Raw genomic sequence first — 115,343 nt, 5'->3', positions numbered from 1 at the left:
CAGCGTATTTGTGCTCCATCGTGACTGGATTCGTACCGCGGGGGATCGCTATGTGCTCGATCCGGGCATTCCTGATGCCCGTGACTGGATAACCAGTATTGTGGCTGAGGTGGTCAAGCGTTATGACATCGATGGTGTGCAGTTTGACGATTACTTCTATGCCGAGTCTCCCGGCTCTGCCCTGAACGACAGCCAGACCTTTATTAAATACGGTCAGGGCTTTGCGTCCAAAGCAGACTGGCGCAGACATAATACACAGTTGTTAATCGAGCAGGTTTCCCACACCATCAAGCAGCTCAAGCCGAATGTAGAATTTGGCGTCAGCCCTGCGGGCGTCTGGCGCAACCGCTCACATGATGCGGCAGGCTCAGACACGCGCGGCGCGGCCGCTTACGATGAATCTTACGCGGATACGCGCCGTTGGGTGCAGGAAGGGTTGCTGGACTATATCGCGCCGCAAATCTACTGGCCCTTCTCGCGCAGCGCTGCCCGCTATGATGTGCTGGCAAACTGGTGGGCTAACGTGGTCAAGCCGACCAAAACTCGCCTGTATATCGGTATCGCCTTATACAAGGTTGGCGTGCCGGCGAAAAATGAGCCGGAATGGACAATTAACGGTGGCGTGCCGGAGCTGAAAAGACAGCTGGATCTTAACGATTCCCTCCCGCAGATTGATGGCACCATCTTGTTTCGTGAAGATTTCCTGAATCAGCCGCAAACGCAGGATGCCGTGAATTATCTGCGCAGCCGTTGGGGGCAGACTCCATGATACATACCGACATCGTCCCCGGCAGCGCACCCGCGCTAAAGACGCTGACGGCCCGCCTGTCAGCCGAGCTGTTGGCAATAACCGGCGACAACGGAACCCATCACTTTACGCCATCAGACGGGGCGCTGTGGATACTTGCCACCGATGAAGTGGGTAACGCTCTTGGCTGCGGCGCACTCGTGCATGTTTCCGCTGAAACCGCCGAACTGAAACGCATGTTTTCAACCCGACAGCACGCGGGAACCGGCGCGGCGCTGCTGTCAGCCCTAGAGCAGCTTGCCCGGGCGCGCGGCTACAAGGCAATTCGCCTTTCTACCCGCGTCGTTAATACCCGTGCGGTAGCGTTTTATCAGCGTCACGGCTATCAACAAACCGCGCGCTATGGTGTGTACAAGGATAAGCCTGTGTCGGTTTGTCTGAGTAAAACGTTATGAGCATTAACAATTATTTTACTAATTTGCCATAAATAGCACGTTTGTCAGCACCGCCATTTTTTCGTGGAGTAAGATACGTCAATAAACGTAAAGCCTTAAGCGGAAATCTTCATGTCTGATTACACCAGTGACGTAAAATCAAGCCAGCCGGATCTGCCCCCCACCGTTGACGACAGCCAGAAGATTCTGGTGTCGATTCTTGGCGCGGTCGCATTTTCCCACTGCTGTAACGATTTTATCCAGGCCATGCTGCCATCGATTTATCCCTTGCTGAAAACCAACTTTACGCTGAGCTACGCGCAGATTGGTTTGATCACGCTGATCTATCAGATGACGGCGTCGCTGTTGCAGCCCTGGATCGGCCTGTACACCGACAAACATCCCAAACCCTGGCTGCTGCCGTCTGGCATGGTTTCGACCCTGATTGGCATCGGACTCCTGGCGATGGCCCCGCACTTCTCCGTGGTGTTGGTTGCTTCGGCGCTGATTGGCGTTGGCTCTGCAACCTTTCACCCGGAAGCCTCGCGGGTTGCAAGAATGGCATCGGGCGGCCGCTTTGGTACGGCACAGTCAACGTTTCAGGTCGGCGGTTATATTGGCACGGCGTTTGCGCCTATAGTGGCGGCGATGCTGATTATTCCGCATGGACAGATAGCGGTTGGCTGGCTGATGATCATTGCGCTGTTTGCGGTCATTATTCTTTCCGGCATCAGCCGCTGGACGGTGATACACGGCCATGCGCACATGAAAAAACACAACCTTCAGGCGCTGCGGTCGCTTTCATCAAGGGACGTCAAAGTGGCGTTGTCCGTGGTTGGCGTGCTGCTGCTGGCAAAATTTACCTATATTGCCTCAATCAGTAACTACTACATTTTTTACCTGGTTGAGCGCTTTCAGCTCCCGATTCCGCAGGCGCAGATCTACCTGTTTACCTTTCTGGCCGCCGTCGCGGTTGGCACGCTGGCCGGCGGACCGATTGGCGATCGCATTGGCCGCAAAGCGGTTGTCTGGATCTCGTTTCTGGGTGTTATCCCGTTCTCGCTGCTGATGCCGCATGCCAATTTGTTCTGGACCGTGGTGCTGACCGTTTGTATCGGCCTGGTCTTTTCATCGGCATTTGCCGCGCTGGTCGTGTACGCGCAGGAAGTGTTGCCCGGCCGTACCGGGATGGTCGCCGGGATTATGTTCGGCACCATGTTTGGCATTGGCGGTATCGCCGCGGCGGCGCTGGGGAAACTGGCTGACGGGTACGGTATCACTACCGTGTATAACGCCTGTGGCTTTCTTCCGCTGCTGGGATTTGCCACGCTACTGATGCCTGATACACGTCGGGTTAACTAAACCGCGCGAACAGGCAGCGCGTCGCTGCCTGTTGCCTTTCTCAGACGTAACCCATCATTTTCAGCATCGACTGCGCCTGAGTCATCGCCTCAGCCCGATGCGTAATCCCCAGCTTCTGATAAAGATTCCGGATATGGGTTTTGATCGTGGTTGAGGCTACGTCCAGCTCCGCCGCAATCTGCTCGTTGCTGTAGCCGGAATAGATCAGCCCCAGCACCTGCCATTCACGCTGCGTTAGCGGACTGGTACGAATCAGCTCGGGCACGTCAGGATGATTCAGCAAACGGCTGACAAAGCTTTCATCAAAATGGGCAAATTTGTGACGATGATACTTATTGATCTCGTTAAGGATGCGGCGCGCCCGGTGGTTATCCAGCTCATCAAGGGTATTCAACTGCAATAACTGACGCAGCTGTTGCGCCATGGATTCGCCCTGCACCACAAAGTGGCTAATGAACCCCGTGCTGCGGGCCAGCCGGAGCGCATCCAGCAACGCATGCTGCGCTTTTGCACGCTGATCGGTTTCCCAGTAAATCTGGTTCAGCAGCAGTACATTACGGTTGAGATCGCTCATCAACTGCAAGGGCCGCGCATTTTCATTAAGCTCGTCGAGAATCACTTCTGCCTGCGTGTAATACCCGAGCAAAATCTGTGCCCGTGCCACGTTTCGCCACTGGCCCTGCAAAAAATGGTTATTGGCGCAGGCCGGTTTAGGTGTCTGACGCAGCCACTCACTGGCGCTTTGCGTATCGCCAGTCATTTGCCAGTACAGCACTCTGACCTTATCGGCATTGGCGAGCCAGTCATTGTGCCAGCGGCCGTTGTTTAGCAGGTTTTCCAGCCGGTTCAACAGGCTGCGTGCGTTGTCCAGGTTGCCCCGGGCAATTGCGCTTTGCACTAATAAGCCCAGGCACTGTATTTGCTGCTGAGGCTGATAACCCTGCAGCACTTTCATGCCCTCGCGTGCCGCCTGCTCGGCTTCATCCAGCCTGCCCCAGGCCCACAGCAGCTGGGCGCGGATACGCAACAGAAACTCATGCAGCGGAAAGTGCGAAAGATGCTGCTTTTTGACCAGCACGAAGGCCCGCTCCTGAGTCTCGTACGCCGTTTGCAGGAAGCCTTGAGCAAACAAAATTTCGCTTTGCTGGATCAGGCTCCAGAGCACATAGTGCCAGGCTTCATCCCGCCGCGCCATTTGCTCTGTCTGGCGCATCAACTCCAGCGAGTTACTCAGCTCGCCTTTACAGTGCATGACTTCGCCATGTACCGAGGTTGCCACGATACGGCTGTAGTGGCGGCTCTCAGGCAGCGTATTCAGCGCCAGCATCGCCAGGCGTTCCGCCTCATCGGCATTGCCATCGTTAATGGCGACCTGCGCCAGTAACGCGTTAAATTCACCGCGTAATACCGCATCAATTTCGCACTGGCTTTCCTGCTCAAATCGGGCCAGCAGGCTGTTCACCTCTGCGTAGCGGTGTTGGCTTTGCATCAGCCAGGCCTGTAACAACACCAGGCTGGGATTATCGAGCCGCATCGCCCAAGGCAGTGCATTCAGCGAGGACTCCAGTAAAGGCAGCTCGCTTTGATTAAACAGCGACCATGCGTGCTCGGTTAACACATCACGCAGCATCTCCGCGTCACCGGAAGCACGCGCATGATGAATCGCCTCGCTCGGGAAGCCCTGCGCCATCCAGCTGGTTGCCGCCGCCCGATGCAGCGCCGGAAGTTCAGCAGCCAGTTCCCACTGGCAACGCTGTTGCAGGAAACTGCCAAACAGAGGGTGATAGCTAAACCACTGGCCGGAGTCATCCATCCGCTGCAGAAACAGCCCCTGCCGCTCAATGTCTTCCAGCCAGCACTGGCCGTTATCCTCGCCTGTCACCTGGGTAATCAGCGGCGCGTTAAGTGAACGCAGCAGCGAACTTTTCAGCAGAAAATGGCGCGTGGTCAGACTGACGTTATCCAGCACTTCCTCAACCAGATAATCGGTTAAGTGGCTGGCATTGATCCCTGACAGGCGACGCGCGGAGTGCTGGGCCGCGCCCGCCCCCTGTCGGGCCGAGAGCGCGATAAGCTGCAGCGCCGTGGCCCAGCCTGCAACGTCATCACACAGGCGTCCCGCATCTTCGGACTCCAGCGGCGCAGGCAGGCGGGCATCGAAAAACTGCTGCGCCTCCTGATGGGTAAACGCCAGTTGCTGACTGCTCAACTCTATCAACTGCTCGCGAACGCGCAGGTTGGCGATCCCCAACTGGGGAAGATTACGCGAAAGCACCACCAGGGTAACGTTTTCAGGTTGATGGCGTAAAAAGAAACGCATCGCTTCATGAATCACCGGATTGGTGATGTGATGGTAATCATCGATAATCAGCCACAGCGGTTGATGCCAGGCATGAAGCTCATTGAAAATCTGCGTAAACAGCGCATTCAGATTCACGTACTGCCGTTTGTTTGCCAGCGCTTCGCTCCGGCTACAGCTGCCGTGCGTGGCCTGCTGCAGGGCGGCAATTAAATAGTCCGCAAAACGCTCTGGCTGATTGTCACTTTCATCCAGGGAGTACCAGCCCAAATCGGCTTTGTCTGCAGCCCACTGCGATATCAGGGTGGTTTTGCCATAGCCTGCAGGACTGGTTACCAGCACCAGGCGGTAGTTACCTGCAGCGGAAAGTTTTCGTATCAGCCGCTCCCGTTTCACCGTGGCTTCATGGCGGACAGGACGGCTGAGTTTAGAGGGGGTTAACATGTACGCACGCTTCTCCGTTAACGTCTGGCGCATCATTTTTTTACGCTTCGTAATTATTCCTCACACGTTCAGCTATCCCTCCTGATAAAGCAAGCGGACGCTTTAGCGAATCTTCACAAAAGCGAGTCTAATCACACTTAAGTGAAATTTTCAGACTTGCCTCAACGTCTCCTCCCTTGCCCTCATCCTGACGGAACTTTTGCCAGGAGGATGAGCGATTCCGCGCGCAAGGGCAGACTCATCCTCATTCCCATTCTTTGTCGACAGGACACCCGGCTATGACACAGCACCCTTTTGATCGTTCCCGTTTTGACGCTGCGCTGACGCGCCAGTGGCAACGCTTTGGCCTGCATGATGCAGGAGAAATGACGCCATATCAGTGGTGGCAGGCTCTGAGCGGCGCGCTGGCAGAAATGCTCAACGCGCTGCCCGCCCGCCCGGCACCCGGTGATTTGCGCCATGTGAATTACCTCTCTATGGAGTTTCTCACCGGGCGGCTGACCGGCAACAACCTGCTCAACTTAGGGTGGTTCGACGGCGTTAATACGGCCCTGAAGCAGTGGGATGTTTCGCTGAGCGAGGTGCTGGAAAGCGAGAGCGATCCGGCGCTGGGCAATGGCGGACTGGGCAGGCTGGCGGCCTGTTTTCTGGACGCGATGGCCACGGTGGGTCAGCCCGCAACGGGCTATGGCCTGAACTACCAATATGGCCTGTTTCGTCAGCGCTTTGTCGAAGGTGAACAGGATGAACTGCCCGACGACTGGCAGCGCGACCGCTACCCCTGGTTTACACATAATGCTGCGCTAACGGTGCAGGTAGGCCTGGGCGGCAAAGTCGTCGCAGAGAATGGCAAAGCGCACTGGCAGCCTGCGTTTCAACTGGAGGGCGAAGCCTGGGATCTGCCGGTCGTGGGCTTTGAGAATGGCCTCACGCAGCCTCTGCGGCTGTGGCAGGCAAAACATGCGCACCCTTTCGATCTCAAAACGTTTAACGGCGGCGCTTTTTTACGGGCGGAAAAGCAAGGCATTAATGCGGAAAAACTGACCAAAGTGCTTTACCCCAACGACAACCATCAGGCAGGAAAAAAACTGCGCCTGATGCAGCAGTATTTTCAGTGCGCCTGTTCGCTGGCAGACATCCTTCGTCGTCACCGTCTGGCGGGCCGTGCCATTGAAACCCTACCAGATCATGAGGTGATCCAGCTGAATGATACGCACCCAACGCTGGCTATTCCTGAACTGATGCGGCTATTGCTGGATGACCATCAGCTCAGTTGGCAGGACGCCTGGCACCTTACCCAGCGCACCTTTGCCTACACCAACCATACGCTGATGCCGGAAGCGCTGGAGTGTTGGGATACTCACATCGTGCGCAGCCTGCTTCCGCGGCACATGGAGATTGTTAACGCCATCAATACCCAGCTCAAAGAGGCGGTTAACCGGCAGTGGCCTGGGAACAAGGCCGTCTGGTCGAAACTGGCCATCGTGCACGGTAAGCAGCTGCGCATGGCCAATTTATGCGTGGTGACCTGCTTTGCGGTAAACGGCGTGGCCGCCCTGCACTCGCGGCTGGTAAAAGACGATCTGTTCCCGGAATACGTCACCCTGTGGCCGGAAAAATTCCACAACGTCACCAATGGCATCACACCGCGCCGCTGGATTCATCAGTGTAATCCCCGACTGGCGGCGCTTATCGGAAAAACGCTTAATCAGCCCTGGCTCAACGATTTGGATGCGCTTCAGGGGCTGGAAAAACAGGTGGATAATCCGGGGTTTTGCACGGCGTACAGCGAGATTAAACAGCGCAATAAAGTGGATTTGGCCTGCTGGATTGCGCAACGCACCGGGATTAAGGTTAATCCCGAGGCCCTGTTTGATGTGCAAATCAAACGGCTGCACGAGTACAAACGTCAGCATCTCAGCCTGCTGCATACCATCGCCTTATGGCAAACCCTGGTGAGCGATCCTCAGGCGAACCGCTGTCCTCGCGTCGTGATCTTCGGCGCGAAAGCGGCACCGGGCTATGCGTTGGCTAAAAATATCATTTTTGCCATCAACAAGGTGGCCGACGTCATCAACACCGATCCGCGCGTGGCCGATCGCCTCAAAGTGGTGTTTATTCCCGACTATAACGTCTCTGTGGCAGAACGGCTTATCCCGGCAGCAGACCTGTCAGAGCAGATTTCACTGGCGGGCAAAGAGGCCTCGGGCACCGGCAACATGAAGCTGGCCCTGAACGGCGCGCTGACCATTGGCACGCTCGATGGTGCGAACGTGGAGATTTCTGAACAGGTCGGCGAGGAGAATATCTTTATTTTTGGTCATACGGTAGAACAGGTTAACGCCCTCAAGGCCGCTGGCTATGCCCCTGGAAAATGGCGCGAAAAAGACGCCCAGCTCGACCAGGCGCTGACGTCACTGGAGGATGGTACGTTCAGCGCAGGCGACCGGCACGCTTTTGATCTGCTGTTGCACAGTCTGGGGGCTAAAAACGGCGATCCTTATCTGGTGCTGGCCGACTTCCGGCATTACCTCAACGCTCAGCAGCGCGTTGAAGCACTGTGGTCTGATAAAGCGGCCTGGACGCGCGCCACGATACTCAACACCGCTCGCTGCGGCATGTTCAGCGCCGACCGGTCGATTCGTCACTATCAGCAACGTATCTGGCAGCGTAAACGCTAAGGATCAGCATGAAACCACTTCATTATCCGGCCGGGATCGGCAGGGTAGCCACTGAATATGTTGATGCGCATGGGGCGGTCCGGCAGGTTTCTGCATCGACCCGCGATCGCTTGCTGGCGGCGATGCAGCCAGGCCCTGGCCCTGGCGTTATCCCACCGGTCGCCGTCTTTACCCAGGGTTTGCCCATCCGTTTAACGCCCTCTCTGGCTGGCCCGGCACGCTGGCACCTGGAGGGCGAATCGGGTGAACGCTGGTCAGGGCACTGCGAGCCTGAGGCGTCTTTGACGCTCCCGGCGCTGCCTGAAGGTTACCATCTTCTGACGATAAACGCGGATGCACAGCAATCGAGGTGCCAGATAATAGTGACACCGTCACGTTGCTATGAGCCGGAGGCCTTGCTACGGGGCGAGAGACGCTGGGGAACCTGTGTCCAGCTCTACGCTTTACGATCGGATCAGAACTGGGGAATCGGCGATTTTGCTGACCTGCGGGACATGGTGAAGGCGGTTGGCATGCGCGGCGGCGCTTTTGTGGGGCTGAATCCCCTGCATGCGCTTTTTCCTGCGTTACCTGATGATGCCAGCCCCTATAGCCCGTCTTCCCGGCGCTGGCTCAACGTGCTCTATATCAGCGTTCCTGAGGTTGAGGACTTTAACCTGAGTGCCGCTGCGCAGTGCTGGTGGCAGTCGGATGAAACGCAACACAGGCTGCACCAGGCGCGTCACGCGCCCTGGGTCGATTATTCGACGGTGGCATCACTTAAGCTGGATGCCCTGCGGTTTGCCTGGCAGCAGTTTATGCAGCGTGAGAAAGAGGATAGTCAGGCCGAGGCATTTGAGGCGTTTGTGGCTGAGGGCGGTGAAAGTCTGCTGCATCAGGGATTGTTCGATGCCCTGCAGGCCTGGCTTCGCGAAGAAGATCCCCTGCGTCACGGCTGGCAAACGTGGCCCACTGCCTATCAACAACCCGATACGGCCGCCGTACACGCGTTTCGGATTGAACATGGCGATGAGATTCGTTTCTATCTCTGGCTGCAATGGCTGGCGGCGCGTCAGTTTGCCGCCTGTTGGCACCTGTGCCAGCAGCACCAGATGGCACCTGGACTTTATCGCGATTTGGCCGTTGGCGTCGCCGCAGGGGGATCGGAAACCTGGAGCCAACGCGGGCTTTACTGTTTAGCGGCCAGCACAGGCGCCCCGCCGGATATTCTGGGCCCGCTTGGCCAGAACTGGGGGCTGCCGCCAATGGACCCGCAATCTTTGTATGATCGGGCATATGAACCCTGGATTACGTTGCTGCGTGCGAATATGCGCGATTGTGGGGCGTTACGTATCGATCATGTCATGGCTTTGCTGCGACTGTGGTGGATTCCGCAAGGAGAAACGGCCGCCGCAGGCGCGTATGTCGCCTATCCCATTGACGATCTGCTCGCTATTCTGGCGCTGGAAAGTCAGCGCCAGCGCTGCATGGTGATTGGTGAGGATTTAGGCACGGTACCGGAGGCGATTGTCGATAAACTCCACAATGCTGGCGTCTACTCGTATAAGGTGCTCTATTTTGAGCAAAACTCGCACAAGGGCTTTCGCCCGCCTGCGGCATGGCGCGTCAGGCAATGGCTGTAGCCACCACTCACGATATGCCAACGCTCCGTGGCTGGTGGCAAAGTGACGATCTGACACTGGGGAGTCAACTGGGGTTGTATCCTGATAAAGCGGTGCTTGCCGGGCTGTATCATCAGCGCCGGGCAGCCCGATCGGCGTTGCTTCAGACCCTGACGCGCCACGGTTACCTCAAGCCCAAAGGGCGGGTTCAGGCAAACAGTCCGCGCATGAGCCTGTTACTTAACCAGGTTATCCATCAGTATCTCGCGGACTGCACCAGCGCCCTGCTGGGTTTACAACCCGAAGACTGGCTGGATATGGCCTCGCCGGTTAATGTGCCGGGCACGGTAGAGGCTTATCCGAACTGGCGGCGTAAGCTAAACCTGTCGCTGGAGGCGATGTTTGCAGATAAGCGTATCACGGCATTGCTGGAGGAGATTTCCCGGCGTTGTTCGTGATTTATCAGGCGATCCAGGGATAAGTTTCAGGCGTGGTCCCGGATCGCTGAAATCGTTGTCGCAGAGGCTGTTCAATGCGCCCAGCATGAAGAGCGGTACACCAAAATCGACTGGCGTGAGAAAACACAGGCAGAGTATAAGGTTTGCGTTTAGCTATCGATTCGTGTTTTTTACTCTGTAAAATGGATGCCATTCTGGCTTTTGAGTTAGCGTATGTTTTCGATTCCCTTTCCTGCTTTGACGTTATTTGCACTACTGATATTAATGATGATGCTCATTCGTTCTGGTAAGCGCGAATACCGTGGGGCGATGATGTTTATTGCAGCGTCGGCATGATTAATATCCTTGAGTATGATCAGATGGGAATGGCATTTCTCTCTTCTTAAACCCCTGCAGGCTATACTGGCAACACTTTTACCCGCAGTGGCCTGGTCGTGCTTCAGCGGCCTTTCGCATCAATCCCGTGCGCGTCGCCTGAAGCTGGCAGTTATTCCTGTTTATACTGCCATCATCATCCAGCTGTGTCTGCCCGTCCTGACAGATGCTCTGTTGTTTCTGATTTATGCAGGTTATGGCATCGCACTACTACGTGCAGCAACAAACGGAGCTGATTTTTTTGTCGAATCACGCTTCAGAGAAGCTTCCATAACGCAGAAAATGACCTTTTTTGCGGGATGTTTTCTTTGCTTCTCGGCACTCACCGACGCGGTTATCAGCAGCATGATGAATATTGCCCCGCAATTAATTGCCCTGTTTCAGGGAATGACACTACCGTTACTTTGTATTGCCATTGTCCGGGCAGTAAAGAGCGTTCCTGCGGGTGAACCTCACGCCGAAGAAACGTCATCCCTTACCGACGATGAGGTAAAGAATGCGACGCTTGAGCCCTTATGCCTGCACATCGAAAACCTTGTCCGCGCACACGCTTACTATCTTGATACCGATCTTACGCTGAACAAGCTTGCACGCAAACTCGAAATTCCAGCACGGCATATTTCTCGCGCGGTAAACGCTACACGGCAGTGCAACGTTTCGCAGTGGCTCAATGGGTTTCGTATAGAAAAGGCGCAGGACATGCTGCGCCAGCCACAGCTAAAAATTACCGACATCATGCTTGAAACCGGGTTTATCAGTAAGTCGAACTTCAACCGGGAATTTATGCGCATTACGGGGAAAACCCCCACCGCATTTCGTCAGGCTACGGATGATAGTGCAGCGCGGTGTTGAGATACGCACTGATTTTACCGATCAACATGTTATGAAGTGCGTTTCTGTTCACGCCCTGTCCATCCCGGCAGACTTCCCCTTCGCCCGGCGCGCTTTGCTCAATCAGCGCCTCCCCCTGCGGTTTGCATTGCTGCATAAAGCTAAAATGGGTCGCGCCGGGGATAACACCATAAGTGACAATGTCACTTGATAATGCCTTTGCCAGATACTTCGATTCAAGCGAGGCAGGCAGCGCCGGCGAATCTACACCTGCCGCTAAGATCAGCACGGGCAGCCGAATATGCCCCAGACTCTGCGTCGTGAGTCCGCGAGCTAACCCTAAATCCAGCGCCACTACCGCCTTAATGCGCGGGTCTTGCAGGTCTGAGCTCAGGTGGCTGGCCCCTTGCCTGTTATCAAGGCCCAGTGTTGTCATTAGCCGACAGCTGGACAACTCAGCATGTTGGATGCAGTCATGAGCAAATTGTTGAGGATTAAAACGCGCCCCCGCTAATTCCATTACCGTCCAGCCGCCAAGAGAATGCCCGACAGCGGCGATTCGTTTAACGTCAGCACGCCCTGCCAGCAGGGGATCGTTCAGAATCCGCTCCAGTGCCATGATTAAATCCTGAGGACGCCGCCAGAGCTGTCTGGCGTGTGCCGATGTTAAATCCGACGTCGTGGTACCGGGATGATTGGTCGCAATCACGATATATCCCTGTTCAGCCATCGCGTCGGCCAGCCATGCAAGGTTGCGCCAACTCCCGCCATAACCATGAGATAACAGTAATACAGGATGTAAGCCGGGCAAGGGTTTAGCATTTCGCACCACGCTGACACCTGTAAACGCGGGATTATCCGCAATGTTTTCCTTGGGCGAAGACGCTGCACTGGGATACCACACGGCAACTTCAACCGGGCGTTGCTGCTCGCCTGCTATGAACTGGCGAAAGCCGTTGCTGGCCATCGCAGAATGACTAAATACGATGAGGGAAAAAGAGATAATCAGACGTATTAACATGATGAAGGCTCCAGTTGTGATAGAGCCTTTTTTGTATCAGTGCCGAAGGTTACGCGCGTCCTGGAACACGATCGGGTACCTCAATAACATCATTTAGGCTGAGGATTGCGCAAAGCCTGACCAAAAGTATCAGCCTCTTTGAAAGAGAAAGACGCGAATTTACGCCAGAACGGAACAGGTTAAGCGCGAGGGACAGGTCACTGACCTCATAAAAAAGGTGCACCTCAGCGCACCAGATGGAACAAATCAGCACTGCCGGAGTGATTACCCCTTGCCTTTAACACTGCTGATAAAGGTTTGCCGCGCAGACGTCGAGCCGAGCCGTTCGGCCTCATCCAGCAGTCTGAGCGCTTTATCAATATTGCCCTGCGCCGACGCCTGGCGAATGGCATCGTTAAAATAGCCTTCGGTATCCTGAACAATAGGCTGTGTTTTCGCTACAGGAGCCGCAGTGGGCGCACGACTGACTGCCGCCGGTTGACTGTTTCCGACCGTAACCGGAGCCGGGCCAGAGGATCCAAACAGCGGCCCGACCAGTATTGAGGAATCCGAGCGGGTACTCAGTTTTATTTTTACTGTGCCAGATGTTGTATGACGGGCAACCGGATCGGGAATATCGGGAACGGCATGGCCGGTGCCTTTGGCATAGGCTTTTGCCGGATCAAGCAGCGTTGTGGTCTGAGCAAGATCCGTCTCTGTGGTGAATACCAACAGATAAATTTTTTGCTGTCCGGGAACCGGGGTCAACTTCATCACGCCTTCCAACCGGTCAGCGGCCATCACGCCAGGTTGCTGATAAGAAAACCAGCGGCTGGGGAACCAGGCGGCCGGACGCAGGTTTTCGTCCAGAATGAGCACGTTGGGCGCAAAGACCTGGTTCTGCTGTACCTCACTGCTTAAGGTGATTGTCAGCTCGCCCAGCGTGGCAGGCAGGCTGTAAGCGGCGACCGGCCCAGTGATACCGGCAACGTTTAACGGACTGTGCCCGGCCGTTAACGTCGTTACCTGCGGCCGTGCGGTATCCAGGGGTTGCCAGTGCATGCTCTGCAGGCTGGTAAGCGGAATGGCGGGCGCTGCAGAGACATCCTGCGGCATCAGATTGATCGCGGCCCGTGCAGGCAGACTGTGTCCTGCCAGCAGGAGCGCGCTCAGGCAAAGTGCGGTGAATGTTTTATACGTTTTCATTTTTAACCTCGAGAAACGGGCAGGCCGCGGCAACGCAGGCAATAGCCGCCGCGGCCTGAAACACAGTGCGAAACGGTCTACAGCGGTTTATCCAGAAAAGGGATCACCACCAGATTTCCATTTGCGCGCCAAAGGTCCACTCATCATTGTTGCCGCGGCTGTTGGTAAACAGGCCGTTTCCTGTGCTGTCCTGTGACGCGAAGGTGGTGATATCACCGGCCGCGTCTTTGTTATAACCCCACTTCTCATCCCATTTGGCATAGGTCGCGAAGAGCCGCAGCGCAGGACGTGACCAGATGCTGTCTCCCGCCTGCCACTGCTGCGCCAGCGTGATTTTGTACTGACCATTGCGTTTGCCGACCTGCTGTGACTTCACATTGTCATAGCCCACTTCCAACAGGGTGCTCATGATCGGCGTCCATTTGTACATGGGCCGCACGCCAACGGTGTACCACTCATTACCCCGGTTGTTATCCAGATCGGTGTTTTGGTACATCGCGACGTACATCATGTCCCAGCGTTCCGCCAGGCTGATCGCCCCGTGGTCCAGAACCCGATACATCTTGCCGTTGTTATTGATATTCGTGCCCTGTGCCAGCCCTTTCCCCTGGGACGTCAACGCATCGGTCGCGTACTGCAGCACAAATTTGTTGTAGCCTTTGAGCATGCTCTGCGTATGCTCGGCGGTGAACAGCCAGCCGTCTCGGGATGCGCCATCTTCTAGGCGGTAGCCATCACGCGCATTGGCACGGCCGTAATCCACACCCAGCTCCAGAACGCCATTTGGGTTGGTTTCCAGCCCTGCCAGACGGAGGTCAAACACATCATCTGCGGTACTGGTGGCGTAATTGCGAATGCGATCGTTAGAAAAGGTGTAAGAGCCGCCCGCTTCCGATGAACGCGTTGCGGCAAACGACAGCTTACCAAATCCCAGATCGACATCTTCCAGACCCGCACCCGGGCCGGAAATATCCCAGTAGTAGAAATCGATCATGTGAACGTCATGGCGCTGGTAGAAACGTTTACCGGCCCAGATAGTGGAACCCGGCAGGGCGTCGATCAGGTTTTTACCCTTGACGTTGGCTTCACGAAAAGCCGGTGAAGTGGATTCCCAGTCGTTTTGCTGAGAAACCGAGTACGCCACGTTGGTGTCAAAGTAGAAGCTCTTGTCGCCCTCTTTCCACACTTCCTGACCCAGCTTAAGTTCAGCATAGGTTTCGCACTCGTTACCCAGACGGTATTTACTTTGAGCACCGGTTGCCTGGAAGCATTGCTGCTCGCCGCCGCTGCCCGTCCAGCCAATGCCGGAGCGAGCATAACCGGTAAAATCCACCGCCATCAGCGGTGAAGACAGCGTGCCTGTCGCCACCGCTACGGCAAGGGAAAGTTTGCGCAGAGTTAACATTTTCTATCTCCTGAGGTCATTGCTTTTATTGTTTTGCTGGATTAAACGCCGGGCTCCTGATGCAGCCTGCGACACGCGCTTCCGTCCTCTCGGAACAGATGACAACGCTCGGGTGGCAAGCCAATGCCCATCATGGCGCCCTCTTTTACCAACACCACGTCCTCCTGGCGGTACACCAGGTTTTGACGGATGGCGGGGATTTGGATGTGGATTTGAGTTTCGTGTCCCAGTTGCTCAACGACCTGCACTTCCCCCTCAAGGGTGACGTCAGCGATATCACTGGACAGCAGATGTTCCGGCCGGATACCCAACGACATATTGCTGCCGACCTGCACGTTGGCGCTGTCTACCGGTAGCCAGACCAGCTGATTATTGGGCAGGCGTACCTGCACCTGTTCAATCGCGGTGGCGGTGACCTTAACGGGGAGGAAGTTCATTTTTGGCGAGCCAATAAAGCCTGCAACAAAGCGGTTTGCCGGATAGTGATAGAGCTCCAGCGGCCGCCCAACCTGCGCCACACGACCGGCGTCCAGTACCACAATTTTATCGGCCAGGGTCATGGCTTCGATCTGGTCGTGGGTTACGTAGATCATGGTGCGCCTGAGTCGCTTATGCAGGCGGGAGATCTCGATGCGCATCTGCACCCGCAGTGCGGCATCGAGATTAGAAAGGGGTTCGTCCAGCAGGAAGACTCGGGGTTCGGCGACCAGCGTGCGGCCGATGGCAACGCGCTGGCGCTGTCCGCCAGAGAGCGCCTTTGGGCGGCGATCAAGCAGATGCGCCAGCTGTAGCACCTCAGCAACCTGGGTTACGCGCTGCTCTCTTTCCGCTTTTTTAACGCCGGCCAGCTTCAGGCCAAAAGACATGTTTTCTGCCACCGAGAGATGGGGATAAAGCGCGTAAGACTGAAATACCATGCCAATGCCGCGTTCGGCAGGCGGCACCTCATTCATCCGTTTATCGCCAATCAACAATTCACCGCGGGTAATCGTCTCCAGGCCAGCAATCATCCGCAGCAGCGTTGATTTACCGCATCCAGAAGGCCCGACAAATACGACAAACTCGCCTTCACCAATCTCCAGATTGATATCGTTCGACACGACCGTGTCGCCCCAGGCTTTGGTGACATTGCGTAACACGACGCTCGCCATAGTACTTTCCTCTCCACTCGCTAATGCGGCCCGCACGTCAGCGGACAAATTCTGGCGTTCACTATGCGTAGCGTGATTCGTCGCCACATCCTCCACCGACGCGCTTTATCTGGGGGAGGAGACGGGAGGAGGAGAAAACATCAGCACACGAGAGCGGTCGCGCGCTGCGCTGATTTTTGTGATCGGTAACGCAGTCTGGCACCCACCTTAGTGTGAGCCAGACCGTGATAATCCTGTCACTTTGTAACAGCGATCACACCTCGACGGCGGCAGGCGTAGAGGCCAGGAGGATGAGAAGCCGGTAAGAACACGCAGAATGTGCGGCAAGCAACATGTTCGTTTCCGCTAACAGGATGGAGTGTTAAAGATGAAAACTGGCGCAAAAATTTTGGCTCTGTCAGCCCTCTCGGCGGTGCTGTTCTCCGCTTCCGCAGTCGCAAAGATTGAAGAAGGAAAACTGGTTATCTGGATCAACGGTGACAAAGGCTATAACGGTCTGGCCGAGGTGGGTAAAAAGTTTGAACAGGAAACCGGTATTCACGTTACGGTCGAGCACCCGGATAAAATGGAAGAGAAATACTCGCAGGTGGCCGCGACCGGTGACGGTCCGGACATTATCTTCTGGGCGCACGACCGTTTTGGCGGTTACGCCCAGTCCGGCCTGTTAGCCGAGGTGTCACCGGACAGCAGTTTCCAGCAAAAAATCTTTCCTTTCACCTGGGACGCCGTGCGCTTCGACGGCAAGCTCATTGGCTATCCGGTTTCGGTTGAGTCGCTATCGCTAATCTACAACAAAGACCTGCTCCCCACGCCGCCGAAAACGTGGGAAGAGATGGCCGCCCTGGATAAGTCGCTGCGCGAGAAAGGCAAAAGCGCCATCATGTTTAATCTGCAGGAGCCCTACTTTACCTGGCCGCTGCTAGCAGCCGGCGGCGCTTATGCCTATCAGTTGACGGACGGACACTATGATGTCAAAAACACCGGCGTTGATAATGCCGGAGCCAAAGCCGGCATGCAGTTCCTGGTCGATCAGGTCAAAGCTAAGGTCCTGAACGCCGATACGGATTACTCCATTGCCGAAGCCGCTTTTAATAAAGGCCAGACGGCGATGACCATTAACGGCCCCTGGGCCTGGAGCAATATCGATAAGAGCGGTATTCACTACGGCGTCGCGCCGCTGCCGACGTTAAACGGCAAGCCCACCAAACCTTTTGTTGGCGTACTCAGCGCCGGGATCAATGCGGCCAGCCCGAACAAAGAGCTGGCTAAAGAGTTTCTGGAAAACTATCTGTTAACGGATGCCGGCCTTGAGGCCGTGAACAAAGATAAACCGCTGGGTGCGGTGGCGCTGAAGTCCTTCCAGCAAAAGCTGGAGAAAGACTCGCGTATTGCCGCCACCATGAACAATGCACAACGCGGTGACATTATGCCCAACATCCCACAGATGGCCGCGTTCTGGTACGCCATGCGCACCGCCACCCTTAACGCGCTGAGCGGCCGTCAGTCCGTTGATGCCGCGCTCAAGGATGCGCAGTCACGTTTAAGCAAGTAAATCGTTCAGCGCAGGCCAGTTTGCTGGCCTGCAACCTGCCGTTAAGGAAATCGGGTCATGTCAGAAAAACCGCAAACGGGACGGCATCGTTCTGTGTTGAAAGGCGCACTGGTGGGCATCTGTTGTTTGCTGGTCGGTTATTTACTGGTGCTGATGTATGCTCAGGGGGAATACCTGTTTGCCCTGCTGGCGCTGGTCATAAGCGGGCTCGGCATCGGGATTTATGCCAATCGCAGGGCCTACGCCTGGCGTTATGTTTATCCCGGCATGGCCGGCATGATGTTATTTGTCTTGTTCCCTCTGGCCTGTACCGTGGGCATTGCCTTTACCAACTACAGCAGCACCAATCAGTTGACCCAGGAGCGTGCGCAGCAGGTTTTACTCAGCAGACAATATCAGGACGGTGCAGGCCTGAATTTCAGCCTGCTTCCCGAAGGCGATCGCTGGCGGCTGGTGCTTAGCGAGGGATCGAACAGTCAGACCTGGGTGTCACCGCTCTTCTCCTTCGACACTGCGGGCCCATTAAAGATGGTGAGCGCACCTGCTCCAGAGGGAGAACGGGCAAACTTACGCGTCATCACCACACATCGCCAGGCACTGGCAAAACTCCGCGCCGTGCTGCCTGACGGACGTGAACTGGTCATGAGTTCCTTGCGTCAGTTTTCAGGGACGCGCCCGCTCTATGTGGTAACGGATCATCAGACGTTAAGAAACCAGCAAAGCGGCGTGAGCTATCGCGCCAATCCGGATACCGGCTTTTATCAGGTGATTGACGCAAAGGGCCAGTGGGGAGAAGAACGTCTGAGTCCCGGATTTACCGTGGGCGCGGGCTGGCAGAACTTTATTCGCGTGTTCACCGACGAGGGGATTCAAAAGCCGTTCCTGGCCATCTTTGGCTGGACGATGATTTTCTCTTTGCTGACCGTAGTGTTAACGGTGGCGGTGGGCATGGTGCTGGCCTGCCTGGTGCAGTGGGAGGCGTTAAAAGGCAAAGCCGTTTACCGGGTAATGCTGATCCTGCCTTATGCCGTGCCCGCCTTTATCTCCATCTTGATCTTCAAGGGATTATTCAACCAGAGCTTTGGCGAAATCAACGTCATGCTCAACGCCCTGTTTGGCAGTAAACCGGCGTGGTTCAGCGATCCTACGCTGGCGCGTGCCATGCTGATCATCGTGAATACCTGGCTGGGTTATCCCTACATGATGATTTTGTGCATGGGGCTGCTGAAAGCGATTCCCGAGGATTTGTACGAAGCCTCTGCGATGGACGGTGCCGGGCCGCTACAAAACTTTTTCCTGATTACGGTACCCCTGCTGTTAAAACCGCTGACGCCGCTGATGATTGCCAGTTTTGCCTTCAATTTTAATAACTTTGTGCTGGTGCAGCTACTGACGAATGGTGCACCCGACAGGCTCGGCACGACCACGCCTGCGGGTTATACCGACCTGCTGGTGAACTACACCTGGCGTATTGCTTTTGAAGGCGGTGGCGGGCAGGACTTTGGTCTGGCAGCGGCTATCGCCACGCTGATTTTCCTGCTGGTTGGCGCACTGGCGGTGATCAATCTGAAAGCCGTGCGGATGAAATTCGACTAAGGAGTCATGATGGCGATGGTACAACCCAAATCGCAGAAGTTACGTCTGTTTATGACGCATCTGCTGCTGCTGGCGTTTATTGCGGCAATACTGTTTCCCTTACTGATGGTAGTGGCGATTTCGCTGCGCGCGGGAAATTTTGCCACCGGCAGTATTATTCCGGAACATATCTCCTGGGAACACTGGCGGCTGGCGCTGGGCTTCAGCGTTCAGCATGCTGACGGCTCAGTCACGCCGCCGCCCTTTCCTGTTTTGCTGTGGCTGTGGAACTCGGTCAAGATCGCGGCTATCAGCGCAATGGGCATTGTGGCGCTGTCCACCACCTGCGCCTATGCCTTTGCCCGGATGCGCTTTAAAGGGCGTGAGAGCCTGTTAAAAGGGATGCTGATTTTTCAGATGTTCCCGGCGGTGCTGTCGCTGGTTGCGCTTTATGCCCTGTTCGACCGTCTCGGGCAATATCTGCCGTTTGTGGGTTTAAATACCCATGGCGGCGTGATCTTCGCCTATCTTGGCGGTATCGCGCTGCATGTCTGGACGATAAAAGGCTATTTCGAAACCATTGATAGCTCGCTGGAGGAAGCGGCGGCGCTGGATGGCGCAACGCCCTGGCAGGCTTTCCGGCTGGTTTTACTCCCGTTATCGGTGCCCATTTTAGCCGTGGTGTTTATTTTGGCGTTTATCGCTGCAGTAACGGAAGTCCCGGTGGCCTCACTGCTGCTGCGTGACGTCAACAGTTACACGCTGGCCGTGGGCATGCAGCAATATCTTAATCCGCAAAACTATCTGTGGGGCGATTTTGCCGCACCCGCCGTTCTCTCTGCCATTCCTATTACCCTGGTGTTCCTGCTGGCGCAACGCTGGCTGGTTAACGGCCTGACCGCCGGCGGCGTGAAGGGCTGATCGCGTCATCCTTCCCCTTTCAAGGTGATAATGCGAACATTGGCGGCCCGTCATGGCCGCCTTTTTTCAATCTTCACTGACCAGATCGTCGTAGACCGCCCGCAAGCGCATGCGTAGATACAGTACGGCTTTATGCTTGCGCGACAGCAAGGTCTGAACACTGACGCCGGTTAATTCTGACAGCGCTTTATAGCTGATTCCCTGCAGCTCTGTTTGGTCAAACACCTCATACTGCGCGGGCGGAAGTTCGGCTAGCGCCGCTTCCAGCGCCTCCCAGAGTAGCGCCCTGAGGTAATCATCTTCAGGGGTTTGCGGAATGCCAAACAGGGTTTCAGCCAGTTCGCTTTCAACCCCATCCTCCTCGTCGTTTTTCATGTAGCTGGCAAGTGGCAACTCCCGCTTCTTACGCGCCCGATCCGTCATTTCATTACGTGCCGTCCGAAACAGCCAGGCGGAGATATTCTCAACCGGCTGTTCCACGCCGATCAACTGACAGGTAATTTCCTGCAAAATATCGTCAGCGTCCTCCCGTGCTGGGGTACGGGCACGAATAAATCGCTGGAGTTTCGTTCTGCAGAGCGTAAGCGCTTTGACCCACGATGAGGCTTGCGATGCGCTGGCCTTCATCGTCTACTCAGTCCGGGCTGCATGATTGTCATCTGACGACGGAGGCTGTTCGTCCCGGCGTTTATCACGGCAGTGTTGCCCCCGATGGCCAAAACCTTCCCGACGTTGCTTCATAAATGCGTCTCGTTGTTCCGGTGTCATCTGCATCCAGCGTTCATGCATACGACGCCGGGCATGGCCAAACATTCCCGGCCTGATACCCAGGCCGCCAAACAGAATCCGGCACAGTAGCAACAACCCTGCGGCCTGCCAGAAACCGATCGTTTTAACCCCGATAGGCGCGGGCAGCAAGGCATTCCACAGTGACATGACCAGCAGACACAGTGCGACGATAAAAACGGCGCCCACTATCAACGGCTTCGCCAGTCGGTTTCTGCCCCTGGCACGGGCATGGCGGAACGAAGGGTGATCAAAATCTCTCATATCAGGATGACCTCATCAGTGATAAACACACGTTTGTGATGAGGTAGACGAATGAGCCAGCAGAATATTGCTGACGGCGGAAAAAAAAGAGAAGGCATCGACGTGTTGTGCGGGTGACGGAGATAACACAGCGGTGCCGGTGAGCGAATATTCACCGGCACCGCGTACCTGATGCGGTCAGGAAGGCATCACGCGCCCTCTTTATTGTGACTTTGTCACGTCAGGATTTACTGGCCTGCCCGGGCATAATTTTTTCAACGGCCTTTCCCTCCAGCGCGGCCTTTACAACGGTGAAAACGTCGGTATTATCAATGTAATCACCCTGATTGTAACCGACATATTTGGCATAGCCCGCGTCGTTACCGCGCACGCGTTCGGCGAAGGCTTCAGCGCCCACACCTTTTGCCCACAGCGGAACCAACGCGTTAGCGTGATTGCCGGTGGGACGGAAAGACACGCCCGGCATGGCGCCTTTGCCGTTATTGATGACGGGTTCAAATGCGCGAGTCTGCGCATCCGGCCCCATCGGCATGCCGTTATCATGATCCGTGGTAACAATCAGCAAGGTCTCGTTCCAGTTGCTGTTTGTCTCGACCCATTCAATGACAGAGGCCACGGCGTGATTAAAATCGGCGCTTTCTTCAATCAGACGGCCGTATTCAACGCCCACGCAGTTGGGGTTATACGTGTTGCCCCAGTCTCCTTTACCACTGCAGGCATTGCTGGTATGGGCAGACCAGTCGGTTGCCCCACCTTCGACCATCATAAAGAAGCCGTTCGGATTTTTGCTCAGATGCTGAATCGCGCCACGGGTCATCAGGTTCAGCGTTGGCACCGTGGTAATAAATGCATCGCCTGATGGATTCGCCGCATCTTTACCAACAAATTCACCCTGCCGGCCCTGCTGTAACGTTCCGTTGGGGGCGACGTTGGGCGATCCCAGCAGCGGGCCATCATAGTTCAGCGAGCCGTTAGCCAACTGGGTAAACGCCTCCGTGCTGCGCACAATTTTCCACGGCTGACCGCCCGCTGGCGCCAGCTTACCCGCGCGGAGTAAATCCCATTCGGTTTGCGCCAGATAAAGGTTCGCATCTTTGCCACAGCCGGCGGTGGACTCATTTTTCGCCAGATGCTGACAATCCGTTCCATTCACGTTGAAGCCCGGCAGTCCGGTTCCCATAATCACGTCGAGCTTACCGGCGGTGAGCATTTGTCTGGCGATCGCGTGATAATCGTTACGGGAAGCATTCTGCGCACCAAAGGCCGCTGGCGTGGCGTGCGAGAACGGCACACTGGTGACGACGCCCGTGGCCTTCCCCTGTGCCCTGGCTGTCAGAGTAATGAAGTCGACCGGTTTACCCATGTTATCGACGTTGATGGCATTGTTATAGGTTTTTACCCCGGATGCCAGCGCGGTGCCCGCCGCCGCACTGTCAGTAGGATTTATGGCCAGATATTCGTAACCCTTAAAGGGCAGTTCTTTGCTCTGGGTTTTTGTCGTGTCCCAGGCTTTCTGCGCGTCATAATTAACAAGGGATTCATTGCTGTGTGTGGCTTTTTTCGAGGCGTTGAGTGGATAGGTTGTCATGGCATACTTTACCGGGAATCCAGCATAAGGCGTTTTATCGCGCCCACCGTACTGCCAGTATGCGGTGGCATCCCATGTTCCCCAGCCTGCACCATCGTTAATCATGACAATGACGTTTTTCGCTTTGATGGCGTCGGCAAACGCAGAGGCACTGAGGGTCAGACCGCCCAGAGCCAGCAGGCACAGAGGAAGTTGACGCAGGGAAAACACAGTAGAGGAAGGGTCAAGACGAGGTTGACGTGGCATAAAACTCTCCATAATGATGACAGCGACCGCCTGAACAAAGAAACAGGTTTCAAAGAATGTCGAAAGATGTCTTTTTGTTACTCCGTGGCTGTGCAGTATTGGGATGCGTTGTGACAGTTTTATGAAAATCCTGTGCCGATGGACGAGAGAATTCCCTAAGGCAAATTTCATCACGGGTAAGCCTGTTACTTATCAACCTGTTACCTGAACAATGCGGCTGATTTCAATTTTTTCAATTAATGTAAACGTCTGTCAGCCCAACGCCGCGCGCCCTTTTATCCCACTGTGCTGTTCTTGCTGGCTTGATTGTTAAGTTCGTGTTGGCATTTTGTATCCAGATTTCACAACCTGTAAGCAGACACAAAAAACCTTCCATATTTCAGCTCAAGTGTGGCTGAAGCTTTCATAAGCATCTGATTAGCAAGAAAAGCCAAATTCGTTAACCGGAAAAGGTATTTTATAACTTTTGCCGACAGTCCTTAACATGACCGCGTTAATCGAACTCATGGCGAATGAATTAAAAAATCGATGGCGCTCAACAGGCGCGTGATGCCGTAATTTCAGATACTCAGGAGCACGAAAATGAAAGCACTTGTTCAGGATATTTTGTCTATCTTCTCTCCTCAGACCGTTAGCCCTGTGTTTATCCGTACAGGTTTGTCTCAGGATGAAAAAAATGCCATCAAGCCGATGGGCGTGACAACCGTCACCTGGGCGACATCGATGGAAGAAATCACGGATGCCCTGCTGCGCAAAGCAACGGAGGCCGGTGCTGTGGGCTATCACATTACCCACGTTGATTCCCATAAACCGGGTAACGATCAGCAGCATATTCTGGAAGCCACCGCGACGCTGTATGCGCTTGACGAGAAGGCGTTGCAGAGAGCCTGATTGTGACCGATCACTCTTCGCAATGCGTTATTAGCCACTCTGAACCCTGCTGTTATCTTCGGCAATAACAGCAGGGGTTCCCGTTTTCCCCTGCTTACGCAACGTTATCTCATTTTTTTCAGGCCGTGAACGCTTTACATATTCTGCCTGATCTTCACGTTTCTTATGTATGCTGTAACTAAATAAGACTGTTCAATAAATTGTTACGCTGCCAGAAGTACGCGTTTGCTCATCAGCCACTATAGTTTTCAACACACTTTCCCCCTGCGCCGACAATGAGGTTTTTATGAGCAAGCTCTTTTCCCCTTTCTCTCTGGGTGAGTTAACCCTGGATAACAGGATAGTCATTGCGCCAATGTGTCAGTATTCGGCTGATGAAGGCAGTGCGACCGCCTGGCATCGTATTCATCTGGGCCACCTTGCCTTATCGGGTGCAGGCTTGTTGATTATTGAAGCTACCGCCGTTGAGGACATCGGCCGGATCACCTATGGCGATTTAGGCTTATGGGACGATGAAACAGAAACGGCGCTGAGCGAGGTTCTGCAGGATATTCGTCAGTACTCCGATATGCCGATCGGCATTCAGCTCGGCCATGCCGGGCGTAAAGCATCCTGCACCGTTCCCTGGGAAGGTGGCGAACAGATTGCGCCTCAGGATGGCGGCTGGCAAACCCAGGCCCCTTCTGCCCTGTCGTTCAGTGATGGCGAGCATCCTCCGCTGGAGATGCAGGCCAGCGATCTCGAGCGCGTTAAAAATGCTTTTGTCGCAACGGCAAAACGCGCGGTTCGTCTGGGAATAGAATTAATTGAAGTTCACGCCGCGCATGGCTACCTGCTCCACCAGTTTCTCTCTCCCTTATCCAACAAGCGAAGTGATGAATACGGCGGCTCGCTGGAAAACAGAATGCGTTATCCACTGGAAGTGTTTCATGCGGTACGTGAAGCCGTACCCGCAGAGATTCCGGTTGGGGTGCGTATTTCGGCCAGCGACTGGGTAGAAGGCGGATGGGATGTCGGCCAGTCCATTGCCTTCTCTAAGCAGCTTGAATCCCTGAACTGTGCCTACATCCACGTATCCAGCGGCGGATTGTCGGAACAACAGCAGATTAAGGTCGGGCCAAATTACCAGGTTCCTTTTGCACGCGACATCCGCCAGCAGATTGGCATTCCGGTGATTGCGGTAGGCTTAATTACCGAGCCACAGCAGGCTGAAGATATTTTGCAACAGGAGGAAGCCGACCTGGTCGCCCTGGCGCGCGGCATGTTGTATAACCCACGCTGGCCATGGCACGCCGCGGCCGAATTCAATGCCAATGTCAAAGCACCGCCGCAGTATCTGCGCTCAGAACCCCATGGCGCGAAAGGAACGCTGACGCAGGACGAATAACTGACCCTGGCCGCAACCAGGTTGCGGCCTTAACGGTTAGCCTGCTGGTGACACTGCAGCAGCGCCAGATGCGGACCGGACAGGGGCTGACGTTCAGGCGGAAACTGCTGCGCAACCGGTGCCATCGAACTCTGTGCCAATACCACCCGCTCTGCGCCCTGCTGCCAGGCATGTTCCACCGCTGTACGTACGCAGTGAAAATATCCCGCTCCATCTCCCGCTTTAAAGCGTTGCCAGGCTTCGGGAATCAGGCGGATCTCCGGCGTTTGCCCGTCGGTACAGAACAGCGCACGCGTTGCGCCAAGCGTGGATTCTGCCGCACAGAGCACTACCGTTTTCTTTGCGCTCTGATGCACGGCTTTTGCCAACATGCCGTCGGTACGCCAGACAGCACAAGGTTGTCGGGATGAGGTAAAGGCTTCGGAAACCGGCCCTAATGTCGAGCAGGTGATCAGAATGACATCGAAGTGCGGTTGCAGATCCCGTAACAGAGCAACCAGCCGCTCGTGCAGTCCTGCGGTCAGGCCGCCGCTGGCTTCAGCTTCAGCCAGCAGGTGCGGCATGACCAGATGGCTAAGCTGCAGATGGTTCAGCTCAAGCTGACGGGCAGCATCGTCAAAAATGGCGATATTGCTGGCGGCGGTATGTAAGCAGGCAATATTGATCACGTGTTGGCTCTTAGGCTGAAAGATGTCCCTCATCATGCCACGCGTTTCCCCGGCCACCAAGCCCTTGCCCGCCTCACATATTTGGCGGTTTTGCTTCAGTCGTTCACGTTAACCGCACGCTTATTACTTGCCCCCTGTGACGTCAGGCAGGTTCAAGGGATGAGGCTGAAAAAGAGGACTACAATCGCCAGGTGCCGTGCTGAAGCACCGTACGATAACCGTCTTTATCCTGGAAGGTAGCGCCGTTTTCAGCCCAGTAGGGATTAAACGATGTTACGCGCGTAAAACCTGCGCGGGTCAGGCTGAGGCAGCGTTGCTGCCAGTCCGCTTCATTGGGCAAATACAGCACCAGAAGATCCTCGGCTGTTGAAGCCGGTTTGACGGGATGATGATGGCATTGGGTAAATTCCAGATGCCAGGACAGGGTTTCGTCGCCCAGCATCACCCCACTAAATCCCTCGTGATCGGTGAATTCCCCAATGGGCATCAGGCCCAGGCCCGAACAGTACATTGCGCTGCTCTCGGCTAAATCCGTAACGGGTCGGGCAATACGCAATTGCTGAATCGTCATCTCTTTTCCTCGTCGGGTAAACGCGCTATTAATATGCCATTCAGATGGCCTTACACTGAGGTTTATAGTGCATCTTCAGACCCCGCGTTTATTGCTCAGAGCTATGCGCCCTTCCGATGACAAGGATCTGTTCAGGATTTACGGTGATCCCGCGACCAATACGTTTAACCCGGCAGGCCCTTATCCTGACCTGGCTCACGCGCAAAAGGTGCTGGCCGACAGACTGCGATCGTACCAGCGTTATGGCTATGACAGCTGGGCGATAGCAACCCAGGATGCACCGGATACCCTTATCGGTTTCGGTGGGCTGAGCGTTCGCATTCACGGTGACGAAACCATTCATAATCTTGGCTATCGGTTTGCCACCAGCGCATGGGGTAAGGGCTACGCTACGGAGCTGTCGCGCTTCGCGCTGGAGTATGGTTTTCGCGAACTGGGGTTGGATACGATATCAGCCCGGGTAAGAAGCCATCATCACGCCTCTATCCGCGTGCTGGAAAAAACCGGGTTGCGATTTCTTAAAGAGATTCATGATGTGGATAATGCGCCGCCCAGCCTGTTTTATTCGATCACACAACAAGCATGGCAGGCGCTGGTGGCAGCAGATAATGCGGCTGATATTCACGCTCGTTGCCTATGCAATGACGCACAGCGCCTTCCCTGACCATCAGGCTCAAAGCGGCCCGTCCTGATAAAGCCTTTCTTTTTGTTAAAGGCAACCGCCTGATGATTCTGTTCATCAACATCAAGTTGATGAACGTCCTGATCATGAATGGCCTTTGCAGGAGTAATGTGGCTCTCCCCCGCGGGATGGCATCGACAAAGCGCATCTCTGTAAAATTTCCACTGGCTCTGGTAAACCCGATGATTGAGCCGTCATGACTACAGACGGAATACTCACTGACCCGAACCATAAAGGACTGGCTGGACAGAACGACAGATATGAAGTGGGCCAGTACAGATGCGGAGCGGCAGGTATCGTGCTGATAAAGCCGAAGGAAAACGCAGGATGATTAAATCTCGCTAATTATTATTAAGCATACCTTAACTTTCACGGCCCTTAGTGCCCTTTTATATGGAATTTCGCGCCGGAACTCCATATAATTTATTAATAATAGTTAAGTATAAGTGTCTCTGATGCAACTTATAAAAACTGAATACTCTCTCAATTCCGGTTATCCGATTGTCAGGCGCACGCTGGAGGACAAAAAGAAACGAGTGGAACAACCTGGTTTCGGTCCTGAGTCTTGCTGTGCAGTAGTCGAGTACAGGCTTCGGGGGAATATTCGTTATGCGTTCGGAAACAGTCGGATGCAGGTAAGCATGCCACCAGGAATCTATACCCATAACTGGGTCAGGCTACATGGCGAAATGGCGGCGCTAGTTGCCGCGATAGACCGCATCGAGCGCTATTCCACCGATGATGTAATACCCATCACGGCTGCCTATATTGAATTGCGGCCCTGCGAGGCCAATTGTATGCAGGCACTGCGTAATATTCTGCCTGAGGATGCTCGCGTCTATTACTCTTTTGAACATCCCGCTCAGGTTGACGAATGGAAAGTAAGTGCCAACGAGCTCTGTCGCGTTTGAAATTTTCCACCAAAACATTTTCCGGGCAAATCAGAAACGATATCCCCAAAATTTAGGTGATGTGCTGGGTGAATGAAAACGCAGACATTTCCATTAAGAGCTACCCCGCTGGTTGCTCTCAGCCAAAATTGCACTGAATTCATGTCCGCTCTGTGTCAAAAGCGGACATGACTAAAATCGCGATGTATTGATCAATGAGAGTAGGTCACGACCGCCATATTAAGTCAGCTGGTTTCTTTTAGAAAATCACGCCAGCGACGTAGTAACGACCTGTTATTATACAAAGTGCCAATTAACACAGCGCCATTGACCTGTTTGGAAACCTTGTCCTTTACTTAGTACAGTGTTTTATTTTCTCTAGCGAATAATATAATTCTTTCTCTTTCATATTAATTACCTTCAAATTCCTCAAGACCAAGAAAACAATTTAACCCCATAATATTAAAATAAAAAATAAAATGGTCCCATTTTTTTATTGGATACAAATTGTTAAAAATGAAAGTTAGTGAAACAGATTTTTACATTTATCCCTCCGGACTCGACGAATAAAGAATCACTTATTCAATGTATTTCGCCGAAGTTTCCGTCCACACTGTTGCATCATTAGCAATTTGAACGGCACGTCATATACTTTATGCATATTCTCATTCGGAATATAAAACAATTTCAATTTATGGCAGCGCAAACGGCCCTGTGAGGGCGTCTGTGCAAGGAGAAAGTATTATGGATCAAACCGCATTTTTGATCGGGTTTTCGGTCATGGCACTTGCGTCATTGGTGATTTATGCCTCAGGCAAAAAAATATTCCCCCTCCGGCATCATACGTTAATGCATGCCTCGGTCCCTTTTATTGCGGCAACCGCTTATCTGGCAATGGCATTTGGTTTCGGTAATCTGGCGACCGAAAGTGGCAGCATCGTTTATCTCGCCCGCTATGCTGACTGGTCCGTCACTACACCTGTATTACTGGCGGGGCTGGTTATGGTCGCCTTTCATGAACAGAGTAAACCGGGTGAGATGGGTGGTTTTTTAACGGCTATCATCATTCTGGATGTGATGATGATTATTACCGGTCTGGTCTCTGCACTGGCGACAACGTTCGCCGCAAAATGGGTGTGGTATCTCTGGTCCTGTGCTGCGTTTCTTGGCGTGGTTTACCTCCTGTGGGGACCGCTGCGTACGATTGCCGCTGGGCGCGGCAGGGCGATGGCGGTCGCTTACAACAAAAACGTCGCATTGCTGACGGTGGTCTGGTTTATCTACCCTATCGTTTTCCTTGTCGGTCCGGAAGGATTAAAAGTCATCACCGACCCTGCGTCCGTATGGGCATTCCTGGTTCTTGATATCATCGCCAAGGTGTTTTACGCCTTTTACGCTGCATCCAGTCTTGAAAAAGCGCTGCGCCATTCCACATCAGATGGTGCTGTGCGGGTATGAGTCTGCGGCAAACTGCCAGCTGGACAGGACTGTGGGGGGCAGCGCTGGCTGCCTCTTTCAGTCCGCTGCGCGTACAGTTAATGTTTGCCATAGTAGCAATAGGTGTGATTGGCATGGCACACGGTGCCAGCGATCTGGCAATAGTAAAACGCGGGCGTAAGTTGCCATTCCTGGCGGCTTATGGCGTGATCATCCTGCTTTGCCTGTTCTGGTGGCACTGGTCGCCGGCACTGGCATTACCCGGTTTCTTGCTGGCATCTGCGCTGCATTTTGCCCTTGAGGATGCGCCAAAGGGAGGGATGTCAGAGCGCCTTGCCAGAGGAGTCAGCATGATAGCGACCCCAGCCTTCTTCCACCTGCGAGAATACAACATCATCCTTCACCAGGCAGGACTGACACCCTCACTGCTCAGTTCCGTGACGTTTTTCATGGCTAACGCGGGCGCACTTTGTACCCTTAGCCTGGTTATCACCGGATTGATTCGTCACGATGTGCGGCTCATTACCGGAACGCTGGCCTTGCTGATCCTTCCACCTTTTGTCGGCTTTTCCATGGGTTTTTTAATTCTGCATGCCCTGCCGCAAACCCGGTTACGTCGAATTCAGTTGGGTTATGCTCATTACACAGGTTACCTTTATGCGACCTGGCCGGTGCTTTTAGCGGCAATTCTGCTGGCGGCCGTGACAACCTGTATCATGTACCCCTCTAGTGACGCAGACATTAAATCGCTATTTGCTGCGCTCGCTTCTCTCGCTATTCCTCATATGCTGATTACTCCGTACTTTGAGCCAGGTAACAGTGAATAATCTCAGAAGTAACAGGTACGCTTCGCAGTAAGCAGAGAGTTAACTGGCGTCAGCATATAAATGTCCGGTTTTGAGACATGATAACCAGGGGGTATCACTTTTCGATGTAACCACTGCGCGCGTTTCAGCGTTCCCCTGAATATCTCCAGGCCACGGCTCTGAACGTGTGCGTAATGACGGCGTAAGATTATGCCTCAGGAATTATGCAGCGGCAAAAGCGGTCAACGTGAGGGAGATGAGTGGGAAAAACGAGTATTGGGGTTCAGCCTGGCAGTCGTAGGGCATCAGTTCCCGGCTTTAGGGCCGAATAAAATACGAAGGAGTTCACAGTAGTGCTGCTCTTCTTCTGCACTTCCTGCCAGTTCCAGGCGACGGACAAGCTTGCTACAAATGGCCGTGCGGTTCAGGCTTTTTCCTACGCGAAGGATTTCTGACGCAATGCTTCCCAGCGTTTCCTGCTGAGTAGGCAGTGACGCACTGTCGAAGTAGCGTGCAATGGCGCTCATGGCGTCGGGCTTGGAGGCGTTTTTGTACAATATCAGCTCTGGGAACGCGATTTAAGGGTTTACTGTTACTTGTTTATAAAGTTGTAGGTTTGATATCAGCTGTTGAAGTGTATTTTAGGAAACGATCGTTCTCTTTAGCAAAACGTGCCTTTACGCAATATGATTTAATCCCCTTTACCGAATCGTAAATGATCCCTGGCTTTACTGTGCAGGTAAACCCTGGACGGAATATCCGAAGATGAGCCATGAGTGAGTCAATACATATGAATTAGCAAATATGTTATTGACTCGCCGTAGACAGACAGCAACAATGTCTTCTGTTTCGGAATCAGGAGTCAGCATGCCTCAACTTCAGCCTCTTCAGCTTTTCAAAAATTTTTCGGATGAAACACGCCTCACTCTGGTACTGCTGTTGCGTGAAAAAGGCGAGCTTTGCGTCTGTGAACTCACGTCAATCCTGAGGCAAAGTCAGCCTAAAATTTCACGGCATCTGGCACTGCTCAGAGAAAGTGGTCTGCTTATTGACAGGCGTGACGGCAAGTGGATTCATTATCGGTTGTCACCACACATGCCCGCATGGGCTGCTATGGTGATCGAGCAGGCTTACCTGTGTCAGCGTGATGACATCCTGCAACTCAGCCAGCAGGCTGAAAGGAATAACGCGACCACCAACGGCAAGCCTGTCTGCATTTAAAAATTTACTCAAACACATATGATTTTTCATATCTGTTTGCAGGGCTGTCTTACGTCCTGTTTACCAGACTTTGTATTAAAAGGAAAAAGTATGTTTCTGGCAGGCGCTATATTCGTCCTGACACTGGTACTGGTTATCTGGCAGCCAAAAGGGCTGAGTATTGGCTGGAGTGCTGTTATCGGGGCTGTGCTGGCCCTGCTGACGGGCGTAGTGCATTTCGGCGATATTACGGCCGTCTGGCAGATCGTTTGGAACGCGACGGCCACGTTTATCGCGGTGATTATCATCAGCCTGCTGCTCGATGAATCTGGTTTTTTTGAGTGGGCTGCCCTGCACGTTTCCCGATGGGGTGGCGGTAAAGGCAGGCTGCTGTTCACGTATAGTGTTCTGCTGGGTGCGGCAGTGGCGGCCTTGTTTGCCAATGACGGGGCGGCACTGATCCTGACGCCTGTTGTCATTGCCATGCTGCTGGCACTGGGCTTCAGCCCCGGCGCAACGCTGGCGTTTGTGATGGCGGCAGGTTTTATCGCTGACACATCCAGCCTGCCACTCATCGTGTCGAACCTGGTTAACATCGTGACGGCGGACTTTTTTAAGCTGGGATTCAGCGAATATGCGTCTGTCATGATGCCGGTCAACATGGCATCCGTGGCGGCCACGCTGGTTATGCTTCACTTCTTCTTCCGTAAAGACATCCCGGTCGCCTATGACATGGCAAAACTAAAGGTACCACGGGAAGCCATTCGTGACGTGCGAACCTTTAAAGCCGGATGGCTGGTTCTGTGTCTGTTGCTGACCGGTTTTTTTGCTCTGGAGCCGCTCGGCGTTCCGGTCAGTCTGGTTGCTGCGGTCGCGGCATTTATTCTGTGGCTGGTTGCCCGTAAAGGACAGGTGATTGATACCCGTAAAGTCCTGAAAGGCGCGCCCTGGCAGATCGTCACCTTCTCGCTGGGTATGTATCTGGTGGTTTATGGCCTGCGTAACGCCGGACTGACGGATTACCTCTCGTCCGCCCTGAACGGGTTTGCAGAGCATGGTGTATGGGGAGCCACATTCGCTACCGGTTTTCTGACGGCCTTTCTGTCATCGGTGATGAACAACATGCCTACCGTCCTGGTCGGTGCCCTTTCCATTGATGGCAGCACGGCTGAGGGTGTGGTGAAAGAGGCGATGATTTACGCCAATATCATCGGTTGCGATCTTGGTCCGAAAATCACCCCCATCGGCAGCCTGGCGACCCTGCTGTGGCTACACGTTCTGGCGCAGAAAAATATCACCATCAGCTGGAGCAACTACTTCCGCGTGGGCGTTGTGATGACCCTGCCGGTACTTTTTGTCACGCTGGCGGCGCTGGCCCTGCGTCTTTCTGTTTAACCTATACAACGTGACTGCGCCAGCGCAGCCCCGTAACGGAGTGCCATTTATGACTAACATCACCATTTACCACAACCCGGCCTGTGGGACGTCGCGTAACACCCTGGCGCTTATCCGCAACGGTGGCGTGGAGCCGACAGTGATTTTATATCTGGAGACGCCCCCCTCCCGCGACGAGCTTAAAAAACGGATAGCGGATATGGGGATCCGCGTGCGCGATCTGCTGCGCAAAAACACAGAGCCGTATGAACATCTGGGGCTGGCCGAAGATCGGTTCAATGATGATGAACTGCTGGATGCTATGCTGGCTCATCCTGTCCTCATCAACCGTCCGATAGTCGTGACGCCGCTCGGCACAAGGCTCTGTCGTCCGTCTGAGGCCGTTCTGGGCATTCTGCCTGAGCCACAGAAGGGAGCGTTTACGAAAGAGGATGGCGAAAAAGTTATTGATGAGTACGGCAACCGGATCGGTCACTGATTTTTCAGCGTTTTGCCGACAAGCAGCAAAAACATAGCCGACGCTTTGTCCCGTATTTACCCTGTGGCGCACGACAAAACAACCCGATTCGCCATTTCAGGCAGAGGCGTTCGGTTAGGCATTCGTCGCCATCTGTGCCACCAGCCCCATCCGGTAACCGATATCGCTAAAGAGAGTGAAATTGGCCCCCCGTGACGGTGACGGATACCGGTGCCCTCCTCCCCGCAGACGGCAAAGCCCGCCGAAAAGGAACGTTTACGCTTGGGTACAAGTCACAGGGCCACTCACCTGAAAAGGATGCCCATAGCGGCTTCACTATGATGGCCGAGAACGTCGAACAGCATTGTCGGCCCTCTCTTCTGCAATACTGATATCCGACGAGCTCGGCACGTCACTGTAACGCTGATGGTCAGCCCAGCACATCCTCCACACAGGCTTTAAACACTTTCACTCCCAGCGCCAACGCATCGCGGTCAAAATGCATCTCCGGATGATGCAGGCCGGGCGTCAGGTTGGCGCCCAGTCCCCAGAAGCCGCCTTTGATTTGAGGCCGAAGACGCAGATAGTGGAAGAAATCTTCACTGCCTGGTGTCGATTTAGCCGCGGTAAGGCCGGTTTCACCAAACACACTGCGGATAGCACGTGTGATGACCGCTGTTGCCTCGTCATGGATAATCGCGGCGGGCATCTCTTTCAGAATGCGAATTTCCGCGCGCGCACCATACGCGGCGGCGCTGCTCTCAATCGCGCGTATCACTTGGGGTTTGAGGCTATCCATCGCTTCGTTCTCTGCGGCGCGCAGATCCCAGCACACCTGCGCGCGATCAGGAATCGAGTTGGTCACGCCCGCATCGCAGAGAAAACGCGTCGCTTTCGCGCTCCATGTCAGCGAGGGCGCAAGATGAATGCCGTTTACCGCCTGCACCGCATGGGCGGCGGCATCCAACGCGTTAACGCCTAAGTGCGGGCGCGCAGCGTGCGCCGCTTTGCCATGAAACACCACTTCCACCGTGGCGGACGCGGAGTAGTACATTGCCGGCACGGCCTGGCCCATCGGGCACTCCTCCAGCGGGCGCAGATGAAAGCCAAGCAACATATCAACATCATCCAACACGCCGCCTTCGGTCAGGGCTATCGCGCCGGTGCCTAACTCCTCAGCAGGCTGGAAAATCAGCTTCAGCCTGCCCTTTTTCACCCGCTCCTCAGCCATCACCTCCTGGGCCGTGGTCAATACGACGGTGGAGTGACCATCGTGCCCGCAGGTGTGGCGCGCCACATGTTTGCCGTCAATGATATGCCCCAGCGCATCCATATCGGCGCGCAGCGCTAAGGTCGGGCCGGGCTTACCGCTGTCCAGCACCGCGACAATACCGGTGGTGTTATTAACCTGGCGCGTGACCTGGTAGCCTGCCGCCTCCAGCACGCCCGCGATGTAGGCGGACGTCTTGTACTCTTCGAACCCCAGTTCCGGGATCTGGTGCAGGTAATTAAAGTGCTCAAGTGTAGGTGACACGTCTTACTCCTTAATGCTCAGGCAATAACGCGCATAATCAACATGGCGATTACAGCATTGAGAATGCTGACCGCCATCAGTAGCGGCCAGTACTTTTTCGGTACATCGGCCACGCCCAGCAGGCGCCCCATGTACTGGAGTTGCGAACCCATCAAAAAGATGGCGGGCGCAAGAATCGTGATCTGCCCGATATCAAGCTGGCCTTTGCTTAGCAGGCTGATGGCAACGCCGGTTCCGGCAGATGACGAGAGCCAGGCGGTTAACAACACGGTGATCGCCTCACCGGGCAGGCCGAATAGCCCCATCAACGGTGCGCACACGTGGCCAATAATCTGCATCACCCCTAACAAATTAAGCATTTCGGCGATCACGTAGGCCATTAATACATTCGGCATCAAATTATTAATGGCAATATTAAAACCCTTGCGCGCACCAATTACGAAAATATCAAACGGATTACTGGAGACTTTTGCCTGATTACTCATTGTCGAAATCTCGCTTATAAACAGTATTTAATGCCAGTCGCACCACGGCTGCGCCAACGAATTTAAGCACAAACATTAAAACCAACGGAATAATAATCGGGATGGTGAGTGAAGCGAACATCGCCGAGCCGATAGAAAAATAGTTATTAATCAACCCGGCGCCGGAGTATTGCCAGGATCCCATAATCACCACGTCTTTGCGGGTGATCTTTTTGCTGTCATAGAGCTCTTTCGTTAATGCCGCGCCAGCATCGGTACTTTGCAGGTCGGTAATCAGCGCAAGGCCGGTATAACCCGGAAGGCCGAGCAGTGGTTTTAACAGCGGCGTGAGTAATTTATGCGCTGCGCGGATCGCGCCATAATGGGTGAAGATTTCCAGCAGGCCAAGTGCCAGCATCACCGTGGGCACCAGCGAAAGCGCGAAGAGGAAACCCGCTTTGGCACTGATGCCGCCGCTGCCGATAAAGGTGTTGGTTTCCGGCGTCTTCATGGTGCCGAACGCGCCGCCAAGCGTGGTGAAATCAAACGCGCCCAGCCATGCCATGCCGTCAACCTTGAAAAAGAAGCCTGAAAAGACAAGCAGCACAATGACCAGTGAGATCCACGCGCCGGGCCCGACGTTCCACGCCTCTGTGGCCTCTTTTTCTGGCTCATTCAGTGTTTTTGGTTCGCTCATATCATCTCTCTTTACATCTGTAAGGGAAAAGTCCTGATACTAAGCAGGATCCATGCCTGAATAGCCCAGCCGTAAAATAAATGCCTTTTATTAAGATTAATGGCGCAATAAAACCCCCTCACTAAAACTCGCGAGAAATTTATTTCTTTGCCGGAAATTGCTATTTCATTACGCCTGCATCGAATCGCAAAAAAGTATCCCCCCCATTTTGGGGCGCATTTTTGGTGCAATAAGAGCACTTTTACTTTTTTATTTACGCTCTCTCAACGCCTGGCCATTAATTTGATTATCACTATTTAAACGGCTTGATAAATAGCCATCAAATGATGTTATTGTTGCTCTCTGGTCAACAGTAACGAGGAAGTGTGGCAGATGTTCCAGGATAAACAGGTGGGTTATCTGTATGAAGTCGGTAACCAGGGCGGCATTCGCCGCGCGGCAGATATCCTCGGCGTTAACGCATCCGTGGTCAGCCGGCAGATTGCCCAGCTTGAACGTTCGCTGCAGCTTCCCCTGCTGGAACGGCGCGGGCGTAATGTGGTGTTGACCGAAGCGGGACGCCTGCTGGCGGCGGATTATTTTACCAGCCGTCAGCGGCGCGAAAAGCTGGAGAGTCAGCTTAAAGATCTGCGCCATATGCGCGGCGGGACGATTTCGGTGCGCATCGGCGGCGGATTGATCACGGCGTTTATTGAGGGCGTCATGCGTGAGTTTGCCCAGTGTTACCCGCAGGTGTTTGTCGATATTGTCGTGGGCAGCATGCAGGAGATGATGAACGATATCGTGAGCGGCGAAGCGGATATGGCGCTGGCCTTTGGCCCGATCGGCACACCGGAACTCAAGCGCCACAGCTTTCAGTGGGGGCCGATTTGTGCCGTCGTCGCGCCGCAGCACCCCATTGCCAATCGCGCCAGCATTACCATTGAAGAGTTGACCGCTCACCCGCTTATTGCCCTGACGGAGAACTTCGGCCTGCAGCGGCACATGAATGCGATGTTCAAAAGCCAGGGTTTGCAATTTCACCCGGCCTACCGATGCAACCTCTTCTCCACCGCCATGCACCTCAGCCAGGCGGGGCTCGGCGTCTCGTTTATGACGGCCTACGCCGCTGCCGATCCTATTCGCCAGGGCGCGCTTGTCGCCGTTCCACTCGACCACCCGATCGCCAGTAGCGCCCAGTGTCACCTGCTACGGAACTCGGACAGGCGCTTTACGCCAGCAGCTCATCATATGTGGCGACTTCTGCACAATGCGTTTCGTGACAAATAAATATTGAGATCCCTGTCTTTACTGAAGGCCACATTTTTTGAGATGCGTTCATGCTGATGGATGCCTGTTGATAACAGATAGGTGCGCTTAACACCCAGCATCCACAGCGTCAGATAACAGACTGAACGTTATCCTGGAAATGTTGCTCCCGAGGTATTGAATGAAAAGTGCACATGACAGTTAACCTCAGGCTTCAGTTTGGCGACGCTGTGGGTCTGATAGTTATTTCTGTTGTGTCAACGTTTTCAGGCGCTTCAATAATGTGCCTTACGGCACGGGCAATATCCGCGGGTTTAAGGGCAACAGAACGGTAAGCGTCCATTGCCGCCATCGTTTCCGCATGGGTAATCGTCGACGCCAGTTCACTTTCTACCACCCCTGGATTGACACAGGTCACGCGGATTTTTGAGCTTTCCTGCCGCAGGCCATCAGAAATAGCCCGTACGGCGAACTTGGAGGCACAGTAGACCGCGGCGGTGGGTACGACAGAAAGGGCGCCAATCGAGCCAATATTGATTATCTGTCCGGAACCCTGCGCTTCCATCAACGGAAGTACGGCACCCATTCCCCACAGCACGCCCTTGATATTGACGTCAATGATGCGTTCCCATTCGTCCTGTTTTCCGGCTGCAAGCGGTGAAAGCGGCATAACGCCCGCATTATTGATGAGAACATCAACCCTGCCCCAGTTATCCAGCGCGGCCTGAACAAAAGCGGCCATAGATACCCGGTCTGTGACATCCAACAAATGTGCTTGCGCGATACCGCCTGCGCTGCAGATTTCCGCTGCAATGGCTTCAATACGCGCCAGTCTGCGTGCTCCCAGTAACACCTTCGCGCCTGTCGCCCCTAACTCTCTGGCAATACCTTCCCCAATACCACTGGATGCGCCGGTAATTAATATAACCTTATTCATAACGTTCTCCTTCAAATGGGTTCGGAGAGAGAATAGGACGTTACGATAAGTTCAGGTATCCTGCTTTCAATGTACTCAGTGGTTAGCAGCATTAAACAATGAAAATCGATCTTAACCTTTTGCCCGTTTTTATCGCGGTAGCAGAAGAAGGTAATTTCAGTAAAGCCGCCGCACGGCTGGGTGTGACTCGTTCGGCGGTCAGTCAGGGAATGAGACGGCTTGAAGATACTTTCGGGACGATGCTTGTCATGCGCACCACCCGCGCGGTTAATTTAACGGAAGCGGGAGAACAACTGCATAAATCGCTGTCATTACCTTTAACCGGAATTAACGCTGCGTTCGAAGAGATCGTTTCTGACCCTGCGCCACGTGGACTTCTCAGAATCGCGGTGACATCGATAGCGGAAGAATTCCTGTCAGGTCCGTTGATCGCTTCGTTTGCAGCGGCCAATCCGGCCGTGACGCTCGATATTGTTGTGACGGACGAAGAGTTTGATATCGTGGCTGCAGGTTACGATGCCGGCGTAAGGCTTGGAGAAGTCATTGAAAAAGACATGATTGCGGTTCCCCTGACCGGTGAGCAACGCGAAATGGTGGTCGCATCCCCTTCCTACTTCACTGCCAACGGCCTGCCTGTTCATCCGCGCGATCTTGTACATCACCAGTGTATCGGCTGGCGCCAGTCCCCGCATATTCCGCCTTATCGCTGGCCATTTGAAGAGAACGGAAGCGCGTTCGACCTTGCGATTGAGCCGCAAATTACCACTAATGATCTGCGTCTGATGTTGAGGCTGGCTCTAACCGGCGGAGGCATCACACTGGCCACTCAGGAAACGTTCAGGCCCTATATTGAGAGCGGTGAGCTTGTATCCGTACTTGATGACTTTCTGCCAACATTTCCAGGCTTCTATCTGTATTTCCCTCAGCGTCGCAATATGGCCCCAAAGCTTCGCGCCCTGATTGACCACGTCAGGAAATGGCGGCAACAATCGACGTAAATTCCTGCACAGGTTCTGTTTCATATCAGACCCGCGTGTTGAAGAAGGGGCGGTGTTGGAGGTGGGTTGAATAACCCTTTACAGGGATGATGCTTCCGCAACGGCACCATAACAGGACGCAGTTTGTCCCATTCGAATATTTTCAGCGGCTCAAACCGGTCTTTAAGCTTGACCTAAACTTAACCTGAGCTTTTAGAATGCATGTTTTGCTACGCATTGGGCGGATTGGGTATATGAAAATAGTCGATGTTGGTTTTACGCACGTTGCATTCGCTGTCAGAGACTTAGATAAGAGCATTGCTTTTTATGAACGCTATGCCGGTATGGTTGTTGTCCACCGTCGCGAACCCAACGTTCCGGATGCACGTAAAGTGGCATGGCTCAGTGATCACAGCCGTCCATTTGCGCTGGTTTTGGTTCAGTCAGACAAGGTCACAGACACGCCCTTAGGTCACTTTGGGCATCTCGGCGTGGCATGTGCCAGCCGGGAAGAAATGGATAAGAAAATTAAAATGGCGCGCACTGAAGGTGTTTTGCGTAAAGAGCCTGAAAATGCGGGTGATCCTGTGGGTTATTACGTTTTCTTCGCTGATCCTGATGGCAATACGCTGGAGCTTTCTTACGGACAGCGAGTGGGGCTTGAGGCCATTGGCAGCATGGCTTCTGATTAAAAGCCCGTTAACAAAAGCGATATTATTTCAGCAGGATTCGTGCCACCAGCTGTCCGGTATCGTTCTCTGTCCACTAACGGTATTTGATGACCATGCTGAACGGATCATAAAGCCTGCATTCCCGGTGCTCAACATCGTTATTTTGCCAAAGAACGTCGCGCCATGATGTTTTGTGCATAACCTTCAATACCAATATGGTGATCATGACTGATCTGAGAGATAAAGCTCTGCAGGAATTCGGGTGTTGAGTGAAGCGTGTCGGCAACGAGGTTATCGAAATCGCGCTGGGTTAAGCGGTCATTTCCTTTTAGCGTCGAATGCTGAAGCACTGTATGCGCAGTAATTTCGAGAACGGCGCGTCGGTAATTATCAGTCAGCAGGACATCAAGATCTTCCCGCTTAATCTCAAATGCAAATTCATAGGTGATAAATCCCGAATCGACAGGGAGTGAGTAGACCAGTTTGCCCCCTTCCTGATCGACATGAGGTTCATAGCCTTCTCCCATAAGATGCACTGACTGCATATCTCGCTCCTTTTTTGTCCTAAAGTATTGAAGATGACTCGCTGAAATAACAACGCTTTTATGTCTTATCGGCTTGATGGCAGGCGGCAAGGTGCTCTGCATCCGTGCCCTTCACGCCCATAATGACACAGGTCTCCCGCAGCGTCGCGACACGAAGTCGCTACGCGTCATACGTCGAAGTGGAAACGGCTGTTGAGGCCTGCATTTACCCCTGCCCATGAGTATCAGCATCTCAAACGTAATGCATGACGTTGTTAATGATTAAAAGATTTCTTTGAATGAAATACCGATAAATGCACGGGAATTTAACGAAATGACTTTCGCACAATATATTGTGGATGGGGCATAGCATGTAGATTTTTAAGACGTTGCGGTGCAACGTTATATCATTGGTGCTGCCAGGGTAGCCCTTTCGTCCCTGAGGCAATAAAAATCGAATACACTTTCTTCTGGACAACGATCTTCAAAAAAATGATAAGGAAGCCGATGAACGATGTAACCTGTGTACCTGATGGTGATCTCTACGATGCCACTTACGATGAGCGCATTCTTCATCTCCGGGATCAGGCCAAGGCACTCTGTTATGACTATAACCTGAGTCGACCCGACAATAAGGAAGCGCGCCTGGCTATCCTGCAGCGGCTTCTTAAAAAGTGCGGCAACAACCCTGTTATTGAACCGCCTTTCTACTGTGACTATGGCGCTAACATCAGGGTTGGCGACAATTTTTATGCTAACCATCATCTTGTTATTCTTGATGGGGCGGACGTGGTGATCGGGGATAATGTTTTTCTCGCCCCAAACGTCGGTATTTATACCGCAGGCCATCCTCTGGATTCTGAACGCCGTAATCAGGGACTTGAATATGCGCTTCCCGTGACCATCGGCAATAATGTCTGGATCGGCGCAGGTGTCAGCATTGTTCCGGGCATTACCATCGGCAATGACGTTGTCATCGGGGCGGGAAGCGTCGTGGTCAAAGATATTCCGTCAGGCGTACTTGCTGCAGGCAACCCTTGTCGTATTATTCGCGAAATCAATGATGAAGACCGCGCCCGCACGGCATTTTGCCCCAGGAAAACCCCAAGGTGAGATCGGCATTTTGCGTGATCGAACAGGAAATATCGCTATGGCCGAACAGGTCAGGCAGGCCGTGAAGTCAAAACCGGGGCAGGCTATTGCCGGTATTGCACCAGCGTCCTGAGCAGCGACGCTGGAGAGGGCTTACTGGCGAGCCTGGGCCAGAAGATAAGCGAGGCTCCCGCAGTGCTTTCTGCACGCTGTGGCTATTCGCCACTCTGATTCAGGCCTGACCGCGTCGGGAAAGCGGCAACACCGGCGAGGAATAACGATGCGTTTGTGCCAGGCGCCGATGTTGAGGTAAATCACGCGATAAACCGCCCCAGGGGCGTGCAGTTTTTAATGATAACCGCCAGGTCACGGCCTGGCGGTATCAGCGCGCGGCTTGTTCTTGACCGGCGTACAAATCAGTCAGCGGCCCGTTTTTTACCAATGGAGCCTCTCACGACCATCCAGCTTTCAAATACAGGTAGTGCTCCGGCGGGTTGCTGTCGAATGTGGCAAATCAATCTTCGCGCAGCTTCCCTGCCCATCTCATAAACGGGCTGAGCCACGACCGTAAGTGCGGGCGTCATCAGTTCCGTCCAGGGAAAATCATCATACATGACGAAGGAGATATCCTCTGGCACGCGCAGCCCGCGCTTTGCCAAGCCGCGCAATATTCCCATGGCGATAAGATTGTCAGAAGCAATCAACGCGCTGGGCGGTTCAGGAAGGGCGAACAGCTCCGTTAATAGTTGCTCAATACCGTCGTTGTTAATGGCATTCAGGCGAACCAACGCCGGATCCAGAACTTTTCCGGCTTCATGATGCGCATCGATCATTCCTTTTACACGTTGCGCGACGGGCGTCGGCCCCAGCGGCACGCTGTGGGAGTAAGCTGTAGCGATGCGCATACTCGAAAGATAAGCAATACGCTGATGACCGGCGTTCAGTAGCAATTGCGTGGCCTCTTTCGCCACGGTCAAAAAGTTTGCCTGAATAGTTTCCACCTCCAGCCCTTCTACTGAGCGGTCAAACGTCATCAGTGCACGCCCTTCTGCCAGTACCTGCTTAAGATGGTCGTTGTCATGGGCCAGGGAGCTACAGGGGGCCACGATGATCCCATCGACCCGTTTATCCAGCATCACACGTACGGCTTCCCGCTCCTCTTCCACGGTTTCGTCGCTGTTACTCAGAAGCAAATGAAAACCCGCCTGGCGTGCAACGTCGGCCATACCGCGTAACGCCAGGCCAAAATGGGGGTTTTCGATATCGCCCACGATGACCCCAATCGTGTTTGAACGCCCGGTATTCATACTGCGCGCCAGCTCGTTTGGCCGGTAGCCCAGCGTTTCAGCCGCCTGGGTCACGCGGGTTTGCACCTCCTCGCTGACGGAACCGTAGCCCCCTAAGGCTCGCGCTGCCTGGGCTTTTGAAACGCCTGCCTGACGTGCGACATCCGCTACCGTCGCTCCCCGTAACGGGTTCTTTTTTGTTGTCATAATAAATTCGAATCACAAGTTGATAACATCTGGATTGACGCTGTTTAACGCGTGTGCTTAATATCATTGTATCCACTTGAGACCGGTCTCACAACATGTACCGGTCTTATTTCGCCCCTCACTGAGACCGGTCTCAAAATAACGTGACCGACTGAGTGGACTCTGAAGTTTCACCTGCAAAATTGGAAGAGCTTTATGACATCGCATAAACGTTTTCCCCCTCTACCCGCAGCCCTGTTCGGCATGGCGTTAACGCTCTTAGCCAGCTTCAGCGCCCACGCGGCAAGTGATAATAATCCCTATGGCCTGATCGAACCGGGACAGCTGCGAGTCGCCAGCCTGGGGGATGCTAAGCCCTATACCTTTACTGATAAAAACGGCAACTTCACTGGATTTGACGTCGAATTTTTTAGAAATGTCGCCCATCGGATCGGTATCGATAAAGTGGACTTTGTCGGACAGGATTTCTCGGCCATCCTCCCTGCCGTTGCCAACGGGCAATATGACGCAGGCGTAGCCGCAATTGGCATCACGCCCGCCCGTGAAAAGACGGTCGATTTCTCAACAGGTTATCTGGCGGGTTACCTGACGGTGTTAACGCGTAAGGATTCCGGCGTGAAAAACGTTGAGACGCTGGCCCACAAGCGCCTCGGCGTCATTCAGGGAACGCTGCAGGAAAGCTATGCACTGCAGCACTTTACACAAACCGATCTGGTTCGCTTTCCCGATAACAACGCTGCCGTATCTGCGCTCAATAACGGCACGCTTGACGCCATGTTCCTGGATTACGAGGCCGCCAAAGATTATGCCACGCGTTTTTCCCTGGTGACCGCCGCTGATATCCCCTCTTTTGATGCGCCTGCTGGCGTGGCGATTGCGAAAAACAAACCCGCCTTCAAAGCGGCTCTGGATAAAGCCATTAAAGACGCAATGCAGGATGGCACCTGGAAGCAGCTTTATGAGAAGTGGTTCCCGGGTTCGCCGATGCCAAAACAGTATCTGCCTCAGCATCAATAATCCCCGCGCATCCTGTGCGTGTGAATGCATCCGGTGATGGGCTCGGCCTGTCACCCGCAACAGAGAGTCGGCTATGGATCTGATCACTATTCTTTCGCGTACCTTCTTCGATATCCCTGCGATGATGGACGTTCTGCCGCAGCTGCTGGCAACAGGTCTGGTTAATACCCTTATCATCTCAGTCGCGGCCACGCTGCTTGGCACCTTGTTTGGTCTGATCCTGGCGCTGATGGGGATCTCACCGTCGCGCTGGCTGCGCATACCGGCCCGGCTTTATACCGATTTGTTTCGCGGCTTGCCCTCTATCCTCACCATTTTACTTATTGGTCAGGGGCTTGCGCGTTTCAGTTATCAGCTGTTCGGCCCCACGCCTTATCCACTCGGCATCTTTGCGCTGAGCCTGATCGCAAGTGCCTATATGGGCGAAATCTTTCGTTCAGGCATTCAGAGCATCGAACAGGGACAGATGGAAGCCTGTCGGGCGCTGGGGATGAGTTATGGCCGGGCAATGCGGCTGGTGATCATTCCACAGGGGATTCGGCGCGTACTGCCCGCCATCGTTAACCAGTTTATCGCCATCATCAAAGACTCTTCACTGGTCTATTTACTGGGGCTGATGAGCAGTCAGCGAGAGCTGTTCAGGGTTGGTCAGGACGCGGCAGTACTGAGCGGTAATCTTTCTCCCCTGATGCTGGCTGGCCTGTTTTATCTGGTGATTACTGTGCCACTCACCCATGCGGTAAACCATATTGATGTTCGTTACCGCACCGGACGCCGACGTGCTTCAGCTCCTCAGAGTGGTCTGAAGGAAATTGATGAAGTCGATGTGAAACGGGCGGTGGCACCCACGGCCTCGCTGACCAGCGGACAAGGACACTGATATGGCAACGTCTTCTGCTTTTCATGGTGCCAGCCTTGAGCTGCGTAACCTGACCCTGGCTTATGGCCCGATTGAAGTGCTACGCAATGTGTCGTTAACCGTCGCGCCCGGCACCACCACCTGCATCATCGGCCCTTCCGGGTCGGGAAAGTCAACCTTGCTGCGGGGCATTAACCGGCTGCACGAACCCAAGAGCGGCGATGTGTTGCTTGCCGGCCGTTCGGTATTAAAGGACAAACCCGATGCACTGCGTTTACGCATCGGCATGGTGTTTCAACACTTTAACCTGTTTCCCGATCACAGCGCGCTGGAAAACGTGGCGCTGGCCCCCTGGAAAGTACAAGGCCGCTCTAAAGCGGAGGCACAGGCTATTGCCCTGCAACGTCTGGCCGAAGTGGGATTAGCGCAACGTACCGATCATCGCCCCCGCGACCTTTCCGGTGGTCAGCAACAACGTGTGGCTATCGCGCGTGCATTGGCGATGGAGCCCGAAGTGATGCTGTTTGATGAAGCAACCTCGGCGCTCGATCCGGAGCTGGTGAAAGGCGTCCTGACGTTAATGGCCGAACTCTGCCAGCGCGGCATGACGATGGTGGTAGTCACCCATGAAATGGGATTTGCCCGTCGGGTTGCCGATCAGGTGGTGTTTATGGATGAAGGCGAAATTGTCGAAGCCGGCACGCCCGAGCAACTGTTCGAACGTCCGCAGTCTGCACGTTTACAGCGTTTTTTATCGGAGGTGCTCTAATGGCACATCATCACGTTTCAGGCCCCGTTCGCACGGCGCTGGTGGGTTTTGGTATTGCGGGGAGTGTTTTTCACGCCCCGCTGATTTCGCATAATGCAGATTACCGGCTTGTGGTCATCGTCAGCCAGGATCCCCAACGCGTGGCAGCGGCACAGCAGCGCTATCCGCAGGCAAGAATAGTGCCGGACTGGCCCTCACTGCTGCAGCTTATCGACAGCGGAGAAGTCGCCCTGGACCTTGTTGTGCTGGCCACGCCTCCCGCCCAGCATCGCGATCAGGCTTTAGCGGCGATCCGCCGCGGTCTGCATCTGGTGGTGGACAAGCCCTTCGCACCTGACGCGGCGGCGGCAGAGGCAATGATTGCCGCCGCCCGACAGGCCAATACGCGACTGACGGTCTTTCACAATCGCCGCTGGGATGGGGATTTTCTGACGCTTAAACATCTGGTGCAGGAAGCGGCATTTGGCACGGTTAGAAGTTTTGAGTCCCGCTTTGAGTGGTGGCGACCTGAAGGCTTTGGTAACTGGCGTGACAGCGTTTCACTTGAACAAGGTGGCGGCCTGCTGCTGGATTTGGGCAGTCATCTGATTGACCAGGCCATGCAGTTATTTGGCCCCGTACAGGAAGCCAGTGCCGAGCTGGCCCGCTATTCAGGGCAGCAGTCGGACAGCGATGAAGATTGCTTTGTCTCCTTACTGCATAAAAACGGCGTACGTTCACGGTTGTGGATGAATGGTCAGGCCGCACTGAATGCGCCGCGCTTCCATCTGCTGGGCAGCAAACGCGGTTTTACCCACTGGGGGCTGGATAATCAGGAACTCCAGCTTGCCGCGGGCTTGTCACCAACTGACAGCCAGTACGGCGTTACGCCGCCCGAAAAATCTGCCAGAGCAGGCACAGCGGGCGAAAGCGATGCCGTTGTCATGCAACGCGGTAACTATCCTGCATTTTATCAGCTGCTTGCCCGGGCACTTTTACATGGCGGCCCTCTGCCTGTTGAGACGGATGAGGCGCTTGCGGTACTGACGCTTATCGATCAACTCCATCGGCAAAACCACGTACGTTTGGCCTGACTGGCGAAACGTTTAACAGAAGGAATCAATGATGACTGAAAAATCTGAGGTCAAACGCGTTGTTGTGCTGGGCGGCGGTATCCTGGGTGTATCTGCGGCATGGCAACTGGTCAGCGCCGGGGCCAACGTCACGCTGGTCACCGAAGCCGAACTCTGTTCAGGTGCCTCGGGACGTTCACTGTCCTGGCTCAACTCTGCCGGTGAACGTTCGCAACCTTATCATGCGTTAAGAATGGCCGGTATTGATCGATACCGGACCCTGTTTGCGCGCTATCCCGATCGCGACTGGTTGCGTTTCGATGGCGCGCTGTTCTGGGCTGCAGACGATGATGCCGGGACAAAAGCACGCCATGATTATGAAAAAGCGCATGGCTACGCATCTCATCTTCTCGATCGAACCACAGTGAATCAGGTTGATCCTCAGGTGAACAGCACCGCGCTCGCCAGCGTAGCCATTGCTAATCCCGGTGAAGGTTGGGTCAGTCTGCCCCATCTTATGGACCATCTCATTGAGGCATTCAAGGCATCAGGAGGCGAAGTTATCGAGCACGCGGGAAAAGCAAGCGTGCTGACGGCCGCCGGACGGGCGACGGGCGTACGCAGCGAGAAACGGGGCGAATTCCATGCAGACCAGGTGCTCGTCGCCTGCGGCCCCTGGACACCAGAGGTCATTGCCCCGCTCGGGGTGCGTATTCCAAACGCGTCCCCTGTCTCCATGCTGGTCACCAGCACCGCACAGGATCATGCGCTGCAGGTGGTGATGAACACCCCACGTGCAGCAATACGGCCTAATCCGGGAAACACGCTGGCGGTCGATCATGACTGGTACGAAGAGGATATCGTTGCACATGCCGATGGTCAGTACAGTATTGATCAATCGGTTATCCGTGAGTTAATGACGGAGGCGGGGAAACTGATTGGCGATGGCGCATCGCTCGAAGCCAGAAGCTGGAAAATCGGGCTGAAGCCTGTTCCGGGTGATGGAGAACCCGTGGTGGGCGAATTAGAGAAAGTACCGGGATGTTTTGTCGCCTTCACCCATTCAGGCGCAACCCTGGCGCTGATCCTGGGCGAGCTTCTTACGGAAGAAATGCTCCACGGTGCGAAACATCCCATGCTTGCCGCTTTCCGCCCGGAAAGGTTCAGTTAAGCTTTCCGCCAGCGCCACGAAAGTTGTGGCGCTGCAGATCCCCTGCTCTCGCCGCTGTCGCTGATCATTCACCCCGGCACACGCGAAAGCCAATCCTGCAAAGGATGCGTTCGATGACGGCCGCCATCATCTCCTGCAAAAACAGCCGCCAACCGGCGCAGTGCACTCGCACCACCGCCTCCGCGCCGTGGATTCAGAGCAATCCGAATGCCCCGTAAAAGAGGCGCTGCGCTTAGTGGCGCGCCCTTCTGACCCTTTCCCGCCGGCAGGTTAACAGCCAGCAGGGTTAAGCATGCTTTTTTCACTCATCTACACTTTAGCCATTCATTCCCGGCAAGCCTCAGCGGTTTGCCCATGCAAAGGACGACACTATGACTGAACAATCGACAACAAATCACGCCTGGCTTTTGGCTTCACGCCCACAGGGTGAACCAACGGAAGATAATTTCCGTTATGTTGCGCAGCCAACGCCTGAGATCAAAGAGGGCGAGATCTTACTGCGGACGATTTATCTGTCACTCGACCCTTACATGCGTGGACGCATGGACGAGGGAAAATCTTACGCGCCACCGGCAGAGCTGGATCAGCCGATGGTAGGCGGTACGGTCTGTCAGGTCGTCGCATCAAAAAACGGTGAGTTTAAAGAAGGCGACTGGGTTCTTTCACAGAGCGGCTGGCAGGAATATGCCGTTTCCAGAGGTGACGATGTTGCCCGCCTTGATAACGATCTGCCCCATCCTTCCTGGGCGCTGGGTATTCTCGGTATGCCCGGCTTTACGGCCTATATGGGGTTAATGGATATCGGTCAGCCGAAAGAAGGTGAAACCCTTGTGGTTGCCGCCGCAACGGGTCCTGTGGGCGCCACCGTGGGCCAGTTAGGTAAAATGAAAGGCTGCCGCGTGGTAGGCGTGGCTGGTGGTGAAGAGAAATGCCGCCATGCCGTTGAAAATCTGGGGTTCGATGCCTGTATCGATCACCACAGTCAGGACTTCGAAGAGCAGCTGAAAAACGCCTGCCCGGACGGTATTGATATCTATTTCGAAAACGTGGGCGGTAAAGTATTCGATGCCGTGTTCCCGCTGTTGAACACTGCCGCGCGCGTGCCGGTCTGTGGGCTGGTTTCCGCCTACAGCCAGAAAGAGCTGCCTGCCGGTCCGGACAGAACCTCGCTGATTATGGCAGGCATTTTGAAACGCCGTATTCGCATGCAGGGTTTCATTATTTTCCAGGACTACGGCGATCGCTATCCGGAGTTCCTGAAAGCCATGACCCCGCTGGTGGAGAGCAAGAAAATTCAATATCGCGAGCACGTCATTGAGGGCCTGGAAAATGCCCCTAAAGCCTTTATTGATATGCTGAACGGCAAAAACTTTGGGAAAACGGTCGTTAAAGTGGCCTCGTAATCCCGCTCTGGCTGGCAAAATGCAACGTCACTGACGTTGCATTTTTTTTATCAGGCCGGGCGGGAAACGTGATCTGCCGCCGCATTGTTGGCTTTAGCGACCGCGCCCGCGAGTTTATCGCCAGCGTTAAGCGCCTGACACAGCACGCCCATGAAGCAGTCGCCCGCGCCATGGGTGCTGACCAGCGTGACCTGACGGGCAGGAAAAGCCTGCGTTTCCCCTGCTTCACTGAAGGCCACACCGTGCTCTCCGGCAGTCACCACCACGCGGTCAAAACACAGTGCCAGCTCTGCTGCAGCCTGCCTGGCTGAGGCCAGATCGGTCACCGCGATGCCAGTCATATCCCGGGCTTCAACCCCATTCACCACCAGCAAATCAATGCAGCGCGCGAATTCGGGAGAGAGTGGCCGGGCCGGTGCCGCATTAATGCACACCGGAATCTGCTGCTGCCGCGCCGCCTGCGCCGCGACCAGATTAATGGCTTCCGGCACCTCATTCTGCAGCACCAGCATGGACACATCCTGCCAGAAACCGGCCTGCATGAACGGCTCGGCAGCGATATGTTGATTGGCGTTGGACACCACCACCGCGCCGTAATCGCCTTCAGCATCGGTAATGGCAACGCTCATGCCAGACGCAATATCGTCAATCCTCGTGACCGCGTCGGTATTCACCCCTGCCTGGCGCAGCGTTTTCAGCAAAAACGCGCCCTGTTCATCGGCCCCTACCGCACCAATAAAACGGACATCTGCACCTGCTTTTGCGGCCGCTATCGCCTGATTGCCGCCCTTGCCCCCAAACTTGTAGTGGCAGGCGGTTCCCATAACCGTTTCGCCTTTTTCAGGCCGATGATGCGCATCCAGCATAATGTCGTAGTGAAGACTGCCGGTAACTGCAATTTTACTCATGCTCAGAATTCCCGCAGATCCTGAACCGCATGCTGGGTTTTCATCAGGTTTTTCTCCGCACGCGTTAAATCCTTTTTCGCGATGGCCACGAACAGCGCATCCAGTATATTCAGCTGGGCAATTCGTGATGCGGCATTTTCACCTAACAGATGCGATCCCTGAGAAGTTGAATTAAGTACCACATGCGCATGACGCGCAATAGGCGACTCGGCGTAATTCGTAATCACAATCACTCTGGCACCGTTACGTCCGGCTAATTTAACCGGATCGTTAACAGCACGCGTCGCACCGGAGTGACTAATCGCAATCACGACATCATCGTCAGATAACACGGCGGCAGACATCAGCATAATATGGGCGTCATCGTAGGCGGTGGACTTAATGCCGATCTTCAGCATCTTGTGGGAGAGATCGCGGGCAACCGTGGCCGATCCCCCTACCGCATAAAGATCAATATGACGCGCTTTAAAAATAATATCTGCTGCGCGGTTAAATTCAGATACATCTAAAATCGACAACGTTTCTTCAATAGCCTGAATAGATGTTCTGAAGACTTTTGCCAGTAATTGTTCCGATGAATCATCGGGCTCAATTTCCGCATGTAAACCTGCCACTTCAGAGGCGTTATAATAAATTAAACTGCTTCTGAAATTCCTGAACCCCGTGAAGTTAAGCTTTTTAGTGATCTTAACTATCATGGCTTCCGATACGCCGTTTTCCTGCGCAATCTCTTTTAAAGACGTGTGTTCGGTGATATCCGTTCTGGCAATGATTGCCTCAATGACTCGCCGTTCTAACGGCGTCAGTTGGGGTAATCGCATACGAATTTGAGCGCCAATGGCTCGCGGATCTTGCTTCATTACTTGCCTCGGGTCGCTCGGTCAATCAACATCGCTATGATAATAATAAGACCCGTAGCGAGCAATTGATAAAACGCCTGAATATTAAGCAAGGTCAGGCCGTTACGTAACGCCCCGAGAATAATCACGCCAATCAGGGTGCCAAAGATACTGCCTTTGCCGCCCATCAGTGACGCACCGCCGATGGCAGCGGCCGCAATGGCATCCAGCTCCCACAGGTTGCCGATGGTGGGTTCCGCCGCACCCAGACGGCCAATCAGAATCAGCGACGCCAGAGAGGCCAGCATGCCAGAGATCACGTAAACCGTGACTTTGGTACGTTTAACCGGCACACCTGCCACGCGGGCCGCTTCTTCATTACCGCCAATCGCCAGAATGTACTCTCCCAGCGGGGTTTTATTCATGACCGTCCAGAGGCACAGCGCAATCACGGCGACCACGACGATCGGCGTGGGCACGCCGAACACCGTGCTGTTGATCAGGCTACGGAACGACATGGGAATACCGAATACGGGATTACCGCCGGTGGAGATCAGCGCAATAGCACGAAACAGCGACAGGCCACCCAGCGTGACGATAAAGGGTTGCAGCCCGGCATAAGCGATAAGCGTCCCGCTAAATATCCCGCTGACTGCGCCGACGCAAAGCGTGGCCATGATGGCCAGCGGCACCGGCACGCCAGACACCATCAGCGTGGCGCCCAACACGGCAGAGAGCGCAGCCGTTGGCCCAACCGATAAATCAATTCCGCCTGAAATGATCACCAGCGTCATGCCCAGCGCAATTAAGGCATTAATGGAGGACTGCTGCAGAATATTGAGCAGATTCGGAACGGTAAAAAATACCGGCGACAGAAAAGAAAATGTCACCACAATAATCAGTAATCCAATTAACGTGCCGGCATCGCGCAGATTAAATTTTAACAGCGGAGAGGCGCGGCTCACCGGCTGCATGTTCGTTTCAGTCGTCATGGTTATCGCCTTTATATACAGGTATTAGATCAGGCAGTTTCAAGATCTTTAATGGCAAAACGGGCAATATTGTCTTCGGTGATAGCCTCGCCCTTTAACTCTTTGGTTATTTTCCCTTCGCGCATCACCAGTACACGATCGGAGATACGAATGATTTCCGTCATTTCCGATGAGACAACAATAATGGCTTTACCTGCCTTCGCCAGTCGTTCAATTAAATTATAGATTTCTGACTTGGCACCAATATCAATGCCGCGCGTGGGTTCATCGAATAAAAAGACTTTTGCGTCAGCGGCTACCCAGCGTCCGATAATGACTTTTTGTTGATTACCGCCACTGAGCGTACCGATGGTTTTCTCAATATCCATGGGGCGCAGTTTAAGATCGCTCATCACCTCATATGCTGCCCTGTTTAACCGCTGCTTATTGATTACGCCGCCCAGGGTGAACTGACGCATGGACGGCAGCGCCATATTCATTTTCACCGGGCGGGCTTTAATGATCCCCTCTTTTTTACGATCTTCCGGCACCAGACCAATCCCCGCTTTTATGGCCGCGCTGATATTATGGTTTGGAACGGAATACCCATTGACCTTCACCGTGCCGCTGCTGCGCCTGTCGATACCGGCAATCAGCTTAAGCAACTCGGTACGTCCTGCGCCGACCAGCCCCGCAATGCCCAACACTTCCCCGGCGTTGACGCTAAAATTAGCGGGCGATATTTCATTGCTACGCGCCAGATTTTCGACGCGTAATACTTCCTGAGCGGTGACAAAGGCGTTGTGATCGAGCCGTTCTATTTTGCGCCCGACCATTTTAGCCACGATGCTTTCTTCATCTTCATCGCAGATGTTCACCACCCCAACCTGTTTGCCATCGCGCATGATCGTCGCCCGGTCACAGACTCTGAAAATCTCGTTCATCTTATGTGATACATAGATTAAAGAGACGCCCAGCGATTTGAGGTCGGCGATCAGTTCAGCCAGCCGGTCAAACTCGCGCGGCGTCAGACTGGAAGTCGGCTCATCCATCGCGATGATTTTGGCGTCATCCAGCAACGCACGGGCTATTTCGACAATCTGCTGCTGCGAAACCTTAAGATGTTTAATCGGGCTGTTGGGATCGATCGTCGGATCGAGCCGTTTCAGAATCAGCGCGGCACGCGACAGCTGGGCTTTTTTATCCACCCACCAGCCTTTTGCTTTGGTCAGTGGGCGGCCCAGAAACATATTCTGCGCGACCGAGAGCTCTGGAACATGCTGCAGTTCCTGATGGATCATCGCGATCCCCGCATGACGCGCGCTGAGTGGGCTTTTCATCTGCACCGTCTGGCCGTTGACGCTGATTTCGCCACTGTCCGCGCCGCGCACGCCGGAGAGAATGTTTAGCAGCGTAGATTTGCCCGCGCCATTCTCACCGATCAAGGCATGCACTTCACCGGGCTTCACAAAAAAGTCGACATTTTGTAAAGCTGCGGCGCTGCCGTAGGTTTTGTTGATGCCGCGCATCATTAAACGATACTGTTCCATACGCTCTCCGCCAGGCTTACTGTTTAGCTAACAGTTGACGCAGCTTTTCCATGTCTTGAGTGGAAAACGCATCCGCATTCTCTTTGGTGATGAGCGCCTGCGGTGTGGACACCACGCGTGAGATTTTCTGGCCGTTAATCAAGCGCAGCATCACATCCATCGCCACTTCACCCGTCAGCACCGGGAAGCTGTCCACGGTACCGGTCAGTTCGCCGCGCTTGATGGAGGCATAGGCATCGGAGATCCCATCGGTTCCGAATACGGCCACCTGTTTGGCTTTGTCCATGGCGCGTACCGCTTCCACCACGCCCAGCGCCATCGTGTCGTTATTGGCATAAAAACCGATCAGGTCAGGATGCTGTTGCAGGATAGTGCTCGCCGCATTAAAGGCCTGCTCACGACTCCAGTTAGCCGGTACGCTGGCCACCACATTGAATTTGCCGTTGGCCTTGAGCGTTTCTTTAAAGCCGCTGGTGCGCTGACCGGCAGCATAGACGCCAGGCTGTCCTTCGATCACCGCAACCTTGCCGCCCTGCGGATGGTGCTCAATAAACCATTTCGCTACGCGCACGCCGTTGTCTTTCTGGACATTACCGACGTAGTGTTCCGCATTCGGCATCACCGCGTCATTGACGTTCACAACCGGGATTTTTTTACTGTTGGCGCTTTCCAGTGCAGGCTCAAGGTTAATGTCGGTTTGCGGAGAGACCAGCAGGCCGTTATAGCCCTGAGAAATCATGGTTTCGGCAATCGACAACTGGCCCAGTTGATCGTCTTCATTTGCCGCGGCCTGATAAGCAACGGTGATGCCATATTTTTTGGCGGCGTTCTGGTAGCCCTCGCCCAGCAAACGCCAGTATTCATTGGTCAGGGTTTTGGATACGCCACCGATTTTGAGCGATTTATCGACTTTCGGCATCGCGCCATAGCGACTGTCGAGCGTTGACCAGTCGGTGCGGTCCTGTTCCGTATCGGACTTAAGCGGTGCCAGATCGGCAGCATAAACGCTGGCACACAAGAGCGACGAAGCGATAACGGCGAGTAAACGTTTTTTCATTTTTTCAGCCTTTTATTCTGCGTTTGTAGGGTAAGAAATTGCTGTTCTGCAGCCGGCGTCGTGCGTTAACGCGCCAGCATAATGTCGTTGACGATTTGCTGTGAGGCGACCGCATCCTGACGGCTGATCGCCTCTGCCAGCGCCGGATTATCATTAAGCTGGTCGCAAAGCTTGAGTAATCGCGTCACGGTGGCAATGTTGGTTTCGGCTTCACGTACTGGATCCAGTCCGCTGGCATCCGGGAAGGTGTCAAAATAGTAGGCGCCCTGATAACCATCACGCTGCATCTGCCACAGAAACTCCAACGTGGCGCGCGGATTAACCGATGCCGCCATCAGTCCGTCGTCACGTTTGCCCCAGCCGTCGTTTAAATCCAGCCCCAGCAGCCGGGAACGACGCGCCACCATGGCCGCCGCCCAGGCAGGAATTTCATTGGCGAACAGGACATGGGCGAAATCCAGCGTGATGCCGAGGTTCGGGCTTCCGGCCTCTTCCACGGCCAGCAGGCAGGTGGTCACGTTGGGAAAAATGCTGTAGGCACGCGGCTCGTTGGGTTTGTATTCAATGCTCACATCCACGTCCGGCGCGTAGTCGGCGATTTCACGCACCGCGCTGACGGCGTCTTCCCAGATTTTTTTGTAATCGACCTGGAAGCAGTAGTCGAAACCGTCCTGACCCATCCATAACGTCATTAAGCGGGAGCCAAATTCCCGTCCGGTATCGATTCCCCGCTTGGTCAGGTCAATCGCCTCACGGCGAATTTTCGGATCCGGATGGGTAAATGCGCCAATTTTGAACTGCGGTGCATCCCACCGCATCTGCATGCCGTTGACCGCCAGCCCGGCATCCTCAATAGCCTGGCGCAGCGTTTTACTGTCACTGGTGAGGTGCTGGGGATAGTTGAGATCCAAATGCGTTAAGCCTTTAACCTTGCCCGCGCGCGCCACCATTTGCAGTACAGAGGGCTTGCCCTGCAAATCTGGCCAGTAGAGATGTGCCCCCGAAGCAAAGGAGTTAAGACGAGTAGCAAACTTTAAATCTGACATGAGGCTCAATCCTTAGTAACAGGGTTGTAATGTACTTTTCTTTTTCACAACTAACTGTGAAGTTATATTAGAATTTACGCTTCTGGCGTGAACACGCAATCCTTGTTGTCGCTGAAATAACCAAAATGCGAGAGCGGTCACGGATTAATCAGCGCGGGCAACGACCTGCGGGAGCAGCCAGTAAAACGTGGACGACTGCGCCAGGTCAGCCATGGCCGGCAGTAGTAAATGTGAAAACCTGGGAGGATTAGCCGATGCAATGGCCAGATATGCGCTACGCTTAATCCATGCATTACCCTTATAAAAATGGAGACTATTTCGATGAGTCATGATGAGCGTAAACCCACCACAACCGATGCCGGTATTCCGGTGGCCAGCGATGAGCATTCCCTTTCCGTCGGTCCCGATGGCCCCCTGGTGCTTCACGACCATTACCTGATTGAGCAGATGGCCAACTTCAACCGGGAACGCATTCCCGAGCGGCAGCCCCATGCGAAAGGAAGCGGCGCATTTGGCTTTTTTGAGGTGACTGAAGATGTGAGTCGCTACACCAAAGCCAACGTTTTTCAGCCGGGCACGAAAACTGACGTGGTGATGCGTTTTTCAACGGTGGCTGGCGAGCGCGGCAGCCCGGATACCTGGCGCGATCCGCGCGGATTTTCCATTAAGTTTTATACCCGCGAAGGCAATTACGACATGGTGGGCAACAATACACCGGTGTTCTTTATTCGCGATCCCATGAAGTTTCAGCACTTTATTCGCTCACAAAAGCGCCGCGCCGATAACAATCTGCGTGACAATGATATGCAGTGGGATTTCTGGACGCTGTCACCCGAATCCTCGCATCAGGTCACCTGGCTAATGGGCGACCGTGGGATTCCCAAAAACTGGCGTCATATGAATGGGTATTCCAGCCACACTTATATGTGGGTCAATGAACAGGGTGAAAAGTTCTGGGTGAAATACCATTTCCACACCGACCAGGGCATTGAATACCTGACGCAGGAGCAAGCCGATAAACTGGCAGGCGAAGATGGCGATTACCATACGCGTGACCTGTTTATGTCGATCAAAAACGGCCAATTCCCGAGCTGGACCCTGTACATGCAGATCATGCCGTTTGCTGAGGCTGACAGCTATCGTTTCAATCCTTTCGATTTGACCAAGGTGTGGCCGCACAGTGATTATCCACTGATCAAAGTTGGCAAGCTGACGCTGAACCGCAACCCGACGGACAACCATGCGCAGATTGAACAAGCCGCATTTGAACCGAATAATCTGGTCCCCGGCATCGGGCTCAGCCCGGATAAGATGCTGATTGGTCGCGTGTTTGCCTATGCGGACGCCCATCGCGCACGGCTTGGAGTGAACTATAAACAGATCCCGGTTAATGCCCCGCAGTCGCCGGTGAACAGCTACAGCAAAGACGGGGCGATGCGGATGAATCCGGTATCCGACCCGGTTTACGCCCCCAACAGCAAAGGCGGCCCGGTGGCAGATGGCGACCGCTATCCCACCGACTCGGTCTGGTCAGCCAGCGGCGACATGGTTCGTGCCCCTTACTCACTGCGTCAGGACGATGACGACGTGGGCCAGGCAAATACCCTGATCAACAAGGTAATGGATGATGCCGCGCGCGACAGGCTGGTCAACAACGTTAGCGGTCATCTGCTGAACGGGGTTGAAGAGCCGGTGCTTTCGCGAGCGTTTCAGTACTGGCGCAACATCGACCAAACCATTGGCGATCGTATCGCCAACAAGGTGCAGGAAGCACGCGCTAAGCGATAACCCGCACATCTGACGGTGGCGTAAGCCACCGTTACTCTTTTGCGCAAACGCGCTCAGCCATGTCTGGCACAAAACTGCTCAATATCCCCTGACTGAAAATCGGCCAGGTTAGCCATGATTTTTTCCAGCGGCCAGTTCCACCAGGCAATCTGCTGTAGCCGGATTGCAATCGCCGGATGAAAACGCACGCGGATCGGTTTAGCCGGCACGCCACCCACGACGGTATAGGGCGCCACATCTTTGGTCACCACCGCACCTGCCGCCAGCACCGCACCATCGCCTACCGTCACGCCGGGCAGGACAATCACGCCATGACCTATCCAGACATCGTTGCCAATGATCACCCGGTCTTCGCGGCGGGCGCTGAAAAAACCGTGGTCGCGCGTGGCCGTAGCATCGTAATACTCCGGACAATAGGTAAAGCGGTGTTGCGACGCCCGATCCATTGGATGGTTAGGTGCACCGATGCGTACCTGATTGGCAATGGCGGTGAAGCGGCCTATTGCGCTGTCAGCGATGCAGCAGTGTTCACCGACGTAAGAGAAGTCGCCAAGGGTGCTGTATTCAAGGTAACTGTGCGCCAGAATTTCACACTGTGAGCCAATCTGGGTTTCGCGCATACGTACGCTGGCGTCAATTTCGGTCTGCTGGAGTTTGGCGGGTTTGACAATGGCAAGTGACATGAAAAAGCTCCCGGAACTGGTCTGATGTCTGGATAAGTTGTGCCTTTCAGGCACCCGATTGCCGCGCCACTGTAGCCGGGAAAGATGACAGGCAATTGACAACGAAAAAGGCGGAGTGGTTAGCTCCGCCTTGGTCAAAGTTCCGGTTAATTTGCATGACCGGTCAGTTGCATAAGGGCAACGATGATCTGCAAGATGATCCGGATGATTTCCAGAATCAGCTTCGTCAGTTCCATCACTTTCCTTCTCCCGCAACAGGAGCGCGCTGTTCAGCAACCAGGGCCTTACCGTTACCCGCCAGGTGCCTGAGCACAACTTTGTGGAGAGGGCTGAGCGGCACTCGGGGTTTAAGCCACAGGTCAGCACCACCTGTTACCTGCCGGGATTTGCATTACCGAGCTCCCCTGGAAGCAATCAGTTAACCCTGCGGCGATACCCAACACTCAACACATGTATAAATATACAGTATTTTCGCCAAACTTGAAGTCTTGCGCAGCCCTCTTTACAATCAATTTGTGGAGAGTGCTGAGCACCTCGTTCGCCATCCGGTTACCCGCCGGGCAACGAATGCATAAAAAAAGGATTTGGCGTAATGCCAAATCCTTTTTTGTGTCTGCAGTTTAGCCTTAGTTCGCCGAACTGACGCGCCAGATCGTATCACCGGCGTCATCCGCAATGATCAGACCGCCCTGTTTGTCGCTGGCCAGACCGACCGGTAAGCCACGCACCTGTTTCTCGTCTTGGGTTAAGAAGCCGGATACCACGGTTTGCGGTTGCCCTACCGGTTTGCCGTTCTCAAACTTCACCCAAATCACTTTGTAACCGTTGAGGGGTTTGCGGTTCCAGCTGCCGTGCTCACTGATAAACGCGCCACCGCGATACTGCGGCATGTTCTCAGCGCCGTAGAACAGCAGTCCGAGCGGTGCGACATGCGAACTCAGCGCATAGTCAGGCTTAATCGCCTTTTCAACCAGGTCCGGCCGCTGTGGCTGCGCCCGCACGTCAACATGCTGGCCGAAATAGCTGTAAGGCCAGCCATAGAAGCCGTTCTCTTTAACCGAGGTCAGGTAATCAGGCACCAGGTCAGAGCCGATTTCATCACGCTCATTAATCACCGCCCATAGCTGCTTCGTCTGGGGTTCCCAGTCAAGGCCGGTGGGATTACGCAGCCCGCTAGCGTAGATCCGGCTGGCGCCGCTGGCGGCATCCACTTCCAGAATCGCGGCGCGGCGATATTCGGCGCCAATGCCGTTCTCGGTAATGTTGCTGTTGGAACCGACGCCGACATAGAGCTTGCTGCCGTCCGGGCTGGCCAACAGCGCTTTCGTCCAGTGGTGATTAATGGGCCCGCCAGGTAACTCGGTGACCCACTGGGGCGCGGTGCGAATTTCGGTTTGCCCTTCGCTGTAGGGGAATTTCACCAGACTGTCTGCGTTAGCCACGTACAGCGTGTTCCCCACCAGCTGCATACCAAAGGGGGCACTCAGGTTTTCAATAAAGCGATGCTGTTCCCATTTACCGTTTACGTTGCGCAGCAGCGTGATGCGGTTGCCGCCCTTGCCCCCTTTGCCCGAGGCATTTTTCACCAGCCCGGTGATCAGCTCTTTGGGCTTGGTGGTCGGTTTTGGCATGCCGTTCGATTCGGCGATCAGGATGTCGTTATTCGGCAGAACATAAACCTGACGCGGATGCTGAAGATGGTCGGCAATCTTTTCAATTTTCAGCCCCTGCGCCACCGTTGGCTTTTCACCGTTCTTCCAGGGTGCGCCTTCCGGTACCTGCATGGGCGGCACCATAAAGTTTTTGGCTTCCGGTAACTCGGGATTGGCACCGATTTGCTTTTGCGGATCGATTGTCGCCCCGGTATCACAACCCGCCAGCAGGGCCATCATCGTCAGCGCAATAAGGGATTGTTGCGGCATTTTCATTATGGCTTCTCCTTAAGCAGTACGTTGACGTAGCGCAAGTTGCACGTTCGCCAGCAGCAGCAGTATCACGACCAGGGTCGACAGAATCGCCGCCGTTGGCACCACCGCATACGCATCACGGCTGTGAATAAAGGCATTGGCAATGGCCAGAATGATGGCGACCAGAGAGAGCCAGAAATGGGTTTTCTCTGGCGCAGTGCTGCCGCGAAACATATAAATCAGACTAATTATTCTGGGCAGGATGGCAATCACAAGGCCAATGGCGATTAACCAGCTGGCACTGATTGACCAGAGAATGATAAAGGTTTTCATATAGATGATATCGAACAGCCAGGCCGCCACGAAAAAGCCAAGCGGTACAGGCTCCAGAAGAGCATACAGCGTCACGGCGACGGCCGAACGTCCAGAGGTATTGCGCATATTTTTCTCCATTTTGAATAATATTACAGCTCAAGCACAGCGCATTACTTTTCCATCACGCCGTAAACCTGCCTGTAAAATATTAGTAAATCTGAAGAAAAATGACGGTTTTAATTCACATTATCGCGGATTTAACCTAACCCGCACCGCTGTCAGGCGGCGATGAGAGAAAACGCCCCGGATAATCGGCCGTAATCGCCTGTTCCAGGGTATGGCGCCCGAACAGCCTGTAGCGGTTGAGCGCGATACCGTTGTAGAAAAAATTACTGATGGGGTCGGGAAACGCGCGCAGGACGCTCAGCGCCCGCCACGGCAGCGGTAACTGCTGCATCACCCGCAGCACCGCCTGGGCACGCAGCCAATGACCCTCGCTATGGATATAGACGATCGTATTGATATTATCCTCGGGCAGGCCGGCCCATTTCAGCAGCCCTTTGCCCTGTTCACTTTGCACGGAAGCAAAACGAACCTGCCGCGCCAGCCGATGGCGCAGCAGAAAACGCACCCAGCCCGTACAGAGTTTACATACGCCATCATAAAGCACGACGCTCTCGCCCGCTTGCAGATAGGGTGGCTGTGGCATGCTGCTCTTCCTCTGTTTCATCCTTAACAGAAGCAGTATAGCCTGCCCTCCTCAGATGTTGAGCCAGCCACTGGCCCACCGCGTGCTCGTCAATGGCACTGGCATTGACTTTCAACATCGGCCCCAGCGCCATCGGCTGCGCCTCCTCCGCCAGGCGACGCAGCTCGGGAAGGTACTCGGCGCCCGGATGGCCCGGCATGCGCTGCGTGAGCCGTGACTGATAGCGCGCGACGGCGGCGTCCGGCGCTATCTGCATCCAGACCTCCAGCACCTCGCTCACGCCAGCCCGCTTTAATCCCTGCTCCAGTACGCTTTTGGGCTGAAACCCAAACCATGCATCGATCAGGAAGACGCAATCAGCCGGGGACTGAGCGACAATGTTCCAGATAGCCTGGTACGCTGCACAGCCCAACTGCCGGTTACGCTGGCGATCGACCGGCGCAAAGCTGGACATAAAAGGCTCCTTCAGGCTGTCCAGCGTGAGAACCGGCAGGGAAAAACGCCGTGACAGCGCACGGGCCAGCGTGCTTTTGCCTGAGGCGGGAATGCCGTTAACCAACACCACCCGCTTGATGACAGTTTCACTGGTCATAGGATCTCCATCACTTCCGCGACGCTGCTGGCCTGACGTAACCTGACCAACGTTTCTTCATCCTCTAGCAGGGTGACAATCGCGCGAATCCCCTCTTCTATGTGGGCATTACTATCACGGGCACCAAACATGATCACAATATCCGCCTTGTCGCTGCCGTCAAACGAGACCGGCTCCGAAAGCAGGACCATGCTGAAACAGTCGCGAATAACGCCCGTTTCCGGGCGGGCATGCGGGATGGCGATACCTTCTTCAAACACGTAATAGGCACCGTGAGTCAGCGTATTCTCGATCACCGCCTGAGGATAAGAGGCCTGAATATAGCCGCCCTCCACCAGCGGCCTGGCCGCCATGGCGATAACCTGCTGCCAGTCCCTGGCGGCAATACCTACCTGAACAGCATTGGCTTCCTGTAATAACTGTTTAATGGTCATTACTGCTCCTTAAACTGATTTACGCACCAGATTGCGTAATTCATCAATTTTCACAAAAAGAGGATCAATGTCATCCCGGTAAAGGCGACTTTTCGCAAACAATGATAATGCACGGTTATATTCCAGCATTAATTGTTTTTGCGTTTCAGTGTCGCCTGAATTCGCTGCCAGCTTTGCTTCCAGCGCCGTTATTTTTTGACTGACCTGTTCTGCCTGACGATCGCGTTCTGCATCCTCTGAGGCCGTATTTTCCACTTTCTTTTTCATGAATCCAAACATAGCGTCTCCTGCCCCGAAAAGCGCCAGGGCACTTCAGGTTTATTCACGTCGGGATAATAAAAGTGCTTAACGGAACAGCTGCATTTTTTCTACTAATACATTGGTCACTGCATTATTCGCAGGCACGAGGAAATTACGCACGCTGTCGTTAACTTTGCCTTTTTCAAACGTTGCCTTGCATTGGGCAACCCACTGCACATTCATTTCCGTTCCCACGTTCACTTTTTCGATACCGCTGCCCACCGCCAGGCGCATGTCCTCGTCACTGACCCCGGTACCACCGTGCAGAACCAGCGGCGTAGCCGTGGCAGCCGTAATCTCCGCCAGCCGTTGATGCTGAATATGGGCTTTGCCGGTGTAGAGCCCGTGAACCGTGCCGATGGAAATGGCCAGCATATCCACGCCGGTTTCATTCACAAAACGTTTGGCATCCTCTACCGTGGTGAACGCAATATCGCTCATTTCCACACATTTCCCGTCTTCAGAGCCGCCAATTGCGCCCAGCTCCGCTTCCACAGAGACATTCACGGGGCGGGCCATATCAATCACCCTGCGGGTATTGGCAATATTCTCATCAAGCGGTAAATGTGACCCGTCATACATTACTGAACTAAATCCGGCTTGAATTGCCGTCTGAATCGCGTCTAAATCGGAACAGTGATCCAGGTGCAAACAGGTCGGAATATTTTTACTCTTTGACAGCGATTTAATTGCATCCACCAGTAATTCATGTCCCAAATATTTCGCTGTACCGGTTGAAATTTGAATCATTAATGGGCTGTTGGTATTTTCGGCGGCTTTAAAAAAAGCCGGTAACATTTCCAGACAGTGTAAATTAAATGACCCTACCGCTTTAAATTGGCGTTCTTTGGCAATTTTCAGCAATTCGGTAAAGTTATAAAGTTTCATGCACGTTTTCCTCACGGGGTTTAGTGGATTTTCCGTTAACAAACCAGGCGATAGCGGTAACAAAAGCAATGAACACGGCAACGAACAGCCAGTTATTCTGGAAAGCATGTCCCAGCACCAGGCCGGTACTGATGACGTCGGAATCGCTGAAGGTCACGCCGGTAAAACCGTAGCTTTCCAGCATCGGCACCAGAATGGCGGGCAGGAAAGTGATAAACAGGCCGTGGACGAATCCGCCGATCATCGCCCCGCGTCGTCCGCCCAGCGCGTTACCGAACACGCCTGCCGTTCCGCCGGCAAAAAAGTTAGTCAGCAGACCGGGCAAAATCATCGCCAGACCAAACATCGGGAAAACCAGCATCCCCACCACAGAGCCCAGCGTTGTCGCGAGAAAGCCGACAATGACCGCGTTTGGCGCATAAGGGAACATAACGGGACAGTCGAGGGCGGGTTTCGCATCCGGCACCAGTCGCATGGCAATACCGCGGAAAGCCGGCACCAGTTCGTTCAGCAGCAGTCGCACGCCGCTGTAGAGCACAAACACGCCTGCCACAAACTGGATGGATTGCATAAAGGCATACATCAGGTAGTTGGTGCCGCTACTGTACTGGGCGATAAAAGCCGGGCCTGCCGCCACGGCAGGAATCAGGTACATCGGCACCATCACCACCGCCATGGACAGATAGGTGTCCTGCAGAAACTTAAAGTTATCGGGCAGCTTTAAGTCTTCCGTCGAGCGTGAGCCTTTTCCGACCACCTTCGCCACTGCCGCAGTGAGCAGGTAACCAATGGTGCAGAAGTGACCGAGCGCGACATCGTCCGAGTCGGTGATACGACGCACCACCGGCTGCGCCAGCGCTGGCATCACAACAGCCATCACGCCGCCAAAAATACCACCGGTTAAAATGAGCGGTAATCCGGTGAGGCCGGCTTTATAGCCGATAACCGCGCCAATGGTGGCCATCCACAGTAGCGCCTGGCCAGTCAGGAAGATGTATTTAAACGGTGTCAGGCGGGCAATGATGATGTTGACGATGAAGATCACCAGCAGCGTCATGGCCACTTCCGATCCCAACTCGCGGTTTGCCAGTCCAGCAATCGCCGCCACGTCGGTGATGTAGCCCTGCATCCCAAAACCGTGGGTGAAGATGCTGTTAAGGAAGGTCAGCGCGCCCACGATGATGTTGATGCCGGCCATCATGATTAAGAACCCCAACAGGGTTTTAAACGTGCCTTCTACCACCTTGCCGGCAGATTTTTTTTGCAGGACCAGTCCGATTAGCGCAATAAACGCGATCAGAATGGATGCCTGCCCCAGTAAGTCTTTAACCAGAAAATTAATTACACTATTCATGATTAGCAACCTTCACATTACGCTCTTTTAAGAAAGCCACGATTTTTTGCTCAATTTCAGCTTTATCGGTGAGTTTATTTAATATAATTACGCGTTTAATCTGTTCTGGTGTGGCGTCGGCATTTAAGACATCCGCAAAGGCTTTTTGCGTCAGGATCATGTCGGATTTAAATGCGTTAGCTTCTGAAATCGTGGTGTGATCGATGTCGGCGTCAATCTCCAGTTTTTTTAAAACGGCTTTCGCACTCATTTCGATAGCGAAACTTGACCCCAGACCACAACCACAGACACATAAAATTTTCAGCATGTTTTCTCCTCACAATATATGCAGTTGTTTAGCGAGTTTATAATGATGCCCTTCTGTATCGACCAGGCGTTTTTTCATGCTTATTAAGTCAATCGGAATAGGCTTATTACTGCCGTTAATAATCACGGCTTTATTGCGCATTCCGGATTGAATACAACGAACCACTTCACTTGCCATAATGGTGCCCTGATAAATTTCCTCACAGGTGGGATCGCCATTTCGCAGTCCATAGCCGACGATCGTTTTGCGAATGCGCACGCCGATCAACGGTTCAAGCTGCTTAATTAATGTGTCAATCGCCCCCTGAAAGCCCGGTGAATATTCCCGTGTGTAACCTTCTGAGCAGAGGATTACCACGCTGTTTTGTTCGCTGAGGCGCTGAGTGATGCGTTCTGCCAGCACGTTTGTGGGGATCTGGCATTCCGGGATCAGCGCAAAGTCGGCGTTGGATTTGAGCGCTGACTGGAGCGTCAATTCGCCACAGTAGCCGCCGAGCAGTTCCACCATAAATACCCGGCCCGTTAATGCCCGACCGGTGTTTCTGAGCTTTGCCACCTCTTTTAATACCTGCTCACAGGCGGTGGAAAAGCCCACGGTGTAATCACTGCCGTAGACATCGTTGTCAATCGTCATGCCGATGCCAAAACAGTTCACACCAAATTCACTGAGCGTATGCAGAAATTGCAGCGATCCGTCGCCTCCAGCCAGAATTAATACGTCGATGCGTAATGCTTTTAACTGCCGGGCGATCGTTTCATATTCGCTACGAATTAATTTTCGCGCGGTTCGGCCTGACTGCATTACCGGAAGAGAAGTAATGGAAAAATCCACTAAATCGCGCTGAGAAATTTCCTGGCAGACATTATCCAGCAAGCCTGGAATGCCGCCGTTAAATAATATCATCTCCGCCTGCGTCATCCTGGCTATCTGGAAAATGAAATTATTAATGCCGGTGACGTCGCCGCCGCTAATGACCATTCCGATTCTCATCCTGACATCCTTCTGGCTTAATGCGTCTGAAGCTATTGTTTCGGGATATCAGCCTGGTATTTGCAAGTGAGATCACAAAAACGAGAGGAATTTATGCAGGCAATATATTGACAGCCCCTTGAACCAGCTTATTTATGTGAAACAAATCACATTTACTGATTCAGGAAAGACGATTAGCTTCACGTTATAAAACAACAGGTTAAATACAGGGATCGGAATAACTTTTCTGTCAATACGGCATCACGCCGTTGCCAATAAAATCTCGATGTGAATTTGTGATTCTGACCTCATTTTTTTAGGTTCGGCAGGCGATCTGTTATTTCCGAAACAGACGATGGCGTGGTGAATCCGCAGGAACACCATGATGAGATGCATTTTTTTGCTTGTACTGTCGCAGGGCGAAAGGATGCCGAGGGGTGAGTGGAAGGACGACGAATGGCGCTTAGCCTGGCCGGCGGCGGCGTAATCTGCTGCAAAAAAAAGCCCGACACCTGGGTGCCGGGCCGGAAAAGTAAACGGAATTTACTTGGCGTACGCTTCCGTAGAAATAGTCAGTGTCACGTCATCACTGACTGCTGGGACATATTTGTCCAGTTTGAAGTCAGAACGCTTAATGGTACCGGTGGCGTCAAAACCAATCGCCTGCTTCTTGACCATCGGATGCTCACCCTGCTTATTCAGCGTGGCATGCAGCGTCACAGGTTTGGTAATGCCTTTCAGAGTGAGGTTCCCTTCAACATCAAATTTGTTATCGCCTTTGGCAATAACTTTGGTGCTGCGGAAGGTTGCAGTGGGATACTTCGCCACGTCGAAATATTCCGCGCCTTTGAATTCCTTGGTCAGGGCAGGAACATGGCTGTCGATTTTGCTAACCGGTAACGTGACGTCAACGCGCGACTGCTCAGGCTTGCTGCTGTCAAAAACCAGAGAACCTGTCGTGTCTGGAATGTCAGCAGTCGGATGGGAGAAGCCGAAGTGCTCCCAACTTACCACAACAGAGGTATGTTGCGGGTCGAGTTGATAATGCATGGCTTCAGCCTGAGAAACCGGAACATACAGTGCAGCAGCTGCGAGCAGTGGCAGCGTGAAACGTTTTACATTCTTCACTTTTACTTCCTTATTTTATGACATCACCTTGAGTCTGAGCCATATAAGCAGGAAGTAAAAGTGAACAGATTTGGCGTAAACAATCAAAATTATTCAGCAATATCAGTGTGTGATTATTCTAATTCTTACCTTTAGCATACAGGATCTGCCAGCGGTGCCGATCGGTCAGTAACTGCTGCTGTAACTGCTTCACCTCTCCCTCAGTGAGTGCGGCTATCTTCTCCGCCTCCAGGTTTGGCAACCCATTCGCCTGGCGTAACGCCACTCCACGTGCATCTTCTTTCACCTGCAAAAGCGGCGTTTTGAGCGGATCGATTGCCTGCTGGGCAATGTAGATCGCTATGTCACGCAGAAAGTCTTCGCAGAATTGGATCAGGGTCGATGCCGGACAATCCGGTGACTGAAGCGCAAAGAGAAGACCATCACTATCCGTACTGCGATGGTAGCGGCAACTGACGACGTAGCCGATCGGCTGTTCTACCCGGTAGCGCTGATAAAAGCGTGGCTCACAGATCAGCGCCAGCGCGCGAAGTGCGGCCAGCTGCTGTGGGTCGCCCAGGGGAATAAACAGCAGAACGGCACTGTCATCGCTGGGATGGGGAATACAGGTTTCACCGCCTACGCAGCGGTACTCAGGGCGCGTAGGTGAATTCACCGTCAGCACACTCAACTGCCGGGACACGAGCCGATGCTGTTCGGCATTGCCCCCGAGCAGGACGGCACGCCAGCATTGCGGATTGAGTGACGTCGCCAGCCGGAGCGGCAGCTGGCGCAGCAGTTCGCGTATCGCAATGCCCGGTATCACCGGCGTGGATACGCTGTGTGTCTGCATCAGGCATTGCACAAGCTGCCCCAGTGCCGCACTGAGCAGCGTCTTGTCTGACGGCAGGCGCAGGGTGAGTTGCCAGACGCCCTGCACCTCACGCCACTCTCCGCTGCCGGAAAAATGCCGCAGCACCGCAAACACGGGGCGTAACTCAGGCTCGCAGGCCGCGCCGGCTGCCCATGTTGTATAAAGTTCAGGACGCAGCACCAGCGTGCCCTGCGTCTCATCCGGTGTGATATGGGGTAACACGGCCTGACCGGTCGGCTCTGCACGCAGCGGCAAGAGATTCGGCTGCGGGTAAAATGTCCACCTGACGGGCGGGCAATTCATCACGGGCTTTTGCCAGGCTGTCAGTGACAGGTCATAACCCTGAACCCTGTGCGTTTCACCTTTAACCTCGGCGGCGCTCATCAGCGTGGTCGCTGTGGCGGCGTGCATTTCGTTCAGTAAGGCGTCCAGGTCGGGACAGTCGCCCACGGCCGCAAAGCCCAGCGCGCGCGCCTGAAGTTGCTGCAGGGGGGACTGTGCGGCCAGGCGCTGCTGCGCCAACTGCCAGTAGTGCTGCCGCTGCACCGGCGTGGTATGGCGCAGCGCCTCAAGAAAGGACGCGATCAGGGGCGGAACAGCGGCCGGATCCTCCGTGACGAACGTGACCGCCACCCACATGTCCGCGTCCGACTGATAAAGCCATTTCACGTCAGGCTGGCTGGCCCGCGTGCGTGCATACAGCGTTTCCAGCAGCCCGCCTGGGGCATCATCAAGGAAAAACTCGCGCAGTAAAGTGACGCTGTCACGAAGTTGCGCGGGTAAAATCCAGCTTTGCCAGAGTGCTGATGGCCCTTCCTGCTGTAACGCCAGCGCCCTGTTGGGCGAAAGCATTACCGGGGCATCGGGCCGCCTGGCACTGTTGCGTGGCTGAAACGCAGCGGCAAACGCCTTCGCCAACGCGGTGAGCTGTTCCAGCGACTGTGGGCCCTGCAGCCACAGCGTCAGGTTGTCTGAGTGAAAGAAGCGCTGATGAAAAGCCCGCAGCGCCGCCTGCAAATTAGTGACGTTGTCACCGAACGACATCCTGTTCCCGACATGAAAGCGTTTAAACTGCGCCGGAGACGTCACTGGCGTAAACATGGCGGCTTCCGCGCGGGCCGCAGCATGGCGCTGCAGCAGGCGGTACTCTGCATCAATCACCGCGATTTCCTGGCTGATGGCCTCGCGGGTCAGGCTCGGCGCACTCAGCATATCCTGCAGGCGCAACAGGCCTTCACTGAAGTTGTTGGGGGTGACCTCAAAAAACCAGGCGCTTTCGCGTGCCTGGGTAGTAGCATTCACCTGTCCGCCGTTCGCCTGAACCCAACTCATCAGCCGCCCGTCATGCGGCCAGCGCTGACTGCCAGTAAAAAGCAGGTGCTCCAGCAAATGCGCGAGTCCAGGCCAGCGCTCTGGCTCGTCATGGCTGCCTGCCGCCACTTTGACCAGCGCCGCCGCCTGGGTGGCGTCAGGCTGGTGGCACAGCGTTACGTTCAGTCCATTGAGTTGCAGGCAGCGTGAATGCATTACAGAATCCGCGTTTTATAGATCAGCTGAGAATTGCTGCGATTGCGGAACTGAAGCTGACCAATTTTAATGTCGCTGCAGTCGGCTTCACGGCGGGCATCAAGGATTTTGCCATGGTGCGGCGATTTGCTGCAGACCGGATCGGCATTGTCTGCATCGCCGGTAAGCATAAAGGCCTGACAGCGACAGCCGCCAAAATCTTTCTCTTTTTCGTCACAGGAGCGACAGGGTTCCGGCATCCAGTCATAGCCGCGATAGCGGTTGAAGCCAAACGAGTGGTACCAGATATCCTCCAGGCTCTGTTCAAGCACAGAGGGGAAAGCCACCGGCAGCTGGCGTGCGCTGTGGCACGGAAGCGCGGTGCCATCGGGCGTGACGCTCAGGAAGATCGCGCCCCAACCGCCCATGCAGGGCTTGGGACGTTCTTCATAATAGTCAGGCGTCACGAACAGCAGATTGGTGAGGCTACCGCTGTCGCTCATGCGCGCACGGTACTGATTCACGATGCCTTCGGCCCGGGCGATCTGCTCACGGGTAGGCAGCAATCCCTCACGGTTTAACTGCGCCCAGCCGTAAAACTGACAGGTCGCCAGCTCCACATCATCGGCTTCAAGCTCGATGCACAGGTCGATAATCTTATCGATCTGATCGATATTGTGACGATGCAGCACGAAGTTCAGCACCATGGGATAGCCGTGGGCTTTGACCGCGCGCGCCATCTCCAGCTTCTGCTGAAACGCCTTCTTAGAGCCGGCCAGCGCCGCGTTAAGGGTTTCATCACTGGCCTGGAAACTGATCTGAATATGATCCAGTCCCGCGTCGCTGAAAGCCTCAAGCTTTTTCTCCGTCAGGCCAATCCCGGAGGTGATCAGATTGGTATAAAAACCTAAGTCACGTGCCGCTTTGATCAGGTCGGGCAGGTCTTTGCGCGTTAACGGCTCCCCGCCGGAAAAGCCGAGCTGAACGCTGCCCATGGCGCGTGCCTGGCGAAAGACGTCGATCCACTGTTCAGTGCTCAGCTCTTTTTCCTGCTGGGCAAAATCCAGTGGATTTGAGCAGTACGGGCACTGGAGCGGACAGCGGTACGTCAGCTCGGCCAGCAGCCACAGGGGCGGATTGACGCCGGGTTTATGCTGGTTCACGAAACTGTATCCACTTCTGTTCATAGGCTGACTGCAGGAATTCTTTGACATCCTCGCCCACACCGCCGGCCTCGGGGAAACGCGCATCCAGAATGGCAATGATCGCGGCGATATCCTGCTTGCCGTCAACCAGCTCCAGAATGGCGGCGGCGGTTTCATTGAGTTTCGCCATGCCTTCCGGGTAAAGCACGACGTGGCTGTCCTGTGCCGCTTCCCATTGCATACGGTAGCCCCGGCGAAAGGCGGCAATTGTGTGTTCGTTCATCGTTATACCAGTCGGGTTGTGTGCCAGGCCGCTTTATCCGTCACGCTATGATAAGGCGGGCGTTGAAGTTCGTAAGCCATGGTCATGGCATCCAGCATGGTCCACAGAATATCCAGCTTGAACTGCAGGATCTCCAGCATGCGGTTCTGTTTTTCCGCGGTGTCGCAAAACGCCAGCGCCAGCGCCAGGCCGTGCTCCACGTCGCGGTTGGCCTGACTCAGGCGGCTACGGAAATAGAAGTAACCTTCTTCTTTGATCCACGGATAGTGCTGCGGCCAGCTGTCGAGCCGCGACTGATGTATCTGAGGCGCAAACAGCTCGGTCAGCGAGCTGCAGGCCGCTTCCTGCCAGTTTGCGCGACGGGCAAAACTGACATAGGCATCAACCGCAAACCGGACGCCCGGCAGGACATGCTGCTCCGAGACCAGTTCATCCCGGCTTAAGCCCACCGCTTCGCCCAGGCGTAACCAGGCCTCAATGCCACCATCTTCGCCCTGGCTACCATCATGATCCAGGATGCGTTGTACCCATTTACGTCGGGTTGCCGGATCGGGGCAGTTGGCCATGATCGCCGCGTCTTTCAGCGGAATGCTGGTCTGGTAGTAAAAGCGATTCGCCACCCATCCCTGAATCTGCTCAGGCGTGGCCTGACCGTTATGCATCGCAATATGGTACGGGTGATGAATATGGTAGTAGGCGCCTTTATCACGCAGCGCCTGTTCAAAGGCCTGCGGCGACAGGGTTTCCGTAATCAGCATCGTTTAGTCCTGAAGATGTATCGCCATCCCGTCGTGACTCACCTCAATGCCCTGTTGTGTCAGGTACTGCCGCTGAGGTGACTGTTCGTTGAGAACGGGATTCGTGTTGTTAATATGGATTAAAATCTTTCGTTTTGCTGGCAGACGGGCGAGCAGTGCCATCAGCCCCTGCTCTTCGGCCAGCGCCAGGTGGCCCATGGCCTTGCCGGTATTTTTACCCACGCCCGCGGTCAGTAATTCATCATCCTGCCATACCGTACCATCAATCAGCAGGCAGTCGGCCTGCTCAAGCCAGGGCAGGATCACCGCATCCGGCTCCCCAAGCCCCGGGGCATACAGGAGCGTCTGGCCGTTGGCGCGGTTTTCAATAAACAGCGCGACGTTGTGGCCCGGTAACGGACGGTCACGGTAAGGTGAATACGGCGGTGCATTGCTGAGGATCGGGATAGCGGTAAACTGGAGATCCGGACACACATCCACGTTAAACGGCGTTAACGGACGAATGGGCCGGTGTTGAAGTCCGCCATTCCAGTGTTTCAGCATGGTAAACACCGGGAAACCGGTCGTCAGATCGTCATGCACTTCGGGTGTACACCACACCTGATGTGGGCAGCCCTCACGCAGGCTGAGCAGCCCGGTGGTGTGGTCAATCTGACTGTCGGTAAGAATAATGCCGCCGATCGCGGTCCCGCGCAGAACGCCCTTTTTCACTAATTCAGGCGTGTGCAGTATTTGCTGGCTGATGTCAGGTGAGGCATTGCAGAGAACCCAGTCTTCACCGTTATCACTGATGATGATGGAGGACTGGGTGCGCGGGCTGGCCTGCAGAGTCCCGTTACGCACACCATCACAGTTGGGGCAGTTGCAATTCCACTGAGGGAATCCACCGCCTGCAGCCGATCCAAGGACTTTAATAAACATGAAAGGAACCAGGTGTTGAAACAAAATGCCCGCACAGACGGCGGGCAAGTGATTAGCGGTTGGAGATGTACAGCGTCACTTCCAGACCGAGGCGCAGGTCAACAAACGTTGGTTTTTTCCACATAACTTTCTTCCTTATAGATTGAGATAAACAGACAAATGAATGACTGCAAGACAGCATTGTGACAGGGATTAAAATGCGAACCTTGTCACACTATTTTCACGCAGACGGCCAGGTGAAATCAATGAAAAGCCCGTAAGAAAACGTGTTAGTGCAGTCCGGTGTGTTGCAAAACCCGCAGCCAGTTTCCCCACGTTAATTTTTCCAGCATGCGTTGATCATAGCCCGAGTCGCGAAAAACGGCGAGCAATCGCGGCAGACCGCTGACGTCACCTAACGCCTCAGGCGGCGAGATCCCGTCAAAGTCTGAACCGAATGCCACGTGATCTTCGCCCATTATGTTAATTAAGTGATCGCAATGTTTGACGATTTCTGTCAGATCGGTATCGCTGTCGCGTTTTCCATCAGCACGAAGGAACGCATTGCCAAAGTTTATGCCAACCAGCCCACCGCTGGCATGGATCGCCTTAAGCTGGTTATCGGTCAGGTTGCGCGGCTGAGCACATAAAACGTGAGCATTAGAGTGGCTGGCCACCAGCGGCGCAGCGGAAAGCCGGGCCGTATCCCAGAAGGCTTTTTCATTCATATGCGACACATCAATCATCATGTTTAAGGCAGCGGCCTGCCTGATAAGCGCTTCCCCTTCTGCCGTCAGGCCTGGCCCCGTATCCGGCGAACCTGGAAAACTGCCGTTAACCCCTTCGCCGAAGCGATTTTTCAGATTCCAGAATGGGCCGATAGAGCGAACACCTGCCTGGTAGAAGGCGTTTAGCGTTTCGCCCTCCGCATCCAGCGCGTCGGCCCCTTCAATATGCGCCACCAGCGCCAGCACGCCCTCAGCACGGCAGGCTTCAATCTCTGCAGCGCTGTGGCATAGCCTGGCACGGCCCGCTGACTGCGCAGCGATCTGCTGCAGTATCGCCAGCTGCTGCCACATGATTGTCAGCGGATCATAGGGTTCTTGCGCGGCGCGAGCCGGGGCGACCTGAGCGAGATAGTCCTGCGGCGGCACAAAAACAGCAAACAGCCCACCGGCAAAACCGCCCTGCTGCATACGAGGAAAGTCGAGGTGACCTTTTGGCACGCCCGCATAGAAAGCCTCTGCGGGCGCATCGCGATGGTACAGCCACAGATTGAGTAACAGATCGTTGTGCCCGTCGAAAACCAGCATAGGGAAACCACCTTGAGAAGCATCAGGTTATGCTACCGCTCTCTTTCCCCTTCAGCAAACGCCTGCGCACTCAGCGCCACAAGGCGTCAACAAAATTGTCACTTTTGCGCTTCAGGTTGTCAGTTTTTCGCGCGCGGCGGGCGTAACGCCACGCCACACTGGATTAACACCTACAAGGAGATGACTATGTTGATGCATCCGGCTGAGAAATATCGTCCGTTCCCGTCCGTTGATCTGGCCTCTCGCCAGTGGCCTTCACAGCAGATCACCCGTGCGCCGCGCTGGCTGTCTACCGACCTGCGGGATGGCAATCAGGCCCTGGCAGAACCGATGAATCGTGCGCAGAAACTGCAGTTCTGGCAATTATTACTGGACTGCGGCGTTAAAGAGATTGAAGCCGCCTTTCCTTCTGCCTCGCAAACGGATTTTGACTTCGTGCGGGATCTTATCGAACAAAAGCGCATTCCTGATGACGTGACGTTGCAGGTGTTAACGCCAGCACGTCACGACCTGATTGACAGAACATTCTGCGCACTGGAGGGCGCACCGCGCGCCATTGTGCATTTGTATAATGCCACCGCCCCCTTATTTCGCGAACGCGTGTTTAATCAGAGTAAAACACAGATCGTGGCGCTGGCGACCACGAGCGCAAGACAGATTCGTGCTGCATGTGAGGCCGCGCCTGACACACAGTGGAGCTTTGAATATTCACCCGAAACCTTCTGTTTTACAGAGCCGGCCTTCGCGCTGGAGATATGTGAGGCGGTAGCAGAGGTCTGGCAACCCAGCCCGGAACGTCCCATGATCATCAACCTGCCCGCCACTGTTGAAGTGAATACGCCCAACGTCTATGCCGATCAGATAGAGTTTTTCTGCCGTCACTTTAGCCGACGCGACGCGGTATGTATCAGCGTTCATCCTCATAACGACAGAGGAACGGGCGTCGCCTGCGCGGAACTGGCCCTGCTGGCAGGCGCGGATCGGATTGAAGGCTGCCTGTTTGGCAATGGTGAACGTACAGGTAACGTTGATTTGGTGACGTTGGCGTTAAATCTTTATACCCAGGGCATTGCGCCGGGACTCGACTTTAGTGATATGGCGCGGGTTATTGAGGTGGTGACCGACTGCAATAAACTGCCGGTTCATCCCCGTCATCCCTATGCCGGGGAGCTGGTATTTACCGCTTTTTCCGGCTCGCATCAGGATGCGATCAAGAAGGGATTCGCTTACCGCCGCCAGCATAAGGAAACGCAGTGGCAGATCCCCTATTTGCCGCTCGATCCTGCCGATATCGGCTGCAGTTACGAAGCTGTGATTCGGGTAAACAGCCAGTCGGGTAAAAGCGGCGCCGCCTGGTTGCTGGAGCAAAATCATGGCCTGCAACTTCCCCGCCCTCTGCAGCAGGATTTCAGCCGTTGCGTTCAGCAGGAGAGCGATCTGCACGGTAAAGAAATGACGCAGCACGCTGTCTGGCAGCTTTTCTGCCGTCACTATCAGATTGAGCAGCCCGCTCTGCGCCTGATGGAAGCGCACAGTCAAAGCGAGTCGGGCGAGCAGACGCAACTGCGTGCCCACGTCCATCATCAGGGCCGCACTCTGCGTCTGACAGGCCGCGGTAATGGCCTGCTTTCCGCCGCTGTGACGGCACTCCGTCAGTCCCTCGACCTGGCGCTGACCATTGAAGATTATCATGAACATACGCTGGGAAAACGTAGCGACAGCCGCTCAGTTGCCTATGTCAGCTGCATCAACCTTCAGGGCGAACGCCACTGGGGCGTCAGCATCGATAATGATACGTCGCGCGCCGCACTGCAGGCGTTGCTTAACGCGGCAAGCCACTTTCTGCCGCAGGAAAATAGTCCGTTGGCGATACACCCAGCAGACGGCGAAACATGGCGCTAAAGGCACTCGGGCTTTCATAGCCCAGATCCAAAGCCACGCGCAATACGCTGTCGCCCTGCGCCAGACGCGTCAGGGCAACAGCCACGCGCGCCCGCCGGACCCAGTCACTGAACTGCAGGCCGGTTTCACGCACGAAATGGCGAGCCAGCGTCCGGCCAGACAGGTTGAGCCTGGCGCTGGCCGCCGCCAGAGACCAGTCGCCCGCCAGATCGGCCTGAATCTGCATGCACAGCGCCCGTAAACGTGGGCTCTGTGGCAGGGGCAACGCATAAGGCAGCGCATCCATGCCGCGAATTTCATCCAGAATCAATTCATAAATCCGTTCGCTACGGCTGGCTGGCGCATAGGACACGGGCAAATCGATGGCGTGGATGATCAGCTCGCGCAGCAGCGCTGAAATCTGCACGACCTGGCAGTTGGCGGGAAGATCGGCCCTGGCAAGGGGATCGATAAACAGCGTGCGTGCGGCGACTGCGCCGGTAATGTACAAGCGATGACGGGTTAAAGCGGGCAGCCAGACGCCACGACTTGGCGGTACGGTCCAACTGCCCTGTTCTGTTTCCACGCGCACGACGCCGCTCAGCGTATGAATAAGCTGCGCGCAGCTGTGATGGTGCCAGGGTTCTGTCGCACCATGCGAATAGTCGTGCGCCAGCGGCACCAGCGGGCGTGTGCTGAAATCAAAACTGACCCTTGAACTCATTGCGACTTAAGATATTTATAGATCACGGCTAAGTCCTCTTCACCGTGCCCAGCTTCCACGGCCTGCTGCCAGACGCTGGCGATATTTTCCAGCGCGGGCAGTGAACTGTCTGAGGCGTCCAGTGCCAGCTTCGCGTCTTTAAGCGCCCATTGCAGATGCATCTGCGGGGTATAATCATCGCTGGCCATCATGCCCAGCTTCATTTTGGCATAAGGCGCCGCCAGCGGGCCACCGTCCAGCACCTGCCACAGATCGTCGGTTGAGAAACCAAACTGGTCGGCAAGCCGGGTACTTTCGGCCAGGCTCTGCATCAGACCAATCAGCCAGCTGTTGATGACTAGCTTCATGCGCGCGCTCTTGCCCGCCTCACCCAGCCACTGCGTTCCTTTACCTATCGCGTCGAAGACGGCCTCTGCGGCCTGAGCACGGGACCGATCGCCACTGGCCATCACCAGAATCTGGGCGTTCTCTGCGGGCGCCTTGGTACCGGAAACCGGCGCGTCGATAAACACCACATCGGGACGAGCCTGAGCAAAGAAAGTGATCAGCGCATCCGTTTTTTCAACGCCGATCGTGCCCATCTGGCACAGCGTTGCGCCCTGTTTCAGCGCCGCTTTCGCCTCGTGCAGGACCTGCTCTGTGGTCTCGCCGTCGGACAACATGGCAATTACCACGTCCGCCTTCTGAACGGCTTCCGCTGCGGAATCGGTTAACGTCAGCCCCGCCGCAATCAAATCTTCCCCCCGCGCACGGGTGCGGTTCCAGCCGTACACCCTGAACCCCTTTTTCAGTAAATTAGCGGCAAAGGCATGCCCCATCGCCCCTAATCCCAGTACTGCAACATCAGGTTGTTTCATGCTGATTTCCTTCGTTCTGATTATGGGTATCCGTCTTCTGTGTACCTGACGGCGCAGGCTCAAATGTAGCATCTGTTACCCGCCGCGTCCCGTCGGCACGCCGTGACCTGCGCGTAACGGGCCATGAAGACATCGTGGCCCGACAGGCCTCTTCGCGGCGTCAAGCCGGTCAGAGAATAACAAGGTTGGCGACGATGCGATCACATAAACCGGCCAATCATTTACGCTTTCCAAACCTCTGACAAAACCAGTAACATGTGTCGCGATTGTTCCAGTTGGTTCATTTAGTACCACCATTTTCGCGACCTGCCGATAGCCACCGTTGTTTTCGTCACTCTGGCAGGCGACATATACCCAGGGATCCACGCTTTCAGGCCAAATACAGATGAATATTAAGCGATCACGCCAGGCAAGCCTGCCGTTATTAGTGCTGCCTGCCCTCTTTCCGCTGCCGCTGTTTGCGGCAGATGGCGGTAATACCCTTGTTGTCAGCGCCGCGCCGCCAGCAAAAGGCCTTAATGAACTTGATACGCCTGCCGCCGTGAGCGTGGTAAACGGCGACGATATGCGTCAGGCCGCCCCGCGCGTTAACCTGTCAGAAAACCTGACCAGCGTACCGGGGTTGCAGATCCAAAACCGACAAAATTATGCACAGGACCTGCAGTTGTCCGTGCGCGGCTTTGGTTCCCGTTCGACTTACGGGGTCCGTGGCCTGCGCATTTATGTCGATGGCATTCCGGCCACCATGCCGGATGGTCAGGGACAAACGTCCAATATTGATATCGGTTCGGTCGATCGGGTGGAGGTGCTGCGTGGGCCGTTTTCTGCGCTGTATGGCAATGCCTCCGGCGGCGTCATTAACGTTACCACTCAGACCGGTCAGCAGCCCCCCACGCTTGAAGCAGGCAGTTGGTTTGGCAGCTACGGTAGCTGGCGCAACAGCGTGAAAGCCAGCGGCGCCACCGGCGACGGCACAAAAGCCGGCGATGTCAATTACACGCTTTCCGCCTCGCGCTTTACCACTCACGGTTATCGCGACCACAGCGCCGCGCAAAAAAATCTGGGTAACGCAAAGCTGGGCGTACGCATTGATGACGTCAGCACCCTGACCTTACTGTTTAACAGCGTACATATCGACGCGCAGGACCCGGGTGGGTTAACGCCTGACCAGTGGCGCGCGAATCCCCGTCAGGTTGTCAGTAATGTCTCACTTTACAACACCCGCAAAACCGTCGATCAAACCCAGGGCGGCCTGCACTATCAGCGTCGGATGAGCGAAAACGACGACCTGAGCGTGATGATATATGCCGGGATGCGTGAAACGACGCAGTTCCAGTCCATTCCTGCCAACTTTCAGCAAAGCCCATCGCATCCCGGCGGCGTGATCGCGTTGACCCGCCACTATCAGGGCATTGATACCCGCTGGACACACCGTGATGATCTGTTTTCGGTTCCGGTCACGCTGACTGCCGGGCTGGATTACGAAACCATGAGCGAACAGCGCAAAGGTTTTGAGAATTTCACTACGGCCAACGGCGTGACGCAGTTTGGTGAGCAGGGAAATATGCGGCGCAACGAACGTAACCTGATGTGGAATCTTGATCCCTATTTGCAGACCACCTGGCAGCTCAGTCAAAAATGGTCGCTGGATGCAGGCGTCCGTTTCAGTACGGTCAGTTTTGACTCCAACGACTTTTACATCACGCCAGGCAACGGCGATGACAGTGGCGATGCCCGTTATCACAAATGGCTGCCCGCCGCCGCGCTGAAGTATGCGTTTGACGACAGCTGGAATGCCTATTTATCTGCCGGCCGTGGATTTGAAACCCCGACGATTAATGAGCTGTCCTATCGTTCAGACGATCAGTCCGGCCTGAACCTGGGGCTGAAACCCGCGACCAGCGACACGGTTGAGTTAGGCAGCAAAAAACGTCTGGGCAATGGCCTGCTCAGCGCTGCCGTTTTCCAGACCGATACTCAGGATGAAATTGTTGTCGACAGCAGCAGCGGCGGACGCACCACTTACAAAAATGCCGGAGAAACCCGTCGGCGTGGCCTCGAACTGGCGTTCGATCAGCAGGTTAACTACGACTGGCGACTGAAAATGGCCTATACGCTGCTGGATGCGCGCTACCACAGTAATGCCTGCGGCAACGCCAGCTGCGACGGCAACCGTATTCCGGGCATTGCGCGCAATATGCTGTATACCGGGCTGGCTTATGCACCTGAAGAAGGCTTTTATGCTGGAGCGGAATGGCGTTATATGAGCAACATCGCAGCGGATGACAGCAATGCGGTCCGTGCGCCTTCCTATGCCATCACCTCGGTCAACAGCGGCTATAAGTGGCTTGTCGATGCCTGGACGCTGGATTTGTTTGGTCGGGTGGATAACCTGTTTGACCGCAACTACGTTGGCTCGGTGATCGTCAATGAAAGCAACGGTCGCTACTTTGAACCGGCTCCGGGGCGCAACTACAGCGTGGGCCTGACGGTCAGTTACGCTTTCCAGTAGTGAACATGGCCGCCGCGTGAGCACAACGCGGCGGCGCAGCGTGGCGACCTCTCAGGTTATTCTCATCGCGCCTGGCACAATCCCCTGACGCATTACCCTCTTTCGCCGTCAACGTCGGCCTCCAGAATACCTATTTGCGAAAGCACTCGAATTTTTGTTCAAAACTCGCTCAAACAAAGTCCACGCTCCTAAAATCCATGCAGTAACGTAACGACATCATAAGGAGCACGCACGTTGAGCAGCAAAATCTGTTTCAGTCGTGCCTTTAATCAGGATGTTACCAAGGCGAAAAAAGAGGCGGAGGAAGGTCCAGTGTACATCACCGATCACGCTAAACCGCTCATTTCCTGTTAACGGTTGAGGCATATCCGAGGTTAACGGGAGGTAAAAAAAACTGGCCATGACGCTGGCAATGCCTGAAACGGCAGATGTCGATTTCGCACCTGAACGGCCTGTCATCACCGGACGAGATGCCGGCTTCTGATGCGTTATCTGCTGGATAACCCGATCCTTTCTGGGTTGCGTAAGGCAGGCACGCCGCGTATTGATCCCCATGTCCTGGCAGGGCTAATGCTATTGACCTTGACAGCACGTTCATTTCAGCGCTGACGCGGCTGGAAACAAAGACAGGTATTTTGCGTCTTGAAGGGCTGAATGGGGAGCAGGCACAACGTTTGCGCCACGGGTATCAGACGCAGGAGCTTGGGGCGGATCGCCAGCGAAGGTTGCCGATTGATGGCCTGTTCGCAGGCCGGTGCGCCATGCTGCACCTGCCCGACTGACGTTCCGCAACCGATGCGCTGATTGCGGCAACGGCGCTACAGCACGATGTCATTCAGGTCACGCGTAACCTGAAGGATTTCCAGGGACCGGGCGTGATGCTGCTCAATCCCTGGCCTGCCTGACAGGGTTTACAGCGCGTTCAGTTTGGCAATCACATCATTATAGCTGCCCGTTTCACCCAGGCGGGGAAAAACGCGCGTGATGCTGTTTTCGTGCGTATCACTATTGAGATCGGTCATCGCATCCACTGCAAGCGTGACGTTGTAACCTGATGCGTACGCCTCACGCGCCGTAGATTCCACGCCAATACTGGTGGCAATGCCGCAAATGACCACCTGGGTAATGCCACGCTTTTGCAGTTCATCATGCAGCGCGGTGTCATGAAACGCGCCCCAGGTTTTTTTGGTGATGGTCAGATCGTTATGCTGCGGTGTCATGGCGGGCACCAGGGTCGCCCAGTTTGCAGGCAGCTCGCCTTCGTGACGCGGCTGTTCATTGCGACCAGGCGCACCGCCTGCCACGTTGACGAGCACGACGGGCAGATCCTTTTCACGAAAAGCGCTGGCAAGTCGCGCGCAGCGTTCAATCACCGGCTGTGGCTCGTGCACAACTGGCAGCGCAACAATCCCCTCTTGCAGATCGATGACGATCAGAGCGGTTTTCGCATCAAGTGTGGTTATAGCCATAGTCATTCCTCACAAATCGGTAACAGATAAAGCGTCAGTATGGCGCAGACGGCGGGCGTTGATACAGCCTGCAAAGCGCGCCATACAAGGGAAACGAAGTATACAAATGCCGGTCGGGCCTGAACAGACGCGGCTGGTTTCAATTTGTAAGCTCAGGTTCGGCCCAGATAGTGGATCAGGCTGTGAAACCGCAGTCGGCGGTCAAGGGGATTACGATAGCTGTGAGCGACGTCGGCCCGGAACTGAAAGGCTTCGCCCTGTTTAAGCCGTCGCCAGGTCTCTTCCACGCCTAACAACAGTTCCCCTTCCAGTACCACCACCTGCTCAATCACCCCTTTCTCATGGGCAGTGGAGTCGCTTTGCGCACCCGCTGCCAGCTCAACCGCCAGTAAATCAAAACGCAACCGGGCGTCGTAAGGCAGCAGCGGCGTAACCGCCATCTGCGCATTCTGCTGCCGGTAACCGGTCACCTCGCCTGCGGAATGTGTCCCGGAATGAACAAAAAATGAGAACGGAACGTTGAAGCCGGTCGCTATTTTCCACAAGGTCGCGACCGTGGGGCTGGACTCGCCGCGTTCAATCTGGCCCAGCATCGCCTTACTGACGCCCGTTTTTTCTGCGGTTAAGCTCAGGCTCCAGCCATTGGCCTGGCGCAATTGTTTTAGCCCATCGCCAAGATATTGATGCAAATTTTCCATGTTATCTCCTGCTTTACCGCTCTAGTGTAACACTTGTGCGTTATAACGCCCTGTGCGAGGATGTGCGCTATAACGCACAAGAGGGTTACACCATGTCAGCACGCCGCGCACCCTTTCCCGTTACCCTGCCCATGGCCGTTTCCGGCCTGGTGGCGGTATTAGTGGGCTACAGCAGTACCGGTGCGATTATCTATCAGGTTGCCCTGTCCGCGGGCGCCTCATCCGCGCAAATTGCCGGCTGGCTCTCCGTCATTGGCCTGGCGATGGGCATTGCTTCAGCGGGGCTCTCTCTGGCGTACCGGATGCCGATTTTAGCCGCCTGGTCCACGCCGGGCGCGGCATTACTCGCCACCAGCCTTCAGGGCGCATCGATACACGAAGCCGTCGGCGTGTTTGTTTTTGCCAATGCCCTGATTGTGTTGTGCGGGGTGACGGGCCTGTTTGCCCGACTAATGAACTACATCCCTGCCTCGCTGGCCGCCGCCATGCTGGCCGGGATTTTACTGCGCTTTGGCCTGCAGACGTTTAGCGATTTAGCGGTAAATTTTACCCTGGCGGGCGCAATGTGCTGTGTTTGGCTGCTGGCACGCCGGTGGTTGGCTCGCTACGCCATTCTGATCGCGCTGCTGGCAGGCCTGGCTGTCGCATACGGGCAAAACAGCCTTCATTTTCCCGTCCATGCGGCGAGTTTTAGCCTTCCCGGCCCTGTCTGGCCGACCTTTTCATGGCCTGTACTCATCGGTGTTGGCCTTCCCTATTTTCTGGTGACCATGGCGTCACAAAATGCACCTGGCATCGCCACATTGCACGCCCATGGCTACCGTCCCCCGGTCTCCGCGTTGATGAGCTGGACAGGACTGCTGGCCCTGGTCTTGTCACCGTTTGGCGGGTTTTCGGTCTGTGTGGCGGCGATTACGGCGGCCATTTGCATGGGAGAAGATGTGGATGTCGATCCCCGTCGCCGTTGGATAGCTGCCGCGCTGGCCGGTTTTTTTTATCTGCTGGCTGGCTTTTCCGGCGCGTTAATTGCCGTGTTATTCAGCGCACTGCCTGCGGTAATGGTGCAGGTGCTGGCGGGGCTGGCACTGCTTGCCACGCTCGGCGGCAGTCTGCAACGGGCGCTTGAGCAGCCCGAGGAGCGGGACAGCGCCCTGATAGCCTTTTTGATCACCGCATCCGGGGTAACGCTCTGCGGCATCGGCGCGGCGTTCTGGGGCCTGGTCGGCGGTGTGGTTGCACATCTGTTATTAAAGCGTAAAACAGCGTAACATCATCTGGGCATTGGTTATTTTCCCGCCAGCGGGTCAAAAAACCACGCATTTATCCCCTTTTTCAGCGGTTTGATTTGCCATTGTCCCACGTAAAATCACCGTAATCGACGATAACACGCGATCTTCTGCCTCAGACAACGACCGATAAGGGCTTAACAGGTGGCAAAAACTTTTCTGCGCAGCGGCAATCTGGATGCGGTTCTGGCTTTGGGCGAGAACGGCCAGCCTGTATATGCGTCCGCCCTGCAAATCCGTGAAACCCTGCGTTTGCGCCGTCAGAGCGCGCTGGCAAATTGCCTGGCGATTCCACAAACGAACGAACGTGGCGACCGGCTTGACTGGTACTCGCCCTTCCCGGGCAAGGTTAAGTCCTGGATGGGCGCCAGCGATTATGAACGCCGCCAGGCTTTACAACATCTCACAGCCTGTCAGCAGGATCTGCAAGCCATCAGCGCCAGCGCAAGCGGTGCGGCCAATCCGGCAATGCGCCTGTTCGGCGCGCTGTTAGGCAAAAGCTTGCAGTTTCCCAATCAGCAATATGTTTATCTGGTCAACGGCAAACCCGTCATAACCTTTTGGGGGTTTGTTGACGCGCAGGAGCGGAATCGCGACGATGCGCTGGCCTGCCTGCGAGACAGTCTTGAAGAGTCGCTGCCAACCGTGCTGGTTGAACCACCGCCCGAACCGGTGACGATCGCTGCCGCCTCTGAACCCGAACCTGTTGTCGCACCGGAGCCGGAGATCGTGACGCCGCCGGTCCAGGAAAGCGCGGTTCAGGCCCCAGAACCTACGCCCACGGCGACAGCGCGTCGTCGGCCTTTCCGCCTGTGGTATTTACTTCCAACCCTGGCGGTTGCCGCGGCAGCAGCGACCGCTGTGATCTTGCATATGCCTCAGTCAGAACCGGTGACGGTCACGCAACCGGTCGCGCAAAACACGCCGGCTCCCGCGCCGGTTACAGCCACTAAGCCACCGGCAGTCGTCGCGTCTGCTGAAAAACTGTCTGCCACGCTGCCGCAGAAACCGGCGGCGGTGGTCGCAAATGCATCAACTGCGGCTGCACCGACTTCCGCTGCGCCCGCGCCCTCATCAACCCTTTCAAATGTGGTGGTGCCTGCTGTGCCCGCCAAACCCGACGATCTGGTGGTGACGCCGGATGCCGTGCGCGATGGACAGGTACAGGTCATTGATGGCCGCTGGCGTGTGGATATTGAACAGATCAAAACCCCGACCGGTAAACCGCCGGTGATGCGTTTCCAGTTCAATAAAGGGAAAGGCAGCGTGCAGATCAGCCAGGGCAATACCACCTGTAAGGCCGACGTGACGGCCGCGATGACCAGCGCAGGAAACCTGGTGATTGAGAGCCGCTTTACTGCCCGGTGCGCGGACAAATCCCGTTACCGTATGCCATTGTTAGTGTGTCATTCCAGCATTGGCGCGGCCGTCTGTGAAGCGCAGTACAGTGCGGATCGTGTGTATCCCATTACGATTAAGCGTGAGAGTAAGTAACTATGTTGGCTCCCCTGATCGATGATAAGCAGAAAATTTCTCTGATTGAGAACAGCGGCGTGCAGTTCCTGGATTTTGGTCTGCAGCTTTCCGCGCCTCAAGCGCGTCGCCAGTTTGTGCGCCAGACGGCAAACGGCCCCTTGCTGCGACTGAACGTGGACGGCAACAGCGGCAAATTTTTACTTTACCCACAGGACGGTGGCGCGCCTGAAGTGGTTCGTCCTGAAACCGACATCGCCCTGTCAGACTCGCTGACGCTGCTGGAAGCCTGCTGGTTGCCCCTGCCGATGCTGCGTTGCGCATCGGGCCGCCGCTTTATTGGCGGCCCTGAAAACTGGGCGCGCATGCGTCTGGTGGCCCTGGATAAACCCGACAGCACCGGCAATACGCACCGCGTCACGCTGGCTTTCGATACCCGCTGCGTCGCTGATGAAGACGGCGGCGAGCAACTCGGACTCACGCCTTCCGATGCGCAGAACGGCGTGACCTTTGCGCTGGCCTGGCATAACTACGAGCTGGGCGAATTCCTTGACCATACCTGGGTTGATGGCTGGTTGCGTGAGTCCTTCACCGACCGCGTAGCCGATCGCCGGGAGCAGGCCATCAGCCAGGCACTGCGCGAGTTTGAATATCAGGCGCATTACCTTAACCTGCTGGAATTACTGGGCGAGCAGCTTAACCTGACCGAGATCCACATTCAGGCCGCCACGCTGCAAACCCCGGCGGTCAACGTCGATATTATTCTCGACGTAGGGAATTCCCACACCTGCGGCATTCTGGTGGAAGACCATCCGGAAGAGAGCAACGGCCTGAAGCAGACCTATGAACTGCAAATGCGCGACCTGTCTCAGCCGCATCGGGTGTATAACGAACTGTTCGACAGCCGGCTGGAATTTGCCGAAGCGCGTTTTGGTAAAGCCAATTTTTCACTGGAAAGCGGCCGCGAGCAGGCTTTTATGTGGCCCTCGTTAACCCGCGTCGGGCGTGAAGCCAGTCGCCTGGCCCTGCAACGCGCCGGTCTGGAAGGCAGTACCGGCCTGTCCAGTCCACGCCGTTACCTGTGGGATGAAGCACGCTATCAGCCGGGCTGGCGCTTTAATCAGCAGAGCCCGCAGGGGGAACCTCAGGCCTGCGCCGCGCCGTTTACCTCGTTAATGAATGATGAAGGTCAGCCGCTGTACGCCCTGCCCGTGGATGAGCGCTTACCGGTGTTCTCCGCCCACTACAGCCGCAGTTCGCTGATGACCTTTATGTTGTGTGAGTTGCTGGCTCAGGCGCTAATGCAAATGAACAGTGCGGCACAACGCCAACGTATGCCGCAAAGCCATGCCCCGCGTCAGCTGCGCCACGTTATTTTGACCCTGCCGTCTGCCATGCCAAAACCTGAACGGGAGATCTTCCGCCGCCGCATGCAGGAAGCCATCGCGCTGGTGTGGAAAGCCGAGGGCTGGCACCCGGCCGATGAGGATTTTACCGAGCAGAGCCAGGCCCAGAGCAGCAAGCCCGTTCCGGATGTGCAGATGGAGTGGGACGAAGCCACCTGTGGCCAGATGGTGTGGCTGTTTAATGAGACGCAGGTGAACTTTGCCGGACGGGCAGAAGATTTCTTTAGCAGCATGGCACGTCCCGACCGCCCGCGTGAGGCGGATGAACTGCCGGGTAAAAGCCTGCGTATTGCCTCTATTGATATAGGCGGTGGCACCACCGATTTAGCGATTACCCAGTATCGTCTTGACGACGGCCAGGGTAATAACGTCAAAATCACCCCACGCCTGCTGTTCCGTGAAGGTTTCAAAGTCGCCGGTGACGATATTCTGCTGGACGTGATCCAGCTGTGGATTTTACCCGCTCTGCAACAGAGCCTGCAAAAAGCCGGGCTAACCCTGGCTGAGCCGCTGATCAACAAGCTGTTTGGTCACGACAGCCGCATGGACGGACAGGCCACGTTACGCCAGCAGGCGACGCTGCAGCTGTTTATCCCGCTGGCTCAGGCGGTGCTGGAGCGCTACGAAAACTGGGATCCGCTGGAAAGCCACGCCGAGATCAATGCGCTGTTCGGCGAACTGGTCGATCAGCGCCCTGCCGATGCGGTGCTGGCGTTTGTTAACGGTGAAATACAGCGTGAACTCGGCGGCAACAGCCGCTTTGATCTGCTTGAGGTGCCGCTGGTGGTCAGCATGGCTCAGTTGCACGGTGAGTTTATGCAGCATCGCATGGCGATCATTCCGGCGCTGCGCTCTATGTGTGAAGTGGTGTCACTCTACCAGTGTGACGTCCTGTTGCTGACCGGACGTCCTTCGCGCTTCCCTGGCATTCAGGCGCTGGTACGTCATCTGCAGCCGCTGCCGGGCAGCCGTATTTTATCGCTTGAGGGCTATCACACCAGCGACTGGTATCCGTTTAATAAACATGGTCGCATTGATAACCCCAAATCGACCGCCGCGGTCGGCGCAATGCTGTGCCTGCTGGCGCTGGATTTGCGCCTGAGCAGCTTTTGGTTCCGTGCAGGCGACTTTGAGCCTTATTCAACCATTCGTTATCTCGGTATGCTGGACGAAAATCAGGCGCTGACGGACGAAAACCTGTGCTACAGCGAAATCGACCTCGACGATCAGCAGTTTTCGCTGGATCGCAAAACCAGCTTTCGTATTCGCGGCAACGTGTGCCTGGGATTCCGCCAGTTAGATAATGAGCGCTGGCCTGCCTCGCCACTCTACAGCCTGACGCTCAATGATGCAGCGCTGGCGCGTAAGGTTGCGGGGGAAAGTGTCCTGCGCGTCAAGCTCGCCGTGAAGGCCGGTCCGGGTGCGCCCGGCCCTGAAAATCTGGTGTTAAGCGAGGCTAAACTGGATGATGGCACGCGTGTTCCGCTTGAACATCTGAGCCTCAAACTCAATACTCTCTCCGCCACGGGCAATGCCAATGCGCAATACTGGATTGACAGCGGGAGTGTGTGTAAACGATGAGATCGGTAAAACCCCGCCAGCCGCAGACGCTGGCAAAACGCCTGAGTTTATTGCAGGACGCCCTGAACGGCAGCCTGGCCTGGATTGAGAATACCCGCGAGCAGTCGCCCCGTCTGGCTCTGGAAGCCGAAACCCTGACCCTGCAGCTACGGCAGGCTCGTGTACAGGCCCAGGCACTGGCGCAGCAGGTTGCGCGCCCGGTGACGCTGGCGCTGTTTGGCCAGTCCCAGGCGGGTAAAGCCTGGCTGTTGACGGAAATGGTGGCCGATGCACAGGGCCAGTTGATCACCGCGTTAAGTGATAAACCGGTGAATTATTTTCAGAATGTGAATCCCGGCAATCTCGACTTCGCCACCGCAACGCGTTTTACCCACCAGCGGGAACCCCTCTCTTCAGAGTGGCCCGTTGAGCTGACGCTGCTAAGCGAGGCCGACGTGCTGCGCCTGGCCATCTCCTGTGGTGGAGGTGTCACCCAGCCCGACACCGCGAAAATTGACAGCGTGTTGCAACGCCTGCAACGCCATCGCTTAACCACGCCACTGCCGGGCCTGGAGAGCGACGCGCTGGTCACGCTCTGGTCCTGGTGCCGTCGTCATCACCTGTATGATGCACAGCTTGATCGCCACTTCTGGCCACAGGCTGTTGAACTGGCACCCTGGCTGAGCGTTGACGACCGCGTGCAGCTGTTTTCACTGCTGTGGCCAGCCGAGCCCGCCCTGAATGAGCTGGTGCGGAGTTTACTGCATCTGCGCCATCAGCTTCGTAACAGCACCCGGGTACTGGCTCCGCTTAGCCTGCTGACGGATAACGCCCTGTTGCCCGCGGAGCAGCTGATTGTTCCCGCCAGCGAGCAGGATCAGTTGCTGCCGATCGAGGTTTGCCCGTTAAACGGTAATCGTCTGGGTAAACCGCAGAACGTGGCGTTGGGATTACTTGCCCTGCTCACGCTTGAGGTCACTATTCCCCTTAGCTCCACCCCGCGCACCGCGCTCTATGATGACGCAGACATGCTGGAGCTGCCCGCACCGGGTACGCCCAGCGATCCGGCCCTGCGTGAAGAGCGCCAGCGCCTGCAGCAGCAGGATGCATTACGCGCACGCCTGCTGGAGCACAAACGTACACTGATACCGGGCATTTATGCCGCCCGCCAGAGTATCGATTTGCTGTTAATCTGCACCGCCGCCAGCCAGCGTCAGGATGTTGACGTCGCCAGTCAGGCGTTACGGGAATGGCAGCGTCACCAGCCGGTCAATGAGGCGGGCGAGAAACCCCGTCTGATTTGGGCTATTACCCCTTACGATGCGCGGCATCAGCAGATCAACGTCGACGAGGCAGTGCAGCGTCAGGTGGGGCAGCCGGGTCAGCAATGGGGTTCCATGCTGGCACTGGATCGCGCAGGCGTGGACCGGATGTCTGATTGGCTACAGGAAGAAATGCAGCCTGAAGCCCGTCGCGATATGCTGATCGCCCAACTGGCACAAATTCAGCACACCGTTGTCGAGCGTCGCCTTCAGCCCTGGACGGAAGCGGGTGCATCGCCCGACCAGGCGGCACGCAAGCAAAGCATCGCCGATACACTGCTGAAGTGTTTACAACACCGCACCGGTTTACATGGCGAACTGCTTGAGCGCTTACAGCCCTCCCGCGAGGCCCTGCGTCAGCTCTGGCTCAACCAGTCCACCTCATCCGTTCCGGCGGCGACGTCCAGCATTCAGGCCCCGGAAAATCAGTTTGGTATTGGCTTTGAATTTGATTTGTTCAGCGATAACGAAGTTGAACAGCCCGCCCAGAAGCAGACCAGCTTCGGTCAGGGATCGGCACAGTTCCCGCGTCAGGTGTTTAGCCTGTGGCTTAACCACCTGCGTCAGCTGCCGGAAAATCAGAGCCTGCTGGCTTTACTGAATATTGATAAAGCCACGATGGAGTGGTTGATCGAAGAGTTGATCACGGCCAGCTTTCGTACCGGTATTCTGCAGTCCCTGCAGCAGGCGCTGCATGAACCCGATGCGCAGAGCATGACGCATGAATCACGTGCTGACCGTCAGGTCACGCGCGCGATGACGGTGCTGGGGGATTTTGTGGCCTGGCTGGGCTTCCTGCAGCGTCCGGAATCGGAACGTCCTGGCAGCCGGGTCAATCGCGGGCAGCCTGTTTTCTCGCGCCCGCCGGCACCCAGCGTTAATTTCAGTGCAGGACAGCGCCTGACGAAGCTTTCCGCCGCGCCAGCAAACCATACGGCCTATTATATTTACGACTGGCTGGTGGGGCTTAACACAGTGATTATCGAAAACAATGGCTATACCGGTGGGGGCGACCTGCCGGTGGCAGCGCGAGAGTCACTTACAGCCCTGCTTAAGCCACTGCGCCACTAACCGTAAATCAGGCGCAGCTCGCCCGCCAGCGACTGCGCCGCCTCTTCCAGCAACGCCACTACCGGGGCCAGTTCCTCATTGCGCCGTTCTACATGCAGCAGATGAATCGTGGCGGGCAACGCCATTCCTCCGGTCAGCCAGTCCCATAGCGCATCCAGATTATTGCCAAATCCGGCAGGACAATCGCTCTGCGCCGCAAACGCATGATAGAAAGCCTCGCGATCGATGAGCTGGCGCAGATCAAAGCTTAAGGTCAGCATGGTTACTGAACCGGCTTAAAGGTGCGATAGTGATCGGTCGAGAGGAAAACCAGACCATCAGAGGAGTAGACCAGCCTGTCAGCCTCACGGTGGCCGCAGCGGTAGTTCACATCCGCCTCGAACCATTGGCGATCGGCGCGTTCAGGCAATTTTCGTTCCCGGTTGGAAAAGCGATCGCCGCCGATGGCCCGCCCCGGCAACACCTCACACAAGTCCCCTTTCGCTGGATTCCAGCCAAGGCGACGCGCCTGCTTTTTGGTAATGTAGTAATCGGGCAATTGCTGATGCTGCAGCACCCAACGGGCGACCGTTCGCACATCCGTTAAGGCAGCGATATCCGAGGCCGACGTTTTGGCTGGTGCAGACGTCAGATAAGGTCTTAACCCCACCCAACAGAGAACAAGGATCAGAACCAGTCCAACCCACAGTTTTTTTGACATGATGGCATCCCTTTAAACAGGATGCAGATGATAACAGCTTTAGCGGGCGATAAAAAAGCGCGGGCCAGATTGCCTGGCCCTGGCGGTAAACTGCTTTTACTGCATGGCTGACTGCGAAGGCACAGTGTGACGGCGCCATGCACCCGGGGCAACACCGTACTGACGCTTAAAGCTGCGGTTAAAAGACTGTTGCGAGTCAAATCCCAGCGATATCGCTACATTCAGGATAGGCTCGTTGGTGCTGGTCAAACGGTCGGCCGATTTTTTCAATTTCTTCATGCGAATGTATTCACCCAGTGGATAGCCGGTGTGCTCTTTAAACATCCGTTGCAGGTGCCATTTAGAATAGCCAGCGCGCTCAGAAACGGTGTCGAGATCGAGACGTGCTTCGATATTGTTATCGATCCAGCTAATCAGGTCGTGAATAAAAGCGTTACTCATCATGTTTATTCTCCCGTCGCGGCGCGAACAGTATTAGTATCAGTTGCAGTTACACTTAAAGCGTGGCTGACAATGCCATTTAATGCAAGTTTAATTAATACATTAAATGCCGCACTTTTTATGGGGCTTATTTTTGGCTGCTGTCAGGCACCGATCGCGGCGTTGAAAACCGCACATAAAGTGTATCAGTAATTCTTGCAGTTCTTAGTCGCACAAGCCTACACTCCTCGCGATAAATTGCAACCATAGAAGTTGCAAATATTGGCCTTCGGGCCTTATTTCACTGTCATCGCGGGATCACAAAAATGATTACTCACTGGGTTCGTCAGGGATCTTCCCTGCTGGGAATGGGGCTGCTGGTTAGTCTGCTAAGCGGTTGTGACACGGGCCAGGCTAAAAATGCCCCGCCGCCGCCGCCCGACGTCAGCGTTGCGGATGTGTTGGTGAAGCCTGTCAGTCAATGGGACAGCTTCAACGGGCGCGTTGAAGCCGTAGAAAGCGTGCAGCTCCGGCCTCGCGTTTCGGGTTATATCGATAGCGTTAATTATCATGAAGGCGACGAGGTCAGGAAAGGTCAGGTCCTGTTTACCATCGACGATCGCAGCTACCGTGCCGCACTGGAACAGGCAAAAGCGACGCTGGCCCGCGCGCGCAGTCAGGCCAGCCTGACACGCAGCGAATCGGCACGCACCGAGAAGCTGGTGGGTACACAGGCGGTGTCACGCGAGATGTGGGAACAGCGACGTTCAACAGCCAGTCAGGCTCAGGCTGATGTCCTGGCCGCCGAATCCTCTGTCGACATGGCTCAACTCAATCTGGATTTCACCCGCGTCACCGCGCCGATCGACGGACGGGCCAGCCGGGCCATGATTACTGCCGGTAATCTTGTCACCGCTGGCGACAGCGCCAGCGTACTGACCACACTGGTTTCGCAGGACAAGATGTTTGTCTATTTCGACGTCGATGAGACCACCTTCCTGCACTATCAGGCTATGGCACGTCAGGGACAACAGCGGCATGCCCTGCCCGTTGAAATCGGCCTGGCCGGCGAACAAGGTTATCCACATCGCGGCAACGTCGATTTTCTTGATAACCAACTTAATGCCAGCACCGGTACGATCCGCATGCGCGCCCTTCTGGACAACCGCCAGCGCACCTATACGCCCGGCCTGTTTGCCCGCGTTCGCCTTCCCGGTAGCGCGCAGTTTAATGCCGTGTTAATCGACGACAAAGCCGTGCTGACCGATCAGGACCGCAAGTATGTCTATGTGGTCGATGCACAGGGTAAAGCCCAACGTCGTGATGTTCATCCCGGCGCGATGGCGGACGGATTACGCATCGTTACCACCGGTTTACAGGCGGGCGATCGGGTTATCGTTGCCGGCCTGCAAAAAGTGTTTATGCCTGGTATGCCGGTAACGGCAAAAACCGTCGATATGGCCGCGACTGCCGCGCGATAACCTGAGGTTGTTATGGATTTTTCCCGCTTTTTTATTGATCGGCCTATCTTTGCCGCCGTGCTGTCCGTCTTGATTTTTATGACCGGGCTGATCGCCATCCCGCTGCTGCCCATCAGTGAGTATCCGGACGTGGTGCCGCCCAGCGTGCAGGTGCGTGCCGAATATCCCGGTGCTAACCCGAAAGCCATCGCCGACTCCGTGGCAACGCCGCTGGAAGAGGCGATTAACGGCGTTGAAAACATGATGTACATGAAGTCCGTGGCCGGCTCTGACGGTGTGCTGGTGACCACCGTGACCTTCCGCCCGGGTACCGATCCGGATCAGGCCCAGGTTCAGGTGCAAAACCGCGTAGCCCAGGCCGAGGCGCGGTTGCCGGAGGACGTGCGACGTCTCGGGATCACGACGCAAAAAATGTCGCCGACCCTGACCTTAGTGGTGCATCTGTTTTCCCCTAATAACACCTACGATTCACTCTATCTGCGTAACTACGCCACGCTGAAAGTCAAAGATGAGCTGGCCCGTCTGCCGGGCGTGGGGCAAATCCAGATTTTTGGCGCGGGTGAATACGCGATGCGCGTCTGGCTCGATCCCAACAAAGTGGCGGCGCGCGGCTTAACCGCCTCGGACGTTGTGAAAGCGATGCAGGAGCAGAACGTACAGGTTTCTGCGGGGCAACTTGGGGCGGAACCGTTAAAAAAACAGAGCGATTTTCTGCTGTCCATTAATATGCAGGGACGGCTGGAAAACGAGCAGCAGTTTGGCGATATCATTCTGAAAACGTCAGAGGACGGCTCACTGGTCCGGCTGCGTGACGTGGCGCGCATTGAAATGGGTTCAGGCAGCTATGCCCTGCGTTCGCAGCTCAATAACAAAGACGCCGTCGGTATTGGTATTTTCCAGGCACCTGGCGCCAATGCTATCGATCTGTCAAACGCGGTGCGTGCCAAAATGGATGAACTGGCCACCCGTTTCCCGAACGATGTGAAGTGGGCTGCGCCTTACGATCCCACCGTGTTTGTTCGCGACTCCATTAAGGCTGTGGTGCAAACCCTGCTGGAAGCGGTGTTTTTAGTGGTGCTGGTGGTGATTTTGTTCCTGCAAACCTGGCGCGCTTCCATTATTCCCCTGCTGGCGGTTCCGGTATCCGTGGTCGGCACCTTTAGCGTGCTGTATCTGCTTGGGTTCTCGCTCAACACGCTAAGCCTGTTCGGACTGGTGCTGGCCATCGGTATCGTGGTGGACGATGCCATCGTGGTGGTGGAAAACGTTGAACGCAATATTGAGATGGGACTGTCACCCAAAGCCGCTGCCCATCAGGCGATGCGTGAGGTATCCGGCCCGATCATTGCCATCGCCCTCGTGCTGTGCGCGGTGTTCGTGCCCATGGCGTTTCTGTCGGGCGTGACCGGCCAGTTTTACAAACAGTTCGCCACCACGATTGCGATTTCAACCGTGATCTCCGCCATCAACTCACTGACCCTGTCTCCCGCACTGGCCGCGATGTTACTGAAGGATCATCAGGCCCCCAAAGATATGCCGACGCGCCTGATCGACAGGCTGTTTGGCTGGATTTTCCGCCCGTTTAACCGCTTCTTTCAGCGTAGCGCGCACGGCTATGAATCGATGGTGGGGAAAACCCTGCGTCGTCGCGGCGCGGTGTTTGGTGTTTACCTGGTGTTACTGGCTGGCGCGGGCTGGATGTTTCATGCGGTGCCGGGCGGGTTTATTCCCACTCAGGACAAGCTTTACCTGATCGGCGGCGTCAAAATGCCGGAAGGCTCGTCGCTGGCGCGCACCGATGAAGTGATTCGTCAGATGAGCGAAATCGGCCTGCAAACGGAAGGCGTGGCCTATGCGGTGGCCTTCCCCGGCCTGAACGCGTTGCAGTTTACCAATACGCCGAACAGCGGCACGGTCTTTTTTGGCCTGAAGCCGTTCAGCGAACGTAAACTAACGGCGGCGCAGATTAACGCGGAGATCAATGCGAAAATTTCCCGCATTCAACAGGGATTTGGCTTTTCAATTATGCCACCGCCTATCCTGGGACTAGGCCAGGGTTCGGGCTATTCCCTTTACGTTCAGGATCGGGCCGGACTGGGCTATGGCGCACTGCAGACCGCGATTAACACCCTCTCGGGCGCGGTTATGCAGACGCCGGGCATGCACTTCCCGATCTCCTCTTATCAGGCCAACGTGCCACAGCTGGAGGTGCAGGTAGACCGCGATAAGGCGAAAGCACAGGGCGTAGCGTTAACCGATCTGTTCAGTACGCTACAAACTTATCTGGGTTCATCCTACGTTAATGACTTTAACCGTTTTGGGCGCACCTGGCGCGTGATGGCGCAGGCCGACGGGGAATTCCGCGACAGCGTTGAGGACATCGCGAACCTGCGTACCCGTAACGACCGCGGTGAGATGGTGCCGATTGGCAGCATGGTGCATATCACCACGGCCTACGGCCCCGATCCGGTGATTCGTTATAACGGCTATCCGGCGGCTGACTTGATCGGCGATGCCGATCCACGCGTGCTCTCATCGGCCCAGGCGATGCGTCAACTTGAAACGATGTCGGGTCAGCTGCTGCCGAACGGCATGAATATCGAATGGACCGATCTCAGCTATCAGCAGGCGACGCAGGGTAATACGGCCCTGATTGTTTTCCCTGTCGCTGTCCTGTTGGCGTTTTTAGTGCTGGCTGCACTGTATGAGAGCTGGACGCTGCCGCTTGCGGTGATCCTGATTGTGCCGGTGACCATGCTGTCTGCCCTTGTGGGCGTCTGGTTAACCGGTGGGGATAACAACGTATTCGTGCAGGTTGGACTGGTCGTGCTGATGGGGCTGGCCTGTAAGAACGCCATTCTGATTGTGGAGTTCGCCCGCGAACTGGAGATTCAGGGCAAAGGCATTACAGAAGCGGCGCTGGAAGCCTGCCGTCTGCGCCTGCGTCCTATCGTAATGACCTCTATCGCCTTTATTGCCGGCACGATCCCCCTGATTCTGGGTGAAGGTGCGGGTGCTGAAGTGCGTGGCGTTACCGGCGTTACCGTGTTCTCCGGTATGTTAGGCGTTACGCTGTTTGGCCTGTTCCTGACGCCGGTGTTCTACGTGACGCTGCGCAAGCTGGTGACGCGTAAAGCCGCTCAGCAGCGCTTACAGAACGCACCATAACGGAGTCGACAGCAGGCGATGAAAAACCGCCTGCTGTCATCCCTCCGACTTCATGCTTTCCCACCTGCTTAGCGCACCGCTTTTGCTTTTAAAAATAAAACCCCGTTAATGGGCGAGGCAGAATTTCGCCGTCGCATGCATGACATAGTTATGGCTGATAATGTGACGGACGCGATATCCCGCATGATTGATAATCTGTCGCCCGCTCCTGTGACCTTCAAAAGCAAAAAGCAAAAGGAAATGTTCAGAATGCCGTTTCGTTTTCAGCGCAATATGATGATTCTGAGCCTGCTTGTGATTTCACTTCCTTCAATTAGCTTGCCCCTTTCGCAATACCAGCAATTTGATGGACTGATAAGAGCGCCCCTTACTCTTGAGGTGACGCTGAGCAATGGCCAGTTCGCTGAGCTTGATGCCTTTGTAACACGACCCAGCGGAACCGGTGCCGCACCGCTGGTCTTGATAACTAACGGAACTGAAGGCTCCCGGGCCTTTGATCGCGGCATCATGAATCCAAACCGTATGTCAGGCACGGCTCTGGCGTTTGCACGCCACGGCTATGCTGCAGTGGTGGTGTTACGCGAAGGCTATGGCCACTCAAGCGGAAACGCAGAATATGCGGGCGGTTCATGTGAGCAGCCGCGCCATCAGCTGGCCGGGCAGCGAGATCGGATGGATCTGCTGGCCGCGCTGGCTGTACTGCAAAGACAGCCCTGGGCATCGCGGGAAAACGCGATTCTGGCTGGCATGTCTTCCGGCGGCTTTGCCGTTCTGGCAACCAGCGCGGCGAATCCGCCTGGCGTTAGCGCGGTCATTAATTTTGACGGCGGCCGGGGCACGAATAAAGATAAATCGCTTTGTGATGGACCGGGTCTGCTTACCGCATTCGAACGCTACGGTGCAACGGCACGTCTCCCCTCGCTCTGGCTCTACTCTGCCAACGATCAGGATTTCTCGCCTGACATGGGAAGAACGTTTTATGACGCCTATCGACGTCAGGGCGGCAGCGCTGAATTTCGTGAAATGCCCCCCTTTGGTAAGAATGGGCATGTTTTCATGGATAGTGCGCCTGAAGCATTTTGGTGGCAGACGGTTTCCGCGTTTCTACAGGCGCATCATCTGCCTTACCAAGAGGTTGTCTCTCTTCCCGACACCACCTTGCCCGTGCCTGCGGCGTTAAATAAAGCCGGGGCGGAGGCGTTTAAACATTACACCTCGTCCCGTCTGTATGAAAAAGCCTTCGCGATCGGTCCGGAAGGCGCATGGGGAAGCGCCTATTGGGCCAGAACCGGCGACGATGCGGCCAGCATCGCCCTTGAATATTGCAATACCTTTAACCGTGGTGATAAAGGCAGTTGCAGGCTGTATGCCATCGGTGATGCGGTTGTTTTACGCTAAGCCTGCACGCTAAAAAAAATGATGGGCCGGGCAGAAAGGACAGTGCCCTGTAACAGGGGGATAATCATGGTGACGGGCAAAATGTGACGCGCGGCAAAGCGCTGTTTCCTTGAGGGACAATCAACACATAAAAAAAGCCGCATCAGCGGCTTTTTTTGCACTCGCTTTCAGGCTCTGCCACATCCGGTTCCGGTACGGCGGTGCAGTTGCTGGTATCGTGGGTTTTCAGCTCATTTAAGGCATCGGCCACCGTGCGTTTGGCCAGGACCGCGAGTGAGGCCTGCTCGGCTTCTTCTGCGATGGATTTAAAATACCAGCACAGGTTGGCGCTGACCAGGCAACGCGGCGCGACGTCCGGGCGCGCAGCCCAGAGTTTTTTATCATCAGTGACGGAAACATAAATATCACGCAGGGTGATGTCTGCCGCCGGTCGGCCAAGATGAATGGAGCCGGTGCGTCCCAGCGTAGACACAATAATGCCGTCACGCGTTAATGGCACCATCAACTTGCGGATAAAACTCGGGTTTGCTTCAAGCCCGTAAGCGAGAATCGCGCTGGTAGAGCGTTTTCCCATTTGCTCCGCCATCGCCACGCTCAGAACCATTTGCAAAGCTGTCGGGAAGCGATAATCAAGCATCTTTGTATCCTGAATTGCGGTGCGTTTTTGTTGTTGTATTGCCGCATGAGTGAACAATGAATCAGCTGTAAATATAACAAAGGCGGTGGGTTTTTAGAAGCAAGAGGCCCGCGACAAGGCACATATTCACCACACTGAAGCCGTCAACAGCACAAGGTGCTTACCGCCATTCTGCTTGCCGATTCGCTTAAGGCGCTGCGTTGACCTGTGCGGGAAGCCGTTTTTTTAACGCCACCACCAGCAGCAGGTTCAGCACGGCGAGCGTGCAAAGCAGCCATAAGGTGGCGTCTGCGCCCAGGGTGGCAAACACATAGCCAAATACCAGCGGCGTTATTGCCTGGCCCATTAGCGCCGGGCGCGCCATTCTGCCTGCGAGCACGGCATAGGCTTCCGGTTTGACCATCACCAATGGCAACGTGCCCCGCACAATCGCACGCAGGCCGTTGCCTGCACCGTAAAGGATCATGCTGAAGAACGCCGTTTGAGGAAACAGCGCCAGCAGCACCAGGCCCAACGCGACGAATCCAACAGAAAAAAACGTGGTCCAGATGGGGTGATTCCCTTTGAAAACCATATCGATAATCCGCGAAGCCACCTGGCACGGCCCCGGTATGGTGCTGATCGCCAGCGCCGAGGCCAGGCTGTAACCGCTCGCTTCCAGCAGGGTAATAAGCTGCACGGAGATGGCCGTCATGATGACCGATGCCAGGGTGAAAATGGCACACAGCAGGCGAAACAGTACCACAGGCAAATCGGCCTCAGCGGGAGGCAGGCTTTGACGTTTAACCGCTACGGGCAGACTGCTCTGCGGCAGTGCAAAGAGATAAACGGGCAGAACGCAAACCAGTAACAGTCCGGCGATGGCAAAACAGGCGCCGCGCCAGTCAAGCCAGTGGATCAGCAGTGCCGTTCCCGGCCAGACCAGGCTGGTGCAGAAACCGGAAATAAGCGTTATGCCGGTTATCGCGCTGCGCGCATGTCCGCCATAGCGAGTGCCCAGGGTGGCAAAGAGCGCATCGTACAGCCCCATCGCCATGCCCACGCCAATGATGACCCAGGCCAATAAAAACACAGGTAAATGATGGCTGAACCCCATGAGGATCAACCCTGCCGCCATCACAAAGCCATTTAACGCCAGCATCAAACGCCCGCCGGTCCGGGCAATCATGTGCCCACAGCGCGGAGCCAGTAGCCCGGAAACCAGAATGCCTAACGAGAGCCCACCATAAACCCACTGTTGCGACCAACCGGTCTCCGCCACGATGGGCGCGGCCATCACCGCCATCAGATAAAAGGATCCGCCCCAGGAGAGGATCTGAACCAGCCCCATAAGGACAATGCTGAATGAACCGGGCTTTTTGATTACGTCCATGTCGGGAATCCGTTAGCGAGCGAAGCGTTTTTATAACATGTTAATGCAATGGAAAAAACGGGGGCCACTTTTTCCTGCCTGCGCCGAATGGCGGCACGGTTTTAACAACATGACTAATAGTATGTTGTAACTACAGTCGCTATTGCAGCGCCTTGCGACTTCTGCCACATTGAGCATGTTGTAACTATGGAGAACAGAATGGCGCGCTACGATTTAGTGACTGATATGCAGCAATGCGTAAAAGATCTTGAGCAGGCGTTAGGTGCCTTGCGGCAGCAGATTGAGTCGCTACCGCTATTGATTGCCCGGGTCTTTCGTTTACCGCCCGTCGAAAAAGGTCATGAGCACGATCCTGTGACGCAACTTGCCGTTGAGCAGCTGCTTGGCATTCAGGCGCGAGACATGGCCATGAATCACTACTGCCGGCTGTTTATGCAACATCAGTCGGAAAAGCTCAGTACTAAAGCCGCCGTGCGCTTGCCAGGTGCGCTTTGTCTTGCGTGCAGCGAACAGGAAGAAACGGAGCTCACTGAGCGCATCGCGGGAATCAATCACCTTAAAGCCCGACTGGAGCACCTGATTACGGTGGAGTCCGGCCTGCCCTCTGAAGCCCGCTTTGAGTTTGTCCATCAGCATTTGCGAGGGCTAATCACCCTGAATGCCTACCGGACCATCACTGCGATCCCGGCACCGGAAAGTGTACGTTTTGGCTGGGCCAATAAGCAGGTGATTAAAAACGTGAAACGGGAAGAGATCGTTGCCCAACTGGAAAGAAGCCTGAAAGCAGGCCGCGCCCAGGCGCCCTGGACACGAGAACAGTGGGCAGAAAAGGTTCAACAGGAGCTGGCAGATGTCCGCGCCCTGCCCGCCTCAGCACGTCTCAAGATTAAACGCCCAGTGAAAGTGCAGCCTATTGCGCGTATCTGGCGCGCAGAAGAGAAAAAGCAAACCCAGCTGGCCTGCCCGTCACCGATTCTGGTGCTGTGCCGCGACCGCAGCCAGGTGCCGCAGTTGGGTGAGCTGCTGAATTATGATGCCGACAATATTACGCATCGCTATAAACCAGCCGCCGAACCGCTGTCTTTGCTGATCCCCCGGCTGCACTTATGGGTTGATTGTCTGGTGTGATATCAGGGCCGTGAAGGCCCTGACGTGCCTGACTCACTGCTTCATGCTGCCAACCATCTCTTCCGGGCGAACCCAGGCATCAAACTCGTCTTCAGTCAGATAACCCAGTTTCAGCGCCGAGGCTTTAAGCGTTAAGCCTTGCTTGTGAGCCTGCTTGGCAATTTCTGCCGCTTTGTCATAACCGATGTGGGTATTTAACGCGGTAACCAGCATAAGCGATTCGTTGAGTAACTGTTCAATTCGCTCACGCACCGGCTCAATACCGGTCGCGCAGTGGTGGTTAAAGCTGTCCATGCCGTCGGCCAGTAAACGAACCGATTGTAGGAAGTTATGAATAATCATCGGACGATAAACGTTCAGCTCGAAGTTGCCTGACGCACCGCCCATGTTAATCGCTACATCATTTCCCATCACCTGGCAGCACAACATTGTCAGGGCTTCACACTGGGTTGGATTTACTTTGCCCGGCATAATGGAGCTGCCCGGTTCATTTTCCGGAATAGCGATTTCACCGATACCACAACGTGGGCCCGATGACAGCCAGCGCACGTCGTTGGCAATCTTCATCAACGACGCCGCCAGCCCTTTAAGTGCGCCGTGCGCATGCACCAGCGCATCGCAGGTTGCCAGCGCTTCAAATTTGTTGGGCGCGGTCACGAAGGGTTGTCCGGTCAGGTCGGCCAGAGCTTTAGCCACGCGAACGGCATATTCAGGATGCGTATTCAACCCGGTTCCTACCGCCGTTCCACCCAGCGCCAGTTCTCCAAGGTGCGGAATGCTCTGTTCGATGTGCCTGAGGTTATGCTCAAGCATGGCAACCCAGCCCGAGATTTCCTGTCCCAGTGTTAACGGCGTGGCGTCCTGGAGATGGGTGCGGCCAATTTTAACGATGTCTTTAAACGCCTCAGATTTGGCGCTCAGCGTTTGTTTAAGCACGTTCAGCTGTGGGATCAGATGTTCACGCACCGCAATGACGGCCGCCACGTGCATGGCGGTGGGAAACACATCATTCGAACTCTGGCTCTTGTTAACATCGTCGTTAGGATGCACGAGGCGCGACATACCGCGCTCTCCGCCGAGCAGCTCACTGGCCCGGTTAGCCAACACTTCATTCATGTTCATGTTGGTCTGGGTACCTGAACCGGTCTGCCAGATTGCCAGGGGGAATTCGTCACTGTGCTTGTCCGCTAACACCTCATCGGCGGCGTTCACGATCGCTTCCGCCCGCTCGGCCGGTAATAAGCCCAGATCCCGGTTAACGCTCGCGGCGGCGCGCTTGGTCATTGCCAGCGCATGAACCAGCGCGACAGGCATTTTTTCTGTCGAGATGCGGAAGTGCTCCAGTGAGCGCTGTGTCTGAGCGCCCCAAAGTTTCTCAGCCGGTACATCAATTGGCCCCATTGAATCTTTTTCAACGCGATTGGCTGCCATGATTCTCTCCTTAGCACAGTTTTAGATAAGACTTAGCGTCATCGGTTGTCGATTAGCCCCTGTCTGACGCGGTTAAACTTACACAATTTTTTAACATCCTCCGAGCTTAGCATCCTTCTTGCGCGGGATATGTATTTTCCATGGCGGTTTCTGGTTTAATAAGCGCAGTCTTTTTCCGCCAGTAAGGCAATTAAAAAAATGAAAAAAATGATTAACTCCCTGCAAAATTATGCATGGGGCAGTAAAACCGCTTTAACCTCGCTGTATGGCATAGCCAATCCAAAGCAGTTACCGATGGCTGAATTGTGGATGGGTGCGCACCCTAAAAGCCCATCGACTGTGGAAGAACATGGCAAGCCCCGTTCGTTACGTGATGTGATTGCGGCCAATCCGCAGCAGATGCTGGGCGATGCCGTTGCTAAGCGCTTTGGTGAGCTGCCTTTTTTGTTTAAAGTGCTTTGTGCCGATCAGCCGCTGTCCATTCAGGTGCATCCCAGCAAACGCGCCGCCGAAGAGGGGTTTGCGCGTGAAAATGCCGCGTCAGTCCCTCTCAATTCCGCAGAACGCAATTATAAAGACGCTAACCACAAGCCCGAACTGGTCTATGCGCTGACGCCCTTCAAAGCCATCAACGGCTTTCGCGAACTGAACGAAATGGTTTCGCTGCTGAAGCCGGTAGCCGAGGCACATCCGCAGATCGCCCAGTTCCTGCGCCAGCCCACTTTGGCGAATCTTGCCCAGCTGTTTTCCTCCCTGCTTTCCCTTGAGGATGATGAAAAAACGCAGGCGTTGCGCGTACTGATGACCGCCGCACAGCAGCATCATGGCGAGCCATGGCAAACTATTAACGACATTGCGGAAGTGTATCCGCAAGACAGCGGCCTGTTTTCACCGCTGCTGCTTAACGTGATCACGCTGCAACCCGGCGAAGCTATGTTCCTGTTTGCCGAAACCCCGCACGCCTACCTGCACGGCGTCGCGCTGGAAGTCATGGCCAACTCTGATAACGTGTTACGTGCGGGCCTGACGCCGAAATATATCGATATCCCAGAATTGATGGCTAACCTTGCATTTAAAGAAAAGCCGGCCAGTCAACTGCTCACGCAACCCGAGCAGCACGAAAACAGCCTGCATTTCCCCGTACCCGTGGAGGATTTTTCGTTCTCTATTCATGCGCTTACTGATGAGCCGCTTTCTGTCCATCAGGACAGCGCTGCGTTGCTGTTTTGCGTTGAAGGCGAGGCGACGCTCGTCTGTGGTCAGCAGCAGCTGGTGCTCAAACCTGGCGAATCCTGTTTCGTGGCAGCCAGCGATCCGTCTCTGACCATTGCAGGTCACGGCCGTGTTGCACGCGTATTTAATGAGTTAAGCTGAGACGGCTGACGTCACCGCGCTTAACTGCTATTATTTCAATCTATTAGCTAAAAATGCCTGTGGGCGCTTTTTCATCCGCCGTTTGGCGCGGTCTGTCAGGCGGGTGAAATCAAGGATAAGGACGATTCAGCAATGAAAAAGACTCAAGTTGCCGTTGGTGTGGTAGTTGCTCTGGGCGTAGTCTGGACAGGTGCGGCATGGTTTACCGGCAAAAAGCTGGAAAGCAATATGGATCAGATGATCCAGAACGCCAATGCCCAGTTAACGGCGATAGCCCCGAACAGTCGTCTTAAAGTGAGCTATCAGGATTATCAACGCGGCATTTTCAGCAGTAAAATGAATGTGGTTATCCAGGCGAGCTCGCAGACGGAAGACAACCCGCTGCTAAAACCCGGCCAGAGCATCATTCTGAATGAACAGATCGATCACGGTCCTTTCCCGTTTGCCCAGCTGAAAAAATTCAACCTCATTCCCAGCATGGCCTCTGTTCACACCACGCTGGCAAACACCGATGCGGTAAAAAAACTGTTTGAGCTGACCAACAACCAGTCGTTTATCAATGCTGAAACGCGCGTGGGATACAGTGGAAGCACCGATACCGCGGTAAATATTCTGCCCATCGATTATCAAAATGCACAAACGGCGCAGCGCGCGGCCACCAGCGGCGGCACGGTGAATATCAGCGCAGATAACAAAGGCGATAAAGTTTCGCTGGACAGCGACATCGACAGTATTGCGATCACCAGCAAAAACCAGGTCGATCAGCCGGTCATGTTTACGTTAAACGGACTGAAGCTTAAAGCTGATACGCACCTGACCAGCGAAGGCGTTCGCATTGGCGATCAGTCAATCAGCGTGGATAAACTGGCTGCCGCCGTTAACGGACAGGACGCGGTGATCCTGAATAAGATGGTCGGTGATTCTGCTTTTGATAATAAAGCGGGCAAAATCAGTGGCGACATCAACTATAAAATTGATGGCGTGGAAGTGCAGAAACAAAATCTGGGCCAGTTCGCATTAAAAATGAAGCTGTCTCAGTTCGATGCGCAAAGCGTAAAAACCTTCTCTGACAACTACAACGCACAGCTGACCACGCTGATGAATCAGCCGGGCGTGGAAGATGATCCGGTTCGTTTCCAGAACGGTGTTCGTGCCATTCTGCTGAATAATCTGCCTACCCTGTTAAAAGGTGCGCCTACCGTTAGCGTTGCACCGCTGAGCTGGAAGAACGATAAAGGCGAAAGCACCTTTAATCTGAACGTTAATTTTAACGATCCGTCGACGGTAACGGGCGAGCCGCAGACGCTGGCCGCATCGGTTGATCGCGTGCTGAAAACGCTGGATTTAAAACTCTCTGTGAATATGCCAATGGCAACCGAAACCATGCGCCATATTGGCCTGGCTGAGGGCTATCAGGCGGACGACGCGCAGAAGCTGGCGGATCAGCAGGTCAAAGGCCTGGCAGCGATGGGACAGATGTTCCGTCTGACACAAACCCAGGACAACAATATCGTTACCAGCCTGCAGTATGCTAACGGCCAGGTAAATATGAACGGCGACAAAATGACGCTGGAACAGTTTATGTCGCGTTACATGCTGGGCGTGCCAACCAACGAAGGCATGCCAGAATAAGCGTTATCTTCTGGAATCAGGCGGCCTTTGGCCGCCTTTTTTATGCCAATGCCTGGCGGGTGTGCCGCTGCTGGTAAATTCATTCAGTGCCCATCACGCAACTTTGCGCAATTTATCAGCACCTGACTCACTTGTTGCGCAAATTGCTGGCGTTGTTGCGCAAGATATTTTTATAATGCTCTGCACTTTACAGATACTCGGACGAGTGCACTCCATGATTGATTCAAAACTTCCGCTTACCGACATTCATCGCCACCTTGATGGCAACATCCGTGCACAAACCATTCTTGATTTAGGCCGCCAGTTTAACCTGTCCTTGCCCGCCACTACGCTTGAAGCCCTGCGCCCGCATGTGCAGGTAACGGAAACACAGCCGGATCTGGTGAGCTTTCTGCAAAAGCTGGACTGGGGCGTAAAAGTGCTGGGCGATCTTGACGCCTGCCAGCGCGTGGCGCGGGAGAACGTGGAAGATGCCGCCAGAGCAGGCATTCATTACACCGAGCTGCGTTTCTCGCCGGGCTACATGGCGATGACCCATAATCTGCCGATTGCAGGCGTGGTCGAGGCGGTCATTGATGGCATAAAAGCCGGATGCCAGCAGCATGATATCGACGTGCGTTTAACCGGCATCATGAGCCGTACGTTTGGCGAACAGGCCTGTCTGGATGAGCTCAACGGTTTACTGGCCTTCCGCGACCATATCACCGCCGTCGACTTAGCCGGTGACGAGCTGGGTGCGCCGGGGAGTCAATTCCTCAGCCACTTTGCCCGCGCGCGTGATGCCGGTTTTCGCATTACGGTTCATGCTGGTGAAGCAGCAGGCCCGGAAAGCATCTGGCAAGCCATTCGCGAATTAGGCGCTGAACGTATCGGTCACGGCGTGAAAGCAATTGAAGATCGCGCGCTGATGGATTACCTGGCGGAGCACGCGATCGGCATCGAATCCTGCCTGACCTCCAATATTCAAACCAGTACCGTGTCCTCGCTGGCCCAGCACCCGCTGAAAGTCTTCCTGGAGCACGGCGTTCTGGCTACGATTAACACCGACGATCCTGCGGTACAAGGCATTGAGCTGGCCCATGAATACCTGCATGCCGCCCCGGCGGCAGGGTTAAGCCAGGCACAGATGCGACAGGCCCAGGAAAATGGCCTGACGATTGCCTTCCTGAATGAGGCGGAAAAAGCGGCCATTCGGGCGAAGGTGCAGTAAACAACAAGGCCGCTGATTCAGCGGCCTTTTTTTTGCGTATTGACTATTTTAAAGACAACGTCTGGCGTTTTTCTGCCGACTGTAGCCCTCGCTCAATCAGCTCCATCACCTGAATTGCCTCTTCAGCAGTGACCGGGTTCGCGCCTCGTCCGTTAATAGCATCACGGATCCCCGCATAGTAGGCCGGATAGTTGCCGGGCTGTGTCAGGCAGGTTTTCTCGGTCATGCTATCACCCTCAACCTGCGTTAGCGTGCCATCGCGCATGTCGTAGCCCCACTCTTCGCTCGGCGGAAAATCACCGGCTTTGAGACGATCTTCCTGCGGGTCCAGACCGTATTTCACGTAGCTACCTCGCGTACCGTGAACCGTATAGCGCGGTGACTCTGCCGCCGCTAACATGCTGGCATGGAGTACCACGCGTCGCTGCGGATAGGTTAACGTGGCGTGGAAGTAGTCGGTCGTTTGTGCGCCGGGACGCAGTTCAGCTAAATCCACATTGATCGCCACCGGTGGTCCAAACAGCTGCAGCGCCTGGTCCAACAGATGCGGGCCTAAATCGAACCAGATGCCGCTGCCCGGCCCTTTCATTTCACGCCAGCGTTGGCGAACCTCCAGCCGGAAGCGGTCAAAGTGCGATTCAAAATAGCGCACCTCCCCCAGCTCGCCCTCGGCAAGTAAGGCTTTTAGCGTCAGGAAATCGCTGTCCCAGCGGCGGTTGTGGAACACAGACAGCAACAACCCTTTGGCTTTGGCTAGCGCATCCAGCTCGCGCGCCTGTGACAACGTCACGGTAAAGGGCTTATCAACGACCACGTGCTTGCCCGCATTCAGTGCCGCTTTGGCCAGGGGAAAATGCGTATCGTTGGGGGTGGGGATGACAATCAGTTGTAGGGTGGGATCGTCCAACAGCGCCTGAGGATCGGCCACCACCTTTATGGAGGGCCAGTCGGCATTGACTTTGCTGGCATCGCTGCTGGAAATGGCTGCCAGCTCAACATCCGGCGTTCCCGCAATCAGCGGGGCATGAAATGTTTTACTGGCAAAGCCATATCCAATGAGTCCAACTCGCAGTTTCTCGCTCATTCCTTTTCCTCTCTATTCGCTAACCAGACTGATTTAAGACTAATAGTCTCGTCAGGACAAGGAGGATTCCCCTTAAAATCAGGAGACTGTGCTGCGGGCGACCGTCCAGGCGTGCTGACTGGCTAAATTATCGTGCACGTCCTGATTACGTCGACGAAAATCACTGGGGCTGACGCCCACACGTTTACGGAAGACGCGCGAGAAATAAAGCTGATCGTCATAGCCCACTTCGCGACCAATGCTGGCAATCGGCTCCTGCGTGGTCTGCAGCAGCAACTTGGCCCGTATCACCCGCTGATCTTCACGCCAGCGAAGCAAATTCACGCCCATCTGCTCACGGAACAGGTGCGCCAGCCGCGAAGGCGATAAGCAGACGTGGCGAGCCACTTCTTCAATTTTCACCTCGCTGGCGAGATGATTGTTCACATACTGGCAGGCTTCGATGATGCGCGGATCGCGAATTTGCTGGTGATTCCGCGGATCTTCCTCCACCGCACGCAGCAACAGGCGCTCCAGCAAATTCATCGCCAGTTCTTCGGCAAAGCGGCGTGAGGAGTTATGGGTTTGTTCAATGGTGGCAAACAGGCGATCGAATTCGCCACGCAGGGATTCGGGCAACCGCAGGCGCCCTACACCTTCCTGCTCATCCTGCCAGCGCAGCCAGTCATGCCAGTAAGCGCGCGGCCGGAAATAGACCCAGCGGTGAAACCACTGCGGGCTGTCGGGGGCACGACCGTAATAGTGGGCGGTTTTCGGCTGAAACAGCAGCATTTCACCGGGTTCACAATCAAAGGCTTTTTCGCCATCGAATACCCGGCCTTTGCCTTTGATGGTCAGGTTAAGAATATAGCCCTTCATGCCGTGCGGGCGATCGATAAAGAAATCCAGCGGACCATCCGCGGTGATAGGCGTTAACCCCGCCACCAGCCAGGCATTAAACGCGTATCCGGGCAGCAGGGGATTTTGCTGCTCTGCCGGTAATTCACGGTGATACATAATGTCCTCACTTCGTCGTTGAGTGATCACCCGCGGACGCCTTTCGCGTCCGCGGGAAGGTTTCACGCCAAATCAGACTTTATTTTTTTGTTTGTAGCGGTCAAATATCACCGCGGCTAACAGTATCAAACCACGCACAACATACTGTGAGAATGGCGAGATATTTAACAAATTCATCGCATTCTCGACGGTGCCAAGAATAAGCACGCCCGCCACCACGTAGGAAATTTTACCGATTCCGCCCTTAAGGGATACGCCGCCCAGGACGCAGGCAGAAATGACCACCAGCTCATAACCGATGGAGGTCATCGGCTGTCCGCTGGTCATACGGGACGCCAGAATGATGCCCGCCGCGGCGGAAACCAGACCTGAAAGGATAAAAATAATGATACGAGTCCGCACTACCGGTACGCCTGCCAGTCGCGCGGCTTCTTCATTGCCGCCGATAGCCAGCGTGTTGCGTCCAAACGTGGTTTTATTCAGCAGGAAGGCAAAAATCACCATGGTGGCCAGGGTGATCCAGATGGGGGCAGGCACGCCCAGCCAGTTGGCGAAGCCCAGCACAAAGAAGCGCTCGTCTTCGATGCCGACCGCTTTACCATCGGAGAAAATGTAGGCCAGACCACGCACGATCTGCATTGTCGCCAGGGTCGTAATCAGGGCGTTAATCTTCAGTCGTGCAATCACGAAACCGTTGATAAAGCCGGTCGCCATTCCAAGCAGCAGCCCGGCCCCCACGCCAATCCACAGGCTTTCGGTCATGTTAATGACCACCGCCGTTACTACGCCTGCACAGGCGATAACGGAGGCAACCGAGAGATCGAAATCGCCGGATGCCAGACAGAACAGCATGCCGCAGGCGACCATGCCGGACATCGACATGGCCAGCCCCAGGCCTTTCATATTGATAAAGGAGCCGAAGTTGGGCACAAACACAGCACAGGCAATAAACAGCAGTGCAAAGACCACCAGCATGCCGAAATTGTCCCAGATGCGACCAAAATGCAGACCACGGCGTGGCGCTGCTGGCGGCGTATTAGATGTCGTGGATGAAGTCACGGTACTCTCCTGTCAGGCCACGGCGGCCGCTTGTGTCGTTTTAGGCATAGCCAGGCTCAGCGTCTGCTGCTCCGTAGCCTCGTCATGCAGTATTTCTCCGGCGATAGCCCCTTCACGCATGACCACAATGCGATCAGCAAGGCCCATCACTTCCGGAAGATCGCTGGAAGCAAACAGCACCGCAATGCCCTTGTTTGCCAGCGCATAAATCAGGTTATAAATTTCGTGCTTGGCCCCAACGTCAATGCCGCGCGTGGGCTCATCCAGCAGGATCACTTTCATCTCCTCTGACAACCAGCGCCCCAGAATGGCTTTTTGCTGGTTGCCGCCAGAGAGGTTCATGATCAGCTGATCGGCACTCGGTGTTTTGATGTTGAGCGAACGAATATGACGGTCAGCGTTCGTGGCTTCCCAGCCGTTTTTAATCAGGCATCCGGCGGTCAGGTTATGGCGACGGGCGCTGATGTTGATATTGTCGCGGACCGAATGTACCGGAATGATGCCTTCGGCTTTGCGATCTTCCGGGCAGAGCATCACGCCAGCACGGATAGCATCGATTGGGGCACTGAGCTTCAGCGGTTTGCCATCCAGCAGCACCTGACCGCCACGCAGTCGCGTTGCGCCAAACAGCCCTTTCAGCAGCTCGCTGCGCCCTGCGCCAACGAGGCCAAATAAGCCGACAATTTCGCCCGCGTGCACATTGAGCGAAATCGGCGTTCTGACGCCCTTCGCTTCCACATTCTGCAGTTCGAGCCGCACGGCGCCTTTTTCACGCGGCGAATACCCATAAATGTCGCCCAGATTACGCCCGACCATCGCCTGAACCAGATCGTCGTGATGCGTGTTGGCCATGTCGGTAAAGGTTCGAACATAGCGGCCATCTTTAAAAACGGTGATGGCGTCGCTGAGGGCAAAGATCTCTTCCATACGATGCGAAACGTAGAGCACCACGCGCCCTTCTGCCCGCAGCTGACGGATAACCCGGAACAGGTTATCGATTTCCCGTGCAGACAGTGAACTGGTGGGCTCATCAAACGCGATGATGCGCGCATTGCGCGCCAGCGCTTTGGCAATTTCCACCATCTGCCATTGCCCCAGAGACAGGTATTTCAGCGGCATGTCGGGATCAACGTCCATGCCTAAGTTTTTCAGTTGCAGTCCGGCTTCGTAACGCAGCAGTTTTCGGTTGACCAGCCCGCGCTTGTGCGGCAACTGACCGAGATAAATATTTTCTGCCACGCTCATTTCGGGGACTAAATGCAGTTCCTGGTAGATAATCGCCACGCCCGCGTCCAGCGCGTCAGTGGTGTGCTGAAAATTAACCGGCTTTCCTTTGATACGAATTTCACCGCCGCTCGGCAGATAACTACCACTGAGGATTTTAAGCAGTGTCGATTTACCGGCACCGTTTTCTCCCATTAGCGCATGCACCTGACCACCGTGGCACTCAAAAGAGATGTCCTGTAACGCTTTGACGCCGGGAAAGGTTTTACTGATGCCATGAAACGACAGAAAGGCTGAATCAGTGTTCATGGTTTCTCCAAAAAATGGCGTTGATGATTCGGGCCACCGGCAGTTAAGGATTTATCCTGTTACCCCATTGGGTAACGCTGTAAAACCCCTGCTTTCTCTGTGGCCCGATAATGACTTTACCTGTGCTGCCTCAGCAGCCTGCTGTTACATCAACCCTTTCTTCGCCAGCTCGGCTTTAAAGTTGTCGCGGGTGATTAACACCACGTCGGTGACTTCAGTGAATTTCGGCGGTTCCTGACCTTTGCTCACCCAGTTGTAGAGCATCTGGCTGCTCTTATAACCGTGGATATCCGGGCTTGGCAGCAGAGATCCATAGAAGCCGGTTGCGTTGGCCTTCGACAGTTCACTCACCGCATCCACACCGTTAATACCGATACCGATGACGTCAGCGGCTTTAAAGCCCTGTCCTTCGGTTGCGCGCACGCCGCCCAGCACGGTGTTGTCGTTCATGCCGACAATCAACCAGTGTTTCACTTCCGGGTGCTGAACCAGCAGAGAGTTACCCGCATCGAATGCGCCAGGGATATCATTGGACTTGGTAGGCACCTGGTAGATCTGTTTTTCCGGGAATCCTGCGGCTTTTAGCGCATCCATCGACCCCCCGGTACGACGACGGGCGGTATCCAGCTCGTTCGCCGTAATCGCCATCACCGCCGTGTCTTTTGCGTCCCAGCCGCGTTTTTGCATTTCTTTATAGAGTTCCTGACCTTGACGCTCACCAATCTTGGTCGCCGCCATCATCACTAACGGCACGCTATCCATGGGTTTGCCTTTGGCGTTGACGAACTGGTCATCCACCGCAATCACTTTCAGTCCGTAGCCCCGTGCTTTTGCCATAATGGCCGAGCCCAGCTTGGGATCCGGTGTACAGATAACAAAACCTTTCGCGCCGCTTGCCGCAAGGCTGTCTATCGCATTGAGGGTTTTCTCACCGTCCGGAACGGCAATTTTGATGACCTCGAAGCCCAGATCTTTTCCGGCCTTATCGGCAAATTTCCATTCCGTCTGGAACCACGGCTCCTCGGGTTGCTTGACCAGAAAACCCAGCTTCATGGTCTCGGCGATAGCTGATTGTGACATAACCGCTGCCAGCCCAATGGCTGCCAACGCTTTAGTGAATTTATGCATGATGCTCTCCGGCGCTAGTTGTTTTATCGCTGTTAAAACCGAATTGGTGTAAACGCTACCAGTTAACTTTCTTTTAGGGGTACAGAAGTAAATCAGGACGTTAGCGCGAGCCGCGATGGTAGCCTGCTTAAACGTTGGCCTATTTTTAACGGGAATGGAGAAGAAAAATGTAGAGCGGTATCACATCTTAAAATCACGACAGAATGATCCATATATTCAGCGAATTTAACCGTCTCTTAACTTTTGCAATGGATCACAATTTCACTGCTGATGGCAGAAAAGTGCATATTCTCAGCCAGCCGTGACTAACCGTTATTTCTTACACATCACAGGATAAGGAGGTTTATTCATAACAGGAGATTCAAATGCGTACTGAAGCCATCACCCTGGGACTGGACTTTGGTAGTGATTCGGTGCGTGCGCTGGCGGTGGATTGTCACTCTGGTCAGGAGCTGCAAAGTGCCGTGGCAAACTATGCACGCTGGCAGCAAGGCCTTTACAGCGATCCTCACAGCAACCGCTTCCGTCACCATCCACAAGACTATATTGATGCCATGGAGCAGGCCATGCTCGAGGTGTTAAATGCGTTGAGTGAAGAACAACGCGCTGCCGTCGTCGGTATCGGCGTTGACAGTACCGGCTCCACACCCGCGCCTGTTGACCGTGACGGCAAGGTTCTGGCGCTGCGGCCTGAGTTTGCTGAAAACCCGAACGCGATGTTTGTGCTGTGGAAAGATCATACGGCAATTGAAGAAGCCGAAGAGATCAATCAGCTGTGCCGTAGCGGCCGCTTTACCGACTACAGCCGTTACATTGGCGGCATTTACTCTTCTGAATGGTTTTGGGCAAAAATCCTTCACGTGACGCGTCACGATGCAGCGGTGCGCGAGGCCGCAGTCTCCTGGGTTGAACTGTGCGACTGGGTACCGGCATTGCTCAGCGATACCGTTGCCCCAGAAAAACTGCGCCGTGGACGCTGCGCCGCCGGTCATAAAGCACTGTGGCACGGCGACTGGAACGGCTTGCCGGATGTGGAATTTCTGAATGCGCTCGATCCCCATCTTACTCAGCAGCTTGACTCTCCACTGTTTAAAGACACCTGGACCGCGGATTTGCCGGTGGGCACGTTGAGTCCCGAGTGGTCACAGCGCCTGGGGTTATCCCAGCAGGTGACGATTTCAGGCGGTGCCTTTGACTGTCATATGGGTGCAGTGGGCGCAGGCGCACGGCCCTACACGCTGGTGAAAGTGATTGGCACCTCCACCTGCGACATTCTGATTGCGGATACTGAGAAGGTGGGCGACCGCGCGATCAAAGGCATTTGCGGACAGGTCGATGGCAGCGTGGTGCCGGGCGCAATGGGTCTGGAAGCCGGACAGTCGGCGTTTGGCGATATTTATGCCTGGTTCAGTCGTCTGCTCGGCTGGCCGTTACAGCAGGCGGCGCAGCACCATCCTGAACTAAAACCGCAACTGGCAGAGATGCAAAAGTCGCTGATCAAAAACCTGACTGACGCCTGGGCCGCCAATCCGCAATTGGATCATCTGCCGGTGGTGCTGGACTGGTTCAATGGCCGCCGTACACCGAACGCCAATCAGCGCCTTAAAGGTGTGATCACCGACCTTAATCTCGGCACCGATGCGCCAGCCCTGTTTGGCGGCCTGATTGCGGCGACCGCATTTGGCGCCCGCGCCATCATGGAGTGCTTCGAGCAGCAGGATATTCCGGTTGAGAACATTTTGACCCTGGGCGGCATTGCCCGTAAGTCTCCCGCCATTATGCAGGCCTGCTGCGACGTGATGAATCGCCCGCTGGATATCGTCTCTTCAGATGAATGCTGCGCCCTGGGCGCCGCCATCTTCGCCGCCGTGGCCGCCGGTGTTCACCGCGACGTCGAGCAGGCACAGAACGTGATGGCCAGCCCGATTGACGTCACGCTGCAGCCCGATCCGCAGCGCGTCGCGCGCTATCAGGAACTTTATCAACGCTATCAACAATGGTGCGTGACGGCAGAACCTCATTATGCCGCACGTTCCGCTTCCGCTAAGTAAAGGAGTGGTTTATGCAACAGTTCAACGTGTGGTTTGTCATTGGTACACAGCACCTCTACGGAGCGGAAACGTTACGTCAGGTTGAGCAGAATGCCCGTCAGGTGGTGGAAGGTCTGAATCAGGCGGGGCTGCCTGTGCGCCTGGCACTCAAACCGCTGGTGAAATCGCCAGATGAAGCGCTGTCGCTGTGCCGTGACGCCAGTCACGATCAAAACTGTGTGGGCATCATTACCTGGCTTCATACTTTTTCGCCGGCCAAAATGTGGATCGGCGGTTTAAACGTATTAACGAAACCGTTATTGCAGTTTCATACCCAGTTCAATGCCGAAATTCCGTGGGACAGCATGGACATGGACTTCATGAACCTGAACCAGACCGCTCACGGCGGTCGTGAGTTTGGCTTTATCGGCGCACGTATGGGCCTGCAGCACAGCGTGGTGACCGGCCACTGGCAGGATAAACACAGCCAACAGCGCGTGGCCAACTGGATGCGCGCCGCGCTGGCCAAACAGGCCAGTCAGCACCTGAAAGTGGCCCGTTTCGGCGATAACATGCGTGAAGTGGCCGTAACGGAAGGCGATAAGGTCGCGGCACAAATCAAATTTGGCTATGCCGTTAACGGCTGGGGCGTGGGCGATTTGGTCGAAGTGATTAACGGCGTCAGCGATGGCGATGTTAATGCACTGGTCGATGAGTATGAGAGCCAGTACCGCTTTACCGATGTCGCCGCCGTCGGCGGTGAAAAGCGGCAAAACGTTCTGGATGCCGCGCGCATTGAGCTGGGCCTGAAGCGTTTTCTGGACGATGAAGGCTGTATGGCATTCACCACCAACTTCCAGACGCTGCATGGCATGACCCAGCTACCCGGCCTGGCGGTACAGCGCCTGATGGGCCAGGGCTATGGTTTTGCAGGCGAAGGCGACTGGAAAACGGCCGCCCTGCTGCGCATTTTCAAAGTGCTGGCGGGCGATCGTCCCGGCGGAACCTCCTTTATGGAGGATTACACTTACCACTTCTCACCGGGCAACGATTTAGTACTGGGTTCACATATGCTGGAGGTGTGCCCGTCCATCGCGCTGGAAGAGAAGCCGCTGATTGACGTTCAGTTCCTGGGCATTGGCAACAAAGCCGATCCGGCACGACTGATCTTCTCAACACCGGCAGGCCGTGCCATCAACGCCAGCGTGATCGATATGGGTGACCGCTTCCGTCTGCTGGTGAACGTAGTGGACGCCATCGAGCAGCCCAAACCTCTGCCAAAACTGCCCGTGGCCCGTGCGCTGTGGAAAGCTCAGCCATCGCTGGCAACGGCCTCTGAAGCCTGGATCCTGGCGGGCGGCGCGCACCATACCGTGTTCAGTCAGGCACTGAGCCTGGATGATATGTATCTGTACGGTGAGATGCACGGCATTGAGGTGCTGGTGATTGACGAACATACCCAGTTGCCTGCGTTTAAGGATGCCCTGCGCTGGAACGACGCTTACTACCATATGAAGCGTTAAGATTGCTGAGACGTTGCGAACGGGTCAGATTGCTGGCCCGTTTTTTTATGGCTTGCCG

The 115,343-nt window shown here is 55.0% G+C and carries 100 protein-coding genes and 1 pseudogene (1 of these 101 running past the window's edge); 44 read left to right on the top strand and 57 right to left on the bottom strand.

Translation table 11 applies throughout. The annotated features are described in order from the left end of the window. From EL29_RS07210 to EL29_RS07200, 3 genes are all read left to right on the top strand, one after another. Positions 1-769 carry the 3' portion of a glycoside hydrolase family 10-like protein gene (locus EL29_RS07210; RefSeq protein ID WP_373420983.1) on the top strand. Its footprint begins 566 nt before the window's first position, so 769 of the gene's 1,335 nt are visible here — the last part of the coding sequence; its start codon lies off the left edge, out of view; the stop codon is at positions 767-769. Continuing rightward, a complete protein-coding gene (locus EL29_RS07205; RefSeq protein WP_028715145.1) occupies positions 766-1,203 on the top strand; it encodes a GNAT family N-acetyltransferase in 438 nt (145 codons plus the stop codon). The genes EL29_RS07210 and EL29_RS07205 overlap by 4 nt, the downstream gene beginning before the upstream one ends. Positions 1,204-1,314: 111 nt before the next feature. Further along, positions 1,315-2,544 carry an MFS transporter gene (locus tag EL29_RS07200; protein ID WP_028715144.1) on the top strand — a complete coding sequence of 410 codons (1,230 nt, stop codon included), beginning with the start codon at positions 1,315-1,317 and terminating at the stop codon, positions 2,542-2,544. Between the two features lie 40 nt (positions 2,545-2,584). On the opposite strand, the gene malT is transcribed toward EL29_RS07200, so the two are convergent. After that, complete coding sequence (malT, locus tag EL29_RS07195) at positions 2,585-5,287, bottom strand: HTH-type transcriptional regulator MalT (RefSeq protein ID WP_028715143.1); 2,703 nt, start codon at positions 5,285-5,287, stop codon at positions 2,585-2,587. A 278-nt stretch (positions 5,288-5,565) separates the two neighbouring features. On the opposite strand from malT, the gene malP reads away from it, so the two are divergent. The 3 genes and pseudogenes from malP to EL29_RS07180 all read left to right on the top strand — a co-directional run bounded on the left by malP (position 5,566) and on the right by EL29_RS07180 (position 11,254). Further along, a complete protein-coding gene (gene malP, locus EL29_RS07190; RefSeq protein ID WP_028715142.1) occupies positions 5,566-7,968 on the top strand; it encodes a maltodextrin phosphorylase in 2,403 nt (800 codons plus the stop codon). Between the two features lie 8 nt (positions 7,969-7,976). Next, positions 7,977-10,027 (top strand): annotated as a pseudogene (gene malQ, locus EL29_RS07185) (4-alpha-glucanotransferase). Positions 10,028-10,378: 351 nt separating this feature from the next. Then, positions 10,379-11,254, top strand: coding sequence for a helix-turn-helix domain-containing protein (locus tag EL29_RS07180; protein ID WP_235193302.1), 876 nt, complete (start codon positions 10,379-10,381; stop codon positions 11,252-11,254). Here the strand turns inward: EL29_RS07180 and EL29_RS07175 are convergent. The 4 genes from EL29_RS07175 to malK all read right to left on the bottom strand — a co-directional run bounded on the left by EL29_RS07175 (position 11,226) and on the right by malK (position 15,995). Continuing rightward, positions 11,226-12,254 carry an alpha/beta hydrolase family protein gene (locus tag EL29_RS07175; protein WP_024471818.1) on the bottom strand — a complete coding sequence of 343 codons (1,029 nt, stop codon included), beginning with the start codon at positions 12,252-12,254 and terminating at the stop codon, positions 11,226-11,228. The two genes, EL29_RS07180 and EL29_RS07175, sit on opposite strands and share 29 nt — an antisense overlap. A gap of 264 nt (positions 12,255-12,518) precedes the next feature. Further along, entirely contained in the window at positions 12,519-13,439 is a 921-nt protein-coding gene (gene malM / locus EL29_RS07170; protein ID WP_024471819.1) for a maltose operon protein MalM, read from the bottom strand. Between the two features lie 103 nt (positions 13,440-13,542). Then, the gene (locus tag EL29_RS07165) at positions 13,543-14,844 is read right to left on the bottom strand and encodes a maltoporin (RefSeq protein ID WP_024471820.1); all 1,302 of its coding nucleotides are present in this window, start codon (positions 14,842-14,844) and stop codon (positions 13,543-13,545) included. A gap of 41 nt (positions 14,845-14,885) precedes the next feature. After that, complete coding sequence (malK, locus tag EL29_RS07160; protein ID WP_014593717.1) at positions 14,886-15,995, bottom strand: maltose/maltodextrin ABC transporter ATP-binding protein MalK; 1,110 nt, start codon at positions 15,993-15,995, stop codon at positions 14,886-14,888. Positions 15,996-16,362: 367 nt separating this feature from the next. Between malK and malE the strand changes: the two genes are divergently transcribed. Genes malE through malG form a run of 3 tightly spaced genes read left to right on the top strand, consistent with a single transcriptional unit; the run spans position 16,363 to position 20,043 of the window. Next, a complete protein-coding gene (gene malE, locus EL29_RS07155) occupies positions 16,363-17,547 on the top strand; it encodes a maltose/maltodextrin ABC transporter substrate-binding protein MalE (RefSeq protein ID WP_024472583.1) in 1,185 nt (394 codons plus the stop codon). Positions 17,548-17,604: 57 nt separating this feature from the next. Further along, a complete protein-coding gene (malF, locus tag EL29_RS07150) occupies positions 17,605-19,143 on the top strand; it encodes a maltose ABC transporter permease MalF (RefSeq protein WP_019105218.1) in 1,539 nt (512 codons plus the stop codon). Between the two features lie 9 nt (positions 19,144-19,152). Next, positions 19,153-20,043: a maltose ABC transporter permease MalG gene (gene malG / locus EL29_RS07145; protein ID WP_029571418.1), complete on the top strand. Its 891-nt coding sequence runs from the start codon at positions 19,153-19,155 to the stop codon at positions 20,041-20,043. A 66-nt stretch (positions 20,044-20,109) separates the two neighbouring features. On the opposite strand, the gene EL29_RS07140 is transcribed toward malG, so the two are convergent. The 3 genes from EL29_RS07140 to EL29_RS07130 form a co-directional block, all read right to left on the bottom strand. Next, entirely contained in the window at positions 20,110-20,670 is a 561-nt protein-coding gene (locus EL29_RS07140; protein WP_028715140.1) for an RNA polymerase sigma factor, read from the bottom strand. Positions 20,671-20,673: 3 nt separating this feature from the next. Next, entirely contained in the window at positions 20,674-21,093 is a 420-nt protein-coding gene (locus tag EL29_RS07135; RefSeq protein ID WP_028715139.1) for a hypothetical protein, read from the bottom strand. 220 nt (positions 21,094-21,313) lie between these two features. Next, positions 21,314-22,927, bottom strand: coding sequence for an alkaline phosphatase (locus tag EL29_RS07130; RefSeq protein WP_028715138.1), 1,614 nt, complete (start codon positions 22,925-22,927; stop codon positions 21,314-21,316). 582 nt (positions 22,928-23,509) lie between these two features. On the opposite strand from EL29_RS07130, the gene EL29_RS07125 reads away from it, so the two are divergent. After that, entirely contained in the window at positions 23,510-23,818 is a 309-nt protein-coding gene (locus tag EL29_RS07125) for a YdgH/BhsA/McbA family protein (protein ID WP_013025782.1), read from the top strand. 286 nt (positions 23,819-24,104) lie between these two features. Next, a complete protein-coding gene (locus EL29_RS07120; RefSeq protein WP_028715137.1) occupies positions 24,105-25,205 on the top strand; it encodes an NADH:flavin oxidoreductase/NADH oxidase in 1,101 nt (366 codons plus the stop codon). A 29-nt stretch (positions 25,206-25,234) separates the two neighbouring features. On the opposite strand, the gene EL29_RS07115 is transcribed toward EL29_RS07120, so the two are convergent. Together EL29_RS07115 and EL29_RS07110 are read right to left on the bottom strand one after the other, a co-directional pair. After that, entirely contained in the window at positions 25,235-25,909 is a 675-nt protein-coding gene (locus tag EL29_RS07115) for a hypothetical protein (protein ID WP_028715136.1), read from the bottom strand. Positions 25,910-26,051: 142 nt separating this feature from the next. Continuing rightward, on the bottom strand, positions 26,052-26,444 hold the full coding sequence (locus EL29_RS07110) for a VOC family protein (RefSeq protein ID WP_028715135.1): 393 nt from the start codon (positions 26,442-26,444) through the stop codon (positions 26,052-26,054). Positions 26,445-26,511: 67 nt separating this feature from the next. Here EL29_RS07110 and EL29_RS07105 point away from each other — a divergent pair, with 67 nt between their 5' ends. The 4 genes from EL29_RS07105 to EL29_RS07090 all read left to right on the top strand — a co-directional run bounded on the left by EL29_RS07105 (position 26,512) and on the right by EL29_RS07090 (position 30,280). Then, positions 26,512-27,108 (top strand): GNAT family N-acetyltransferase, encoded by a 597-nt coding sequence (locus EL29_RS07105; protein ID WP_022622780.1) that lies wholly within the window; start codon positions 26,512-26,514, stop codon positions 27,106-27,108. A gap of 659 nt (positions 27,109-27,767) precedes the next feature. Next, on the top strand, positions 27,768-28,037 hold the full coding sequence (locus tag EL29_RS23060) for a hypothetical protein (RefSeq protein ID WP_227022863.1): 270 nt from the start codon (positions 27,768-27,770) through the stop codon (positions 28,035-28,037). Positions 28,038-28,760: 723 nt separating this feature from the next. Continuing rightward, positions 28,761-29,474, top strand: coding sequence for a bacteriorhodopsin (locus tag EL29_RS07095; protein ID WP_014593707.1), 714 nt, complete (start codon positions 28,761-28,763; stop codon positions 29,472-29,474). Next, on the top strand, positions 29,471-30,280 hold the full coding sequence (locus tag EL29_RS07090) for a Brp/Blh family beta-carotene 15,15'-dioxygenase (protein ID WP_013025775.1): 810 nt from the start codon (positions 29,471-29,473) through the stop codon (positions 30,278-30,280). Before EL29_RS07095 ends, EL29_RS07090 begins: the two co-directional genes overlap by 4 nt. Positions 30,281-30,564: 284 nt before the next feature. Here EL29_RS07090 and ycgZ read toward each other — a convergent pair whose 3' ends face one another. Continuing rightward, positions 30,565-30,816 (bottom strand): regulatory protein YcgZ, encoded by a 252-nt coding sequence (gene ycgZ / locus EL29_RS07085; RefSeq protein WP_028715133.1) that lies wholly within the window; start codon positions 30,814-30,816, stop codon positions 30,565-30,567. Positions 30,817-31,126: 310 nt separating this feature from the next. Here ycgZ and EL29_RS07080 point away from each other — a divergent pair, with 310 nt between their 5' ends. The 3 genes from EL29_RS07080 (at position 31,127) to arsC (ending at position 33,332) form a co-directional block, all read left to right on the top strand. Next, a complete protein-coding gene (locus EL29_RS07080) occupies positions 31,127-31,480 on the top strand; it encodes a metalloregulator ArsR/SmtB family transcription factor (RefSeq protein WP_028715132.1) in 354 nt (117 codons plus the stop codon). 90 nt (positions 31,481-31,570) lie between these two features. Beyond that, entirely contained in the window at positions 31,571-32,854 is a 1,284-nt protein-coding gene (gene arsB / locus EL29_RS07075; protein WP_028715131.1) for an arsenic transporter, read from the top strand. Positions 32,855-32,903: 49 nt separating this feature from the next. Beyond that, positions 32,904-33,332 (top strand): glutaredoxin-dependent arsenate reductase, encoded by a 429-nt coding sequence (gene arsC, locus EL29_RS07070; RefSeq protein WP_028715130.1) that lies wholly within the window; start codon positions 32,904-32,906, stop codon positions 33,330-33,332. 409 nt (positions 33,333-33,741) lie between these two features. Here arsC and EL29_RS07065 read toward each other — a convergent pair whose 3' ends face one another. The 3 genes from EL29_RS07065 to EL29_RS07055 are packed head-to-tail and all read right to left on the bottom strand — an operon-like array spanning position 33,742 to position 36,006. After that, on the bottom strand, positions 33,742-34,845 hold the full coding sequence (locus EL29_RS07065) for a M20 peptidase aminoacylase family protein (RefSeq protein ID WP_019105225.1): 1,104 nt from the start codon (positions 34,843-34,845) through the stop codon (positions 33,742-33,744). Between the two features lie 17 nt (positions 34,846-34,862). After that, a complete protein-coding gene (locus EL29_RS07060) occupies positions 34,863-35,330 on the bottom strand; it encodes a YjiG family protein (RefSeq protein ID WP_013025769.1) in 468 nt (155 codons plus the stop codon). Further along, entirely contained in the window at positions 35,323-36,006 is a 684-nt protein-coding gene (locus EL29_RS07055; protein WP_014593702.1) for a nucleoside recognition domain-containing protein, read from the bottom strand. The genes EL29_RS07060 and EL29_RS07055 overlap by 8 nt, the downstream gene beginning before the upstream one ends. Before the next feature lie 372 nt (positions 36,007-36,378). Here EL29_RS07055 and EL29_RS07050 point away from each other — a divergent pair, with 372 nt between their 5' ends. After that, a complete protein-coding gene (locus EL29_RS07050) occupies positions 36,379-37,275 on the top strand; it encodes a LysR family transcriptional regulator (RefSeq protein ID WP_019105226.1) in 897 nt (298 codons plus the stop codon). Between the two features lie 193 nt (positions 37,276-37,468). Here EL29_RS07050 and EL29_RS07045 read toward each other — a convergent pair whose 3' ends face one another. Then, a complete protein-coding gene (locus EL29_RS07045; protein ID WP_019105227.1) occupies positions 37,469-38,191 on the bottom strand; it encodes an SDR family oxidoreductase in 723 nt (240 codons plus the stop codon). Positions 38,192-38,289: 98 nt separating this feature from the next. Here EL29_RS07045 and EL29_RS07040 point away from each other — a divergent pair, with 98 nt between their 5' ends. Together EL29_RS07040 and EL29_RS07035 are read left to right on the top strand one after the other, a co-directional pair. Then, positions 38,290-39,189 (top strand): LysR family transcriptional regulator, encoded by a 900-nt coding sequence (locus EL29_RS07040; RefSeq protein ID WP_028715129.1) that lies wholly within the window; start codon positions 38,290-38,292, stop codon positions 39,187-39,189. 197 nt (positions 39,190-39,386) lie between these two features. Beyond that, the gene (locus EL29_RS07035) at positions 39,387-39,860 is read left to right on the top strand and encodes a VOC family protein (protein WP_028715128.1); all 474 of its coding nucleotides are present in this window, start codon (positions 39,387-39,389) and stop codon (positions 39,858-39,860) included. 137 nt (positions 39,861-39,997) lie between these two features. Here the strand turns inward: EL29_RS07035 and EL29_RS07030 are convergent, their stop codons facing one another. Next, the gene (locus EL29_RS07030; protein WP_028715127.1) at positions 39,998-40,384 is read right to left on the bottom strand and encodes a hypothetical protein; all 387 of its coding nucleotides are present in this window, start codon (positions 40,382-40,384) and stop codon (positions 39,998-40,000) included. Positions 40,385-40,870: 486 nt separating this feature from the next. Between EL29_RS07030 and EL29_RS07025 the strand changes: the two genes are divergently transcribed. Beyond that, entirely contained in the window at positions 40,871-41,476 is a 606-nt protein-coding gene (locus tag EL29_RS07025; RefSeq protein WP_028715126.1) for a sugar O-acetyltransferase, read from the top strand. A 395-nt stretch (positions 41,477-41,871) separates the two neighbouring features. Here the strand turns inward: EL29_RS07025 and EL29_RS07020 are convergent, their stop codons facing one another. Next, a complete protein-coding gene (locus tag EL29_RS07020) occupies positions 41,872-42,948 on the bottom strand; it encodes a LacI family DNA-binding transcriptional regulator (RefSeq protein ID WP_028715125.1) in 1,077 nt (358 codons plus the stop codon). 195 nt (positions 42,949-43,143) lie between these two features. On the opposite strand from EL29_RS07020, the gene EL29_RS07015 reads away from it, so the two are divergent. The 6 genes from EL29_RS07015 to curA all read left to right on the top strand — a co-directional run bounded on the left by EL29_RS07015 (position 43,144) and on the right by curA (position 49,219). Further along, positions 43,144-43,965 carry an ABC transporter substrate-binding protein gene (locus EL29_RS07015; RefSeq protein WP_014605854.1) on the top strand — a complete coding sequence of 274 codons (822 nt, stop codon included), beginning with the start codon at positions 43,144-43,146 and terminating at the stop codon, positions 43,963-43,965. A gap of 73 nt (positions 43,966-44,038) precedes the next feature. Then, complete coding sequence (locus EL29_RS07010; protein ID WP_022622771.1) at positions 44,039-44,845, top strand: amino acid ABC transporter permease; 807 nt, start codon at positions 44,039-44,041, stop codon at positions 44,843-44,845. 1 nt (position 44,846) lies between these two features. Further along, positions 44,847-45,593 (top strand): amino acid ABC transporter ATP-binding protein, encoded by a 747-nt coding sequence (locus EL29_RS07005; RefSeq protein WP_028715124.1) that lies wholly within the window; start codon positions 44,847-44,849, stop codon positions 45,591-45,593. Beyond that, a complete protein-coding gene (locus EL29_RS07000; protein ID WP_028715123.1) occupies positions 45,593-46,666 on the top strand; it encodes a Gfo/Idh/MocA family protein in 1,074 nt (357 codons plus the stop codon). Before EL29_RS07005 ends, EL29_RS07000 begins: the two co-directional genes overlap by 1 nt. 31 nt (positions 46,667-46,697) lie before the next feature. After that, positions 46,698-47,816 carry an NAD(P)/FAD-dependent oxidoreductase gene (locus EL29_RS06995; RefSeq protein ID WP_014605858.1) on the top strand — a complete coding sequence of 373 codons (1,119 nt, stop codon included), beginning with the start codon at positions 46,698-46,700 and terminating at the stop codon, positions 47,814-47,816. Positions 47,817-48,187: 371 nt separating this feature from the next. Beyond that, the gene (curA, locus tag EL29_RS06990) at positions 48,188-49,219 is read left to right on the top strand and encodes an NADPH-dependent curcumin/dihydrocurcumin reductase (protein ID WP_013025755.1); all 1,032 of its coding nucleotides are present in this window, start codon (positions 48,188-48,190) and stop codon (positions 49,217-49,219) included. A gap of 50 nt (positions 49,220-49,269) precedes the next feature. Here the strand turns inward: curA and EL29_RS06985 are convergent, their stop codons facing one another. The 6 genes from EL29_RS06985 to EL29_RS06960 form a co-directional block, all read right to left on the bottom strand. Further along, a complete protein-coding gene (locus tag EL29_RS06985) occupies positions 49,270-50,127 on the bottom strand; it encodes a PfkB family carbohydrate kinase (RefSeq protein ID WP_019105233.1) in 858 nt (285 codons plus the stop codon). Between the two features lie 2 nt (positions 50,128-50,129). Next, complete coding sequence (locus EL29_RS06980) at positions 50,130-50,987, bottom strand: MurR/RpiR family transcriptional regulator (protein ID WP_014605861.1); 858 nt, start codon at positions 50,985-50,987, stop codon at positions 50,130-50,132. Then, positions 50,987-51,958 carry an ABC transporter permease gene (locus EL29_RS06975; RefSeq protein WP_014605862.1) on the bottom strand — a complete coding sequence of 324 codons (972 nt, stop codon included), beginning with the start codon at positions 51,956-51,958 and terminating at the stop codon, positions 50,987-50,989. Before EL29_RS06975 ends, EL29_RS06980 begins: the two co-directional genes overlap by 1 nt. A gap of 29 nt (positions 51,959-51,987) precedes the next feature. Further along, on the bottom strand, positions 51,988-53,487 hold the full coding sequence (locus EL29_RS06970) for a sugar ABC transporter ATP-binding protein (RefSeq protein ID WP_028715122.1): 1,500 nt from the start codon (positions 53,485-53,487) through the stop codon (positions 51,988-51,990). A 16-nt stretch (positions 53,488-53,503) separates the two neighbouring features. Continuing rightward, complete coding sequence (locus EL29_RS06965) at positions 53,504-54,544, bottom strand: sugar ABC transporter substrate-binding protein (RefSeq protein ID WP_014605863.1); 1,041 nt, start codon at positions 54,542-54,544, stop codon at positions 53,504-53,506. Positions 54,545-54,609: 65 nt separating this feature from the next. Then, the gene (locus EL29_RS06960; protein WP_014593687.1) at positions 54,610-55,590 is read right to left on the bottom strand and encodes a TIM barrel protein; all 981 of its coding nucleotides are present in this window, start codon (positions 55,588-55,590) and stop codon (positions 54,610-54,612) included. Positions 55,591-55,911: 321 nt separating this feature from the next. Between EL29_RS06960 and EL29_RS06955 the strand changes: the two genes are divergently transcribed. Further along, positions 55,912-57,378, top strand: a complete 1,467-nt coding sequence (locus tag EL29_RS06955; protein ID WP_028715120.1) for a catalase — start codon at positions 55,912-55,914, stop codon at positions 57,376-57,378. Between the two features lie 53 nt (positions 57,379-57,431). On the opposite strand, the gene EL29_RS06950 is transcribed toward EL29_RS06955, so the two are convergent. From EL29_RS06950 to EL29_RS06860, 19 genes are all read right to left on the bottom strand, one after another. Next, on the bottom strand, positions 57,432-58,061 hold the full coding sequence (locus tag EL29_RS06950; RefSeq protein ID WP_028715119.1) for a DapH/DapD/GlmU-related protein: 630 nt from the start codon (positions 58,059-58,061) through the stop codon (positions 57,432-57,434). A gap of 626 nt (positions 58,062-58,687) precedes the next feature. Further along, positions 58,688-59,989 (bottom strand): PQQ-dependent sugar dehydrogenase, encoded by a 1,302-nt coding sequence (locus EL29_RS06945; RefSeq protein ID WP_014593685.1) that lies wholly within the window; start codon positions 59,987-59,989, stop codon positions 58,688-58,690. A 12-nt stretch (positions 59,990-60,001) separates the two neighbouring features. Next, on the bottom strand, positions 60,002-60,409 hold the full coding sequence (locus EL29_RS06940; protein WP_014605867.1) for a DUF2231 domain-containing protein: 408 nt from the start codon (positions 60,407-60,409) through the stop codon (positions 60,002-60,004). Between the two features lie 136 nt (positions 60,410-60,545). Then, positions 60,546-60,992, bottom strand: a complete 447-nt coding sequence (locus EL29_RS06935; protein WP_028715118.1) for a thiol-disulfide oxidoreductase DCC family protein — start codon at positions 60,990-60,992, stop codon at positions 60,546-60,548. Continuing rightward, the gene (locus EL29_RS06930; RefSeq protein ID WP_028715117.1) at positions 60,943-61,584 is read right to left on the bottom strand and encodes a P-loop nucleotide/nucleoside kinase family protein; all 642 of its coding nucleotides are present in this window, start codon (positions 61,582-61,584) and stop codon (positions 60,943-60,945) included. Before EL29_RS06930 ends, EL29_RS06935 begins: the two co-directional genes overlap by 50 nt. Beyond that, positions 61,581-62,018 (bottom strand): PTS sugar transporter subunit IIA, encoded by a 438-nt coding sequence (locus tag EL29_RS06925; RefSeq protein WP_013025742.1) that lies wholly within the window; start codon positions 62,016-62,018, stop codon positions 61,581-61,583. The genes EL29_RS06930 and EL29_RS06925 overlap by 4 nt, the downstream gene beginning before the upstream one ends. A 9-nt stretch (positions 62,019-62,027) precedes the next feature. Next, positions 62,028-62,297, bottom strand: coding sequence for a hypothetical protein (locus EL29_RS06920; protein ID WP_013025741.1), 270 nt, complete (start codon positions 62,295-62,297; stop codon positions 62,028-62,030). 66 nt (positions 62,298-62,363) lie between these two features. After that, positions 62,364-63,206 carry a class II fructose-bisphosphate aldolase gene (locus EL29_RS06915; protein ID WP_014605870.1) on the bottom strand — a complete coding sequence of 281 codons (843 nt, stop codon included), beginning with the start codon at positions 63,204-63,206 and terminating at the stop codon, positions 62,364-62,366. Continuing rightward, positions 63,193-64,560 (bottom strand): PTS sugar transporter subunit IIC, encoded by a 1,368-nt coding sequence (locus EL29_RS06910; protein ID WP_014593681.1) that lies wholly within the window; start codon positions 64,558-64,560, stop codon positions 63,193-63,195. The genes EL29_RS06915 and EL29_RS06910 overlap by 14 nt, the downstream gene beginning before the upstream one ends. Next, a complete protein-coding gene (locus EL29_RS06905; RefSeq protein ID WP_013025738.1) occupies positions 64,553-64,867 on the bottom strand; it encodes a PTS sugar transporter subunit IIB in 315 nt (104 codons plus the stop codon). Before EL29_RS06905 ends, EL29_RS06910 begins: the two co-directional genes overlap by 8 nt. Positions 64,868-64,876: 9 nt before the next feature. Beyond that, positions 64,877-65,857 carry a 6-phosphofructokinase gene (locus EL29_RS06900; protein ID WP_014593680.1) on the bottom strand — a complete coding sequence of 327 codons (981 nt, stop codon included), beginning with the start codon at positions 65,855-65,857 and terminating at the stop codon, positions 64,877-64,879. A 522-nt stretch (positions 65,858-66,379) separates the two neighbouring features. Next, complete coding sequence (locus EL29_RS06895) at positions 66,380-66,964, bottom strand: YceI family protein (RefSeq protein ID WP_013025736.1); 585 nt, start codon at positions 66,962-66,964, stop codon at positions 66,380-66,382. A 118-nt stretch (positions 66,965-67,082) separates the two neighbouring features. Further along, on the bottom strand, positions 67,083-69,344 hold the full coding sequence (gene pqqF, locus EL29_RS06890; RefSeq protein WP_019105241.1) for a pyrroloquinoline quinone biosynthesis protein PqqF: 2,262 nt from the start codon (positions 69,342-69,344) through the stop codon (positions 67,083-67,085). After that, the gene (pqqE, locus tag EL29_RS06885; protein ID WP_013025734.1) at positions 69,344-70,486 is read right to left on the bottom strand and encodes a pyrroloquinoline quinone biosynthesis protein PqqE; all 1,143 of its coding nucleotides are present in this window, start codon (positions 70,484-70,486) and stop codon (positions 69,344-69,346) included. The genes pqqF and pqqE overlap by 1 nt, the downstream gene beginning before the upstream one ends. After that, positions 70,473-70,751 (bottom strand): pyrroloquinoline quinone biosynthesis peptide chaperone PqqD, encoded by a 279-nt coding sequence (gene pqqD / locus EL29_RS06880; protein WP_013025733.1) that lies wholly within the window; start codon positions 70,749-70,751, stop codon positions 70,473-70,475. The genes pqqE and pqqD overlap by 14 nt, the downstream gene beginning before the upstream one ends. A 2-nt stretch (positions 70,752-70,753) precedes the next feature. Then, positions 70,754-71,509, bottom strand: coding sequence for a pyrroloquinoline-quinone synthase PqqC (gene pqqC / locus EL29_RS06875; protein ID WP_013025732.1), 756 nt, complete (start codon positions 71,507-71,509; stop codon positions 70,754-70,756). A 3-nt stretch (positions 71,510-71,512) separates the two neighbouring features. Further along, positions 71,513-72,430 (bottom strand): pyrroloquinoline quinone biosynthesis protein PqqB, encoded by a 918-nt coding sequence (gene pqqB, locus EL29_RS06870; protein WP_014593676.1) that lies wholly within the window; start codon positions 72,428-72,430, stop codon positions 71,513-71,515. Positions 72,431-72,482: 52 nt separating this feature from the next. Further along, positions 72,483-72,554, bottom strand: coding sequence for a pyrroloquinoline quinone precursor peptide PqqA (gene pqqA, locus EL29_RS06865; protein WP_009090272.1), 72 nt, complete (start codon positions 72,552-72,554; stop codon positions 72,483-72,485). Positions 72,555-72,699: 145 nt separating this feature from the next. After that, a complete protein-coding gene (locus EL29_RS06860; RefSeq protein ID WP_028715116.1) occupies positions 72,700-73,722 on the bottom strand; it encodes a dipeptidase in 1,023 nt (340 codons plus the stop codon). 186 nt (positions 73,723-73,908) lie between these two features. Here EL29_RS06860 and leuA point away from each other — a divergent pair, with 186 nt between their 5' ends. Further along, complete coding sequence (leuA, locus tag EL29_RS06855) at positions 73,909-75,624, top strand: 2-isopropylmalate synthase (RefSeq protein ID WP_014605876.1); 1,716 nt, start codon at positions 73,909-73,911, stop codon at positions 75,622-75,624. Here the strand turns inward: leuA and EL29_RS06850 are convergent. Together EL29_RS06850 and EL29_RS06845 are read right to left on the bottom strand one after the other, a co-directional pair. Beyond that, a complete protein-coding gene (locus tag EL29_RS06850; RefSeq protein ID WP_028715115.1) occupies positions 75,545-76,327 on the bottom strand; it encodes an AraC family transcriptional regulator in 783 nt (260 codons plus the stop codon). The genes leuA and EL29_RS06850 overlap by 80 nt on opposite strands. Beyond that, a complete protein-coding gene (locus EL29_RS06845) occupies positions 76,324-77,184 on the bottom strand; it encodes an NAD(P)-dependent oxidoreductase (RefSeq protein WP_028715114.1) in 861 nt (286 codons plus the stop codon). The genes EL29_RS06850 and EL29_RS06845 overlap by 4 nt, the downstream gene beginning before the upstream one ends. 385 nt (positions 77,185-77,569) lie before the next feature. Here EL29_RS06845 and pqqU point away from each other — a divergent pair, with 385 nt between their 5' ends. Further along, on the top strand, positions 77,570-79,696 hold the full coding sequence (gene pqqU, locus EL29_RS06840; RefSeq protein WP_028715113.1) for a TonB-dependent receptor PqqU: 2,127 nt from the start codon (positions 77,570-77,572) through the stop codon (positions 79,694-79,696). A gap of 911 nt (positions 79,697-80,607) precedes the next feature. On the opposite strand, the gene EL29_RS06835 is transcribed toward pqqU, so the two are convergent. Beyond that, positions 80,608-81,165 (bottom strand): isochorismatase family protein, encoded by a 558-nt coding sequence (locus EL29_RS06835; protein ID WP_028715111.1) that lies wholly within the window; start codon positions 81,163-81,165, stop codon positions 80,608-80,610. A 152-nt stretch (positions 81,166-81,317) separates the two neighbouring features. Then, positions 81,318-81,863, bottom strand: a complete 546-nt coding sequence (locus tag EL29_RS06830) for a helix-turn-helix domain-containing protein (RefSeq protein ID WP_019105249.1) — start codon at positions 81,861-81,863, stop codon at positions 81,318-81,320. Between the two features lie 92 nt (positions 81,864-81,955). Between EL29_RS06830 and EL29_RS06825 the strand changes: the two genes are divergently transcribed. The 4 genes from EL29_RS06825 (at position 81,956) to EL29_RS06810 (ending at position 89,981) form a co-directional block, all read left to right on the top strand. After that, entirely contained in the window at positions 81,956-83,131 is a 1,176-nt protein-coding gene (locus EL29_RS06825) for a benzoate/H(+) symporter BenE family transporter (RefSeq protein WP_033765941.1), read from the top strand. A gap of 162 nt (positions 83,132-83,293) precedes the next feature. After that, complete coding sequence (locus EL29_RS06820) at positions 83,294-84,643, top strand: SrfA family protein (protein ID WP_028715109.1); 1,350 nt, start codon at positions 83,294-83,296, stop codon at positions 84,641-84,643. Between the two features lie 2 nt (positions 84,644-84,645). Next, entirely contained in the window at positions 84,646-87,609 is a 2,964-nt protein-coding gene (locus EL29_RS06815) for a virulence factor SrfB (protein WP_014593666.1), read from the top strand. Further along, a complete protein-coding gene (locus EL29_RS06810) occupies positions 87,606-89,981 on the top strand; it encodes a virulence factor SrfC family protein (RefSeq protein WP_028715108.1) in 2,376 nt (791 codons plus the stop codon). The genes EL29_RS06815 and EL29_RS06810 overlap by 4 nt, the downstream gene beginning before the upstream one ends. Here the strand turns inward: EL29_RS06810 and EL29_RS06805 are convergent. The 3 genes from EL29_RS06805 to EL29_RS06795 all read right to left on the bottom strand — a co-directional run bounded on the left by EL29_RS06805 (position 89,978) and on the right by EL29_RS06795 (position 91,125). Next, positions 89,978-90,241 (bottom strand): barstar family protein, encoded by a 264-nt coding sequence (locus tag EL29_RS06805; RefSeq protein WP_019105252.1) that lies wholly within the window; start codon positions 90,239-90,241, stop codon positions 89,978-89,980. The genes EL29_RS06810 and EL29_RS06805 overlap by 4 nt on opposite strands. Before the next feature lie 2 nt (positions 90,242-90,243). Further along, positions 90,244-90,681: a ribonuclease domain-containing protein gene (locus tag EL29_RS06800; protein WP_014605886.1), complete on the bottom strand. Its 438-nt coding sequence runs from the start codon at positions 90,679-90,681 to the stop codon at positions 90,244-90,246. A 96-nt stretch (positions 90,682-90,777) separates the two neighbouring features. Then, entirely contained in the window at positions 90,778-91,125 is a 348-nt protein-coding gene (locus tag EL29_RS06795; protein WP_013025716.1) for a helix-turn-helix domain-containing protein, read from the bottom strand. A gap of 302 nt (positions 91,126-91,427) precedes the next feature. Between EL29_RS06795 and EL29_RS06790 the strand changes: the two genes are divergently transcribed. The 3 genes from EL29_RS06790 (at position 91,428) to EL29_RS06780 (ending at position 97,148) form a co-directional block, all read left to right on the top strand. After that, the gene (locus EL29_RS06790; protein WP_013025715.1) at positions 91,428-92,582 is read left to right on the top strand and encodes an efflux RND transporter periplasmic adaptor subunit; all 1,155 of its coding nucleotides are present in this window, start codon (positions 91,428-91,430) and stop codon (positions 92,580-92,582) included. Positions 92,583-92,594: 12 nt separating this feature from the next. Then, positions 92,595-95,750: a multidrug efflux RND transporter permease subunit OqxB gene (oqxB, locus tag EL29_RS06785; protein WP_015700347.1), complete on the top strand. Its 3,156-nt coding sequence runs from the start codon at positions 92,595-92,597 to the stop codon at positions 95,748-95,750. Positions 95,751-95,858: 108 nt separating this feature from the next. After that, positions 95,859-97,148 (top strand): dienelactone hydrolase family protein, encoded by a 1,290-nt coding sequence (locus EL29_RS06780; RefSeq protein WP_033765938.1) that lies wholly within the window; start codon positions 95,859-95,861, stop codon positions 97,146-97,148. A gap of 142 nt (positions 97,149-97,290) precedes the next feature. On the opposite strand, the gene EL29_RS06775 is transcribed toward EL29_RS06780, so the two are convergent. Both EL29_RS06775 and EL29_RS06770 read right to left on the bottom strand, forming a co-directional pair. After that, positions 97,291-97,785, bottom strand: a complete 495-nt coding sequence (locus EL29_RS06775; protein WP_014605889.1) for an RrF2 family transcriptional regulator — start codon at positions 97,783-97,785, stop codon at positions 97,291-97,293. A 187-nt stretch (positions 97,786-97,972) separates the two neighbouring features. Next, the gene (locus tag EL29_RS06770) at positions 97,973-99,157 is read right to left on the bottom strand and encodes an MFS transporter (protein WP_028715107.1); all 1,185 of its coding nucleotides are present in this window, start codon (positions 99,155-99,157) and stop codon (positions 97,973-97,975) included. A 198-nt stretch (positions 99,158-99,355) separates the two neighbouring features. Here EL29_RS06770 and tus point away from each other — a divergent pair, with 198 nt between their 5' ends. Next, on the top strand, positions 99,356-100,285 hold the full coding sequence (gene tus, locus EL29_RS06765; protein ID WP_014605891.1) for a DNA replication terminus site-binding protein: 930 nt from the start codon (positions 99,356-99,358) through the stop codon (positions 100,283-100,285). Positions 100,286-100,318: 33 nt separating this feature from the next. Here tus and fumC read toward each other — a convergent pair whose 3' ends face one another. Beyond that, positions 100,319-101,716, bottom strand: coding sequence for a class II fumarate hydratase (gene fumC / locus EL29_RS06760; protein WP_013025710.1), 1,398 nt, complete (start codon positions 101,714-101,716; stop codon positions 100,319-100,321). A 198-nt stretch (positions 101,717-101,914) separates the two neighbouring features. On the opposite strand from fumC, the gene manA reads away from it, so the two are divergent. The 3 genes from manA to add all read left to right on the top strand — a co-directional run bounded on the left by manA (position 101,915) and on the right by add (position 105,932). After that, positions 101,915-103,090 (top strand): mannose-6-phosphate isomerase, encoded by a 1,176-nt coding sequence (manA, locus tag EL29_RS06755; protein ID WP_028715106.1) that lies wholly within the window; start codon positions 101,915-101,917, stop codon positions 103,088-103,090. Positions 103,091-103,222: 132 nt separating this feature from the next. After that, a complete protein-coding gene (locus EL29_RS06750; RefSeq protein ID WP_028715105.1) occupies positions 103,223-104,722 on the top strand; it encodes a YdgA family protein in 1,500 nt (499 codons plus the stop codon). A 214-nt stretch (positions 104,723-104,936) separates the two neighbouring features. Continuing rightward, positions 104,937-105,932, top strand: a complete 996-nt coding sequence (gene add, locus EL29_RS06745) for an adenosine deaminase (RefSeq protein ID WP_028715104.1) — start codon at positions 104,937-104,939, stop codon at positions 105,930-105,932. Positions 105,933-105,975: 43 nt separating this feature from the next. On the opposite strand, the gene EL29_RS06740 is transcribed toward add, so the two are convergent. The 5 genes from EL29_RS06740 to EL29_RS06720 all read right to left on the bottom strand — a co-directional run bounded on the left by EL29_RS06740 (position 105,976) and on the right by EL29_RS06720 (position 111,732). After that, positions 105,976-107,016, bottom strand: coding sequence for an oxidoreductase (locus EL29_RS06740; protein WP_014593655.1), 1,041 nt, complete (start codon positions 107,014-107,016; stop codon positions 105,976-105,978). A gap of 78 nt (positions 107,017-107,094) precedes the next feature. Then, the gene (araC, locus tag EL29_RS06735; RefSeq protein WP_014593654.1) at positions 107,095-108,012 is read right to left on the bottom strand and encodes an arabinose operon transcriptional regulator AraC; all 918 of its coding nucleotides are present in this window, start codon (positions 108,010-108,012) and stop codon (positions 107,095-107,097) included. A 72-nt stretch (positions 108,013-108,084) separates the two neighbouring features. Then, positions 108,085-109,071, bottom strand: coding sequence for an L-arabinose ABC transporter permease AraH (gene araH / locus EL29_RS06730; RefSeq protein ID WP_013025704.1), 987 nt, complete (start codon positions 109,069-109,071; stop codon positions 108,085-108,087). Positions 109,072-109,083: 12 nt separating this feature from the next. Beyond that, positions 109,084-110,604, bottom strand: a complete 1,521-nt coding sequence (araG, locus tag EL29_RS06725) for an L-arabinose ABC transporter ATP-binding protein AraG (RefSeq protein ID WP_024471580.1) — start codon at positions 110,602-110,604, stop codon at positions 109,084-109,086. A gap of 144 nt (positions 110,605-110,748) precedes the next feature. Then, positions 110,749-111,732 carry an arabinose ABC transporter substrate-binding protein gene (locus EL29_RS06720; RefSeq protein ID WP_013025702.1) on the bottom strand — a complete coding sequence of 328 codons (984 nt, stop codon included), beginning with the start codon at positions 111,730-111,732 and terminating at the stop codon, positions 110,749-110,751. 365 nt (positions 111,733-112,097) lie between these two features. Between EL29_RS06720 and EL29_RS06715 the strand changes: the two genes are divergently transcribed. Together EL29_RS06715 and araA are read left to right on the top strand one after the other, a co-directional pair. Then, complete coding sequence (locus EL29_RS06715) at positions 112,098-113,783, top strand: ribulokinase (RefSeq protein WP_024471579.1); 1,686 nt, start codon at positions 112,098-112,100, stop codon at positions 113,781-113,783. An 11-nt stretch (positions 113,784-113,794) separates the two neighbouring features. Continuing rightward, positions 113,795-115,285, top strand: a complete 1,491-nt coding sequence (araA, locus tag EL29_RS06710; protein ID WP_014593649.1) for an L-arabinose isomerase — start codon at positions 113,795-113,797, stop codon at positions 115,283-115,285. Positions 115,286-115,343 lie beyond the last annotated feature (58 nt).

This window comes from Pantoea ananatis LMG 2665 (assembly GCF_000710035.2).
GTDB lineage: Bacteria > Pseudomonadota > Gammaproteobacteria > Enterobacterales > Enterobacteriaceae > Pantoea > Pantoea ananatis.
Note: the sequence above shows the minus strand (reverse complement) of the source record. Positions and strands in the feature narration are given on the sequence as shown.

Bases quoted from the DNA above. Each gene is read 5' to 3' on its own strand.
- EL29_RS07205 (WP_028715145.1), top strand. From the start codon at position 766: ATGATACATACCGACATCGTCCCCGGCAGCGCACCCGCGCTAAAGACG.
- EL29_RS07200 (WP_028715144.1), top strand. From the start codon at position 1,315: ATGTCTGATTACACCAGTGACGTAAAATCAAGCCAGCCGGATCTGCCC.
- malT (WP_028715143.1), bottom strand. From the start codon at position 5,287: ATGTTAACCCCCTCTAAACTCAGCCGTCCTGTCCGCCATGAAGCCACG.
- malP (WP_028715142.1), top strand. From the start codon at position 5,566: ATGACACAGCACCCTTTTGATCGTTCCCGTTTTGACGCTGCGCTGACG.
- EL29_RS07180 (WP_235193302.1), top strand. From the start codon at position 10,379: ATGATCAGATGGGAATGGCATTTCTCTCTTCTTAAACCCCTGCAGGCT.
- EL29_RS07175 (WP_024471818.1), bottom strand. From the start codon at position 12,254: ATGTTAATACGTCTGATTATCTCTTTTTCCCTCATCGTATTTAGTCAT.
- malM (WP_024471819.1), bottom strand. From the start codon at position 13,439: ATGAAAACGTATAAAACATTCACCGCACTTTGCCTGAGCGCGCTCCTG.
- EL29_RS07165 (WP_024471820.1), bottom strand. From the start codon at position 14,844: ATGTTAACTCTGCGCAAACTTTCCCTTGCCGTAGCGGTGGCGACAGGC.
- malK (WP_014593717.1), bottom strand. From the start codon at position 15,995: ATGGCGAGCGTCGTGTTACGCAATGTCACCAAAGCCTGGGGCGACACG.
- malE (WP_024472583.1), top strand. From the start codon at position 16,363: ATGAAAACTGGCGCAAAAATTTTGGCTCTGTCAGCCCTCTCGGCGGTG.
- malF (WP_019105218.1), top strand. From the start codon at position 17,605: ATGTCAGAAAAACCGCAAACGGGACGGCATCGTTCTGTGTTGAAAGGC.
- malG (WP_029571418.1), top strand. From the start codon at position 19,153: ATGGCGATGGTACAACCCAAATCGCAGAAGTTACGTCTGTTTATGACG.
- EL29_RS07140 (WP_028715140.1), bottom strand. From the start codon at position 20,670: ATGAAGGCCAGCGCATCGCAAGCCTCATCGTGGGTCAAAGCGCTTACG.
- EL29_RS07135 (WP_028715139.1), bottom strand. From the start codon at position 21,093: ATGAGAGATTTTGATCACCCTTCGTTCCGCCATGCCCGTGCCAGGGGC.
- EL29_RS07130 (WP_028715138.1), bottom strand. From the start codon at position 22,927: ATGCCACGTCAACCTCGTCTTGACCCTTCCTCTACTGTGTTTTCCCTG.
- EL29_RS07125 (WP_013025782.1), top strand. From the start codon at position 23,510: ATGAAAGCACTTGTTCAGGATATTTTGTCTATCTTCTCTCCTCAGACC.
- EL29_RS07120 (WP_028715137.1), top strand. From the start codon at position 24,105: ATGAGCAAGCTCTTTTCCCCTTTCTCTCTGGGTGAGTTAACCCTGGAT.
- EL29_RS07115 (WP_028715136.1), bottom strand. From the start codon at position 25,909: ATGATGAGGGACATCTTTCAGCCTAAGAGCCAACACGTGATCAATATT.
- EL29_RS07110 (WP_028715135.1), bottom strand. From the start codon at position 26,444: ATGACGATTCAGCAATTGCGTATTGCCCGACCCGTTACGGATTTAGCC.
- EL29_RS23060 (WP_227022863.1), top strand. From the start codon at position 27,768: ATGCCACCAGGAATCTATACCCATAACTGGGTCAGGCTACATGGCGAA.
- EL29_RS07095 (WP_014593707.1), top strand. From the start codon at position 28,761: ATGGATCAAACCGCATTTTTGATCGGGTTTTCGGTCATGGCACTTGCG.
- EL29_RS07090 (WP_013025775.1), top strand. From the start codon at position 29,471: ATGAGTCTGCGGCAAACTGCCAGCTGGACAGGACTGTGGGGGGCAGCG.
- EL29_RS07080 (WP_028715132.1), top strand. From the start codon at position 31,127: ATGCCTCAACTTCAGCCTCTTCAGCTTTTCAAAAATTTTTCGGATGAA.
- arsB (WP_028715131.1), top strand. From the start codon at position 31,571: ATGTTTCTGGCAGGCGCTATATTCGTCCTGACACTGGTACTGGTTATC.
- arsC (WP_028715130.1), top strand. From the start codon at position 32,904: ATGACTAACATCACCATTTACCACAACCCGGCCTGTGGGACGTCGCGT.
- EL29_RS07060 (WP_013025769.1), bottom strand. From the start codon at position 35,330: ATGAGTAATCAGGCAAAAGTCTCCAGTAATCCGTTTGATATTTTCGTA.
- EL29_RS07055 (WP_014593702.1), bottom strand. From the start codon at position 36,006: ATGAGCGAACCAAAAACACTGAATGAGCCAGAAAAAGAGGCCACAGAG.
- EL29_RS07050 (WP_019105226.1), top strand. From the start codon at position 36,379: ATGTTCCAGGATAAACAGGTGGGTTATCTGTATGAAGTCGGTAACCAG.
- EL29_RS07045 (WP_019105227.1), bottom strand. From the start codon at position 38,191: ATGAATAAGGTTATATTAATTACCGGCGCATCCAGTGGTATTGGGGAA.
- EL29_RS07040 (WP_028715129.1), top strand. From the start codon at position 38,290: ATGAAAATCGATCTTAACCTTTTGCCCGTTTTTATCGCGGTAGCAGAA.
- EL29_RS07035 (WP_028715128.1), top strand. From the start codon at position 39,387: ATGCATGTTTTGCTACGCATTGGGCGGATTGGGTATATGAAAATAGTC.
- EL29_RS07030 (WP_028715127.1), bottom strand. From the start codon at position 40,384: ATGCAGTCAGTGCATCTTATGGGAGAAGGCTATGAACCTCATGTCGAT.
- EL29_RS07025 (WP_028715126.1), top strand. From the start codon at position 40,871: ATGAACGATGTAACCTGTGTACCTGATGGTGATCTCTACGATGCCACT.
- EL29_RS07020 (WP_028715125.1), bottom strand. From the start codon at position 42,948: ATGACAACAAAAAAGAACCCGTTACGGGGAGCGACGGTAGCGGATGTC.
- EL29_RS07015 (WP_014605854.1), top strand. From the start codon at position 43,144: ATGACATCGCATAAACGTTTTCCCCCTCTACCCGCAGCCCTGTTCGGC.
- EL29_RS07010 (WP_022622771.1), top strand. From the start codon at position 44,039: ATGGATCTGATCACTATTCTTTCGCGTACCTTCTTCGATATCCCTGCG.
- EL29_RS07005 (WP_028715124.1), top strand. From the start codon at position 44,847: ATGGCAACGTCTTCTGCTTTTCATGGTGCCAGCCTTGAGCTGCGTAAC.
- EL29_RS07000 (WP_028715123.1), top strand. From the start codon at position 45,593: ATGGCACATCATCACGTTTCAGGCCCCGTTCGCACGGCGCTGGTGGGT.
- EL29_RS06995 (WP_014605858.1), top strand. From the start codon at position 46,698: ATGACTGAAAAATCTGAGGTCAAACGCGTTGTTGTGCTGGGCGGCGGT.
- curA (WP_013025755.1), top strand. From the start codon at position 48,188: ATGACTGAACAATCGACAACAAATCACGCCTGGCTTTTGGCTTCACGC.
- EL29_RS06985 (WP_019105233.1), bottom strand. From the start codon at position 50,127: ATGAGTAAAATTGCAGTTACCGGCAGTCTTCACTACGACATTATGCTG.
- EL29_RS06980 (WP_014605861.1), bottom strand. From the start codon at position 50,987: ATGAAGCAAGATCCGCGAGCCATTGGCGCTCAAATTCGTATGCGATTA.
- EL29_RS06975 (WP_014605862.1), bottom strand. From the start codon at position 51,958: ATGACGACTGAAACGAACATGCAGCCGGTGAGCCGCGCCTCTCCGCTG.
- EL29_RS06970 (WP_028715122.1), bottom strand. From the start codon at position 53,487: ATGGAACAGTATCGTTTAATGATGCGCGGCATCAACAAAACCTACGGC.
- EL29_RS06965 (WP_014605863.1), bottom strand. From the start codon at position 54,544: ATGAAAAAACGTTTACTCGCCGTTATCGCTTCGTCGCTCTTGTGTGCC.
- EL29_RS06960 (WP_014593687.1), bottom strand. From the start codon at position 55,590: ATGTCAGATTTAAAGTTTGCTACTCGTCTTAACTCCTTTGCTTCGGGG.
- EL29_RS06955 (WP_028715120.1), top strand. From the start codon at position 55,912: ATGAGTCATGATGAGCGTAAACCCACCACAACCGATGCCGGTATTCCG.
- EL29_RS06950 (WP_028715119.1), bottom strand. From the start codon at position 58,061: ATGTCACTTGCCATTGTCAAACCCGCCAAACTCCAGCAGACCGAAATT.
- EL29_RS06945 (WP_014593685.1), bottom strand. From the start codon at position 59,989: ATGAAAATGCCGCAACAATCCCTTATTGCGCTGACGATGATGGCCCTG.
- EL29_RS06940 (WP_014605867.1), bottom strand. From the start codon at position 60,409: ATGCGCAATACCTCTGGACGTTCGGCCGTCGCCGTGACGCTGTATGCT.
- EL29_RS06935 (WP_028715118.1), bottom strand. From the start codon at position 60,992: ATGCCACAGCCACCCTATCTGCAAGCGGGCGAGAGCGTCGTGCTTTAT.
- EL29_RS06930 (WP_028715117.1), bottom strand. From the start codon at position 61,584: ATGACCAGTGAAACTGTCATCAAGCGGGTGGTGTTGGTTAACGGCATT.
- EL29_RS06925 (WP_013025742.1), bottom strand. From the start codon at position 62,018: ATGACCATTAAACAGTTATTACAGGAAGCCAATGCTGTTCAGGTAGGT.
- EL29_RS06920 (WP_013025741.1), bottom strand. From the start codon at position 62,297: ATGTTTGGATTCATGAAAAAGAAAGTGGAAAATACGGCCTCAGAGGAT.
- EL29_RS06915 (WP_014605870.1), bottom strand. From the start codon at position 63,206: ATGAAACTTTATAACTTTACCGAATTGCTGAAAATTGCCAAAGAACGC.
- EL29_RS06910 (WP_014593681.1), bottom strand. From the start codon at position 64,560: ATGAATAGTGTAATTAATTTTCTGGTTAAAGACTTACTGGGGCAGGCA.
- EL29_RS06905 (WP_013025738.1), bottom strand. From the start codon at position 64,867: ATGCTGAAAATTTTATGTGTCTGTGGTTGTGGTCTGGGGTCAAGTTTC.
- EL29_RS06900 (WP_014593680.1), bottom strand. From the start codon at position 65,857: ATGAGAATCGGAATGGTCATTAGCGGCGGCGACGTCACCGGCATTAAT.
- pqqF (WP_019105241.1), bottom strand. From the start codon at position 69,344: ATGCATTCACGCTGCCTGCAACTCAATGGACTGAACGTAACGCTGTGC.
- pqqD (WP_013025733.1), bottom strand. From the start codon at position 70,751: ATGAACGAACACACAATTGCCGCCTTTCGCCGGGGCTACCGTATGCAA.
- pqqC (WP_013025732.1), bottom strand. From the start codon at position 71,509: ATGCTGATTACGGAAACCCTGTCGCCGCAGGCCTTTGAACAGGCGCTG.
- pqqB (WP_014593676.1), bottom strand. From the start codon at position 72,430: ATGTTTATTAAAGTCCTTGGATCGGCTGCAGGCGGTGGATTCCCTCAG.
- EL29_RS06860 (WP_028715116.1), bottom strand. From the start codon at position 73,722: ATGCTGGTTTTCGACGGGCACAACGATCTGTTACTCAATCTGTGGCTG.
- leuA (WP_014605876.1), top strand. From the start codon at position 73,909: ATGTTGATGCATCCGGCTGAGAAATATCGTCCGTTCCCGTCCGTTGAT.
- EL29_RS06850 (WP_028715115.1), bottom strand. From the start codon at position 76,327: ATGAGTTCAAGGGTCAGTTTTGATTTCAGCACACGCCCGCTGGTGCCG.
- EL29_RS06845 (WP_028715114.1), bottom strand. From the start codon at position 77,184: ATGAAACAACCTGATGTTGCAGTACTGGGATTAGGGGCGATGGGGCAT.
- pqqU (WP_028715113.1), top strand. From the start codon at position 77,570: ATGAATATTAAGCGATCACGCCAGGCAAGCCTGCCGTTATTAGTGCTG.
- EL29_RS06835 (WP_028715111.1), bottom strand. From the start codon at position 81,165: ATGGCTATAACCACACTTGATGCGAAAACCGCTCTGATCGTCATCGAT.
- EL29_RS06830 (WP_019105249.1), bottom strand. From the start codon at position 81,863: ATGGAAAATTTGCATCAATATCTTGGCGATGGGCTAAAACAATTGCGC.
- EL29_RS06825 (WP_033765941.1), top strand. From the start codon at position 81,956: ATGTCAGCACGCCGCGCACCCTTTCCCGTTACCCTGCCCATGGCCGTT.
- EL29_RS06815 (WP_014593666.1), top strand. From the start codon at position 84,646: ATGTTGGCTCCCCTGATCGATGATAAGCAGAAAATTTCTCTGATTGAG.
- EL29_RS06810 (WP_028715108.1), top strand. From the start codon at position 87,606: ATGAGATCGGTAAAACCCCGCCAGCCGCAGACGCTGGCAAAACGCCTG.
- EL29_RS06805 (WP_019105252.1), bottom strand. From the start codon at position 90,241: ATGCTGACCTTAAGCTTTGATCTGCGCCAGCTCATCGATCGCGAGGCT.
- EL29_RS06800 (WP_014605886.1), bottom strand. From the start codon at position 90,681: ATGTCAAAAAAACTGTGGGTTGGACTGGTTCTGATCCTTGTTCTCTGT.
- EL29_RS06795 (WP_013025716.1), bottom strand. From the start codon at position 91,125: ATGATGAGTAACGCTTTTATTCACGACCTGATTAGCTGGATCGATAAC.
- EL29_RS06790 (WP_013025715.1), top strand. From the start codon at position 91,428: ATGATTACTCACTGGGTTCGTCAGGGATCTTCCCTGCTGGGAATGGGG.
- oqxB (WP_015700347.1), top strand. From the start codon at position 92,595: ATGGATTTTTCCCGCTTTTTTATTGATCGGCCTATCTTTGCCGCCGTG.
- EL29_RS06780 (WP_033765938.1), top strand. From the start codon at position 95,859: ATGGGCGAGGCAGAATTTCGCCGTCGCATGCATGACATAGTTATGGCT.
- EL29_RS06775 (WP_014605889.1), bottom strand. From the start codon at position 97,785: ATGCTTGATTATCGCTTCCCGACAGCTTTGCAAATGGTTCTGAGCGTG.
- EL29_RS06770 (WP_028715107.1), bottom strand. From the start codon at position 99,157: ATGGACGTAATCAAAAAGCCCGGTTCATTCAGCATTGTCCTTATGGGG.
- tus (WP_014605891.1), top strand. From the start codon at position 99,356: ATGGCGCGCTACGATTTAGTGACTGATATGCAGCAATGCGTAAAAGAT.
- fumC (WP_013025710.1), bottom strand. From the start codon at position 101,716: ATGGCAGCCAATCGCGTTGAAAAAGATTCAATGGGGCCAATTGATGTA.
- manA (WP_028715106.1), top strand. From the start codon at position 101,915: ATGAAAAAAATGATTAACTCCCTGCAAAATTATGCATGGGGCAGTAAA.
- EL29_RS06750 (WP_028715105.1), top strand. From the start codon at position 103,223: ATGAAAAAGACTCAAGTTGCCGTTGGTGTGGTAGTTGCTCTGGGCGTA.
- add (WP_028715104.1), top strand. From the start codon at position 104,937: ATGATTGATTCAAAACTTCCGCTTACCGACATTCATCGCCACCTTGAT.
- EL29_RS06740 (WP_014593655.1), bottom strand. From the start codon at position 107,016: ATGAGCGAGAAACTGCGAGTTGGACTCATTGGATATGGCTTTGCCAGT.
- araC (WP_014593654.1), bottom strand. From the start codon at position 108,012: ATGTATCACCGTGAATTACCGGCAGAGCAGCAAAATCCCCTGCTGCCC.
- araG (WP_024471580.1), bottom strand. From the start codon at position 110,604: ATGAACACTGATTCAGCCTTTCTGTCGTTTCATGGCATCAGTAAAACC.
- EL29_RS06720 (WP_013025702.1), bottom strand. From the start codon at position 111,732: ATGCATAAATTCACTAAAGCGTTGGCAGCCATTGGGCTGGCAGCGGTT.
- EL29_RS06715 (WP_024471579.1), top strand. From the start codon at position 112,098: ATGCGTACTGAAGCCATCACCCTGGGACTGGACTTTGGTAGTGATTCG.
- araA (WP_014593649.1), top strand. From the start codon at position 113,795: ATGCAACAGTTCAACGTGTGGTTTGTCATTGGTACACAGCACCTCTAC.